A 109,531-nucleotide genomic window follows, 5' to 3' on the forward strand; every position below is an offset into this window, starting at 1 on the left:
CGCACCTGATCGGCGGGCACGGCAACTTTGTCTGGGAAACCTCGTTCAGCGACGCGCCCCTGACCGGTCTGGAAACCTGGTTCGTGCGCGGCGGCACCGCGATGGCGGCGATGTATACCTTCGAGCAGCCGGGCGTGTACGCCTACGTGAACCACAACCTGATCGAGGCCGCGCTGCTGGGGGCCACCGCGCACTTTATCGTCGAAGGCACGTGGGACAATGACCTGATGGAACAGGTGGTCGCCCCCAGACCTTTCTCCAGCTGACACCAACCAGAGGACCCGCCATGACCGCCGCCACACACAGAACACCCGGACGGACATCCCTTCGCCTGACGGGCGTCCTCGTGGCGGTGGTCACTCTCAGCGCCGCCCTCAGCGCCGCACACTGGTTGCACGGAAAGGGGGGGGCGACTTAATGCTGGGCTCCGGTTGGACTGCTGAAAAAGCGGGCAACCCGGTCCGATGCTGTGGATTATTGCTCCCAGTAATTGAGAATGCCTCGCAGTAACATTGACTTTTGCGAGTTGGTCGCAATATAGATCGGTTGAAACGGGTGCTTGGGGCGCCTCTTGCAACGCCCCGGTGTGCTTTATGTAGGAGCCGATGGCGTGACACTGACCAAAAGAAACCTTTTGACCGGCTTTGCTGCTGCGTCGCTTGTGCTGGCAAGCGGCCCGGTTGCGGCACGGGGAAAGCTGTCTGTCGTAGCCACCACTGGCATGATTGCCGACGCGGCGCGTCAGGTCGGCGGCGATCTGGTCGAGGTCAAGGCCCTGATGGGGCCGGGTGTGGACCCGCACAGCTATCGTCAGACCCGCACCGATATCGTCGCCATGGCCCGCGCCGAGGTGGTGCTGTGGCATGGGCTGTACCTTGAGGCGCAGATGCAGGATTTTCTGCAGGAGTTGAGCGAACGGGGCACCGTGACCGCCGTAGCCGAGAACATCCCGCGCGAGTTGTTGCTGGCCCATGACGACTACGCTGACAAATTCGACCCGCACGTCTGGATGGTGCCCGATCTCTGGGTCCATGTGGTCGAAAACGTGCGCGCCGCGCTGGCTGTGGCCCAACCCGAAAACGCCGGGGTTTTTGCCGCCAATGCCGCCGCCCATCTGGACGAACTGAATGCGCTGGCCTCTTACGCGGCCAAGATCATGGCCACCGTCCCGGCCGAACGCCGGGTGCTGGTCACCGCGCATGACGCCTTTAACTATTTCGGGGAGGCCTATGATTTTGAGGTCATGGGGATTCAAGGCATCTCGACCGAGTCCGAGGCCGGGTTGCGGCGCATCGCCGATCTTGTGGACGTGCTGGTCAGCCGCGAAATCAACGCTGTCTTTGTCGAAAGCTCTGTTTCAGACCGCAACGTCCGCGCCCTGATCGAAGGCGCGGCCGCGCGGGGCCACAAGGTTGAGATCGGAGGAGAGCTGTTCTCGGACGCGATGGGGGAACCGGGCACCTATGTCGGCACTTATATCGGTATGATCGATCACAACGCGACGGTGATTGCCCGCGCGCTGGGAGGAGATACCCCAGAGGCGGGCATGAAAGGATTGTTGAACGGATGACGGATACCCCTGTAACCTTGGCCGCGGCAGACGGACAGGCGGCGCGCCAGCCACAGAAATCCGACGCGCCCTTGGCGTTGCGCGGTTTGACGGTCTCCTACGGTGAAAAACCGGCTGTTTTCTCTGTCGACGCCACCTTTCCGGCGGCGCAGATGACAGCGATCATCGGACCGAACGGGGCGGGCAAGTCCACACTGCTCAAGGCCGCGCTGGGTGTGATCCCGCGCCTGTCGGGCGATGTCACCAGCTTTGGCGAACCAATCAATGCCGCCCGCGCGCGCATCGCCTATGTCCCGCAACGGGCCAGCGTGGATTGGGATTTTCCGACGACGGTGATCGATGTGGTGATGATGGGGCTTTACCGTCAGGTGGGTCTGCTGGGCCGCTTTACCGGTCGTCTGAAATCCCGCGCGCTGGCCTGTCTGGACCGGGTCGGCATGGGCGGTTTCGCGGACCGTCAGATTGGCCAGCTTTCAGGCGGTCAGCAGCAGCGGGTGTTCCTTGCCCGCGCGCTGGCGCAGGATGCGGACCTGTACCTGCTGGATGAACCCTTTGCCGGTGTCGACGCCGCGACAGAGCGGGCGATCATCGACGTTCTGAAATCCCTCAAGGCAGAGGGCAAGGCGGTGGTCTGCGTCCATCATGACCTTGCCACGGTGCGCGACTATTTTGACCATGTCTTTATGATCAACGTGCGCAAGATCGCTGAGGGGCCTGTTGAAACCACCTTTACCTCCGAGGCGCTGAACGCGACCTATGGCGGGCGGCTTGCGGCCACGCATATCGACCAGTTGCAACTGGTGGGGGGCGCGTGACAGCCTTCTTCGAGGCGCTGCTGTTACAGGCGGGGTACAACGCGGCGCTGGTCGCCGTGGGGGCCACGCTGTTGGGCTTTGCGGCGGGAGCGGCGGGGACGTTCCTGTTCCTGCGCAAACGGGCGCTGGTCTCCGATGCGGTGGCCCATGCGACGCTGCCTGGTGTCGGGCTGGCTTTTATCATCATGGTGTCGTTGGGCGGCGACGGTCGGAACCTGCTGGGGCTTTTGGCGGGATCGGCGGTTACCGCTGGCATTGGCTTGTTGGCGGTCGAATGGATGGCACGGCGCACGCGCCTGTCCGAGGATGCGGCCATCGGGGCGGTGCTGTCGGTCTTTTTCGGTCTTGGAATCGTGATCCTGACTGTGATCCAGACCATGGGATCGGGCCGTCAGGCGGGGCTTGAATCCTTCCTGCTGGGCTCGACCGCCGGAATGCTGTTTCAGGATGCGGTGGTGATTGCCGTGGGTGGCTCGCTGGCGGTGCTGGCGACATGGATCATGCGGCGACCGATGACGCTGGTGGCCTTCGATGCGGAATATGCGGCGGCCAACGGGGTCAACGTGCCAGCGGTGGACCGGCTGATGATGGGCCTTGTGATGGCTGTGACGGTGATCGGACTAAAGATCGTTGGCCTGATCCTGATCGTGGCCTTGCTGATCATTCCGCCCGTGACGGCGCGCTTTTGGACCGAACGCAGCAATTCGGTGATCTGGTTTGCAGGCGCTCTGGGCGGTTTGTCAGGCTATCTGGGCGCGGCGCTGTCGGCCTCTGCGCCTGATTTGCCGACCGGGCCGATCATTGTGCTGGTCTCTGCGGCGCTGTTCCTGCTGTCCTTGTTCTTTGCCCCCGTGCGGGGCGTGGCGGCGGCGGTGTTCCGGCATCGGCGGTTTCAGCGGCGTGTGCACCGGCGACAGGGCTTGCTGGCTCTGGCGCGCCGGGAGCCTATTCACGATGAACTGACCCTGCGCGTGTTGCGCGCCGAGGGGTTGATCCGCGCCGATGGCGTGGCAACGGAAACAGGACGCGCGCAGGCGGCCAAGATCGCCCGCGATGAGCGGCGCTGGGATGTTGCGCGTGAGATCCATCAGGACACCGGCCTGACCGGGCGCTACGACGGTCTGACACCCATCGAAGAGGTCTTTGCCCCCGATGAGATTTCCGAGTTCGACCGCAAGATCGGCGGGCCGCGACCCGTGGCAGGAGGCGCGTGATGGGCAATGAGTTTGTCATGTTCTCACTGACGCCGATGATGATCGGGGTCTTGGCCTCTGTGGCCTGCGCGCTGCCGGGAAACTTCCTGATCCTTCGGCGACAGGCGCTGATTGGCGATGCCATCAGCCATGTGGTGCTGCCCGGCATTGTCGTGGCCTTTCTGCTGACAGGCGTGGTCGCGGCCTTGCCCATGCTCTTGGGCGCGGCGGGGGCGGCGGTCGTCGCGGTGGTCCTGATCGAGGCGATCAAGCGGTTGGGCCGGATCGAACCGGGCGCGGCCATGGGCGTGACCTTCACCACGCTCTTTGCAGGTGGCGTGCTGCTGCTGGAGCAGAGCGATACCTCCAGCGTCCATCTGGACGTGGAACACGCGCTGATGGGCAACCTTGAATCGCTGGTCTGGCTGCGGGCGACCGATTGGTCGTCGCTGATCGACCCATGGGCGCTGGCCGGTCTGCCGGAAGAACTGCCACGTATCGCGGTGGTCTGTTTCGCGGTGATCCTGTTGACGCTGGTGTTCTGGCGCTGGCTGAAGATCTCAACCTTCGATGAGGGCTTTGCGCAGGCTTTGGGTCTGCCGGTCGGAATGATCGGCATGGGATTGGTGATCACGGCGGCGGTGGCCGCCGTGGCGGCCTTTGACGCGGTGGGGTCAATCATCGTGATCGCAATGTTCATCTGTCCGCCCGCAGCGGCGCGTCTGATGACCAATGGTCTGGAACGACAGGTCTTGTGGTCGGTTCTTTTCGCGGTGATCTCGGCAGTGGCGGGCTATGTGCTGGCGGGCTATGGGCCGCTCTGGCTGGGCGCGGAGGATGCGGTCAGTGCCGCAGGCATGATCGCGACCGTGTCAGGGGCTATCCTCCTTTTGGCCTGCATCTTCGGACCGCATCGGGCACGGGTGGGCGCCCGGGCCGAAGCGTGACGTCGGTTCCAACACCATAAAATAGACCAACGCCGCACCGCAAAGGCGATACGGCGCTGAGTGTTTTATTCGGGTAAACCGGCGGCGTTGCGACGTCGCGCAGTTAGAAACGCACGATCAGGCGGCGGGGCGGGCACCGACAACGCCGACAGTGACAGAATCCGTCATTTCCAGCGTTTCGTTTTCACTAAGGTGCATCAGTTCAGCCAATCGGGCGCGGGCGCGCCCCACGCGGCTCTTGATGGTGCCGACGGCCACGCCACAGACCTCTGCGGCCTCTTCGTAGGCCAGACCCTGTGCGCCGACCAGCACCAATGCTTCGCGCTGGGTGTCGGGCAACTGGTCAAAGGCAACCTTGAAATCCCGCAGGTTCAGGCGTCCGTCGTGATCCGGCTTGGTCGCAAGGCTTTCACCCATCGTGCCGTCTGCGTCTTCGACCTCGCGCTTGCGTTTGCGGCGCAGCGAATAAAAGGTGTTGCGCAGGATGGTGAACAGCCAGGCGCGCATATTGGTGCCTGCCTCGAACTTGTCGATGTTTGTCCATGCCTTGACCAGCGTCTCTTGCACCAGATCGTCGGCGGTGGCGGAATTGCGTGTCAGGCTCAGGGCGAAGGCGCGCAGCGAACCGATGTGATCGGTCAATTCCTCGCGAGGATCAGGCATCCTTTTCGCCTCCGCCCTTGCGCGGAGTTTCGGCGGCTTTGAGTTGCGCAAGAAGCTCCGTGAAGCGGTCCGGGACCGGCTGCTCTGCCATGTCATCGAAAGCCTGCCTCAAGTTCTTGTCGATTTCCTCGGCAATCCTTGAATTGATCTTTTTTCGCGTCATCTGTTTTGTCATCTTTTGCCTCGCAACGCCTCGGTACGGAACCAAAACGCTGCAACCTGCGTTAGGTTCCATATCTAACGTCAAAAATTGGAGCGACAAGCATGACTGGCCCGTCTTCCCCGGATATGACATCCGCAATCGGTGGCAACCTTCCGTACCTGCGCCGCTACGCTCGGGCATTGACCGGGCAGCAGGATAGCGGGGACCGCTATGCGGTTGCCACGCTAGAGGCGATCCTGAATGATCCAGAACTTTACGACGCTTCCTTGTCGGACAAGGTGGCTTTGTTCCGTGTGTTCCACGCGATCTGGAGCTCGTCCGGCATGCCGGTCGCGGACGGAGGCGAGGTCGGCCTTGCCGCGCGGGCGCAACAACACCTGTCGCGCCTGACGGAAAACACCCGTGAGGCGCTGTTGCTGCACACCATCGAAGAGTTCGGCATCGACGAGGTGGCGTCGATCATGCAGGTCGACAGCGAAGAGGCCGCGCAATACGTCGAAACCGCCTTCCTTGAAATGCGTGATGCGATTTCCGGCAAGATCATGATCATCGAGGATGAGGCCGTGATCGCCATGGATCTTGAAAGCATCGTGATGGACATGGGCCACCGGGTGACCGGCGTGGCGCGCACCGAAGGGGACGCGCTGGACCTTGCCAAAAAGGAACGTCCCGACCTGATCCTGTCGGACATTCAGCTGGCCGACGATTCCAGCGGCATCGACGCGGTCAACCGGATCATCGCGCGCGACGGCGATCTTCCGGTGATCTTCATCACCGCCTTCCCCGAACGGCTGTTGACCGGCGAAGGGCCGGAGCCGGCCTTCCTGATTTCCAAACCCTATACCGAAAATCAGGTGCGGTCTGCCGTCAGTCAGGCGCTGTTCTTTGCCTCAACAGAGACGCTCATCCGCTGAGCGTCGGACGAGAACAAAACAAAGGCCCGCCAAATCGGCGGGCCTTTTTCATGTCTGAGAACCCGAAGGTCAGCTTTTCGACAGCGCGCGCAACATCCACGCGGCCTTTTCGTGAAAGGCGCTGCGGGCGGTGGCGAGGTCTTCGGTCACCGGGTCCTTGCGGCTGCCCGACATTTCGACCAGTGCGTGCAGTCGGTGCGCCAGCTTTTCATGATCGGCGGCCAGTTGGTCGATCATGTCGGCAGCGCTCAGCCCGTCGGTCACATCTTCGATGCGCGACCTTTTGGTGATGTCATCCAGACGCGACGGCGCAAGGTGACCCAGGGCGCGGATGCGCTCTGCCAATTCATCGGCGGCTGCGAAGAGATCCTGATACTGCGCCTCGGTCAGATTATGCACCGAATAGAACAGCGGGCCTTCCACGTTCCAGTGAATGGCATGGGTCTTGAAGAGCAGGCGATAGGTGTCGGCCAGCACGTCAGACAGGCCACTTGCCAGCGGTCCGGTGTCGCGCACCCCGGTCGAAACGGAATCTGCGGTGGGGACGACTTTGAGCGAGTCGGTCATGAAATCCTCCTGATTGCTTGTTCATTGTATCAACGGGTTGGCGGTAGAATCGTTCCGGTGAAAACACCGGGGACCTGGGCAGGGCGAATTCCAGTTGGTCAAAGAAACCACTGCCAAAAGGAGACGCCCGCGCATTGCTGCACGGGCGTTCTTTTCTATTTGTCGCCAAGTCAGGCGAGGCGGCGGCCAGACCGGGGACCGGCGATCAGCCAGACGATAAAGCCGATTAACGGCAGCAGCAGGACAAACAAGGTCCAGATGACCTTGCCGCCGGTGCTGGCGTTCGAATTGACGATGTTGACGATGGCCCAGATGGCGAGGCCAAGAAGGATCAAGCCGCCGATGCCTGCAAATTCAATACCCATTGTGATGTCTCCTCTTTTTGGATGGTGATTGATTTTGGAAAAAGCCTGTCAGTCGCGGAGCGCCGCGATCAGTTGGTCCTTGGTCATGTCCGACCGGCCCTTGATGTCCAGTTCCTGCGCGCGCTCATAAAGGTCGTCTTTGGTCCGGTCTTCGTAAGGCGGTGCCTTGCCGCCTTTGCGGGACGGGTCCATGTTCTCATTGGCTTGCGCGTTTGCGATGGCCGCAGCCTTTGAGGTGTCATACCCCTTTTCGCGCAGACGCTCGTAGGTGTCGTCTTCCTTGATGGAGGGACCGTGGTCGTCAGACATTTTCTTCTCCTTCCCAAGGGTTGCGATCTGGGAAGTGAACGTCGGAACGTCGCAAAGAGTTCCGTGATGACCCCGGCCAAAGGGGCAAATATCCTAGGGAACCCCAGCAGGGGGGGCAGCGTTACACACGCATGGATCATATGTATGACGTTCGCGGCTTCCGCGCCTTGCCCCGCCCTGAAACTCGTTCCGGACAGCCTCGACGCTGCGGTGTCGAAATTGAATTCTCCGGCATGGATGAGGCCGCAACGGCGCAGATCATCGCGCGCACGGTGGGAGGCCATGTCACCCAGACCGGCCCGCATTTGTACACCGTGGACGATTCCGATATCGGGACTGTCGGCGTAGAGCTGGACACCCGCTATGCCAAGGCCGACACGCAGGTTGTGCCTGAAAGCGTGCTGGACGCGGCGCGGGTCATTGTCCCGGTCGAGATCATCACCGCTCCCTTGCCGCCGGATCAGTGGGATCGTGTGATCGACCTGACCGTAGCGCTGCGAGAGGCGGGGGCGAAGGGTACGTCGGACAGCCTGTTGGCGGGGTTTGGCATTCACTTCAACCCCGAGGTCACCGGCTATGACGATCCCTTCCTGATCCGCACGATTATCGCCTACGGTCTGCTAGAAGGCTGGCTGCGGGAATGGCGACCGTTGAACGTGTCCCGCCGTATCCTACCCTTTGTCGATCCTTGGCCGGCGCATTTCATTGACGCGCTGTTGCTTGCGCCGGACCTGGACCTGCGGTCGGTCGCGGGGGTGGTCCACAGCCATCTCAGCGGGCGCAACTACGGTTTGGATCTCTTGCCGATCCTGCATGATTTCGATCCAGACGGTTTTGCCGCGCGGTTTGGCAGCGAGTCCAGCGGTGCGCGCCCCGCGTTTCACTTTCGCCTGCCGGACTGCCGTCTTGATGAGCCGGGGTGGAGTATCGCCGACGAATGGGACCGCTGGTGGCTGGTCGAGGATTTGGCAGCGGATGAGCCGCGCTTTGACGCGCTCTGCGCGGCGTGGCGCAAGGGGGCGGGCCACGGGGCAGGATGGGAACAGGTCGTGTCGCAACACATCGGCCCGAACGGTGAGAGGCTGTTCAAATGAACCGCCCGCTGATTGGTGTGACCACCTCGACCCGCTCTGGCTGGCGCATCTTTCCGCTGGTGCGTTTCAACCTCTGGTTGGCCGGCGCGCGGGCGGTGCGCTGGACCACGCGATCGGACATAGATCTGGACCACGTAGACGGCGTGATCATCGGCGGTGGCGACGACATTTCACCCGAACTGTATGGCGGCGCGCTGGAAATGACCGCGCGGCTGGACCCGGACCGCGACCAAATGGAACACGACATCGCGCAAAGGGCGCTGGCGGACGATATCCCGGTGCTGGGCATTTGCCGTGGCGCGCAGATGCTGAATGTTGCGGCTGGCGGCTCTCTGCATCAAGATGCCTGGTCGCTTTATCCCGACGCAGAACCGATCAAGACTATCCTGCCCAAGCGGACAGTTTGCGTTGAGCAGGGATCGCAACTGGCCATGCGGCTGGGGGAAAAGCCGATGAAGGTCAACGCCTTGCACACACAGGCGGTGAACCGGCTGGGGCAAAGCTTTCGCATTGCCGCGCGTGATACAAATGGCATGGTGCAGGCGATCGAACGCTGCCGGGACCCCTTTGCGCTGGGTGTCCAGTGGCACCCGGAACATCTGTTCTATGCGCACCGCCAGCGGGCGATCTTTCGGGCATTGGCAGAGGCCGCATGTGCCTATGCAGAGGGGCGCCGTCAGGTCTTCGCACCCGCCTGAACGGCAGCCAGACAAACAAAAGGCCCGCCGAACCGGCGGGCCTGATGGTCTTCACGTCATACGGCCTGTCAGACCTTGGCAAGAATGCTGTCCAGCGCCTCGCGTGCCTCGTCCTTGGTCTTGCCAAGACGTTGCTGCAACTTGCCTTCCAACTGGTCGCGATTGCCGCGCGCTTCTTCCAGTTCGTCGTCCGTCAGAACGCCATACGCTTCGCGCAGGCGGCCTTTGACTTCGGTCCATTTTCCTTCGATGCGATCGTTGTCCATGGGTCGTCTCCCGGTTCTCTGGAATGGTCGACGGCACTTCCGTCGGCCTCTGGTAAAACAACGCGGCGGCATGGAGTACGTTCCACCAAAAGCCGCTTTAGTTGACCTCTTCCAGCGCTCTTTCGATCGCTGTTTCGATTTCGTCCAGCGGGTGATTGGTCAGGACTTTGGGCAAGTCGAGCACCAGTTTGGACGCGACCTCATCATGCATTTCGTCGCGCAGGGCGCTTAGCACCGGGCGGCTGGCGGCGATCACCAGCGCGTCGAATTTTCCCTTGTGCGCGGATTTGTAGAGATCCTTGGCGATGTCTTTGGCAAACCGGGTCTTTTCCAACTGGTGCCAGTCGGTGTCATCCACCGCTGATCGCTGCACGCCGGGGCCATCGTTAAATCGACCGGGTCGGTTTGCGGCCCAGTCCTGCGCCTTGGGGTTGTCCTGTTCGGCACGGTCACGGACAACCAGATGCAGATGCGCCTCATCGCCTTTGTTGACCAGATACAGCGCCTTTTCGCCATCGGCGATCAGCACCCAAGTGCCATGCGGCACGCCCTTAGCTTTCATCATTGGCGTTCTCCTTTTCTATGGATTTGGTCACGCGGGTCGCCCCTGCGGGTCGTTCATAGGCCCGCTTCAGCTCATCCTTGCTGCCGACGCGGCGCGACAGGCGCCCGCCTTCGCGCCCTCCATGGGGGATGCTGCCCTCTGCGCCGAGGATGTCCTTGGTTTCGCGGTGTCCGTCTTTGGATCGGTGTCGTTGCGCCATGATGCGCCTCTTTTCCTTTCGGGCGGGGGCCGGTCATGGCCCGCGCCGCCTGAAGGGATAACGCCGCACGGGGCAGGGCGTTCCGGGAAAGGCTCAGACGATGTCTTCGGTGACCCCGGGCAGGGGCTGCGCCAGATCGGCCCCCCTCTCCGGATCGAAAGGCACAAGAAAGCCTTTGCGGTTTTCAGGCAGGCTGACGCCGTTGCGGCGAATTTCCGTGTCCCACCAAGGCTGCAGCGTCTCGGGTGCCGTGGCCTCGGGCGGCAAGGGGGCGTGCCACCAGTGCGATAACAGCCGGTCGCGGGCCTTGGTGACACGCGCAGTTGCGGTCACTTCCAGCGCCAGTTCGGTGTCCCAATGCATCGAGCGCCCGTTGAGATTGGCTGAGCCGATCATTGCGTAATCATCGTCGCGGATCAGCACCTTGTTGTGCACATGGATCAGTGGCGATCCGGCCAGTGTCTCATCGGTGTCGCGGGCGGCCAGCACCGGACGGACGGGGGTTGCGATGGTCAGGCGTTGGCCGAACCCGTCGCGCAGCGTGGCGATGGCGCGCTGGCGCAAACCGAGGCCAAAGCGCGCATCAATGCTGTCGGAGGAATCAAAGGCCACATCCTCTGGCAAGCCCGGCAGAACCATCACCGCAGTCAGCGCAGAGTTTTTCTGCGCCGCTTCGGCCAGCCCTTCGGCGATCCGGCTGGAACGGATGAACTGGGTCTCGATATGGATCAGGTGGCGCGCCGTACGAAAGGCGTACAGATGCGCGTCCTCGATTTCGGACACCAGCGTACGGGGCGACAGGTAGGGCAGTTGCACACGCCTTGGGGCTGACAAAGTGCGTTTCAGACCGGGGCAGTCTGGCGGCGGCTGGCGGCCAGAAGTGACTTCGCGCAGGGTTTCCAGATGGCGCCGCGCCGCGCGCGCCTCTGGTCCGCGCACCATGACCTGCACGTCTGACCATGTATGACGCGCCGGGCGCGCATGTGCGGGCGTGTCATAGCGGCGTTCGTTCAGGTCCAGCCCTCCGATATACAGCCAGTCGTCGTCGATCGCCGCGACCTTCTGGTGATGCGAAACCGTGTGCAGGCGGGGCAGCAGATTTCGCTCCAGCCCGACCGCCTGAACCCGGCGTTGAACAGGCGTGGTCTGGCGCAGACTGTCCCAGCGTTTGCGCAACACGGCAGGCAGAAAGGCAATCCACGGCAAGGCCCCGGCCTGCGCAGGATGCAGATGGGCCCTGACCTGCAAACGGTCTGGACCCGCGCTGGTGACTTCGGACAGGGCGACACCCTGCCGAACGGTACGCCAGCAAATTTCGTGCAGGCCGGTGCGCATGACAGGGTCGAAATCACTGACCGTCAGGTCGACTCGAACGCCCCGGCGGACCGCATCGGCCAAGAGGTCAAACCAGTCCTTGCCCACGGCGCGCGCTTCATCGCTGCGCAGCCGCGTGGACATGTCGAAAATCCGAAAACCGGCGGTGATATGATGCTGGGCGTTCAGGACAGCGCGTTCCAGCACGGGCCAGGCTTCGTCGGCCGTGATCATCACCTCGAATTCATCGGCCATTACGAACCCCTGTCAGGCGCCGTAAGCGGCGCGCGGAAACCTTACCGTGGTTCTGTAACGCCCGTCCTCGGTCGTGGTTTCCATTGTGCCCCCCATTTGCAGCAGGAAGGCCGTGATCATCTTTCGGCCCATACCGTCAAGACGTTCCGCCGGGGCGGTGCCTGTGTCCACAACCGGCGGGCTGTCGATGCTGAGGCAAATGCCGCCGTCGTCCGCGGTGGACAGGTTCACCCCGATCCGGTCGCCTGCGTCGCGGCGGCAGGCTTGTATGATCGTGTTGTTCAATGTCTCGGCGACAAACAGCGACAGCGGGATTGCCTGATCGGGGTAGAGGGCGATTTGTTCCAGAACGGTGTCGATCTCGGGGGCCACTTTGGGCCCGACAAGGTCCTGTACGTCGCTGACCACGGCGCGCACCAATGCCGCCGCATCGACGGTCGTGCTGGTGGGGGTGTTGTACAATGCGCGATGCAGCACTGCCATGCCGCGCACCCGTCTCTGCAATTCTGAAACGACGTGCTTTGCCTCATCTGTCTCCAGTTCACGCGCCTGCATGTTCATGATCGAGGCGATCAGTTGCAGGTTGTTCTTGACCCGGTGGTGCACCTCGCGCAGCAGCACCTCCTTGTCCTTGAGGTCCTGTTCCCGACGCAATTCGCCCTCAGCGATCAACAGTGCCATGCGATTGAAGGCGCGCTGCGCCTCTTCCAGTTCTGCCGGTGGGTCGGTCAACTCTAGCGTGGTCGCCTCGCGTTCTCCAAGGGCAAAGCGGCGCATGGCCGAGCGCAGCTGGGCCACATGGCGGATCACCAACCGTTGAACGCCAAAGAGCGCCACGCCCACACCTGCAATCCACATCAGGACCGGCAGCGCGATGGCTATCCAGCTTTGCAGGGTCGTGTCTGTTCCCGGCACCGAGGACAGTGGCCAGCTGCCAACCAGCATCACCTTGCCTTCCAGCATCGGAGTGACCGCGTAATATCGGTCCTCTCCCGTCCCGCTGGGGGCCTGAAAGGTCTCTTTTCGGCCTTGAACGAGGTCAGACAAGGGGATGTCGCGGGGCAGAAAATCCTCTGCCGCGTCCAGTCCCAAAGAGGCAGCGATCAGATCGCCCTCGATATCGATGGCTGCAATGCGCAGGCCGCCCTCGGAATCCGGGTCCTCCAGTTTGCTCAAAACAGTGGCATGCGGGATCGACAACGATACAAAACCCACGATCTCATCGTCGTCGCCGCGCACCGGCTGGGTGACGATCACGATGCTGCGCCCGGTCACAGCGCCATTCTGGACCAACTGAACGCTTGCTCCGCCCCGTTCCATCGCCCTGCGGACGGTGTCGCGCCCGGAGAGGTCCATGGTGTCCCCTGTCGAACTGCACGCCAGCCAGCCGGAGGACCGCACAAACCCGGCGAAAATATAGTTGTCATTGCCCTCGACAAAGCCGCGCAGGATGTCCCCGCAATTGTCTTCGCCAAGCTTGGCGATAAGCACGGCAAGCCCGTTTGACGCCGCCAGCGCATTTTCGATCAGTTCTCGCTCACTCGTGGCACCGGATCGGATTTGCGACATCAGCGAGGCGCGACTTTGCAGGCGGGCGCTGTCGATCACCGCCTGGGTCTGGTAAACAGCGATCAGGCCCACCGGCAGCATCGCAATGGTCATCAGGACCGCAATGCGCGCCGAAAGACTGCGCGACATGCGGACAAGGTTCTTTAGGCGAGTCTTCATGAAAGGCGGTCATTTCTGCAAAAAGGCATTCGGGGAAACGTTGGAGGCTGTTTGTCCAGCGATGACACGTCGGGATGCAAATAACCAATGGCAAAGCCATCCACGCAAACGCGTGGACCTGACCGGCCGCAAAGCTCCAGTTCCATGCCTTATCCTCGCTCGAGACACACTCCCCACCACGTGAACACGCCAGCAGGGTTTTGGTTCCCGATCAATTGACCGCTTTTTCGGTCAGGACTGAAGGCGTTGCAGAGGGATGTGTAGCTTGCGTTGAAAACGTCCGGCGTCAATCTGGGTCTTGATCTCGCCGGCGAGCTGGCCCTCGACCGCGATGGACAAAAGGCGCGCACCGAAACCTGATCGCGGCGTGGCGTCGGCATCCCAGTCCACTCCGGTTTCTTCCCAGCTGACCTCGATCGTGTCATCCTTGGTGCGGAGCCAACTGATCGACAACCGCCCGCCATCGGTCGAAAGGCCACCGTATTTCGCGGCATTGGTTGCCAGTTCGTGCAAGGCCAGCGTCAAGTAGACCGCAGCCTTGGCTCCGATTGGCACAGGTTCACCACTGATCGAGATCCGGGTCTCATTTTCGGCCCCGTGGGGTGCCAGCAGCTTGCGCATGAGCGCGTCCAGCGTGGTGGTAACACCGGTGCTGCGGCTGGCGTTGACAACCGGAACGATCATCTCATGCGCGTCACTCAATGCCTTGAGACGCGCACCCATGCTTTCGGCCAGCGCTGTTGCAGTGTCATGCGCGCTGCGTTCCATCCGCAACATGCTGTTGATGATGGTGAAGAGGTTCTTAACCCGGTGGCTCATTTCCTGAAGAATGATATCGCGTTCTTCTAGGGTTTCCCGCAGCCGCAGGTCGGACTCGATCATCGCGGCCATGTCGACCATATGCGCGACATCGTCCTCGTGCCAGTCGCGCGGTTTGCGGTCGATCACGCAGAATGAGCCCAGCACATGGCCATCGGGCGACCGGATCGGCACACCAAGATAGGCCACCACGCCCATATCCCGCACCGCCCCGTTGTCACACACCCGTGGGTCCTGACGGGCGTCGGTGACAATCAGCGGTTCGTGGGTTTTCACCACATACTGACACAACGAGTGACTGAGTGCCGTGCCGCTCTCGCGGGCAACATCGCCTTCGAGGCCGACATGGGCCGAAAAATACTGCCGGGCATCATCGACGAAGGACACAAGGCTGACCGGAACATCCAGCAGGCGCGCGGCAATGCGGGCCGCGCGTTGGTGTGCACCCGGGCCGGGGCCGTCCATCAGCCCGGTCCGTGCCAGCGCCTGCAAACGCTCGATATCCTTCAGTCGACTGTCACCCATGTAGACGTCACCCTCGCGACCAATCACACAAGCATCTTTCATGGACACACTTTCACGGCAATACATCACTTAAGGTAACCAAGCAGCACATGTTTAAGACAACAGGGCAAGCGGCGAATTGCAGCCGTTTCGCCACCTGTATGGGCGGGCCGCGCAGGAAATATTCGGAACCTTTGCCGATGAGGCACGTTTCCTTGTCACAGCGCCACTGACGGCGCGTTCGAAAAACACGTTCGGAACAACATCAAGGAGATGTCCCATGCTTGGTTGGGCCCTGACTTTTTTCATCGTCGCTCTGATCGCGGCAGTTCTTGGTTTTGGCGGTATCGCCGGTGCGTCTGCCGGGATCGCGCAAATCCTCTTCTTCGTCTTCCTCGTGCTGTTTGTGGTGTCGCTGGTGGCGCGCGCCGTCCGAGGATGACGCGCCGTCACTGCGCACGGGGCCGATGACCCCGCCAGATCTGACAAGCGGCCCGATCGCCGGTGACCCGGGATCGGGCCGCATAGCCTCTGGCGTCCATGACGGGCGACAATTCGATAAAAGTGCAGCCAAAGGAATTCTGACATGAGCGAGAACAGCAAAGACCGCGTCGCCAATGGCGCTGCCGAAGCCGCCGAAGCCGGTGCCGAATACGCCCGCGCCGCCCGAGCGGCCGCCACTGAGCGGCTGGAAGAGGCGCAAGAACATATCGACCGGGCGTTTGCCGAGGGTCGGCAGGAATTTGAGGCCGCAGCAGCGCGGTCAACACAGGTGGTCCGCGACAACCCCCTTTTGGCGGTCGCTGGCGCTGTTGGGGTTGGCCTGCTGCTGGGCATGGCCCTGCGCAATAAAGGCTGAGCCGGGCAGGACCGGAATGGGTAAGGGCGTTGCAATTGCAGCGCCCTTTTTTGTTTTTTGCCAATGTGTTGCGCCCAATGTGGGAACCAATCTTCGTGCCAGAAGTTTCAATATGGACTGACCAGCGAAACAGGAGTTCCGAGATGACCCGCAAGTCCAAACCCCGCAGCACGAAATCCGCAGTCGCCAAGGCGGGTGCGCTTGTCGCCACGCAGGCAACGGCGTCACGGTTCGGCATCGCGGCCCCGGCTGGCTTGGTGTCGCACGGCCTGCGCTTTGCGCGTCGGAACCCGGTTCTTGCTTTGGCTGCAACAGCCGTGGCGGGCTACGTGGCTTTGCGACGGAGATCGGATACAAACCCGGCTGAAGCCGGTGACTCGTCGGTTATGGCGGAATTGAACGAGGACGCCGGTAATGTCCGGTCCTGACCTGCGCGACGCGCCGCGCCTGTTGTCGGAGGTCGCGCAGCGCGCAGTCTCACTGGCGCAGACCGAATTCCGGCTCGCAAAGGCCGAAGTGGCGCAAAGTCTGGCGCAAGCCAGCACAGGGATCGCGTTTTATAGCGCGGCTCTGGTGCTGTCGATTGTTGCGCTGAACATGCTGGCCTCCGGGTTGGTCGCGTGGTTGGCCACGCAGGGGCTGACAGCGGTTCAGGCGGCCGCCGCGACAGGCGGTGGCTTGTTGGTGATGGCTCTGGTTTGCGCATGGGTCGGGCGGCGGCGGATCAACGCCAAAAAGCTGACCCCGACCCGCAGTCTCAACAACGTGAAGCGCGATCTGGAAACCCTGCAGGAGATGCGCCGTGGCTGAGATCGAATACCTGGAGATGCGCGCCGCCGAAGAGCGCGCCCGTCTGAAAATCGCGCTTGAGGCCTTGGGAGGCAGTACCCGGGGCGGGGCCGTGGCGGCACCGCTCGCCGGCGTCGCCCAGCATCAGGCTGGCAGGATCGCGCGCGGGGCCTTTGGCGCCGCGCGGCATAATCCGGGTGCCGCCGCGTTGATCGGGATCGGTCTGGGGCTGTTTGCTTCCGGCAAGGGCCGGCGCGGCAACAGCGACGCCCGGTCCAGTTCGGGGTTTCCCACAGGCGCGCTTGTTCTTGGGGCCGGGGCGCTGGCCGCCGCGTTGTTCCCGGCGGCGCGCCGTCAAAAATCGCCCAAGTGATCAGGAAGGTCCCGATATGCTGACCACCGCTCTCAGCGAACGCGCTCAGCGCGTCATGTTGCTTATCCTGACCGTGATTGCGGTGACCATCGGCTTGTATCTGGGCAAGCAGGTCATCGCGCCCGTCGTCTTTGCGCTTGTGGTCGGTATCGTTGTTTCGCCCTTGGCAGATCGCCTGAACGCACTTGGCGTGCCACGAGTCGCAACGGCGATCCTGCTGCTGCTGGTCACAACCAGCCTGATCGCGCTGCTGCTGCTTATGGTAGAGCCGCTCTTGAACATGTTCATCGAACAATTGCCACGTCTCAAGGCGGCGGCTGCGCGGTGGATTGATACCCTGTCAGGTGTGCTGCGCGGGATCGAGACGATCAGCAAGGAGATCGAGGGCGCAAATGGCGGCGCTGATGGTGACGCCAAAAGCGCCCTGCCATCGGTGCGTGACGCGCTGTGGCTGGCACCCAACTTTGGCGCGCAGTTCTTTATCTTTATCGGGACGCTGTTCTTCTTCGTCCTCACCCGAAACGAAATTTACTCTACCGTTGGCGTGTTGGAGCCGAAACTGCGCAAGGCGGACCGCGCCGTGGCACGCTATTTCGCTGCCGTGACGCTGGTCAACGCCTGCCTTGGGGCGATCACTGCGCTGGTGATGCTGGCCATTGGCGTGGAATACGCGATGCTCTGGGGGCTGGCGGCGGCGGTGCTGAACTACATGCTGTACCTTGGTCCGCTGATGATCATCTGCGGGTTGCTCATCTCCGGCCTGCTGCAATTCACCGGTGCCATGTCGCTACTGCCAGCGGTCGCCTATCTGCTGCTCAATTTCACCGAAGCCAATTTTGTCACCCCTTGGGTGGTGGGCCAAAGACTGGCCATGAACCCGCTGGGCGTCTTTGTGGCGATTGTCTTTGGGCTGTGGCTCTGGGGGCCGGTGGGTGCCATCGTGGCGCTGCCGGTGATGCTGTGGTTCGAGGTGCTGATGCGCCCGCAAATCCTGAGCGGCGGCGTTCCCGTCAGCGACCTGTCTCCGGCTACAGACTGATCACAGACCCAGCGCGGCCAGCCTGTCGGACAGGCGGTCGCGCTCGCGATCGGTCATCAAACCGGCTGCGCCATGGGCGCGAAGATCGGCGACCAGATCGTCGATCACCCTGCGGCCGTCGGTTGGCATCCGTTGGCGCAGATGCGCCAGCGCCGTGGCCACCGCCTCCAGCACGTCACCAAACCCCGCCGCGTCCCGCGACAGATCGCGGAACGCCGCCTCGACCAGCGCATCGGCCCCGATTGCGCGCAGATAGACCCGATCATAGGTCGGATCTTCGGCGTCCGCATCGGCCAGAGCCCAATCCCATAGCAGACGTTCCAGACGTGCAATCACGTCGATGGCGGTTTTGGGATCGTTGATCCCGGGCGACAACGCCTTGGACGCAGACTCGCGCAGCGCCTGCAAGGCATAGGCCGGGTCCTGTTCATAGGTCCGCTCCGGGTCGATCAGGAAACAGTCAGCAAAACCCTCCGTTTCGGAGCTGCCCCGCAGCGTTCCCAGCACCTGTTCGCGCAGGACAATCGCACCGGGCAGAACCTTCAGGCAAACTGCGGCGTCACACCGCTCGGCTCGGCTTTGCAGGTCATCCATCTCGATCCGCCGGACAAAGCCAGAGCGGGGCGCGATGATCTCTGCCTCTTCCCCGATGGGGGCCTGGTCCAGCGCCCGCCCGCCCAGTCGCGGCAGGTGCCGTTGTTGGCGCAGGATCTCACGCGCGGTCTGTTCGGCGCGCAACAGGGCGTATTCCACGCTGCCGATTTTTGACAGCTGCCCGATCCAGCGCACCAGCGACACGACAATTGCCGCCACCACAAAGGCCGTCACGGCAAAGACAATCACCGAGGCGCTTTCACTGTAGTATCCGGCCCGGTAGAGGATGATCGACGACAGGGCAAAGACAAAGGCCCCGATAAAGGTCGCCAGCATCGTCTGCGTCGAGGTGTCCTCCATCAGCAAGCGGTGGATGCGCGGGGTCGATTGCTGGGCCAGCGTGCGGTGGGTCGAAACCATGATCCCCAGCGAAAAAGTCGCCACCGCCAGCATCCCGTTGGCAAGGATGCTGAGGATCGGCAGCGTGGCGGATGCGGTAAATCGGTCACGCGGGCCATCCGGGATCAGCGGCCCCAGCAGTTCCGCAGACAGCGCCGCGATCACCGACAGGGCCGACAGCAAGGCGACCCTGACCCAGAGAATACGGCTGATCCGGCGCAGGGTCAGCATGGTCTGGACAAAGCCAAAAGCGCGTTTTTTCGCCATCCCTGTCACCCGACCGCCTGCGCGCCGTGCGCCAGCGACACCCATCCGCGCAATGTCCGGGCAAAATGCTGCGGCTGCTCGACAAAAGGCAGGTGGCCGCCGGGCACCACCTGTGCCTGCGCCTGCGGCAGGTGGCGCAAGAGCTTGATCTGATGTTGGGCTGGCACCACCCGGTCATGGCGCCCGATGATGGCAAGGCAGGGCGTGTCGATCTGCGCCATCGTGGCGGTGACATCCTGTGCCAGCACCCATTTTCCAAACTGGCGGATGGCCTCTGGGTCACAGCGTTGCAGGCTCCGCCGCATCGCTTCGGGAACGTATTTAGTTGACGCGCGCGGCAGCACCGTCGCCATAGAGCGTTCGAAACTCGCCCGCGTCGCCAGTCCCAACCGCCAGAGCACGGGCATGCTCCACCGTCCGGCCAGATCATGCGCCATCAGCGCCCCGCCGATGTCGCGCGGCAGATCGCGGTTGCCGGTGACCGGCGCGCCCACCAGCACCAGAGAGCGCACAAGATGTGGCGCGCGCAGCGCCAGCAGAAGGCTCACCAGCCCGCCGCTGGAATGGCCGACCAGATGCACCGGGCCGCCGTCCGAAAATTGCGCGATCTGCGCCGTCATCCGGTCCAGCCAGCGATCTTCTTGCAGCATATCGACCACCTGTGCCGCCGTTTCTCCGGCCCGGTGTCCCGGCAGGTCCAACATCAGACGGTTGCGCAGCCCCATTGTTTGACAAATCGGTGCCCAGGCATCGCTGGTCATGAACAGGCCGGGCAGAAAAACCATCGGGTCCACCGTGCGCTGCGACGAGGTGGGGGCGGGTCCGCCACGGGACGAAAGGGTGATCGCGTTCATGTCTGGCCTGTCCTTCGGTGGCTGTAAAATCCCCGCATAAGCGTAACGCGCTGATCCGGCGATTCGTTCCCCGCGCCCCAATTGCGGGGAATTGAGAGCGCAAGGGAACCTTTTCCGCATTGGCGGAGTTTTGCTATTGAAGACAGCGGAAGGAGGCATGTTTTGCGGCACCACGCCGCGCTGCCATGACATAGCCCTCCGCTGGGGCGTCGCACGTACGGCGCCACTGTCGAAAACAGGTTGGCCGATTGGGGGGCAACGAACATGAACGCGATTTGCCTTCTGACGCCAACGGCGCCGTCCCGGTGTGAGCCACCACCCGGCAAGCGCTAGTTTCGACCGGCGGACCGGCAAGTCCGCACCTCGTTACCAGATCGTAGAACCAGAAATCACGGTCGCCGTCATGACGGCGCGGCCGGTCGGGTAAAAATTGCCCAATGACGCAACCGGACCAGGAGGATCACAATGCTCCGTATCATCGCACTCACTTTCGCTGTCGCTCTGCTGACGGCCCCCGCGAACGCGCAGGTCCGGGATGGGCTTGCCGCTGATCTGCATCAATTCGTCGAGGCATTTGAATTGGCCGAGGTGCCGCCGGAGGGCCGTGCCCGTCTTCAAATGATCGTCGATCACCCCTCGGCCTCGCATGTGGCCAAGCTGGTGGCGATCCATGACGTGCTGGAGCAGCACGACGCGCTGGTTCATGTTGATATGCACGGCGCACAGTCGACGCTGCATTCGGCTTTGCTCGACTGATCCTCTCCATACTGAACTGTCAGACGCCCGTCGCTGTTTTGCGGCGGGCGTTTTTCGTGTGTTGGATGGCTGACCAATTTTGGTGCCGCCAGCCGTGGTGCCAATTCCTGATCCACGCAAGGAAACGCCCCCGTCGGAGCACCGACGGGGGCGTTGTCATGCGGGCGGGGAGAGGGGAGGGAGGCACCCGCAGGTCTCGTGCCTTTATGTCTACTCAATGCCCGGCGGAAGGTTTCGTTCCCCCGCCAAACCACTTTTTTTGCCGCTGGCCCGGTCATGCCTTGGCATTGGCCACCGTCTTTAGATCGGCGCGATGTGCGTCGACCACAAGATGACCGCCCGCCTCTGCCCGGTGCCGCAAGCTGGTAAAGGGAAGGTCGTAGGGGCCGTCTTCGGGTGTATCCGTCAACCGCAGGCCGCGAATGGTCCGGGTGGCGGGCTCAAACAGCAGCGCCGTCAACCGTCCAAGCTCTGCATCCTGACCAAAGACCGTCGCGCCGATCCAGTCGCTGGCCTGTTCCAGCGGCGCGACCAGTTCATTTGCAGTCTGCGTGTCAGGCGATGCGCTGTCGGACTCCGGCATATTGGCCCGCAGCGCGGACAGCGCCAGCAAAGGCGCGAAACTGGTGCCCAGTGGCCCCGCCACAACCATCGGCCAGATCGACAAGTCATTGGCGTCGCGTTCCAGCACCTCGGGCCAACTCAGCGCCTCGGCGATTTCATCGTCGCCCACGGCAAGCGTCCACCCACCGCCCTCATGTACCGGGGTCGACAGACGCGCCGCGTCGATCAGCGCCTCTGTTCGGCGGGCTGCCTGTGTCATCTCGATGGCGACAAGGCGGATGCGGCCTGTTGCGCGGTCGAAAAACACCTCGCGCAGGGCCGCCGGGCCAGAATGGGTCTCAAGCGGCGTATCAGATAGCTCTGTAAGGTCGTGCAACATGGGGTGCCTCCTTGTGCGTCCTGCGGGCAGGCGGCACGCCGCGCCCGTCATGTGATCCCTTATGGAACGCGGGCGGGGGCCGCTGCGTTCCCTGACGTAGTCTGTCAACATCTTGTCAGAGCGGGCGGGCGGGGCTAGTCACGGGAGGCCCCGGCACAAGACCGGGCGCCTGCATCGGGAGGAGCGGACCATGGGCTATATTCTCGCCATTGATCAGGGCACCACATCAAGCCGGGCCATTGTTTTTGACGCCGGGTTAAAGATCGTCAGTGCCGCGCAAGAAGAGTTTCCCCAGTATTATCCGGCATCCGGCTGGGTCGAACATGATCCATCGGACCTCTGGGCCACCACGGCGGCCACCTGCCGCGCGGCTTTGGAAAAGGCCAATCTGCGGCCCTCGGAGGTGGCTGGTATCGGCATCACCAACCAGCGCGAAACGACGCTGGTCTGGGATCGCACCACGGGCAAACCCATTCACAACGCGATTGTCTGGCAGGATCGCCGCACCGCCGATATGTGCCGCGCGCTCAAAGAGGCGGGCCACGAACGCGCTGTGACAGAGGCCACGGGCCTTCTGCTCGATCCGTATTTCTCTGGCACCAAACTGGCGTGGCTGCTTGACAACGTCGAGGGCGCCCGCGCGCGGGCGGAGGCCGGAGAACTGCTGTTCGGCACCGTGGACAGTTGGTTGATCTGGAACCTGACCGGCGGTGCGCGCCATGTCACCGATGCCACCAACGCGGCCCGCACCATGCTGTTCGACATCCATCGCGGGGAATGGTCGGAGCAGATGTGCGCCATGCTGAACATCCCCAAGTCCATGCTGCCAGAGGTGCTGGATTGCGCCGCAGATTTCGGCATGACCCGCGCTGATCTTTTTGGACGCGAAATCCCGATCCTTGGTGTGGCGGGCGATCAGCAGGCCGCCACCGTGGGGCAGGCCTGTTTCAAACCGGGCATGATGAAGTCCACCTATGGCACCGGCTGTTTTGCCCTGCTCAACACCGGCGACACGCCGGTGACCAGTACCCACCGACTTTTGACCACAATCGCCTATCAACTGGATGGCAAGCGCAGCTATGCGCTTGAAGGGTCGATCTTTGTTGCCGGTGCGGTGGTGCAATGGCTGCGTGACGGGTTGAAAATCATCCGCGAGGCCGCAGAGACCCAGCCCTTGGCCGCAACCGCCGACGAGGGTCAGGACATCATCCTTGTCCCCGCCTTTACCGGCCTTGGCGCGCCCTATTGGAACGCGGACTGCCGTGGCGCAATCTTTGGCCTGACCCGCAATTCCGGCCCGGCGGAACTGGCGCGCGCCGCGCTTGAATCCGTGGGCTACCAGACCCGTGACCTGCTGGAGGCGATGCAGGCCGACTGGGGGGCCTCCAGCGGTGGCGACAAGGCGACCGCCACCTTGCGGGTTGACGGTGGCATGACCGCGTCGGACTGGGCGATGCAGTTCCTGTCGGACATCATCGGCGCATCGGTCGACCGGCCCGAAGTGCTGGAAACCACTGCCATGGGGGCCGCATGGCTGGCCGGACAGCGGGCGGGGCTGTACCCCGACATGGCGGGCTTTGCCGAGACATGGGCGCTGGACCGCCGGTTCGAGCCGGATATGGATGAGGATACCCGCAGCGCGAAATACGCTGCCTGGAAACGCGCCGTCGCGGCGGCGCAGGCGTTCTGAGCGATGATTTCCGAAGCAAACCTCCGCCAGGTTTCTGACCGGCTTGCACAAGTCACACCCAAGGGCCGCCGCCTTATGCTGGCCGTTGCGGGCCCGCCGGGGTCGGGCAAATCCACCCTGGCAGAGGCGCTGGTTGATCACCTTGGCCCGCGTGCCGTGCTGATGCCGATGGACGGCTTTCACCTAGACAACCGGCTGCTGGAACCGCGCGGCCTGCTGCCACGCAAAGGCGCGCCAGAGACCTTTGATTTCGATGGATTCAGGGCCACGCTCTTCCGGGTCGCGTCTGAACCATCGGTTTTTCTGCCGGTCTTCGACCGCTCTCGCGAAATCGCCATCGCGGGGGCGCAAGAGATCGGCCCGGACACGGAAATCGTTGTGGCCGAAGGCAATTACCTGTGTTTTGCCGAAGCGCCTTGGGACAGTCTGATGCCGCTCTGGGACGCGACCGTTTTTCTGGACGTACCCGAGGAGGAGCTGGAGCGTCGACTGGTAAGCCGCTGGCTCGGCTACGGTTTCTCGCAAGAGGCAGCCCTGCAAAAGGCGCTGTCCAATGACATCCCCAACGCGCGACGAGTGTTGGCCGGCCAAGCAGCCGTTGACGTTGTTGTGCGCCAGACCTGAACTGCCTGTTTTTTGGACGTTTCGGTTAATTGGCGCGCAGTCGCACATTTTTTGCGCAGGCGGCGGCTCTGCCCGGTCTCTGCGCTGGCCTGTCTCGCTGCGGCCAGCCATAACGTGACGGCAATGAAAAACCGGCATCCCGCGTGACAGAACTTGTCGTCTTCAGCGATCTGGACGGGACCCTTCTGGATCACGAAAATTACTCTTACGCCCCGGCGCAACCGGCGCTGGACGCGCTTGCCGCGCGGGGCATCCCGCTGATCCTCGCCACGTCCAAGACCGCCGCCGAGGTCGCCGTGCTGCACAAGGCGCTGAACCTCGGGCACTGGCCCGCCATCGTCGAGAACGGGGCAGGGATCTACCGTCCCGGGGCAAGGGGCGCAGACGCCGCACCCTACACCGCGATCCGCACCGCGCTTGACGCTTTGCCCGCCGATCTGCGTGACCCGTTCACCGGCTTTGGGGATATGACAGACGCCGAGGTCGCGCAGATCACCGGCCTGCCACTGGCGTCCGCAAAACGTGCCCGACAGCGCCAGCATTCAGAGCCGGGCCTCTGGCACGGCACGGACGCGGCGCGCACGGCCTTTCTGGACGCCCTCGCGGAACAGGGCCTTCACGGACGGTCTGGCGGACGGTTCCTGACGCTTTCGCACGGGCGGACCAAAGCCGACGGGTTGCAAGAGATTGCTACCGAACTGGACGCGCGCCGCACGCTGGCGCTGGGCGATGCGCCCAACGACACCGACATGCTACAGGCCGCCGACATCGGCGTTATCGTGCGCAATGACCACGGCCCCGGTATCCCCGACCTGCCCGGTGAGGCGCAGGGAACCATCCGGCGCACCACACGTTCCGGCCCCAGTGGCTGGGCCGAGGCGGTGCTTGCCATTCTGAATCACACAAAGGACTGACTCGCATGGCGGATTTTCATCAGAACGGCAATATCGCCCAGTTTCACAACCTCCGCTCGCGCCCGCTGGAGGAATTGATCTACGAGATCGAGACCTACGCCCAGACCCGCAAGATCAGCCTTGTCCTGCCCTGCCTGTTCTCCGAACTCGAAGGCCCGGCCATGGGCAACATCATCGATGAACTCAGCAAGGTCACATACCTGCACCGCATCATCATCGGGCTGGACCGCGCCGATGAATCCCAGTTCTGCCGCGCTCGCGACTTCTTTTCCCGCCTGCCGCAAGACCATGTGGTGCTGTGGAACGACAGCCCCCGGATGCAGGCGCTGGACGCCAAGCTGGCCGGGATGGGACTGGCACCAGAGGAGCAGGGCAAGGGCAAGAACATGTGGACTTGCATGGGCTACCTGATTTCCTGCGCCGACACTGCCGTGATGGCGTTGCATGACTGCGATATCGTCACCTATAAACGCGATCTTCTGGATCGGCTGGTCTACCCGGTGGTGAACCCGAATTTTCGCTATCAATTGTCGAAAGGTTTCTATCCCCGCATCGGCGATGGCAAGCTGAACGGGCGGGTGACGCGCCTCTTGGTCTCACCGCTGTTGATCGCGCTGAAAAAGGTGGTGGGCGACCGCGACTACATCGATTACCTGCGCGCCTTCCGCTATCCGCTGTCTGGGGAATTTGCGCTGCGCACCTCGCTGTTGCCCGATCTGCGCATTCCCTCCGACTGGGGGCTGGAGATTGGCGTTCTGTCAGAGGTCTGGCGCAATCTTGGGCGGCATTCGGTCTGTCAGGTGGAAATCGCCGACGCCTATGATCACAAGCATCAGGCGGTCAGCGAAGAGGACGCCGCCACCGGGCTCAACCGCATGTCGATGGACATCTGCAAGGCAATCTTCCGCAAGCTGGCCGCCGACGGCACGGTCTTTACTCCAAACGTCTTTCGCGCGCTGAAGGCCACGTATTACCGCGTCGCGCTGGATCTGGTGGAATTCTATGACAATGACGCCAAGATGAACGGCCTGACCATCGACCGTCACCGTGAGGAAAAGACCATCGAACTGTTCGCCAACAACATCATGGAGGCCGGGCATATCTTCCTCGACAAGCCGAATGAGACGCCCTTTGTCCCGAACTGGAGCCGCGTAAACGCCGCTGATGCCGGGATTGTCAGCGAACTACGCGCGGCGGCTGCCGCCGACAATGAAGAGTACGCGCCCAAGACATTCTGAGCGACCACGCTCCCCCCTTGCATTGTCGACGTACGCCAAGGAAGACGCTACGCTCGGGCCGGATTGTCCGCCTGCACAGGCGACTCGGGACGACACGGAGGGACATGTGATGATGTGGAAAGCCGGACTGGCGCTGCTGGGCGCCTTGGCTGGGACCCCCTCATTTGCCCTGTTCATCACTGGTGACGCGCTGGTCATCGGCAATGCCCGCTACGGTGAGGTCACCACCGGTTTCGGCCCCGCCGAGGTGCAGGCGGTGGCCCATGCATTGCGACTGCGCGGGCAAGAGGTCGAGGCGCTGGCAAACGGCGGGCACGCCCCTATGGCGCAGGCCTTTGACGCCTTCGTCGGCTCGATTGCCAAGGATGAGGCCCCGTTGGTTGTTGTCCTGTCGGGTATGTTTGCGCAGGGGCCGGGCGACATCTATCTGCGGCCTGCCGGTCCCGATCAGGCAGAGGGGGCTCCGGGCCTGTCGCTGTCAGCCGTGCTGGATGTGCTGGCTCAAAGCCCGCGCCGCGCCTTCCTCGTGTTGGGGGAAGCCGGGGCCGAGGACGCCCTTGGCGCGCTGGATATCCCCGACGGCGTGACCGTGATCCGTGGCCCATCCGATCAGGTGGCGCAGTTCGCCGCCCGCGAGATGGCGCAACCCGGCACACGACTGGAACGGGCGGCAGAAGGCTACGACCTGACCATCGACGGACACCTCTCTGACAGCCTAGTGGTGTTGGACCATACCGAGGTCAGGCCCCCCACCGAGGCCGAACAAACTGCCGCACAGGTCCGGGCGCGGCAATTGGACGACATGGCTTGGCAACGTGCACAGGGGGCGGGCAGCGTCGATGCCTTTCACGCCTATCTCGACAGCTTCCCGCAGGGGCACTTCGCGGACCGGGCGCAGGGGGTCGTGGCAGAGGCGGCGCTGGCGCTGGGTCCGGCTGCGCGGCGGTCCATCCAGCGCGATCTGGTACGCCTTGGCTTCCCTACGCGTGGCATCGACGGCATCTTTGGCCCGGTCACGCGCGGGGCAATCGCCGCGTGGCAGAATAGCGTCGGGGCGGCAGTGACCGGCTATGTCGACGCGCAACAGATCGCGCGGCTGGCAGACCTCTCCGCCGCACTGGCCCCGCAGGCCACCGCCGCAGCGCTGCCCGACAGACAACCTGTCCGTGCCGCCGTCTCTGCTCAGGAAACGGCACTCTGGAGCCGCGCCCGGGGCGAGGCGGGTCTGCACAATTATCTCAGCCAGTATCCCAGAGGCGCGCACGCCGCCCGCGCCCGCGTCCTGCTGAGCAATATCCAAAGAGGCGTCAGCCGATAGGCGTGCCCCTCACTTTCGGTTGGTGATCCACCGGCATTGATAGGGGGCAAGCGTGACGCCGTCCTCTTCCGGGTGCAGCGTCTCACCGGATAGCAAGTCCACCCAATCCTCATCCGCGATCAGGTTCAGCGCGCGGGGCGGCAGATCCACCGTTTCGCCGCTGACGTTGTGCAAGGCAAAGATCGACTGACTCCGGTCCAGCGCCTGCCGCCAGACGGCAAAGACCCGGTCATCCACCATCAGGGTGAAATTCGTGGCGTTGGGATGGAACGCCGCCTGTTTCGACCGCAGCCGCAGCCGCTCTGACAATGCCGCCAGCACGCGGGCCTGATCGCTTGTCGGATCGGCCAGCTTTTCCCGCAACTCGGGATAGTCCCAGCGATGCCGGTTGATGGCCCGGTTCATGCCGCGCCGGGCGACGCCCTCCAGATCATTCTCGGTCGCCAGCATGGCGTGGATGTAGAAAGCCGGGATGCCCTCCAGCGACATCACGATGGTCTGCGAGCAGATAAAGCGGTCCACCTGCAACCCGTCCTGGCCCTTGTAGGTGCGCTGCATGGCCGAAAAGAAGGTGGTGTTCAGTTCATAGACTGCCGTCCCGCCCCCCGGCAGCGCCCGCATAGAGGCCAGCCCGCCGGTTTCCTGCACGGTCTGGATCATCCGTGCGATTTCCTCATCCGGCAGCAGTCCTTCGGCGGGGCGCATCCCGATGCCGTCATGGCTGGATGAGAAATTCAGATAGGCGCAGCCATGCGGGGCTGGGGGCATCGCCCGCTGCCAGTTCGACAGCGCCTTGGCATCGCCCGACAGCATCGCGTGCAGGATCAGGGGCGGTAGTGGAAAGTTGTAGATCCAGTGCGCCTCATTCAACTGGCCGAAATAGCTGAGGTTCTCCGCCTTGGGGACATTGGTCTCTGTCAGCAGGACAATCGGCTCCGCCGCGAAATCCGCCAGCACGCGCAACAGCTGCACAATCGCATGGGTCTTGGGCAGATGGATCGACGGCGTGCCGGGTTCCTTCCAGACAAAGGCCACCGCATCCAGCCGGACGATCTTGACGCCCGCGTCCACGTGCAACCGGATGATGCGGATGATCTCCAGCAGTACTTCGGGATTGCGGAAATCCAGATCGACCTGATCGTGGCTGAAGGTGCACCAGACATGCCGCGTGCCCATCGAGGTCTCAACCTCCTGCAACAGCGGCGTGGTGCGGGGGCGGACCACCATCGACAGGTCGTCCTCGGGTGAGGCTTCGTAAAAGAACCCGTCAAAGGGGGCCTGGCCCTGCCGGTAGGCGTTGAACCATGTGCCCTGGCTTGAGACGTGGTTCAGCACCAGATCCGACATCAGATGCCATTCCGCGCCGATCCGGCTGATGTCCGGCCAGTCGCCCAGCGTCGGGTTCACCTTGCGATAATCGGTCACGGCAAAGCCATCGTCAGAGGTGAAAGGGAAGAACGGCAGGATATGGACCCCGTTCACCACCCCCTGCATGTGGCTGCTCAGGAAGTCGCGCAGCAGGTCCAGCGGTTTGTAGACGCCGTCGATCAGGCTGTCGCCATAGGTGATCAGCAGCGCATCCTTTTGCGACCATAGGGTATTGCCGGGCTTGCGGGCGCGTTTGCGCGCGGCGGGAAGTTCGGGCCAGAACGCCTCGATCACCTGCGCGGTCAGCGCGTCGGTGTCGCGGTCCGGGTAAATGCGCATCAGGAGCGCGCGCAAACGGCTGGTTAGCTGGGCGGGCGGCGTCATCGGGGATGGTCCGTCTGAGGTCATTGTTCCGTTATAGGCAAGAGGCGCGCGGCCATGGAAGCAGCAACTCTATCCCGTGGCGTGAATTCAAGGCAGATGCACATTTGTTGGGCGGGCAGGGGGCGCTGCCCCCTCTGCGCCTCCGGCGCATTCACCCCCGGAGGTATTTGGACCAAGAAGAAGCCGGGATCAGTACGCCGCCAATTCCCGTAACACGTTATTGAGACCGGACCGCCAGTCGGGGCGCGCAAAGCCAGAGGTCCGGGAGAAGCTGGAGTGGTCCAGGCGCGGATTCAGCGGGCGGACGGCGGGCGTGGGATTGGCGCCGGGCGGGATGTCCTTCACCTTTGGTCCAAGGTCTGCGGGGGCAAAAATTGCGGGCGAAATCGGCCCAGTGGTGTCCGGCGTGCCGGAAAGGTGATAGGGGCCGGTCCCGTTCGGCCCCCAGCCGGAGCATGGTTTTCACAAAATGCGCCCAATGCGCCGAGAACACCCATGCCTCTCTACTGAATGCCGGGAATTTTGTGCGCACCTTTTCGGAACGGCAGGGACAACCGGTTGGCTGCTCCGAAGAGATCGCCTATCAACAAGGCTGGATCGACGCCGACGCGCTGACGGAACGCACGCGGCTGTTCGGGAAATCGGGCTACGGAGCCTATCTGGCACGATTGGTTGAGATATGAGCGACGTCACCACACAGCGGCACGGGCGCGTCCTGCTGATCACCTTGGACCGGCCCAAGGCCAATGCCATCGCGGCCACCACCAGTATGGCGCTGGGCGCGGCGTTCCAGACCTTGAAGGAGGACGACGACCTGTCGGTGGGCATTATCACCGGCGGCGGCACGCGGTTCTTTTCCGCAGGCTGGGATCTCAAGGCCGCGGCAGAGGGCGAGGCCGCGGATGCGGATCAGGGGATCGGCGGCTTTGCCGGGCTGACAGAGTTCTGGGGCCTGAAAAAGCCGGTGATTGCCGCCGTCAACGGCATGGCGCTGGGCGGCGGGTTCGAACTGGCTTTGGCGGCGGACATGATCGTGGCGGCGGACCACGCCGAATTCGGTCTGCCAGAGGCCACCATCGGCGTGGTGCCCGACTCTGGCGGGACAATCCGCCTGCCGCGCCTGTTGCCTCGCGCCATAGCGATGGAAATGATGATGACGGGCCGCCGCGCGACGGCCCAAGAACTCGCCCGCTGGGGTGTGGTGAATGCGGTTGTGCCGGGCGCTGACCTGCTGGACGCCGCGATGGCGCTGGCGACGCGCGTTGCCGCCTCCGCCCCGCTGTCGTTACAGGCGATCAAGGAAATCGACCGCGCCACAACCGGGCTGAGCGAAGAAGAGGCCTATGCCAAGATGCGCTCGGGCGATCTGCCGAACTATGACCGCATCTACGCCAGCGACGACGCGGCAGAGGGCATCGCGTCGTTCTCGGAAAAGCGTGACCCGGTCTGGAAGGGCCGCTGATGCTGGTCACGGAAACCTTTCTGCACGATTGGACCGGGGACATTGCCGCTCCGCTGGTTCTGGTCCGCAACACGGTCAAGCCCGATTGGGTGGACGAGTTCCATCACCTCAACATGGCGCATTACCTGACCATCTGCGATCAGGCGAACTGGGCTTTCTGGAACTGGATCAACGCGCCGGTCCAGACCATCGAGGCGCGGCAGGGGCATGAATACGCCATCGTCGAAAACCACGTCACCTATACTGGCGAACTGGCCGAGGGCGATGCATTCCGCATCGAAACCCAACTGCTGGACGTGGACGCCAAACGTCTGATCCTGTTCCACCGGGTGCTGGACGCGGATGGCACTGTCAGCGCCACTAATGAGGTCAAAGTCCTTGGCTTCAACCTCAATGCGCGCCGCGCCGAGGGGTGGCAGCCGCAAGTGGCCGAACGACTCGCGCAGGTGTTGACCGTGCATGAAACCCTCGAACGGCCAACGCAGGCGGGGCAAGGGATCGCCCTGAACAAGCGGTCAGCTTTGTAACCACTTACTTCCGCGCCGCGATGCGCAGCAGCAACAGGAGATAACAGGTGAGCAACAACGACCTTTTCCCGAACGGCTGGACCCCGACAACCCGCTACCCCGACCCGGCGGTGCAATCGCTGGACCCCGCCTTTGACAAATACTGCCTGCCTCTGGCGGGGGTCGAACGGCTGGCCACCGGCATGCGCTGGGCCGAAGGGCCGGTCTGGTTCGGCGACGCCCGCCACCTGTTGTGGAGCGATATCCCCAACAATCGCATCATGCGTTGGGACGAAGAAACCGGACAGGTCAGCCCATTCCGCGCCCCGTCCAATTTCGCCAATGGCCACACGCGGGACCGTCAAGGCCGCCTGATCTCTTGCGAACATGGCGGTCGGCGCATCACCCGGACGGAGTATGACGGCACGATCACCGTCCTGATGGACAGCTTTGACGACAAACCCCTGAACTCGCCCAATGACATCATCGTCAAATCCGACGGCTCGATCTGGTTCTCGGACCCGGTGTTCGGAATCTCGGGCAACTATGAGGGCTACAGGTCAGAGTCGGAACTGAACCAGAACGTCTATTGCCTGAACCCGGACACCGGTGAGGCAATTGTTGTTGCCGACGATGTGCTTGGCCCCAACGGCCTGTGTTTTTCACCGGATGAAAGCATCCTGTATATCGTCGAGTCCCGAGGCGTTCCGACGCGCAAGATCCTTGCCTACGATGTCGGCAGCGATGGGCGCACTCTGTCGAACAAACGTATACAAATCGACGCCGGACCGGGCACGCCGGACGGGATGCGCTGTGATGTTGAGGGCAACCTGTGGTGCGGCTGGGGTATGGGCGATCCGGAACTGGACGGGGTCATGGTCTTTGCGTCGGATGGCAGGCCCATCGGCCGCATTGCCTTGCCGGAACGCTGTGCGAACCTGTGCTTTGGCGGGCGCGCCAACAGCCGGGTTTTCATGGCCGCCGCGCAGTCTGTCTATGCTTTGTACGTGAACGTGGCGGGCGTCAAAGGCGGTTGACCCGCGCTCCGGTCAAAAAGACGCGAGGCCTCGCAAAGGGCCTCGCGCCGGTCAGTTCAATTGGCTCAGTTCAGCGCCGCGTCAGAGATCACGTGTGTCCATGCACCCTCGGGCTGCTTGGTGATCACCGGGTCCGATCCACCGGCCAGCAGCGTATCCACCGTGCGCTGGTAATCCGCCGGGTCCAGAGCGCCATTTGATCCTGCGGTCAGCTTGGCCACTTCGCCCATCATGCGGATCTGATGCGCCTCGGTCTGTGCGCCGGTTTCATCGTAATCCAGGACGATCATCGCCGCGTCCTCGGGGTTTTCCTCGGCCCATTTCCAGCCCTTCATCGAGGCGGCGACAAAGCGGGTCATTTTGTCCACAAAGGCCGGATCGTCGAGGTTTTCCTCCAAAACGTAGAGGCCATCCTCCATCGTCGCTACGCCCTGATCCTGATACTTGAAGGTCACCAGTTCACCGGCGTCCACGCCCGCGTCGATCACCTGCCAGTATTCGTTATAGGTCATGGTCGAAATGCAATCGGCCTGACGCTGCAACAGCGGGTCGACGTTGAACCCCTGTTTCAGCACCTCGACAGAGCCCTCCATCTTGCCGTCGGTCTTGATGTCAAGGCTGCTCATCCACGACAGGAAGGGGAACTCGTTGCCAAAGAACCAGACCCCCAGCGTGCGGTTGTCCAGATCGGCCGGTTCCGCAATGCCCGCGTCTTTCCAGCAGGTCAGCATCATGCCCGAGGATTTGAACGGCTGCGCGATGTTCACCAGCGGCAGGCCGTTTTCCCGCGCGGACAGGGCGGCGGGCATCCATTCCACCACCACGTCGGCACCGCCCCCGGCGATCACCTGCGTCGGGGCAATGTCCGGGCCGCCGGGCATGACGGTCACGTCCAGATCGGCCTCTTCGTAATAGCCGTTTTCCAGCGCCACGTAGTAGCCCGCGAACTGCGCCTGCGTGACCCATTTCAGTTGCAACTTGACCTCGTCAGCGGCCAGTGCCGGGGATGCCATCCCCAATGCCGCGACGGCGGCGATCCATGTGTGTTTCATCTTTTCAGTACCTCCTTGGTGCCTAGTCTCTTTGGCCGGTTTTCCCGGTCCGGTTATCGCCCGCCTCGGAAAGAGGCGTGCCAGAATGTCATGCGGCGTTCGGCAAGGGCCACAAGGCCGTAGAACGCCGTCCCCGACAGCGCCGACACAAGGATGGCCGACCAAACCATGCCAAGGTCAAGCTGTCCGATGCTGGTCGAGATGCGAAACCCCAACCCCTGCGTCGGACTGCCAAAGAACTCGGCAACGATGGCCCCGATCAGCGCCAGCGTCGAGGAAATCTTGAGCCCGTTAAAGATGAAGGGCAGCGCGGCGGGCAGGCGCAATGTCCACAGGGACTGCCCCCATGTGGCCGCGTAGGTGCGCATCAGGTCGCGCTGCATGGCGGATGTTTCCGACAGGCCCGCGACCGTGTTCACCAGCATCGGGAAATAGACCATCAGGACGACGACCGCTGCTTTGCTCTGCCAGCCAAAGCCGAACCACATCACAAGGATCGGTGCGGTCCCGACAATCGGAAGCGCGGCCATGAAGTTGCCCAGCGGCAGCAGCCCCCGGCGCAGATAATCGGACCGGTCCACCATGAGCGCGGTAAGGAATGCCGCACCGCAGCCGATGATATAGCCCGACAGCGCGCCTTTCAGGATCGTTTGGGTGAAATCCCCCCAGAGGGTCGACAGGTTCCCGGCAAAGCTGGCCGCAATCAAAGAGGGCGGCGGCAGGATCACCGTCGGCACCTGCATCCCGCGCACCACCAGTTCCCACATGCCCAGCACCGTCGCGCCAAAGATCAGCGGCACTGCAAGGCGCACCGCGCCTGTTTCCCGCGCGGGGCCATTCGCCAGCATCACGTTCACACCAAATCCGACGGCCCAGAGAAGGACCGCAAACGCCACAAGGGTCATGGCTTGGCCCCCATCTTGCGCAGGGTCCGCCGCTCCATCCAGCCCGTCGCCCAGACCAGCACCGCCGCCAGACCCGCCGCCACCAGCAACGCCGCCCAGATCTGTGCGGTCTGACCGTAATAGCTGCCCGCCAGCATCCGCGCGCCAAGGCCGCCCTTTTGCACGGGCAGTTCGCCGACGATGGCCCCCACAAGGCTCGCCGCGATGGCGATCTTGAGCGAGGCAAACAGATAGGGGATCGACGCGGGCAGCCGCAGCTTCCACAGCACGGCGGAGGTTGGCGCGCTATAGGTGCGCATCAGGTCCATCTGCATGGCATCCGGGGACCGCAGCCCCTTGACCATGCCCACGACCACCGGAAAAAACGACAGATAGGCCGAAATCACCGCCTTGGGGATCAGCCCCTGCACCCCGATCGAATACAGCACCACGATAATCATCGGCGCCAGCGCCACAATCGGGATGGTCTGGCTGACAATCGCCCAAGGCATCACGCTCATATCCATGACGCGGCTGTGCACGATCCCGACGGCCAAGCCGACGCCCAGCACTGTGCCGATCACAAACCCCAGAAAGGTCGCGTTCAGCGTCACGATGGCGTGGTACACCAGCGACCGGTTGGACAAGGTCCCTGACCGCACGATCCCGCGCCGCCCGTTCAGTTCCTCATCAATGGTCGAGTCGTAAAGCTCCACCAGCACCTGATGCGGCGCGGGTAGTTTTGGCCGGTCCGAGCTCCAGCTATCGCCAAGCGCGTGTGTATTGCGCAAAACAAGCGCCCAGTTGCCCATATCGCGCCGCTCAACCGCCGAAGGGGGCGATATCTGAACACCCGCGCGTTCGGCGGCGGTCAGTACTTCTTTCACGTTCATCGGCACCACGGCGACATACCACAGCGCGATCAGAGCCAGCACCATACCCAGAACCGGAGGGATAAACCGTGTCATCGTGCGCCTCCGACGTTGGGGGCCACTAGGATCAGCGTCACCGCGACGACACCAAGGACAATCCCCGCCATTTGCAGGGGCAGGGGGCGTTCGCCAAAAAACATAAAGGCCACAAGCGCCGCCAAAACCAGTTGTAGAACCGCCGAGACAGAGATTGCCACCGCCATGCCGCCCTCACGCATCAGGCGCACCATCATCAGGTTGCCCAGCGTATACAGGACCAAGGCCAGCCCAAGCAGTAAAAGCCGCTGGTTGTCCACATAAGACCGCATTGCCGCGCTTGCGGCCAGAAAGATCGCCATCGCTCCGCCAAGCCAAGTCAGAAAGCCCGCGCTCATTCCTCGTACCCCGCGCGCAGCCCTTCGCGGACCCGGTGCGCGACCTCGATGAACTCTGGCGTGTCGCGAATGTCCAAGGGGCGTTCTTTGGGCAGCGGCGACTTGATCACATCCGTGATCCGCCCCGGCCGGGGCGACATCACCACGATATGCGTCGACAGATACACCGCCTCGGGGATCGAGTGGGTGACAAAGCCGATGGTCTTTTCTGTCTTGGCCCAGAGCTTTAGCAGTTCCTCGTTCAGACGGTCCCGCACGATCTCATCCAGCGCGCCGAACGGTTCATCCATCAGCAGGATATCGGCATCAAACGCCAGTGCGCGTGCGATCGACGCCCGCTGCTGCATCCCGCCAGACAGTTGCCAAGGGAACTTTTTCTCGAAACCCGACAGTTCGACAAGGTCCAAAACCCGCTTGATGCGGTCACGCTGTTCCGCCTTGGAAAACCCCATGATCTCCAGCGGCAGCGCGATATTGCGCCCGATGGTGCGCCATGGATACAGCCCCGCCGCCTGAAACACGTAGCCATAGGCCCGCGCGCGCCGCGCCTCATCAGGCGTCATCCCGTTGACGGTCAGACTGCCACCCGTCGGATGCTCCAACGCCGCGATACACCGCAGAAAGGTGGTCTTGCCGCAGCCCGACGGGCCGATAAAGCTGACAAAACTGCCCTTTTCGATGTCCAGTGAGACATCTTTCAGCGCATGGACCGGCCCATCGGCGGTCTGGAATGTCAGGTCAAGGTGGCTGGCCTGGATCACCGGGCTTGCTGTCATACGTCTAGGCTCCAAAGGGCGGGGTCCGCGAATTCAACGCTGTTTCCAGCGGGATCGCGGACGTAGAGGGATCGCGGACCGTGCGGCCAGCGAAAATCGCTTTCGATGTCGACACCGGCGGCGGTCAGGTGGGCCGCAAGCGCGTCCATCCCCTTATCCGGTGCGGCGAAACAGATATGTCCGGGGCCTTTGGCACCATGCGTTGGCACGGGCAAGGCATCCGGGGCAGGCGGATGCGCTGTCGCTTCAGCGACAAAGGCCAGCACGACAGTTGTGCCACAGCGAAAGAACACGTGCCGCCCGTCGACGCGGACGATCCGTTCCAGCCCCAAAAGGCCGCCGTAAAACGCTTCTGTCGCGTCGAGATCATCGACATAGATGGCCGCCTCAAGGACGCCAGAGAGGGCGGGCGCGCTCATGTGGGCGCCCCAAGGCGCCGCTCATCCCCTGACCCGCTGTCCCCGAGACGCGCCAACGCTACACCCCGCTCGCCGGAATGCCGCTGCGTTTCACCGGGCGCGGCGCTGTCAGTTCCTTCCAAGTGCTCAGCGCCGTGTTGGTCGGCGTGCCGCCCTTGCGCTCGACAAACTTGCCGTGTCCTTCTTCAGAGGTCAGCACACCATCGGTCACCGCAACTTGCCCGCGTGTCAGTGTATAGCGCGGCAGGCCTTTGACCTCTTTGCCCTCGAACACGTTGTAATCAATGGCCGAAACCTGCGACGCGGCGGCAATCGTCTTGGTCTTTGCCGGGTCCCAGACCACGATATCGGCGTCCGATCCAACCCGGATCGCGCCCTTGCGCGGGTAGCAATTCAGCACCTTGGCGATATTGGTCGAGGTGACGGCGACAAATTCCTCTTTCGTCAGCCGACCCGTCTCCACCCCGTGCGTCCACAGCATCGGCATCCGGTCCTCAAGGCCCCCGGTGCCATTCGGAATCTTGGTGAAATCGCCCACGCCATAGCGTTTCTGCTCGGTGGTAAAGGCGCAGTGGTCGGTGGCGACGACGCTTAGCGACCCGGCCTGCAAGCCAGCCCACAGGCTGTCCTGATGTTTGGCATTGCGAAAGGGGGGCGACATCACGCGACGCGCCGCGTGGTCCCAATCGGGATGGGCATATTCGCTGTCATCCAGTGTCAGGTGCTGGATCAACGGCTCGCCCCAGACGCGCTTGCCCTGCTGGCGCGCGCGCCGGATCGCCTCATGCGCCTCTTCGCAGGACACATGCACGATATACAGCGGCACACCCGCCATGTCGGCGATCATGATGGCGCGGTTGGCGGCCTCCCCCTCGACCTGCGGGGGGCGGGAATAGGCGTGCGCCTCCGGGCCGGTGTTGCCCTCGGCCAACAGCCGCGCCTGAAGATCGGCGACCACATCGCCATTCTCGGCGTGGACCATGGCGATCCCGCCCAGTTCCCCGATGCGCTGAAAGCTGGCGAACATCTCATCGTCCTGCACCATCAGCGCGCCCTTGTAGGCCATGAAGTGCTTGAAGGTGGTGATGCCGCGATCCTCGATCACGGTCTTCATCTCGTCAAAGACCTGCTCGCCCCACCACGTCACCGCCATGTGAAAGCTGTAGTCGCAATGCGCGCGGGTGGATTTGTTGTCCCACATCTGCAGCGCGTCCAGCAGCCCCTGACCGGGAGAGGGCAGGGCGAAATCCACCACCATCGTCGTGCCGCCCGCCAACGCCGCGCGGGTGCCGCTGTCGAAATCATCGCTGGAATAGGTGCCCATAAAGGGCATTTCCAGATGCGTATGCGGGTCGATCCCGCCCGGCATGACGTAACAGCCGGTGGCGTCCAACTCTTTGTCGCCGCTCAGATTATCGCCGATCTCGACGATCTTGCCGCCGTCGACAAGGACATCGGCCTTCCAGCTGAGATCTGCCGTGACGATTGTGCCGTTCTTGATGACTGTGGTCATTCGTTTGTCTCCCCGATTGCTTTGTCTACAACGGCTCTTAGCGTGACAAAATTCGTCTTGCCGAAGATGCTTTCAAGTGCGGATGCCGAAACAGTTTTTTGGTTCGGGAACAACTTGTCCAATTGCTCCGTGCTTGCGACGTAGAATTCCCAACCGAGCGTGTCGAACGGATGGAATGTTTCGCGCGTGGTTCCAATTGTCGCGGCGAACACATAGACATCAGAAAACCGCGTAGGTTCGCCTTTGCCTAGAAATTCCTGATTTTTATTGGACCAAGCCCAGCGTCTAGCTTTGATGTCGAACTTTGGTTTGGGCGGGAGTTTTGTCGGATAGAACGGAGGCGTTCCGTACCCGCTAGACTTCACTTCAATACGCTGTTTTCGATACTCAAGGTCAAAGGCGTTCCATTCTTCGTGATAGCGTTCCAAACAGCCCAGCGCCTTACCAACGACGAATTCTGCCAGTTGCGCACGCTTGATGTTGGAGTTGATCTCGCCGACAGCCCAAGCAGCAAACTCCAATGCATTGATTGAACTTGAGTGCTCGGTTGAGATTGCAGTCACCCCTCAATCCCCGCCGTCTCCACCACCGCGTGGAACAACACATCCGCCCCGGCCTTGGCCCAGTCCTTGCTGATCTCCTCGGCCTCGTTGTGCGACAGCCCGTCCACGCAGGGGCACATCACCATCGCCGTCGGGGCCACCCGGTTGATCCAGCAGGCATCGTGCCCCGCGCCGGAGATGATATTGCGATGCGTGTATCCCAACCGTTCAGCGGCATTGCGGATCGCCGTCACACAGCCCTCATCGAAATCCACCGGATCGAACCCGCCGACCTTTTCGAACTCGACCGACAGTTCCATGTCGCGACAAATCTCTTCCGCCGCCACCTTCAGCCGCGCCTCCATGTCCTTGATCACCGCCAGTTCGGGTGACCGGAAATCCACCGTGAACACCACCTTGCCGGGGATCACGTTGCGCGAGTTCGGGTAGACGTCGATATGCCCTGCCGCGCCCACCGCATGGGGCGCATGGCTCAGCGCGATTTCTTCGACCTTTTCCAGAATGCGCGCCATGCCCAGACCGGCATTCCGCCGCATTGGCATGGGCGTCGAGCCGGTGTGCGCGTCCTTGCCCGTCACCGTCACCTGCGTCCACGACAGACCCTGTCCGTGGGTGACAACGCCGATGTCCACGCTTTCGGCCTCCAGAATTGGCCCCTGTTCGATGTGCAGCTCAAAGAAGGCGTGCATCTTGCGTGCGCCCACCTCTTCGTCCCCCTTCCAACCGATCCGCGCCAGTTCGTCGCCGAACGTCTTGCCCTCGGCATCCTCACGCGCATAGGCCCAGTCCTGCGTGTGCATCCCGGCAAAGACCCCCGAGGACAGCATCGCCGGCGCATACCGGGTGCCTTCCTCATTGGTCCAGTTGGTGACCACGATGGGGTGCTTGGTCTTGATCCCCAGATCGTTCAGCGATCGGATGATCTCCAGCCCGCCCAGCACGCCCAGCACGCCGTCATATTTTCCGCCCGTGGGCTGCGTATCAAGGTGAGAGCCGACATAGACCGGCAGCGCCTCGGGGTCCGTCCCCTCGCGCCGCGCGAACATATTGCCCATGGTGTCCAGCCCCATGGTGCACCCGGCATCCTCACACCATCTCTGAAACAGCGCGCGCCCCTCGGCGTCCTCATCGGTCAGCGTCTGGCGGTTGTTGCCGCCGGCGACGCCGGGGCCTATCTTGGCCATCTCCATCAGGCTGTCCCACAGCCGGTCGGCGTTGATAGTCATGTTTGCAGCTGGTCCGGCCATGGCGTAACTCCCCGTCCTAACCCGTCTCGCGCGGGTGCATTCCGATTTGACCAATCGGTCAAAAGAACGCTACCAGAGGAGCGTAGTCAGTCAAGCGTCCTGCCGCCAATTCCGGCAGATGCGTTGAAAAGAGGCAAGCGGCGGCACCCATGACGGAAAAATCAGCATTCCTGCAAGAGGGCGACACCGCCCCGCAAACCCGCATCCAGCGCGCCAAGCGGCAGCAGATCCTTGAGGCTGGGCTGACGGTGTTTTCGGAAGCCGGGTTTCGCGGCGCCACGCTGGACCGAATCGCCACCGAGGCGGGCCTCTCGAAACCTAACCTGCTGTACTACTACCCCTCCAAGGAGGCGATCTACGAGGCGCTGTTGCGCGACCTGCTGGCAACATGGCTCGACCCGCTGCAAGCCATTGATCCCAAAGGCGAGCCGGTCGAGGAAATCTTGGCTTACGTCGGGCGTAAGCTACAGATGTCACGGGATTTTCCGCGCGAAAGCCGCCTGTTCGCCAATGAGATCGTGCAGGGCGCGCCGCGCATTATGCCCGCCCTTGAGGGCGAGTTGCGCGACCTCGTCAACACGCTGGCCACGGTGATCAAAGGCTGGATCGCGGCGGGCCGCATGGCCCCGGTCGACCCGCATCACCTGCTGTTCTCAGTCTGGTCGCTGACCCAGCACTACGCCGATTTCGACGTGCAGGTGCGCGCGGTTCTGAACGACGATGATCCGTTTCCGGGGGCGGAACAGCATCTGGACCTGTTGTTCCGGCGCTTGCTGACGCCTTAGCGATTGGTGTCCCTGCGGGATGTGCGCGACCTGCGCGCCCAATCCAGATATCGGTCCTCCAGAACATGTTCGCAGACCTTGAACAACAGCCAGCAGGACAGCGACAGCGCGCCCCAAATCGCCAGTTCCGCCACTTGACGAAGCGCCCCGTGCCGGATCGCCTCCCAGCCGAAGACCTTGAGAAAATCCAGACTGGCCATGGCTTGGGAAAACAAATTGACGGTCACAAAGGCAAAGGTGGCCGCCGCGATCCCGGCAAAAAGAAAGATCAGGATCGTCGGCCAACGCGTGATGTTGAGAAGGGCCAAGATGTATCCTCTGCCTCGGGCATTGTCCCGACTGTCCGGGGTGGAACAGGGCCGGTAGAGCAAGTCCATACGAGTTGGCCCGGCAGACCTGACCCTGTGGATGGCAAGATCATCGCGGTCTGACACCCCGATCGGTGTTGCAGGGTGAGCGCGGCACCGCAGCGCCGCGCCCACCGGTTTTATTCCGCCGCCTTGGCCATCGGGTTGTTGGGGTGCGTCGTCCAATTGGCATAGTCGTCCGACACGGTCTTGCCGGTGCGCGGGTCGACCGCGCCGCCTTCCATCCGCTCCATCGTGATGCAGTCCTCAACCGGGCAGACATCGACGCAGAGGTTGCAGGCCACACATTCCGCGTCGTTCACCTCGAACACCCGGCCTTCTTTCATCCAGATCGCTTGATGGCTGGTATCTTCGCAGGCCGCATAACAGCGTCCGCACTTGATGCAGGCATCCTGATCGATCCGCGCCTTAGTGACATAGTTCAGGTTCAGATACTGCCAGTCGGTGACATTCGGCACCGCACGACCGATGAAATCAGAGGTCGAGCGATAACCCTTTTCGTCCATCCACTGCGACAGCCCGCGCTTCATCTCTTCGACGATCTTGAAGCCATAGGTCATCGCGGCGGTGCAGACCTGCACGTTGCCACAGCCCAGCGCCATGAACTCTGCCGCGTCGCGCCATGTGGTCACGCCGCCAATGCCGGAAATCGGCAAGCCCGCCGTGGCTGGATCGCGCGCGATCTCGGACACCATCGACAGGGCGATGGGCTTGACCGCCGGCCCGCAATAGCCGCCATGAGAGCCTTTGCCGTCAATGGTCGGCTCCGGCGCAAAGCTGTCCAGATCGACAGAGGTGATCGAGTTGATGGTGTTGATCAAAGACACCGCATCCGCGCCGCCGTTTTTCGCCGCTGCGGCAGGTTTGCGCACATCGGTGATGTTGGGCGTCAGTTTCACGATGACGGGCCGGTCATAGTACTGCTTGCACCAGCGGGTCACCATCTCGATGTATTCTGGCACCTGACCCACCGCCGCGCCCATGCCGCGCTCTGACATGCCGTGCGGACAGCCAAAGTTCAGCTCGATCCCGTCGGCATTGGTCTCTGCCACGCGGGGCAGGATTGCCTTCCACGCCGCCTCTTCGCAGGGCACCATGATAGAGGCGATCAGCGCGCGGTCGGGGTAATCGGCCTTGACCCGCGCCATTTCCTCAAGGTTGACCTCCAGCGGTCGGTCGGTGATCAACTCGATGTTGTTCAGGCCCAGCAAACGCCGGTCGGCTCCGTAGACCGCGCCGTACCGTGGCCCGTTAACGTTGACGACGGGTGGCCCTTCTTCGCCCAGCGTCTTCCAGACCACACCGCCCCATCCGGCCTCAAAGGCGCGGCGGACGTTGTATTCCTTGTCGGTCGGCGGCGCAGAGGCCAGCCAAAAGGGGTTCGGGCTTTTGATACCCAGAAAGTCAGATGTGAGATCAGCCATTTACATGTCTCCCTGTAGGGCGGGGTTTACCCCGCCGCTCCGGTCAGTGCCGCATGAATATCCTCAGCCGCATCGCGCCCTTCGGCGACGGCGACCACGGTCAGGTCTTCGCCGGGTGTGCAATCGCCCCCGGCCCAGACCCCGTCCATCGACGTGCGCCCGGTGTCTGATACCTTGATCTTGCGGCGTTCCTGATCCAGCCCGTCTGCCGGGGCCAGCGTTTGCCCAATCGCGCGGAACACCTGATCGGCGGGCAGGCGCAGCGTCGCGCCGGTGCCGGTCACCCGACCGTCCACAACCTCGGTGTATTCCAGCTCGATCTCGGAAACCGCGTCGTCGCCGTGCATTGCCACGGGCATCACGTCGCACAGCAGATGCACGCCTTTGGAGGCCGCCAGATCCTGCTCGAACCGGCTGGCAGGCATTTCGGCCTGCGACCGCCGATAGGCCAGCGTCACGGTCTGGGCACCCAACAGTTTGGCCTGCACAGCCGCGTCCACAGCCGTCATGCCGCCGCCGATCACCACCACGTTGCGGCCCACCGGCACCGCCGCCTTATCCTCGGCCTGCCGCAGGGCAGAGATAAAACTCACCGCGTCCGCGACCCCGGCCAGTTCGCCGCCGTCGATCTCCAGCAGGTTCACCCCGCCCAAGCCAATGCCAAGGAACACCGCGTCGAAATTTTCACGCAGACCGTCCAGCGTCACCTCGGCCCCCAGCGACCGCTGGTATTCGATGGTGATACCGCCAATGCCCAGCAGCCATTCGACCTCACGCGCGGCGAAGTCATCGACCGTCTTGTAGGTGGCAATGCCGTATTCGTTCAGGCCGCCGGGCTTGGGCTTGGCCTCGTAGATCACAACCTCATGGCCTTTCATGGCCAGCCGGTGCGCGCAGGCCAGACCCGCCGGGCCAGCCCCCACAACCGCCACCCGCTTGCCCGTCGCCTCGGCGCGGGCAAAGGGATGCCCCTGCCGCGCCATCAGGCTGTCGGTGGCATAGCGCTGCAAGCGGCCAATCTCGACCGGTTTGCCCTCGGCGGTCTCACGCACACAGACCTCTTCGCACAGCGTCTCTGTCGGGCAGACCCGCGCACACATGCCGCCAAGGATGTTCTGCTCGAATATCGTCCGCGCCGCCGCCTCGGACATGCCGGTCGAGATCTGCCGGATGAACAACGGGATATCGATGTCGGTGGGGCAGGCGGTCACGCAGGGCGCGTCATGGCAAAAATAGCAACGATCTGCCGCCACCGCCGCCTCATGCCCGTCGTAGGGGGCGTGAAGGTCTTCGAAATTCTGCGCCAATTGCTCCTGGCTGAGGCGCCCGGACGTGATGCCGGGTGTCTGCGGGCTGGTCATGGCCTCTCCCTGTTCTCCTGTTTCCTGAGATCAGCGTGCCACAAGTCGAAATTTTATCAAACGGTAAAATTTCGAGAAGGAAAGAAAATTGCGATTGCGGCCCCCGCCGCCAAAGATTCGGGCATGAAAAAGGGGCCGCGCGGGCCCCTTCAACCGTGTCTCATGCCAAAAGGCCGGGGTCAGGCACCCGGCACCAGCACCAGTTGCACACGCCGGTTTTCCGCCGCGTCGGGAAAACGCGAGTTCTTGAGGTAGTCGAACCCGACACCGACCGCCTCGATCTGCGACGTGCCCATACGCAGGGTCGACTGCACGTAGCGCGCCACCGAATCTGCCCGGCGCTTGGACAGTTCGCGGTTGTAGGCGGCGCTGCCCACACCATCGGTGTGGCCAATAAAGACCAGCTTGCTGCCTTGCAGCCGCGGGTCCGCCAGCGCCGAGGCCAGCGACGACAGCTTTGCCATCGCCTGCGGCGTCAGCCGGTCCGAATCGTAGGCAAACAGCACCTCAAGGTCGATCGTCGGCAGCGGCTGAGGCGCGGGTTTGGTCCGGTCGATGACGGCAATCGTCGTGGTCGGCGTGCCTGCCGTGACGGGCGGCTTGGGCTCGCGTTTGACAACGCCAAGGTTGACCACATCGTCCAGCGTGAACTTGGCGCCGCCACCGAACTCATTGCTGGCGCAGGCCGACGCGTCCAGCAGACAATCGCGCATCTCTGACGCGGCGGCATTCGGCTTGGGATCGTCGTCCAGCGAAAAGGAATCCAGCGTCACGGTCGATTGCGCGGCGACCAGTCCGGGCAGGGCCATCAGGGCAAGGGCGGGGAGGATCGATTTGGTCATGGCGGGGTCCAGCTCTGTCAGGGTAAGGGCTCAGGTCTTCGCAAAATGGAATTGGGCCGTTTCGGCCGCGTGAATGTCCCGTCCAGTATAGACGAACGGCACGACATTTTCCAGATAGCGCATTTTTTCAAGGCGCGCAGGTATGGTTTTGCTATGCTCACGCCAAGGACTGTTGTTTGATCTGAGGATTGCCATGCCCATTGTCGCCCGCCTGACCGCCGCTGCCTGTGCAGCCATGCTTTCTGCCGTGCCGCTTGTCGCGGGCCCGGTGCCGCTGGAGGGGTTCCAAACCGAAGTCAGCGTCACAGGCTACAACAACGAGCCGATCAATACCTATTCAGAGAACGCCGATTTCCGCAAACTCGGGCGCGGGGTGGGCATGTTGCAGATCGTCCACGACGCGGGCCAGAACCCCTGCACGGCCTTTCTGGTCGATGACACACACCTGCTGACCAATCACCACTGCATCCCCGGCGTGCTCAAGGACCCGCGCATCGGGGCCACGAAACTGATCTCGCTGACATGGGTCGCGGGGTTTCTGGAACCGGGCCGCGCGGATGAGGCGCAGCGTTTTGTGGTCAAGCCGGACCCGGTCGAAACCTCCGCCGAACTGGATTACACCATCCTCGAGGTGGTCGGCGTGCCCACCGACCTCTTTCCGCCGCTGCCGCTGAGCGATCACGAAGCGACCGAAGGCATGCCTTACTGGATCATCGGTCATCCGCTGGGTAAATCCCAACACATCAGCCGCGAAGGCTGTCGCGCCGCCCGCCCGCCGATTGGCCCCGCGCCAGAGTTTCAGGGCGGCGTCAGGCTGCGGCATCTCTGCGATACGCTGGGCGGCAACTCCGGGTCGCCGATCATCGACAGTTCATCGCGGCAGGTGATCGGGCTGCATAACTCGGGCATCGAAAAGATCGGCGTGAACTTTGGCATTCCGATGGCCCTGATCATTGAGAATTCCAAGGTTCTCAAGGTGACGCCGCCGACTCCGACGCCGGATGGCAAGCCAAGGCCGTTGCCGCTGATCATGTCCCTGTTCCCCAAAGAATTGGGGGTGGGACAGGAACTCTCTGTCGTGGCCGACGTGCCAGAGACCTGCACACCCGCCTTCGTCGATATTTCGCCCAACCGCAAACTGACGCCGATCCCGCTGGAGATTTTCGAAAAGGTCGAACTCAGCAAGATCCAGACCCGCTATCAGGTCACGGCGACCAGCACCTATGGTCTGGAAATTCAGGAAGAGGATGAAAAAGGCCCGCACACCATCGGCTATTTGTGCAGTTCCACCGGCCTTGACGACGCCACCCAGCTCAAGGCGGCCTTGCGGCTGGTCGTGGCCGCGCTGGGTCAAGGTCAGATGGACGGTTCCGTGACCATCGACAGCGGCACGGTGAACTACAGCTTTGGCACCTACGTGGTGAAATGAAACGGCTCTGCCTGACTTGGCTCATGGCGGTTTGTTCCGTGACGGGCAGCGCAGGCTTGGCCGCCGACATCACCCTGCGCGATGACCTGCGCCCCCGGCTGGCACAGCTTTGGCCGATCTATGGCGAATGGACAAACGTCGGCCGGAATGAACCCGTGGTGCGGCCCGCCGGGGCAGATGGCGGCCATTACTACGGCAAGGGGCTGCAAATTTACCATGTCTCCGGGACGATAGATCAGGGCGACGCCCAACGCCTTGCCGACCTCATCGGCCCCGAAGAAACGGTCAGCTCCTTTGCCGTCACCTTCGACAGCCCCGGCGGCAACTTTCTCGAAGGCGTCAAGATCGGAGAGCTTCTCCGCCTCTTTCGCGCCGGCAACGGCGACCCGGCCCTGAACGGGGTGATCGTCCTGAACGGTGACGAATGCATGTCCGCCTGCGCGGTGGCCTTTGCCCTCGCGGCGCTGCCGCGCGATTCCGGCAATTCGGTCCGGTATGTCGAACTGGGCGGGCGGCTGGGCTTTCACATGCCGTTTGTCCCCGTCGATCAGCAGGCGCGCCAGACAGAGATCGCGGCGGCAATGGACCTGACCTATCAGATCATGTCCGAATACATCCAGTTGATCGGCAATGGCATCGCGCCTTCCGCACTGGTCCAGAACGCGCTGCACTATCGCCGCCCCGATGACTTTTTGTTGTTGCAGGGCGGTCTGGTGACGCGGTTCATGGATTTTGTGCCGGTGGCGGGACCCAAGGGCACAACGCCCTTGGCGCTGTCGGGACTGACCCAGCGTGATGCGCTGAACATGTGCCAATACCTGACCTATTCTCAGGGGCGCAGCATGATCGATTGGGCCTATGAGTTCTGGCCGGTCGAAATCGGCAGCAGCTTTCCCGACGACACCCCGCTCACCACCTTGTTCGAGCGGGTCGGAGACCTCCGCCTTGCCAACGACGGTTGCAGCATCGAATGGCAAGAGGGCGACACGCTGGGCATCGCGGGGGCCGGGGATTGCGGGCGCGACTCGACAGGCGGCGGCTGGTGCGCAGCCCCCCGGGACGAATTTGGCTATGTCGGTTCTGGAGGGGCCTTGCCCCGCGCCACCGGTGCGCTTCTGGCCGATAGCCTTGGCTGTCACGGCGGCAAACTGACCCGGCGCTACTACACATGGGACGCCAGCAACCGGTTCCTCGAAGAGGAGCAACCGGCAGAGTACCGGTGGTCCGGCGACACCAACCCGGACGCGCCGCTGCATCGGCTGGACTGGTCAGGCGCGCGGCTGGCCTCGAACCTCAACATCCGCACCGCGCCGGGTGGCGACCCGGTCGCGCGCTGGACCGAAGGCACCCCGGTTCAGGTGTTGGGTTGCACTTTGGCGGCAGACGGCCAGGGGGTCTGGTATCAGGTCGCTGCGGGCGGCGTGACCGGCTGGGCCAGCGCGCGCTACATCGATGTCCCCGCGCTGTCGGGCTGGGATTTCATGATCCGCCCACTAGGCGGCGGTTAAGGCCAACCTCAAACGCCCAGATACTGCTGCGCCAGATCCGGTGCCAGCCCGTCCAGCGCCCCGGTCCAGACCGTGCGCCCGCGGTTCAGGATCACCGCCCGGTCGGACACCGCCGCCAGTTCCTTCAGGCTCTTGTCGACAATAAGGATCGCCAGCCCGCTGTCACGCTTCAGCCGCCCGATCGCCTCCCAGATTTCGGCCCGGATCAGCGGGGCAAGCCCCTCTGTCGCCTCATCCAGAATCAACAGCCGGGGGTTGGTCATCAACGCCCGCCCAATCGCAAGCATCTGCTGTTCGCCCCCTGACAGCGACCGCGCCACCTGCGTCTGACGCTCTGCCAGCCGGGGAAACAACCCCCCGACCGCGCCCAAATCCCACGCCCCCGGACGCGCCGCCGCGATCAGGTTTTGCTGCACCGTCAGATCCGCGAAACAGCGCCGCCCCTCGGGCACCAGCCCAATGCCCAGCCGCGCCGCCCGGTGCGAGGGCAGGCGGCGCAAATCCCTGCCGTCAAACGACACCCCCCCCTCGGCGCGCATCATCCGGCAGATGCAGCGCACCGTCGTCGTCTTGCCCATGCCGTTGCGGCCCATCAGCGCCACAACCTCGCCGGCCGCGACCTCCAGATCGACGCCGAACAGCGCCTGACTGCTGCCGTACCGCGCCTCCAGCCCGCTGACTTGCAACAGCGCGCTCATGCGGCGTCCCCCAGATAGGCCTCGCGCACGGCGGGGTCGGCGCGGATCTCATCCACCGTTCCGCTGGCGATCACCCGCCCGTAGACCAACACGCTGATCCGGTCGGCGAGGGCAAAGACCGCGTCCATGTCATGCTCCACCAGCAAGATCGGTGCCTCCGCGCGCAACCCATCCAGCAACCCGGTTAACCGCGCCGACCCCTCGGTGCCCAAACCCGCCATCGGCTCGTCCATCACAAAACACCGGGGCGACAGCGTCAGCGCCACCGCCACCTCCAACTGTCGCCGCTGCCCGTGCGATAACTCCGCCACCCGCATCCGCGCCTGATCCGCCAGCCCGACCCGCGCCAACGCCGCCTCGGCCCGGTCGCGCAACGCCCCCCGGCGCGCCACCGGACGCAACATGTCAAATGGCCGCCCCGCCGCCCCCAGCGCGCCCAACAGCGCGTTCTGCAACACCGTGTCCTCCATCGCCAACTGGCTGATCTGAAAGGTCCGCGCCAGCCCCGCGCGCGCCCGCCCCGGCACCGACAAAGCCGTCACATCGCGCCCGCCCAGCAACACCGCCCCCGCGTCCGGTACAATCGCCCCGCTGATCTGGCCGATCAGGGTGGACTTGCCCGCGCCATTCGGCCCGATCACCGCGTGGATCTCTCCGGGCCGCAACTCGATCGAGACATCCTCCGTGGCCTGCAACGCGCCAAACGCCTTGAACAACCCGCGCGTCTGCAAAACAGCGTCAGTCATGCACCCGGCCTCTCCCGGCGATCAGGCCGATCAGACCGCCCTTGCCGAACAGCACAACCCCCAACAGCAGCAGCCCGAACCAGATGTGCCAATAGTCCGACAGCCCGCCCAGAAAATGCTCCAGCGTCACGAACAGGACCGCGCCCACCACCGGGCCAAACAGCCGCGCGGTGCCGCCAATGATGATGAAGACAATGAACTCTCCCGACAGTTGCCAACTGAACATCGTGGGCGACACAAAGCGGTTGAGATCGGCAAATAGCGCCCCCGCCAGCCCGGTGATCGCGCCCGAAATCACAAAAGCCACCAGCCGCAGGCGGAACGGGTCCAGCCCCACGGCGCGCACCCGCTCCGGCACTTGCCGGGCGGCGTTCAGCGCCAACCCGAACGGCGACCGCAACAGCACCGCGTTAAAGGCAAGTGCCGCGCAAAGCAGTGCAAAACACAGGCCGTAAAACTGCACCGGCACCAGCGTATTTAACCCCGGAAAACCGTTGCGCAAATAGATCGACATGCCATCCTCGCCGCCATAGGCCGACCAGGAAATCGTGAAATAGTAGAACATCTGCCCAAAGGCCAAGGTGATCATGATGAAATACACGCCGCTCGTGCGCAGCGACAAAAGCCCGATCCCAAGCGCCGCTAGGGCCGAGGCCAAAACCGCCACCAGCCAGATCACCGGCATCGACTTGGTCCCCTCGATCACAAAGGGCCACTCCATCAGCGGCGTGTAATTCTGCGCATGAAAGGCAAGGATGCCCATGGCATAGCCGCCAACGCCAAAGAACACCGCATGACCTAGGCTCACCAGCCCGCCAATCCCCAGCGCAATGTTCAACCCCACGGCGGCCAGCGACAGGATCACCGCCCGCGTCGCCAGCGTGATGGTAAACGGCGCGTCGCTCAGATGCGCATACAGCGGCAGCGCCACCAGCCCCGCCAGAACCACAAGGTTGAAAACCGCTTCCCGGCTTAACCGCACGCGCCGCCCCCCCATGTTTCTTCTGTCCAAAAATATCCCGGGGAGTCGCAGCTTTGCTGCGACGGGGCAGAGCCCCCCTTGCGCGCCATCCCCCTCATGCCCGCGCTCCGAACAACCCGGTGGGCCGCCAGATCAGCACCATGGCCATCAGGATATAAATCGCCATCGACGACAGCGACGCGCCGGTCTGCGTGGCGGCGGCAGGGGCCATGAACAGCTTGAAAAGCTCGGGCAGGAACACCGAGCCCAAAGTCTCTGTCAGCCCGACCAGCAGCGCGCCCACCAGCGCGCCTTTGATGCTGCCAATCCCGCCGATGACGATGGTGACAAAGGCAAGGATCAACACCGGCTCGCCCATCCCCACCTGCACCGACTGGATCGCGCCCACCAGCGCACCCGCCAACCCGGCCAGTGCCGCCCCCAGCGCAAAGACAAAGGTGTACAGCCGGTCGATGTCCACACCCAGCGCGGCAATCATTTCGCGGTCGTTTTCCCCGGCGCGGATCTGCACCCCGATCCTCGTGCGCGCGATTAGCCAGAACAGCCCCGCCGCCACCACCAGACCGATGACAATCAGCGCCAACCGGTACAGCGGATACTGGATGCCAAAGGGCAGGGCGACTGGCCCGGCCAGCGCCTGCGGCACGTCCAGATACAAGGGAAACGATCCAAAGACCCAGCGCGTGCCTTCGGAGAAAATCAGGATCAGCGCAAAGGTCGCCAGCACCTGGTCCAGATGGTCCCGGTCATACAGCCGTCGGATCACCACCAGTTCGATCAGCGCGCCCGCCGCCGCCGCTCCCGCCAGCGCCGCCACCAGCCCCAAGGCAAATGACCCGGTTGCCGCCGCCACCGCCGCTGCGCAAAACGCGCCGACCATATACAGCGACCCATGCGCAAGGTTGATCAGCCCCATAACGCCAAAGATCAGCGTCAATCCGGCGGCCATCAGAAACAGCATGATGCCGAACTGCAGGCCGTTCAGGACCTGCTCGGCGATGAGGATCAGGGACATGGGGAGGGAATACCTTTGGTTCAGACGCCCGCCGGCGTCTTGGGGGCAGGCGGCACGCCACCCGCCCCCTTGTCGTCACATCTTGCAGTCAACGCCGTAGGGATCGGCGTAGTTTTCCGCCGCAGGACCCACCAGACGGTTGGTGACCACGTCGCCCTCCTTGACCACTTCGCGCATGTAGATGGTCTGGATCGGGTGGTGGTTGTCGGCGAACTTGAACGCCCCGCGCACCGATTGGAAATCCGCCGCCTTCAGCGCCGCGCGGAACGCATCCGCGTCCGTCACATCCGCCGCGGCAGAGGCCGAAATCAGCAGCAATGCCGTATCAAACCCCTGCGCCGCGTAAAGCGACGGCAGCCGCCCGTATTTCTCGCTGAACGAGGCCACGAATTCGGCATTGCCGGGCGCGTCCAGATCCTTGGACCAATGCGCGGTGTTCTTCACACCCAGCGCAGCATCGCCAATCGCGCCCAGAATTCCCTGATCAAAAGAGAATGCAGGCCCGATCACCGGCACCTCTGCGCCCGAGCCAGAGTATTGCTTCATAAAGGAAATCCCCATCCCGCCGGGCAGGAAGTAATACAGGATATCCGCGTCCGAGGCCTTGATCTGCGCAATCTCGGCGGCGTAGTCGGTCTGGCCCAACTTGGTATAGACCTCCTCGGCGATCTCACCGCCAAAGCCGCGCTTGAAGCCGGTGATCGCATCCTTGCCCGCCGGATAGTTCGGCGCCATGACAAAGGCCTTCTTCGATCCGTCCGCCGCCGCATAGGCGCCCGCCGCCTCGTGAAAGGCGTCGTTCTGCCATGCCACGTTAAAGTAATTCTGGTGGCACCCCCGCCCGGCCAGCTGCGACGGACCGGCGTTCGGCGACAGGTAGAACTTGCCCTGCGCGGTCACCGATGGCACCACCGCCATCGCAAGGTTCGACCAGATGATGCCGGTCAGCACGTCCACATTTTCCGACTGCACCAGCTTGTCCGCCAGTTGCACCGCCACGTCCGGCTTGCGCTGATCGTCCTCGATCACCACCTCGATGTCGTCACGGCCCGACTGTTCGATCGCCAGCATAAAGCCGTCGCGCACGTCGATGCCAAGGCCCGCGCCGCCGCCCGACAGCGTGGTGATCATGCCCACCTTCACCTCGGCCGCAGCCGCGCCCGCCAGCGCGGCGCAGACCGCGCTGCCCAGTGCCAATGTCTTGAAATTCATAAAAGTCTCCCCGTCGTCTGTTGTCTAGAACGCCCTGAACGTCAGCGTTGTCAGGGTGCGTTCGATCCCGTCGATATCCAGCAGGTTGTCGTTGATGAACTTGCCCGTGTCGTCCTCTTCCGGGATGTACATCTTGAGCAGCAGGTCATACTCGCCGCTGGTCGAGTACAACTCGGAATGGATTTCGCGCAGGGCGATGTCTCCGGCCACGCGGTAGGCCGTGCCGGGGCGGCATCTGATCTGGACGAATACGCAGTTCATGGAACCCTCTCTTGCGGTGTGCCCAGACTAGAACCGATATCGCGCCGTGATTCCAGCCCTTTGAGGGGACTTGCGCTACGCGACGTGCCGCGTGACAGTGGCAGCGCAATCATGGGGGAGGAGCACGATGGACGAGACCCGGAACACGATCCCCGTCCACCCGGACCTGCGCGGCGCATCGGTGTTCATCACCGGCGGTGGCGCCGGGATCGGCGCCGCCCTAACAGAGGCATTCCTTCAGCAGGGGGCGCGCGTCGCCTTTGTCCAACGCTCGGATGTCTCGGTCTTTTGCGATCGGATGGAAACCCGGCACGGCAATCGCCCGCTGTTCATCCGCTGCGATGTCACCGATGAGCCCGCCTTGCGCGCCGCCATGGCCAAGGCCGCCAAGGCGCATGGCCCGATCACCGTGCTGATCAACAACGCCGCCAACGACACGCGCCACGGCACCCTCACCACCACCTCGAAAGAGTGGGACGCGCTGATTGCGGTCAACCTGAAAAGCTATTTTCTCACCACCCAGATTGCTGTGCCGATGATGCAGGCGGCGGGCGGCGGCACAATCGTCAACTTCAGTTCCATCAGCTACATGGTCGGCATGGGTGAGATGACCGCCTACACCACTGCCAACGGCGCCATCACCGCCATGACCCGTGGCCATGCCCGCGAGTTTGGCGGCGACGGCATCCGCGTCAACGCCGTCGCCCCCGGCTGGGTGCTGACAGACCGTCAGTTGCGTCTTTGGGCCAATGAAGAGGCGCTGGCCGCCTTCCTGCCGAAACAATGCCTTGGCCGCCATCTGGTCCCTCTGGACCTTGCCGGACCTGTTCTTTTTCTGGCCTCACAGGCCAGCGCCATGATCACCGGACAATGCCTTGCCGTCGATGGCGGCGTTGTCACCGTTGCCGCCTGAGGATTTTCCCATGACTGATTGCACCACCCTGTCCGACACCCGCTGCATCCTTGGCGAGGGCGCGCTATGGCACCCCCAGCGGGGCAGCTTTCTGTGGTTCGATATCCTTGGCCACCGCCTCTATGAACACGACGGCAGCGCGCAAAGACACTGGCAGTTTGACCGCGCGGTCTCTGCCGCCGGATGGGTGGACGACACCCGCCTGCTGATCGCCTCCGAACGTGACCTCTTTGTCTTTGACCTCGACGCCGGAACCGAAACCCATGTGGTTGATCTGGAGGCGGACACCCCCGTCACCCGCTCCAACGATGGCCGCGCCGACCCTTTTGGTGGTTTCTGGATCGGCACGATGGGCTACAACGCCGAAGCCGGGGCAGGGGCGATCTACCGCTATTACAAGGGCGAATTGCGCAAGCTGTATCCCGGCATCTCCATCCCCAACGCCATCTGCTTTTCCCCGGACGGAGGCTACGCCTATTTCACCGACACCCCGACCAAGATCATCCGCCGCGTCGCACTGGACGCCGAAGGCTGGCCGTTGGGCGACCCCTCGGATTGGTTGGACCTGACCCCCGAGGGGCTAAACCCCGACGGCGCCGTCACCGACGCAGCAGGTAACCTCTGGAACGCCCAATGGGGCGCCGCCCGCGTTGCCTGCTACACCCCGGACGGCACCTTCCTGCGCGCACTCCCCCTGCCCACACCCAAGATCACCTGCCCCAGCTTCGGCGGCCCCGACCTGACCACGCTCCTGCTCACCTCCGCCAGTGAGGGCCTGCCAGAGTACGAGGCGGCGGGGCAGACGTTTGTGTTCGAGACGGAGGTGAAGGGGCGCGAGGAGCCGAGGGTGTTATTGGGGTAGGGGGACTTGGGGACGCACGGCATGGGACGGATTTACAGGCCGAAGCCGAAAATGTCGTGATGCCCAAAAAACGGTGGTTTCGAACAGCTATAGGTAAACCAACGAATAAATAAATGCAGCGGTGGAGCCGATGAGTGAAAGACCCCATGTCATCGACTCTACCCAACCTTCAAGCTGACTCTTGACAGGATTTGCCTCGCGCATTTTTTTCAGTATGGTCTCCCACCCGCGCCCTTCTCCTACTATTTTTTCTTCCATACTTTGAATGTATGCGCCAATGGCCATAATTCGCATCATGATGGCAAGCCACCTCAACAATCCGAGGGCGGCGAAGAACATCGGTATTGCCAGAGAAGCTTTCATATAAAATGGATCAAGAGGCGGATTTCGCGTCAGAACCCAAGAATAAATTGCTGCCAAGCCGGCAAAAGTCTGACCTTCGACCTTCCGGCGTTCAACGACTTGAAGCTCTATTTCGCGGCGGAGTGCGTTAAATTCCGTCGCGAGAAACGCATCCCGCTTCGTGTCGTCAGAAAGATCGAGCTTAGCTTCGTCCAAGTTTCTGCCTTCGCCGCACGCCTTTTACCGCGTTCCACGCTGTTGGTCAGCCGCTTCATCAGGCTAAGCCATTCTTGCCAAAAACACTCACCTCAGTCCAGTCCCTGACGACGACCGATCATCATAGAATTGCCTCCGTCATAAATTCATGACCAGGCCCAAACGCGCCGACACCTGCGACCGCTCCACCGGCGCGTCCTCGCTCCCTCCCGCACCCCCAAACCCTAACACTCCGTAAATTCGTCTCTGCAACCTATTGAAGACGCTGCGTCACCTTGCTGTCCACACGTGGACAGCCCTCCCTGCGGCCAAAAACCCAATGGCCCAAATCCAGCCGCAAGGGCACTCTCTGCTCATGTCCAGTTCCATCCACCGAGATCAGCTCCGCCCCAGCGAAATCCATGCCGAATTGCCCCCCGCCACCGATGCGGGCCTCCGATTCATCGGCCAGATTCAGACCCCCTTCAACGTCCGCGCCGATTGCCCCAGACAGGGCGACCCCGACGGCGGCCCCGATTGCCACCTGATCCTCGACCCCATCTATGCCCCGGCCCTCGAAGGCCTCGACCAGTTCGAATTTATCGAGGTTCTCTACTGGCTGCACGAGGCCCGCCGCGACCTGCTGACCCAAAGCCCCAAGGCGGACGGCCAGACGCGCGGCACCTTTTCCGTCCGCTCACCGCTGCGCCCCAATCCCATCGGCACCTCAATCGTCCGCCTGATCGGGCGCGAGGGCGCAACCCTCACGGTGCGCGGCCTCGACTGCCTGACCGGCACGCCCTTGCTGGACATCAAACCCTACCGCTGCTCCTACGCCGTGCAGGCCCGCGCCAAGCCCGGCGTTTCAAGCTGAAAACAGCCCCGCGAACCGTTCGCGCAGCGCCGCCTTTTGCACCTTGCCCATCGTATTGCGCGGCAGCGCGTCGATCAGTTCCATGTGGCGCGGATGTTTGAACCGCGCCAGCCGCGCGGACACCTCTGCGCCGATCGCCGTCAGATCCGGCACCTCGCCGGGCTGCGGCACCAGCACCGCCACCGGAGTCTCACCGAAGTCCGGATGCGGAACGCCCACCACGGCGGATTCCAGAACGCCGGGCTGCGCGTCCAAAAGCTCTTCGATCTCCTTGGGGTAGATGTTGAACCCACCGGAGATGATAAGGTCCTTGCCCCGGCCCACAATGGTGACGTAGCCATCCTCGCTCATCACCGCCAGATCGCCGGTGATAAAGAAGCCATTGTCGCGCAACTCAGCGGCGGTCTTCTCCGGCATTTGCCAGTAGCCCTGAAAGACATTCGGCCCGCGCACCTCCAACACCCCGATCTCACCGCGCGGCAGTTCGGTGCCGCTGGCGTCGCAAACCTTGGCCTCGACCCCCGGCAGGGGCAGCCCCACCGTCCCGGCGCGGCGATCGCCGTCATAGGGGTTTGAAGTGCTCATGTTGGTTTCGGTCATGCCGTAACGTTCAAGGATACGGTGGCCGGTGCGGGCCTCGAACTGTTTGTGCGTCTCTGCCAGCAGCGGCGCGGAACCGGAGATGAACAGCCGCATACCCCGCGCCACGTCGCCGTCAAAGCGCGGGTTGTCCAGCAGGCGGGTGTAGAAAGTCGGCACGCCCATCAGGCTGGTGGCGCGCGGCATCCAGTCGATGAGTGCACTGGCGTCGAGTTTCGGAAAAAACACCATCGACCCGCCCGCTGCGAGGATCACGTTGGTCGCCACAAACAGGCCGTGGGTGTGAAAAATCGGCAGCGCATGCAGCAAGACATCGTCGCGGGTGAAACGCCACAGGTCGACCAGCGTCAGCGCGTTGGACAGCAGGTTGTTCTGGCTCAGCATTGCACCCTTGGAGCGGCCCGTGGTGCCGGAGGTATAGAGAAAGGCGGCAAGGTCTTCGCCGGTGCGCGGCGTGACCGGGGCTGTCGTGGGTGCGGCATTAGCCCTGTCGGTAAGACTGCCGCCCCGCGGACCCAGCGTTTCACGGCCCGCGCCGCAACGCTCTGCCACCGCGCCCAAGGCTTTTGCCTTTGACGGATCGCAGACCAACACCAACGCGCCGGAGTTCTCGACGAAATAGGCGACCTCATCGGGCGTGTAGCCGGTGTTAAGGGGCAAAAAGATCACGCCGGCCTGAATGCAGCCAAAGATCAGCGCCAGCGCGTCGGGGCACTTTTCGACCTGTAGCGCCACGCGGTCGCCCGGTTGCAGGTTCAGGCCGCGCAAGGCCCCGGCGAACTGCGCCACCCGCCCGACGAAGTCCGCATAGCTGAGGTGCTCCCCCTCCGGCAGGTGCAGGAAAACCTTGGCGTTCTGCGACTGGGGGCCAAGCAAAGTGTCGTAAAGCGGGTTGGACATTGGGGCTCTCCTGCGCGGTTTCTTGGGTGTTTAACGCCGCTGGGCGGACAGGGTAAAGCCACTGCGCCTAGTGCACCTGTTCCAATGCCTGCAACGCGACCGCCAGCTCCGCCCGCGTGGTGTCCCAGCACGCCGCCAGCTCAACAGTGCGCTTCGCCAAGACGGCGCTCTGTTCGGCCTGTGCTTCGTTGTGCAGAGCCCGCAGGAGGGCGGTCAGCTTGACACTCCCCAATACCGCGGAAGAGCCGGACAGGCGATGCGCTTCGGACGCCAGTGTGGCCAAGCCACTGCTCCCCGACAGCAACAGGTCCGGCAGAACATCGAGAAAATCGGACATCTCATCGACAAAACGGTCGTGGATGAAAGCCATGCGATCATCGGATAGATGCCGCCGCATTTCGGCTAGCTGGGTCTTGTCGATGGTCTCGCAGGTCGATGGGACAAGAGTGGGCGACGGGCCAGAGGGTCCCTTTTGCATGGCTTGCATCAAAGCCTTGCGGATCGCGTCAAGCGTCAGCGGCTTGATGAGGACCGCCTGCATTCCGGCGGAAAGGAAGGCCTCGATCTCTTGCGGCAGCGCATGTGCCGTGGTGGCGATGATCGGTGTTCCGGCGTTGATCCCCGCGCCACAGCGTATGGCGCGCGCTACGTCGATCCCGTCCATTCCGGGCATGGAAATGTCCATCAAGACAACATCGTAGCGGCGCGCTTCTGCCAGCTTCAGGGCCAATTCGCCACAGGCGGCGGTCTCGACATGGTGGCGGTCGTGTTCCAGCAATTCGCGTCCGACAATCCGGTTGATCTCGTTGTCCTCGACCAACAGGATATCGCAGGGCGGCGGCACCGGGGATGGTGTCACCGGCGGACTCTCCGGCTCCGGCAGGTCTGGATGGTCCTGCTCTGGCGGAGCAAGCGGCAGTCGCAGCCAGAATACGCTGCCGTCGCCCGGTTCGCTTTCTACGTCCAGTTCGCCGTCGAGTGCCGTGGCCAGTCGCCGGGAAATGCCCAGCCCCAACCCGGTGCCCGACGTGCTGCGCCCATAGGTGCTGTCGATGGTGACGAAGTCCTCAAATATGCGGTCAAGATCCGCCTCGGCGATGCCGATGCCGGTATCGGTCACCCTCAGTTCGACCGCCTCCAGCCCGTTGCTGCAATCGGCCTCGATGGCGATGCGGCCATTGCGGGTGAACTTGATCGCGTTGCTCACGAGGTTCAGCAGGATCTGGCGCAGCCTGTCCGGATCGCCGTGGACGTGGTGCAGTTCCGGGTTCGGCGGCACCAAAACAAGAGTGTTGCCATGCAGCGCCGCGTTCTGGCGCTGGTTGTCGATGGTCTCTTCCAGCAATGCGATCAGATCGAACCCCGTCTTGCGCAGGCTCATCTTGCCAGCGTCCAGCCGCGAGATGTCCAGAACCTCGTTTACATGGCGCAGCAACACCCGGCCGGACTCTTTCACGATGCGCAAAAAGCGCTGGTGACGTTTGTCGAGCGCGGAATTGTCGACCAGTTCCAGTGTCCCCAGCATCCCGTTCAAAGGGGTGCGCATCTCATGGCTCATGACGGCGAGCAACTCGGCCTTTTGCTTTTCGCCAGCGATGGCGCGGTCCCGCGCGCGTTTCAGGGCGGCTTCGCTGCGGACACGGTCTGAAATGTCGCGCAGGAACGCGATGTAGATTTCGCCATGCGGGCTTTGGGCGCGGGCCAAGGACACATCGACCGGAAAGATCGAGCCGTCGCGCCGTTTGGCGTCCAGCCGGACGATGCCCTTGCCCATGAATCTTGGGCTTCCACCGCGGCGAAAGCGGGCCATCCCCTCGCGGTGAGCGTCACGGAAATGGTCCGGAATGATCAGATCGGCCATGTCTGCGCCGATGGCCTCGGAGTGCGAGTAGCCAAAAACACGCTCTGCCGCGCCGTTGTACTCAATAATGCGCCCGGCATAGTCGGATACCACCACAGCGTCGAACGCGGTCGAGAGAATGGTTTCGGTCCGTTCGCGGGTCTCACGGTTTTCCCGCGCTTCGGCATCGCTTTGGCGCGCCAGCCGGAACAGCGCCAGCGACAGGACCGCCAGCACTCCCAACAACGCCACGGTCAATAGCCCGACGCGCGCCATGCTTTCACCCAGACTGTCGCGCTGCTCATAACCCATTTCAGAGAAGAATTCGACGCCGGCCAGCGTTGCGTCGCGGACAGCGCCCCGTGCGGCGCGGGCCTCATCAGCCATCTGGGGCAAGGCGGCGCGAAGGGCCGCATCCGGCCCGTCGATGACGGGCAGCCAAATGTCCCGAAAGACCGAGATTTCGTCGATCCGGTCTTTCACGTTGCCAAAGTCCAGCAAGGTCGCGAACCTTGAACTGTCCTTGAGGGTCTGCACGCGGCTGTAGAACACATCGTAGCGCAGGCGGACTTCTTCCAGCGGGTCGATCTCGGCGCTGGCGCGCAGGGCGGCGATTTCCAGCGCCATGAGTTCCACTTCGGTCTGGCCCAGCGTCCATTGCATATTGTCCGCCGCCGACGCGGCAAGCTTGCGGACCTGCTGGCGCAGGTCAAGCACCAGCACGGCGATGGTCACGACGATCAAAAAGACGACCAGCACGGCCAGAACGCGCCGCAGACCGATTGCCGGCGCAAAAAAAGGTGTCTTTGCTTCCGGGCGCATTACCCAATCACCAAGGCGAGAGCGGTGCTGACAAGGTCGGCCAACTGGGGTCTGGGGCAACAGATCATCTTTTGCACACCTTTGTGGGTCCGTGTTCGCCAAGGCAATCCATCTATGCGCGAACATGCAAGCGGGATCGGGTCTGAGTGCCGCATCTTGGGACACAGAGTTTGGCAATGTATTTCAATTCCTGTATCTATAACTTACGAGCAAGGCACAACGAACCGGGAAAAACAGCCGGGGACCGGGAACAGCGGCGCAATGGTTTGAGTGGGGCAGAAATGATGAGAATTCTTGTGGCGGATGACCACGACTTGGTTCGTGATACGATTGCTGCCTATCTCGACGGCGCGGATGTGGATGAGGTCCGCACCGTTGCCACGCTGCAGGATGCGGTTGCGATGGCCAAGGAAAGCGGCAGCTTTGACCTTGTTCTTCTGGACTACAACATGCCGGGAATGAACGGTCTCGAAGGGCTTGATCTCATGCGGGCAGCCAATTCCGGGCGTCCGGTGGCAATCCTGTCGGGCAGTGCGACGCGGGACGTGGCCAGCGCGGCGCTGAAGGCGGGCGCACAGGGGTTCATCCCCAAGACTCTGAGCGCGCGGTCGCTGTTGTCAGCGGCGCGTTTCATGGCGGCGGGGGAGGTTTATACGCCGATCGACTTCATGAAACCCGGACGCCTCGACAAAGAAGGCGTTCTGACGCGGCGCGAACAAGAGGTTTTGCGCGGCATCTGCGAGGGCAAGGCGAACAAGGAAATCGCCCGCGACCTTGATTTGCAGGAGGTCACGGTCAAGTTGCACGTCAAGACCCTGAGCCGCAAGCTGGAGGCCCGCAACCGCACGCACGCGGCGATGATCGCGCGGGATCGCGGGCTGGCCTGACGCCGCTATCTACTCCGGCCCATAACGGCGGCGTTCGATTGTCACCCGTCCCTGCGCGTCAGACCGGATGATGTGCAGATCGCCATAGGCCAGCGGCGACGGCTCTGACAGGCGCAGGTCCTCCCAGATTGTCGCGATGTTGCCCTTGTTGCCCACCCAGATCACCACGGTTCCCGCGCCACGCTCGACCAGAGCGGGGGTAGGATTCTCCTGCGGCAGTCGTTTGACCGGCAGGCCAAGCGCCTGCGCCAGCGGGGCCGCCGTGTCGAGATTGCGCTTGATACCGGGGCTGTAGATATGCGCGACGCCCAGCCCGTCGACGGCCTTGACGAGGGCCTGCGCGCGGGCACGGCCCTTGTTGTTCAGGTCCTCGCCATCACGGTCCGCATGGCGCGTCACAATGAGGGTGGAGTTTGGCCCAAGCGCCAGATTGCCGGGCAGAACCCCGCAAGCGGCAGTGAACGAGACAAGCGAAATCAGGAAAAAGCGGCGCAGCATCGGGTCCCTCGCATCTTGTTTACCCAAGGGTAACGCGATTCAGGGCGGTCCGGCAATGCCGTGCGCGGGCCTGCCCCGGACCAGCCGGGACAGGCGAGAGATCAGGCTGTCACCCCAGCGCGTCGTTGCAACGCTTGCATGTGGCAGGATGGGCGTGAGTGCCCACGTCCGGCAGGATCTTCCAGCAGCGCTGGCATTTCTCACCATCGGCCTTTTCAAAGACGACCGTTACGCCGTCGACCTCTGGCAGGCGGAACGCCTCGGAGGGGGCGGGATCACCCGACAACACGATGTCCGAGGTGATGCAGACGTCTTCGAACGCAACCGACTTCAGCGCCGTCAGCATATCCGCCTCGCGGACATGCACCACCGGCGCGGCCTCCAGCGAGGCACCGATCACCTTATCGGTGCGCTGCACCTCCAGCGCGGCGGTCACAGCGCGGCGGGCGCGGCGGACCATCTGCCACTTGGCGGACAGCGGCTCATCCAGCCATTCCTTGGGCGTTTCCGGGATGTCTTGCAGGTGGATCGACGAGTCGTCGCCCGGGAACCGTTCCAGCCAAACCTCTTCCATGGTGAAGACAAGGATCGGGGCCAGCCATGTTGTCAGACGGTGGAACAGCAGGTCCATGACGGTGCGTGCAGCGCGGCGGCGCGCGGTGTCGCCGTCGCAATACAGCGCGTCCTTGCGGATGTCGAAGTAGAAGGCCGACAATTCCACGGTGCAGAAATTGAACAACTGCTGATAGACACCTTGGAAATCATAGGCGGCATAACCTTCGCGCACCACGTGATCCAGCTCTGCCAAACGGTGCAGGATATAGCGTTCCAGTTCCGGCATATCGGCGGCGTCGACGCGTTGATCCTCAGAGAAATGGGTCACCGCGCCCAGCATGTAGCGCAGGCAGTTGCGCATCCGGCGATAGCCGTCGGCGGTGCCTTTCAGGATCTCCGGCCCGATGCGCAAGTCGGCAGTGTAATCCGCCTGTGCCACCCAGAGCCGAAGGATATCCGCGCCGTATTGTTTGGTCACATCCTCGGGGGCCACCGTGTTGCCCAGCGATTTGGACATCTTGTTGCCCTTGGAATCCAGCGTGAACCCGTGGGTCAACACGCCACGATAAGGCGCACGACCCTTGGTGCCGCAGGCCTGCAACATGGACGAATGGAACCAGCCGCGGTGTTGGTCGGTGCCTTCGAGGTAGAGATCGGCAATGCCGTCCTCTGCCCCATCGGGACGGTCGCGCAGCACAAAGGCATGGGTCGAGCCGCTGTCGAACCACACGTCGAGGATGTCGAACACCTGTTCCCATTCCTCGGGGTCATACTCATTGCCAAGGAAGCGTGCCTTTGCGCCCGGCTTGTACCAGGCATCCGCGCCTTCGGTCTCGAACGCCTCGTTGACGCGGGCATTCACAGCCTCGTCGCGCAGGAGAAAGTCCGGATCGGTCGGCAACGCGCCTTTCTTGGTGAAGCAGGTCAGCGGCACACCCCATGCGCGCTGGCGCGACAGAACCCAGTCGGGCCGCGCCTCGATCATGGAATACAGGCGGTTGCGCCCGGTCTGCGGCGTCCACTTGACCAGTTGGTCGATGCTGGTCAGCGCCCGTTCGCGGATCGTCTTGCCATAGGTGTCCTGCCCGTCGCCGACCTCACGGTCGATGGCGGCAAACCACTGCGGCGTGTTGCGGTAGATGACCGGTGCCTTGGACCGCCAGCTATGCGGATAGCTGTGGGTCACCCGGCCACGCGCCAGCAAACCGCCTGCCGCGACCAGAGCGTCGATGACGGCAGAGTTGGCTTTGCCCTCTTTGCCCTTACGGTCAAAGACCTGTAGCCCGGCGAACAGCGGCACATGCGGCAGGAATTCGGATTCCTCACCCACGTTGTGCGTCATCCGGTCGATCCAGTTGCGCGCGACAAAGCACTCATAGTCGTCCTGACCATGGCTGGGCGCGGTGTGGACAAAGCCGGTGCCGGCATCGTCAGTGACATGGTCGCCGTCGATCATCGGCACGTCGTAGTCCCAGAACCCATCCGCGCCGTCGATCCCGCGCAGCGGGTGGGCAAGGGTCAGTCCGGCCAGTTCATCGGCGGAAACGTCGCGCACGCGCGTCCATTGTCCGTCCTCAAGCCGTGCCTTGGTCAGCACCTCTGCGGCCAGAGTGTCGGCCAATAGGTATGTGTCGCCCACCGTGGCCCAGCATTCGTCGGGCGTTCCGGTGACCTCATACAACCCGTAGGAGATAGCTGGATTATAGGCGACGGCCTTGTTCGACGGGATGGTCCAGGGGGTCGTGGTCCAGATGACAACCTTGGCCGACAACAGGTCCGTGTTCATGCAGGCGCCGGTGTTGGGAAAATCCGCCGCAGATGCGACGTTGAACTTCACCCAGATCGTGTGGCTCTTGTGGTCGTGATATTCGACCTCGGCCTCGGCCAGCGCGGTCTTTTCCACCGGCGACCACATCACGGGTTTGGACCCCTGATACAGCGTGCCGTTCATCAGGAACTTCTGGAATTCCTCGGCGATCACGCGTTCAGCGTGGAAATTCATCGTCAGGTAAGGATCGGCCCAGTTGCCGGTCACGCCAAGGCGCTGGAATTCGCCGCGCTGGATGTCGATCCAGCCTTCGGCGAACTTGCGGCATTCCTGACGGAAATCGACCACGTCGATATCGTCTTTGTTCTTGCCCTTTTCGCGGTACTGCTGCTCGATCTTCCATTCGATCGGCAGGCCGTGGCAGTCCCAGCCGGGCACATAGCGCGCGTCGCGGCCCATCATCTGCTGGGACCGCACGATGAAGTCCTTGAGCACCTTGTTCAGCGCGTGGCCGATGTGCAGGTGGCCGTTGGCGTAGGGCGGGCCGTCGTGCAGGATAAAGGGCGTGCGGCCTTCTTTTTTCTCACGCAGGCGGTCATAGACCCCCAGTCGGTCCCAGCGGTCCAGCCAGCCGGGCTCGCGCTTGGGCAGGCCCGCGCGCATCGGGAAATCGGTTTTCGGCAGGGACAGCGTGTCCTTGTAGTCGGGCAGGGTCGTGTCGGGTGTGTCGGCGCACATCTCGGGCGTCCTTTGGATCGGTCGTGTCGGTCAGGATGAAGGGGCGGCGTGAGGGCTCATACGCCTTGTCCCGGCGGCTCGTACTGTCAGAGCGCCGGGCATGTAATTCGGATGATGATCGCGAAAAAACACATCTTGCGCGCCTTATAGGACCGGACGGGGCGGGCGTCCAGAGGATGCGGGCGGGGGCGGGAACCTGCCGCAGGCACAGGCGCGCCCGGCGGATCAAAGCCGGTCGCGCGCCGCGCTGCTGTTCCGTCCGCTGGAACCCGCCGAGTCGAAACGGGCATTTCGGCAATCCTGTACCGAGAATTCCGGGGTGAGGCTGCGATCCCTTTCCTGAGCGTGCGCAATCGCCACGTTAACCGCATGCGCCGGACCTCTCCGACGCTACAGGAGGAAAGGAACGCCAAATGACTACTCAGGACCCGTACCTGCGCCAGCACGAGGCGCGTTATGCCCCCGACGAGCGGATTGACCAACGACTTGCCACCACCCGAGGATCGAAAGGGTCGGTGTTTGGCCTAGTTGTGGCGGTGGCTATAGGCTTGGCCATCGTTGCTGTCTTGTCGCTGGGCCCCGCCGCCACGACAGACCCTGTCGAGGCTCCCGTAGCTGTTGATCCTACGGGCGCGCCGATGCCAATGACGGACGCGCCTGATGCGCCGGTGGCCCCGGACGGAGCGCCCGTCGAATAAGCCCGCATGACACGCTCCCGGCTCCGGTTTTGGCTGGTCCCGGGGGCGTTCTGTGACAGCCAATGGGGCGGATCGGTCGCACCGCCTGCGTCGCTGCGTCGCTTGCGCCTTCCCGGCCAAGACGGTTTCCCTTCTTTCGGAGGAAGGGGAGGTCCGCCATGGATATTGCGATTGCCGGGGCCGGAATGGGCGGCCTTGCGGCGGCAACGGCGTTGCGCCAGTCGGGCCACAACGTCACGGTCTTTGACCAATTCGACGCGCCCGCCCCGGTCGGCTCTGGCTTGGTGGTGCAGCCCGTTGGAATGGACGTTCTGGACAGGCTGGGCGCATTGCCTGCCGCGATGGGGTGGGGCAACCGCATCCACCGCATGTTCGGCCATGAGGTTCTGAGCGGGCGTCCCGTTCTGGACGTGGCCTATGACGCCCCCGGCGATCCGCGCTTTGGTCTTGCCATTCATCGTGCAGCGCTGTTTCAGGCGCTACACGAGGCCGCGCTGGCTGCCGGGGTGCAGATAGAGCCGGGCCGCCGCGTCACCGGGCGCGCGGGGATGGAACTGCTGTTTGACGACAGACGCGAAGGGCCGTTCGAGCTGATTGTCGACGCCACCGGTACCGGCTCTCCGCTGTCTCCGATGCGCGCGCGGCCTTTGGGCTATGGTGCGCTCTGGGGCACGGTGGACTGGCCAGAGGGGACGGAACTGCCGCGCAATGAATTGCGGCAGGCTTATCGCCGCGCCGACAGGATGCTGGGCGTTCTGCCGGTGGGCCGCATTCCCGGTCAGTCGGGGTTTCGATCGTCGATTTTCTGGTCGCTCCCGGCGGGGGCTTTTGACGAATGGCGCGATGGCGGGCTAGAGGCATGGCGGGCAGAGGCGATTTCTCATTGGCCCGCCTTTGCGCCCTTTGTCGAACAGATCACCGACCCCGACCAGATGACCATGGCCCGCTATGCGCACGGCACGCTGCGGCGCCCGTTCGAGGACGGGGTGATCTACATCGGTGACGCGGCGCACCGGGCCAGCCCGCAACTGGGGCAGGGCGCGAACATGGCCTTGCTGGACGCCTGTGCCCTTGCAAGGGCACTGGAGGCCGCGCGCGGCGACGTGGCGCTGGCAGCGCAATGGTACGCGCAGGCGCGGCGTTGGCATGTGCGCGGCTACCAGTTGATGAGCCGCCTTTTCACGCCACAATATCAGGGCGACAGCCGTTGGCTGCCGGTTCTGCGGGACCGAGCGTTGTATCCACTGTCGACGGTCCGCCCGGTCCAGCGCATCCTGACCCGGCTTGTCTGCGGCGACCTGCTGCCGCCGCTGGGCTCTTTGGAGCGCTGACGCCCTTCAGCCAAACAGCGATCCTACGTAGTAGGCGATCCCTGCCGCGACCCCGCCGATGGCCAGCGTTTCCAGCCCCGACCGCCACCACGGGGCCAGTGACCAGACGCTTTTTACCGACCCGATGGCGAAAAAGGTGATCAGGGTCAGCACAGTCGCGACGGCAAAGCCCTGAGTCATGCCAATCAGGAACGGCAGCAGCGGCACAAATCCGGCCAGCAGGAAGGCGGCAAATGTCACCAGCGCCGCCCGCATCGGGTGCGGATCGACCGATCCGATGCCGTATTCGCCCTCCAGCATGGTGTCGATCCAGACCTCATGGTTCTTCGACACCTGCGCGACCGCCTCGTCCAGCGTTGGCCCTGACAGGCCCTTTTGTTCGAGGATCGCGCGCAACTCGCGCTTTTCGCCTTCCGGATGCAGGCGGATGTGACGTTCTTCGATGTCACGCAGGCGCATCTTGTTGTCGCGTTCAGCCTTGGTGGCCGAGTAATTGCCCGCAGCCATGGAAAATCCGTCCGCAAGCACGTTTGCCAGCCCCAGCGCCACGATGATGAAGGGCGACAGGCCCGCGCCCGCGACCCCGGCGACGATGGCAAAGGTCGTCACCGCGCCGTCGATAGCGCCATAAACTGCATCGCCCAGATCGCCTTTGCCCGGCGGATTGGCCAGACGTTCGGCGATCTCGTTGTCGGTGTGGCCGTGTTCGGGCAGTTGCATCCGCATGGTCCTCCGGGAATATCGCGCGCCGTGTCGCGCGAGTCCGGACGCGGGTCAAGCGCGACCGACTCGCAACCCTATGGCTCCGGGTCCGGTGTGGCGCGGGTCTGCACCCAGCGGTTGAACCACGCCAACCCGGCCAGCGACAGGCCCAGCAGCAGGAAGGAAAACACCCGCACCAGCCCGGCCAGCCCCGAGATGTCGATCAGGAACACCTTGGCCACGGCCAGTGCGATGACCGCGACACCGGCGCGGCGCAGGGCGTCGGACCGCCGCGCAAGCGCCTGATAGAACAGCCCCGCTCCGGCCAGCAGCAGAGCGACCGTATAGCTGTAGAGCTCGCCATCGCTGATGCCGTTGATCGTGTGCATGTCCAGCCCGCCTTGCCATGCATGGCGGATTGTCAGACCAAGCCAGAGCAGCGCCAGCGCCCCACCCGGCAGGCCGATCCCGATGCGCAGCCAGCGCGGCAGATGGCCCAAACGCCAAGCCCCTAGGATCAGCGCGAGGGCGGGCAACAGGTAAGCCGGGATCAGGGTGTTCAGCCCGATCACGCCATGCACCACCTGTTCCTCGAACAGCGGGTTGCCAAGGCTCACCGCCGTCAGAATGTTGCCCAGTGCCACCAGTCCAAAGACCACCGCCAGCGCCGCCCGCAGCCAGCGCATCGGGCCACCCAGCATCAGCCGTTCCAGTTGTGCCAGAGCGATGCCGATCCAGATCGTGCCGTAGAGGCCAAGGAACCAATGCACGTCTTTCTGGCCATGGCCAATATGGGCCTCGATCACGTGGTACAGCACAAGGCTGACGGTCATGCCCGCCACCGACCATGCTGCGCTTTCCAGAAAGACGCGGGCGCGCGGGCGCGGGCGCAGGGTACACAGCCAGAGCGCCGCCAGCAGGGCCGCGAGTGTGCCGCCGTAGGCCGCCAGCATCTCCAGCACCGGGGCGTCAGTGGCCCAGTCTAGGCCGGGGTCGAAGACCAGCCTGTACCCCAGCGCCAGAATGCCCGCCGCGATGAATCCGGTCATTTGCGGTAGGTCAAACCGGCGGTCCAACGCTGCGGCACTGACCACGACGGCCGCCAGCGCCAGCGTCAATGCGGCCTCTGTCAGCAGGACGGTCAGCGCAAAGGCAAGACAGGCCAGCGCCGAGACGGTGAACAGCGCGGCGCGCAGCCTGACCGCGCCATCCACGCGGGCAAATCGCGCCGCCTGCGCCACCATCAGCGCGGCCAGTGCCAGCGCGTGCAGCGCCCAGGGCCATGCCCCCAAAAGGGCGCGTGCGTCCCAGACGAAATCCAGCGCCAGACCGGCCAGCGGTGCGATCAACGCCGCGGCGGCGGCCCAGACCGCGGGGTAGCGGCCCGGTTTAAGACTGCGCCAAGCGCTTGCCAGCCCGACCAGCGTAGCGGCGAGCAGCAGCAGGCTTAGGTCAAACGGCAGGTGTTGTTCGGTCAAACCTTCTTGGGCCGCCAATCGGGCGTCCAGCGCGGCCCGTCCAGCGGCATTCAGCTCTGGCAGGGCAATCAGCGCCAGCAAGGTCAGCGCAGGCAATGCCGCCTGATCCTGCAAGGCGGGCGCGCCTCGTGACCACAGGATCAGAAGGATCGCCAGACCCGTTGCCAACCCGACCGACAATTGCCAGGTCGTGGCGCTGTACAGCGCCGCGTAACCCAGCGCGGCACAGCAGGCCACAAGCAGCGCGCCAGAGAGGATCACCGGAAAGATCGGTTTGCGCAATGTTTCGGCGGTGGCGGCCACGGTTTCCACGATGCCAAGGCCGGAATGATCCGGGGCCAGTGCGCGCGACGGGATCAGCAGCGCCAACAGGACAAGGACAACGACATAGCCCGCAAAAGAGGCCATCAGCGCCTCGTCCCCCGGAGCGGACAGCTGCAACAACAGGCCAGTGGCAAAGCCCAGCGTGACCGACAGGGCGCTAACCCAAGCCCAGCGGCGCAGCGTGTCGATGCCAAGGCCCAAGGCGGTCAGCAGGCCGAAATAGAGCAACAGCCATTCAGGGTTTTCGCTTTGTCCGCCCACCAGAAACGGCGCCGCCATGCCTCCGATCAATCCGACGGCCGCAAGCAGCGGGCCATGACGCCAGCCCAGCAAAAGGCCGAACAAAGCAATGGCGAACAACGCCCCAAGCGCCGGGCCGGGGGCCACAAGGTCATACAGCAGACGCGCCGCCAGCACGCCGCCCATCAACGACACAAGGCCCGCCCCGGACAGGACAGAGGGCAGGTAGGCCGTGGCGCTGGCCGCGTCGTCGCCAAAACGGCGGCGGATGGCCTCTCCTGCCGCGATCAGCGCCGCGCCAAAGGCCAGAGCGGCGATCACCCGCATTGTTGGCGTCAACAGGCCGGTCTCGATCCCGTATTGCACGAGGAAAATCCCCGCCAGCGCCAGAGAAACGGCTGCAATGACGTAAAACCAGTTGTCCCGCATCCAGACCCCAAGGGTCTTAAGCGCCGATGGCCCGGTGCGACGCGATGCTGTCGGCGGGGACACGGGCGATGCCTTGGGCGTTACATGCGCGGTTTGTGCTGCGGGTTTCGGCGGGGGCGCGAAAGGTTTCTCTGACACCGGCGCGGACGCTGTATTGGCAGGGCGCGCGGGCGACTTGGGCTGCGATTGCGTGGTCGAGGGGGGCGCCGCTTCGTACAGGTCCGCGACACTTCGGCTCAGCGCCGCTACCTGACGGCGAAGGCGAACATGCGCGATGATCAAAACGATCACGGCCACGGGCAAGGCAAGGACCACAAGGCCCAAGAGGACAAAAATGGCTTCCATAAAACCCGCAAGCTCCCGGTTGTTCGAAAGCGCAGTTTAAGGTCTGCCCGTTCGGCTGCACAGGTCCGGAATGCCGGACCCGTCGCGTGCCCTGCGGTATCCTGTTGTCGTCACCAAAGATGCAGCCGCGTCCCGGGCCTGTCCCGGGACCTCTTGCCCCTGCCGTCATCACCCTTGTTTCGATGGGACGCTATTCTTAGCCCTTGTCCTGCATCACCAGTCCCGACAGGCTGGACCGGATGATGGAGCGGACCGAGGGGCGTTTGCCTTTGCCAAAGGGCAGTGGCCTGCAAACCTCCATCGCGGCCACACCAACCCGGGCGGTCAGCGCGCCGTTGACCATACCCTCGCCAAAGCGGCGCGACAGCTTGCCCAGCAGGCCGCCGCCAAGGATCGGCTCCAGCATGTCATCCCCGATGGCGACCGCCCCGGTGGCCACCAGATGCGACATCACCGCCCGCGTCAGCCGCCAACTGCCCAGCGTGCCGGACCGTCCACCATAAACCTCGGCGATGCGCCGGATCATCCGCAGGTTGGCGGTCAGCGCCGCCGCTACGTCGGCCAGCGCCAGCGGCACCAGCGCTGTCACCGTCGCGACCTGCCGCGCGGCGGCCTCGACCTCGCGTCGCGCGGCGGTATCCAACGGGGCCAGCAGCGCCGTTTCGGCATGGTCCAGCAGGCCCTTGGCGTCAAAGATCTCATCGCGCTGTGCGGCCAGCTTGTCCCGGCCCCAACGCGTGTCCTCACGTCCCTTGTACAGGGACACCAGATCGTCGGTCAGCTTGCGCGCCGCCTCCAGATCCTCTGCGGCCAGAACGGTTTCGGCGGCATGGTGCAGGCTGTCGATCCGTGACAGGCGGGAAAAGGCGGCGATCTCCTTGATGACGATCATCAGGCAAACCAGTGCAAAGGCCCCAAACAGGCCGGTCACGGCCCAACCTAGAATTGGCGACGAAGCGATGAGGTCGGTCGCGAATTTCCACGCGGCGATCGAGACCAGCGTACCGACAAGAGCCATCAGCAGCCGCCAGAACCAGCGCGCCAAAACCGAAGGTTGCCGCGTCGCCAGCGCGGCAACGGTGGTCATCGCGGCCCCTTCTGGTGGGGGCAGATGCGGCTCGGGAACCGGGGGGGCCGCAGAGGGACTGGGGGCTTCTGCACCCTCATCGTCGAGGTTGATCAGGATCGGGCCCTTGGGCGGTCGGCTCATGTCTTTTGCTCCTGAAGGGGGCGGTGCCAGCGATAACGGATGTCGGGTAGGCCTTCTTCGTTCTTGTCGCCGTCGGTGCGGGCAATTTCCTTGAACCCGTGCCGCAGGTAGAACCGCTGCGCGCCAGTGTTCTGCTGAAAGGTCCACAGTTCCAGTGCGTCGGCTTGTGTCTTGGCGTCTTTCAACAGGGCTGCGCCAAGGCCCTGTCCCTGCGCCCACGATGCCACAAACAGCGCATCGACCTCAAAACCGTCGCGCGCGATAAAGGCCGCCACGTTCTCTGCCAGTTCGGCCACCGTGACCCAGCCGCGATCAATCAGCGTGCCGGCGTGTGAAATATCCTGTGCCGCCGAATGCAGGCGTGGTTTCCACGCGCGGGCGTCGACAGCCTCGGTGATCATTGCGCCAAGCTTGCCGGCATCGCCGGGTTGCGCGGGGCGCAGGGCAATCTCAGCCCCGCTCACAACCGGTCGCCGATCAGGAACTGCGCCGCGCGGTCCAGCCGGATGTGCGGCGGGCCTTCTCCGGGTTTCAGAACCAGCGGGGCGGGGGCAAAATTCATCACCGAATAATCCTGATCCAGCCATTTTTCCGCCCCGTCACGGGCGGTGCCCAGCAGATGCGACGGGTCTTCGGGCAGGGCCCCGGGGTAAAAGGCGGCTTGTTTGCCGGTCTCAAGCAACGTGCCGCGCACGCAGGGCAATTCGCTGCCGTGATGCTGGATCACCTGTTCGGTTGTGGCCCGCAGCGCGGCCAGCGACATGGCCTGCGTATTGGCCCCGGCGAACCGCGCGCGGTCCCGCGCCTCGCGGGTCAGTGCCTCCATGATGGCGGTCAGTTTGCCGTGCTGAAGGTGGTGCAGGTGGTCCGCCTTGGTTGCAGCGAACAGGATCTTTTCGACGCGCTTACCCATGAAAAGGCTGGTCAGAAAGGCGTTGGTGCCGGGGCGAAAGGCGGTGAGGATATCCGCCAGCGTGCGGCGCAGATCCTCCATCGCGCGAGGACCGGCGTGGATCGCTCCCAGCGCATCGACCAGCACGATTTGCCGGTCGATGCGGCTGAAATGGTCGCGGAAAAACGGTTTGACGACGCGCGACTTGTAGCTGTCAAAGCGACGCTCAAACTCGCGGTACAGCGACCGGCGCGGGGCGCTGTCAACGGGTGGCAGCGGCGCGAAGGTCAGAACCGGAGAGCCTTCAAGCTCACCCGGCAGAAGGAACCGCCCGGGCGAGCAGTCGGAAAACCCAGCGTTACGGGCGGTGTGCAGTGAGGCCGTGTAGGCGTCAGACAGCAGGCGGGCGCGGGTCTCATCGAGGTCCTGTTTGGTGTCCTCACCCTCTAGCAAGGTGCGGGTTTCCGGCCCGTCAGGACGCAGGGCAAGCCGGTCCAGCATGTCGCGCGACCAATCGGCGTAGGATTTGTCCAGCAGCGACAGGTCCAGCAGCCATTCTCCGGGATAATCGACAATATCGAGGTGCAGGGTGCGCGGCCCTTGCAGACCTGCCAACAGCCCGGCGGGTCGGATCCGCAACGACAGGCGCAGTTCCGACACTGCGCGGGTGCTGTCGGGCCAATGTGGTTGGCGGGCCGTGAGCGCGGCAAGATGGGTCTCGTAGTCGAAGCGCGGCAGGGTGTCGTCGGGCTGCGGCTGCAAAAAAGCGGACAGGATGCGGTTTTCGCTTTCGGCCACCAGTTGCGGCATCCGGGCGCGGTCCATCAGGTTGGCGACGAGCGAGGTGATAAAGACGGTCTTGCCGGCCCGCGATAACCCGGTCACGCCCAACCGCAGGGTCGGCTCAAAGAACGTCTCCGACAGGGTGCCGGTGATGTTTTCAACGCTGCGGGTGAGTGTGTCGGCGATGGTGCCAATGACCATGAGGGATGGGCCTTGTCCTGCGGTTCGCTGGCAACTTAGTCATTGGTCGGTCGGGGGGCCAGAGGGGCGGGCGGGGAATGTGGCCGATGTTGCGCCCGCGCGCGTGGCGGGCGTCCCACCCGCCCATCCCCGCCCGCCACGCGCGCGGACCCGTCACGGGATTGCCCTTGGTCCGGCGGGGCGCTAGGAGGCGGTCCATGCCCAGATATGCATTACTCGTGGAATATGATGGCCGCCCCTTCGCGGGCTGGCAGCGGCAGGCGGACCAGCCGTCGGTGCAGGGTGCCATAGAGGCGGCGCTGGCGCGGCTGGAACCGCGCAACCACACCATCGCGGCGGCGGGGCGCACCGATGCGGGGGTTCATGCCCGCGGGCAGGTGGCGCAATGCGATATGGTCAAGGACTGGGACGCGTTCCGTCTGTCCGAGGCGCTGAACCATCATCTAAAGCCGTTGCCGGTGGCGATCCGCCAAGCGGCGCGGGTCGACGACGACTGGCATGCGCGGTTTTCGGCGGTCGAGCGGCGCTATCTGTTCCGGCTTATGACGCGGCGTGCGCCCGCGACGCTGGAGGCGGGGCAGGTCTGGCGCGTGAACCATCAGCTGGATGTCGATGCGATGCGCGAAGGCGCGGCGCATCTGATCGGCCATCATGACTTTACCACCTTTCGATCAGTGATGTGCCAGTCCAAATCGCCGGTGAAAACGCTGGACGAGATCGCGATAGAGCGTGTTGACGGGCTGGGTGGTCCGGAAATTCATTTCCGGCTCCGCGCGCGGTCCTTCCTGCACAATCAGGTCCGCTCCATCGTCGGCACGCTGGAGCGGGTTGGCGTTGGGGCCTGGCCGCCGGATCGGGTGAAGTCCGCGTTGGAGGCACGTTCAAGGCCCGCCTGCGGGCCGGTCTGCCCGCCCGACGGGTTGAGCCTGATGGGTGTCGGCTATCCTGCGGACCCGTTCGCCTGAACGCTCAGCGCCGGAAGAGCACCGGGAACCAGTCTTCGCGCAGGCGCTGGCCTTGGGTCATGTCGTGACCGGGGAAGGGCGGCGAGGTTGGCCCCGGACGGGTTGTATAGCGCGCATCATCACCCACCATCCGCAGCGAAAAGGCGCGGCGGCGAGTGTCGCTGTTGTTGCCGCGCGCGCCGTGCAGGATGCCATAGTTAAAGGCCACTGCATCGCCCGGTTCCAATGTCCATTCGCGGATTTCCATGCCTTCGGCGTCCGGATCGGGCACCGGCATGTAGGCGCTGTCATCCGGGTAAAAGTTGTCCTCGGACAGCCAGCGGGTCGGCAGTACGGGTTTCTCCCAAAGGTGTGAGCCTGCGACGCAGCGCAGCGTCGCCTCCGTCACCGGGTCCAATGGACTCCAGAAACTGACGGTCTGGCGACCTTCGACAAAGTAATAAGGGCCGTCCTGATGCCAGGGCGTGGGTTTCGACGTGCCGGGTTCCTTGACCAGCACATGATCGTGGAACAGCTGTGCGCTGTCCGATTGCATGAGGTCGGCGGCGACCTCGGCGGCGGGGCTGGTGCGGATGACCTGCTCAAATTCCGGGATGCGCTGCCAGTTGCAGTAATCGTCGAAAAAGCGCCCGCCTTCGCCCGCTTTCAGGTTTTCGGCCGCGTAGGGCCCGGGATCGGCCATGTTGCGGGCGACGCCCTCGCGCAGTGTCTCTACGTGATCGGCAAACAGGCCGCGCACCACCACCACGCCGTCGCGCTGGAAGGTGGCGATGTCATCGGGGGTCAGAAGGGGGTGTGGCATGGTCTCTCCGATTTTCACCGGAGAGAAACACGGCACCTGTGCAGGGGCAAGAGGGCGCGCTGTATCGGTCAGTTGCCTGCGTTGACGAATTTCCAAAGCTGGCCGGAGACGTTCTGGCAGTTGTCCATGAAGGCCGCGCCGCCCAGCGTCGACTCGGGGGAGTACCGGTTGCCTTCGAGGCATTTCCCTTCACCCTGAAACTGGGTTTTCAAACGGTACCAGCCGTCGCCTTGCGATTCTATCTTCCAAAGCTGGCCAGAGACGTTCTGGCAGTTGTCCATGAAGGCCGCGCCACCCAGCGTCGATTCAGGAGCGTAGCGGTTGCCTTCAAGGCATTTTCCCTCACCTTGGAAAATTGTCTTTAGCCGGTACCAGCCGTTGCCCTGCGACTGAATCTTCCACATCTGCCCAGTGACATTCTGGCAGGTGTCCATGAAGGCCGCGCCGCCCAGCGTCGAGTCCGGGGAATAGCGGTTGCCTTCGAAACACTTGTTTTCCGGGGCTTGGAACATGGTTTGCAGTCGGTAGGTGCCAGAGAAATCCTGTGCAACTGCGGGACCAGCGACGACAACAGCCAAAAAGGCCGCGAATAGTTTTTTCATTTGGTAATCCATTTTCTAAATTGCGGCGCAAAAGCGCGCCACACCGAGATGATTGCAGTGCGATGAATATTTAATCAAGTGCGCGCTTGCTGCCTGCCATCGTCAGTCATTGTCGATATTGCCTGCCCCGGCCCCGGCATCGCGGGACGTTCCTGAAGAGGGAACATAGGTTTCGGACGCCAACCGTCCAAAGTGGTCGATCAGTTCCGCCGGGGCGTCGATGCGGGCAGGCAGTCGGGGGCGGGACGGGGTGTCAATGTGGGCGCATACGGTGAGGCGCGGCAGGCCGTCTTCGGACTGATCGACCTTCGCCCGCTCAATGTGGCAATTCAACAATGCAGCGTAGGCCAAAACCAATGCCTCGTCTCCGGGCTGCAAGGTCAATGTGACCTCCGGACCGGTGAGGGTGAGGGCGCGCTGAACGTCCTCGATCAACAGCGGCAGGCGCAGCACCGGGCTGTCGGTTGCATCGGTCAGCGCGCGTTCCAGCACCTCGGGCGAACCGCCCTCCGACAGGTGATGTACGGTGGCCGCGCCAAAAAGTTCGGCTTGCCGTGGTGGGAACCCCGCCCCGCGCGCGGCCTTTTGCGCGAGGCCCGCAATTTCGTTGGCGGAAAAGCTCATGCGGTCAGACCTGCCAGCCACCAGTCGTCCGCGCGGTCCGTCCTAAGGTCTTCTGGCAGTGGGGCGCCCTGCGCCAGCGCGATCCGCGTCCAACGGTCAGATTTTGGATCAAACTTTGTCGCCCCAAAGAACGCCAGCTTGCAGCGCAGCATATCGATGGGCAGGCAGGTGTCGGCAATCAGGTTGTCACGGATTTCCGAATAGGGGTGGCGCACCACACAGGCCACACGCGTCAGCGCCAATTCATGCTGGGGCAGCGCGGCCCGAAAGGCGCGCAGGTCGTCGATGCCGTCCAGCGCGCGATACAGCGCCTGTACCCGGCGGGCGATGTCCAAAGGGCTTTCCCGCTCGGCCCCCGGTTCGGAAAAACGATCCCCGATCCGGGGTTCCAGTTTTTCCTCCGAGACATACCAGAACCGTTGCTGCTGGGTCGGGTGGCCGAAGTCAAACCGCAAGGCCCAGCCAAAATGCGTCTCAATCGCCTCACGCAGGGCCGCAACAGACCCAAAAACGGAAACAGGCGGGCCAAGCGGATCTGCCATCTGGTCGGACAGGTCGTCAACGATGTCGCCAAACGGCTCCAGCACCAGCGCCACGCAAAGTTCCTGAGTGTCGGGCGAATAGGCCTGCGAGGCGCGGAACAATGCATCTATCGGCCGGTCGCCGGGCAGATCGGCCAGCACGTCACGCACCGCTGGCCATTCCGCGCGCAGCAGGTCGATCCGGGATTGATGCAGCGGGTCGGGCACCTGCCATTCGGCCAGATGGGCGGCGGCCCGATCAGCGAGACGGATCAGCCTGTCGTGTTGCGCGGCGGTCAACGCCGGCAAGGCACGGACACGGGCCAGCGCGGTTTCGCGGGCTGCGATCCAGTTGTTGAGCAGGACAGGGTGCGACACGAGGAAAGGTGCCATCCCCAACCCGGTCGAATTCCCAATCCCGAGGTGACGCTTCAGGTGCGGGTCCAGCGCGGCACCGCCAAGGTGTTCGACAAGGTCGTGGGTAAAGCTGCGGATCATCCAGACGGTCAGCATTTCGGCGGCGAAGGGGCCTTCGATGCCGGGGCGGCCCTCGATCAGGGCACGGTCGGCGATGCCGAACTTTCCGTTGCCGTAGACTGCGGTGGTGCGCATCAGGTAGCCGACGCTGTTGATCAGATCGGCGTCGGGTTGCAGGCCCGCGCGCAGGCGGTCGACCACATGGGCGAAGAGGCGCACCGACTTGTTGGCCCGGCTCAGCACGAGATCGCGTTCGGTGAACCGCGCGGCCTCTTGTTTCGGGGCGTTGGCGCAGATGCGGTCGATTTCCGCAGCATCCGGGACCCCGTCATACAGCACATAGGTCGTGTCCCATGCGGTGGCGATCACGCGGTCGGTGCGCATCTCGTCGGGCAAATGGGTCGAGACAGCGACGAGGCTATAATCATGCCCCCCCAGCGCGATGGTATAGACCGCATGGCCATAGCCCTGCGCATCGATCCGCCAGACCGGACGGATCAGCCGCGCACCTTCGCGGGCAAGGCGGCGGGTCAGCACACGCAGAAAACTTAGCCGGGTCGGAAACGCGCATCCCATGCGCCCCAGTCGCATCACAAGGGAAGGTGGCCGCAGTTCGGTTTGCGGAGGCATGGGCGCAAGGTCTTTCATGCAGTGACTGTGCCACCGGATCTGCCATGAGGGAAGAGGCACGGTATTGCGCCTTGGTCTTGTGGCGTGAAAAGGTGCCTTTGCAGGAATTTTGCACGGGGACCGGAGGGGCGCATGGGCATGGTGGATATGTTGGACAGCGGGATGCTGGGCAGGTCGCGGGCCTTGCGGCATGACATTCATCGGTTGCCCGAACTGTCGGGGCAGGAAACCATGACTTCTGCGCGGATCGCCGACGAAATGACGGCGCTGGGGGCCGCTCAGGTGGTGACCGGGCTGGGCGGGACCGGTGTGGCCGCTGTCTTTGGCGCAGGCGAGGGCGGCCTGCTGATCCGTGCGGAACTGGACGCACTGCCGATCCATGAGACGGCGCAACCGGATCACCGCTCACAACGTGACGGCGTGGCACATCTGTGCGGGCATGACGGACATATGGCGATCCTGCATGCGGTGGCGCAGGCGCTGGCGGTCGCACCGCCCGCCGCGCGCGTCATTCTGCTGTTCCAGCCAGCGGAAGAAACCGGGGCAGGCGCGCGGGCAGTGCTGGACGATCCCCGCTTTGCAGAGCTTGGCGCGCAGATGGCGGTGTCCTTGCACAACCTGCCGGGTATGCCGCGCGGGGCTGTGGCGCTGCGTAAAGGGCCGGTGAACTGCGCCTCACGCGGGTTGAAGGTGCGGCTGACAGGGCGGACGGCCCATGCCTCGGAGCCAGAAAAAGGGCGGTCGCCCGGAATTGCGCTGGCCGGATTGATCCCCGCTCTGGGCGGGTTGGCCCGCGACTTGCCGACAGAGGACCCGGGCTTTCGCCTTGCCACTGTCACCCATGCGCGACTGGGTATTCCAACCTTTGGCGTCGCGCCGGGCGAGGCGGAAATCTACGTGACCCTGCGGACTTTGCTGGACGACAGGATGGCCGCGCTGGAAACCGAAGCGCGGGCGCTGGTGGCGGAATTGGCGGCAGGGTTTGACGCCGAAATCACGGTGCATGAGGCCTTTGGCCATTGTGTAAACCATCCCGATGCCACCGCCCTGCTGGACCGCGCGGCGCAAGGCCTGCCCCGCTATGAGGCCGCGCTGCCGATGCGCGCCTCAGAGGACTTTGGCTTGTTCGGAAGCGTGATGCCCTCTGCGATGCTTTTCCTTGGGTCGGGTGAGGACTGCCCTGCCTTGCATGCGCCGGACTATGACTTTCCCGACGCATTGATCGGCATCGGCGCAGGCATCTTTCTGCGCGCGATTGAGGCGTTTGGAGAGGTGTAATCAGTCACTCTGCCCGGTCCGGCGACCGGTGTCAGAACGACGTGATCACCGTCGCGCCGCGCGCCTGAAAGCTGTCCATCGCCATCAGGGCGGGCACCGCTTCATCCAGACTGATGCGGTCACCAACCAGCCGGTCAGGACTCAGCGCGCCGCTTTCTATCATGTCCAGCATCGCGCGGTAGCGGTGCGCCTGCATTCCATGGCTGCCAAGAATTTCCAACTCCCACCCGATGACGCGGTCCATCGGCAGCGGCGGGCGGCTCTGGTCGCCAAGCAACAGGCCGACCTGCACGTGGCGCCCGCGCTTGCGCAGGGACAGGATTGAATTCGCGCAGGTTTCGGGATGCCCAAGCGCGTCGATCGACAAATGCGCGCCATCGCCTGTCAGGTCCTGAACCGCCTGCGCCACATCACTGTCACGGGCGTTCACCGTCGCGGTCGCGCCCATCTGGAGGGCCAGCGCCAGTTTGTCCCCGGCGATGTCCACCGCGACGACCTGCGCGCCCATTGCCCGCGCGATCATGATGGCCGACAGTCCGACGCCACCACAGCCATGCACGGCGACCCACTCACCACCCCGGACACGTCCCTGATCCACCACAGCCCGAAAGGACGTGGCAAAGCGGCAGCCAAGGCTGGCGGCGGTGTCGAAGCCCATCGTCTCTGGCAGGGCCACAAGGTTCAGGTCGGCCTGTGGAAGGGCGACAAATTCGGCAAAACTGCCCCAATGGGTAAAGCCGGGCTGGAACTGCGCATCGCAAACCTGCTGATGGCCCGCGTGGCATTCGGGGCAGAGGCCGCAGGCGCAGATAAAGGGCACGGTCACCCGGTCACCCTGCCGCCAGCGGGTGACGCCCGCGCCCACCGCCGCGACGGTGCCGGCCAGTTCATGACCGGGAACATGCGGCAAGGCGATGTCCGGGTCATGTCCCATCCAGCCGTGCCAGTCGCTGCGGCACAGCCCGGTGGCCGCGACCTTGATCACGACGCCACCCGGCGTGGGCGCGGGATCGGGCAGGGTGGTGACCTTGGGTTCGGCCCCAAAGGCCTCAAAGAGCATCGCTTTCATGGGGAACCTCTTTAGGCGGGGCCAAAGCTGGATTCGTAGAACCGCAGCCAGTTGCCGCCCAGAATGCCGTCGGCCTCGGCCCGTGAAAAACCGACCTCGCGCAGGCCGTCGCGGATGTTGTCCCAGTCACGATTGTCCTGAAACCAGTCGGGCATGGGCGGAAAACCGGGCGCTGCGGCAGAGCCTTCGCCGTAGTCGATATCCTTGGTCCAGCGCCCGACGCGCATCCATTCGACCACGCTGTCAGGTTGGTCCTGACACAGATCGCTGCCCATCCCAAGGTTTTCCGCGCCGTAGCGGTCGGCTGCCTCGGCCACCATCTCGCAATAGCTGGTGAGGGTGCAGTTGGTGCCGCCCGCTAGGTGGTGCGGATAAAGGGAAAAGCCCAGCATCCCGCCGGAATTGGTCAGCGCGCGCAGCACTTCGTCGGATTTGTTGCGCAGCGCGGGGTGCCACCAGTCGGGGTTGGCATGGGTGATCGCGATGGGGCGGGTCGAATGGTCGATCGCCTCCAGCGTCGAACGCTCTGCCGAATGGCTCATGTCGATGACGAGGCCGACGCGGTTCATCTCGGACACGACGGCGCGTCCCATGCGGGTCAGTCCAGTGTCGTCTTCCTCATAACAGCCGGTCGCCAGCAGGGATTGGTTGTTATAGGTCAATTGCATGAACCGCACGCCCAACTGGTGCACGATTTCGACCAGTCCGATGTCATCCTCGATGGGGGAGGGGTTCTGAAAACCGAAAAAGACCGCCGTGCGTTTGGTCTCCTGCGCCTCCCGAACGTGCTGTGCCTCTGTTCCGCGCAGGATCAGGTCAGGAAACCGTTCGAACCACCGGTTCCAGCGTTCAAGGTTTGCCACCGTCTCACGAAAGCTTTCGTGATAGGCGATGGTCACATGGATCGCGTCCACGCCACCGGCGCGCAACTGGCGAAAGACCTTTTCCGAGAAGTTGCAGTACTGGAGATTGTCGATAAGGGGCGCTGTCATGGGCTGACGCTAGCGGCGCTTTGGCAACCGCGCAATGCAAAGCCTTGCGCGGTCGGGGAATTGCTGTATGAGCAAAACCATGATGACAATGGTCCAGATCCGACGAGACTAAGCTCTCCTGATCCTCTCGCGCCCCGTGCGACGCGGGCACGCCTGTTGCATCATAAAATCCCATACATCTTGACTCGGCCCTAGGCGCTTGCCACCAATCGGGCCTTCACCTTCTGAGGACAGCGATATGATCCCCTCCGTTCTGCCGACCTACAACCGCGCGCCCCTGCATTTCGTCAAGGGCGAAGGCTGCTGGCTGTACGAGGAGGACGGGCGACGTTTTCTGGACCTTGGGTCTGGCATTGCCGTGAACGTGCTGGGCCATGCGCACCCGCCGCTGGTTGCCGCGCTGACCGAACAGGCGAACAAGCTGTGGCACGTGTCGAACCTGTATGAGATCCCGCAACAGCAGGCGCTGGCCGACAAACTGGTCGAGACGACCTTTGCAGATACGGTGTTCTTCACCAACTCGGGGACAGAGGCCTGCGAACTGGCGGTCAAGATGGCGCGCAAGTACTGGTACGAAAAGGGCCACCCGGAAAAGACCGGCATCCTGACCTTTGAGGGCTGTTTTCACGGTCGGTCCTCTGCCGCCATCGCGGCCTCCGGGTCCGAGAAAATGGTCAAAGGCTTTGGCCCGGTGCTGGCCGGGTTCAAGACGCTGCCCTGGGGCGACCACGACGCGTTGCACGCGGCGATTGACGACACCACCGGCGCGATCTTGATCGAGCCGGTGCAGGGGGAGGGCGGTATCCGCGCGCTGCCCGACCAGTGCCTGAAAGGGCTGCGCGATCTGTGTGACGAAAAAGGCCTGCTGCTGATCCTTGATGAGGTGCAATGCGGCGTGGGCCGGACCGGACGTCTGTTTGCCCATGAATGGGCGGGCGTCACACCGGATATCATGATGGTCGCCAAGGGCATCGGCGGGGGGTTCCCTTTGGGTGCGGTGCTGGCCACCGAAGAGGCGGCCTGTGGCATGGTTCCGGGCACGCATGGGTCCACCTATGGCGGCAACCCGCTGGGCTGTGCTGTGGGCAAGGCGGTGCTGGACATCGTCGCGGCCCCCGACTTCCTGGATGATGTGCGCGCCCGCGCCGGATTGCTGCGGCAAAAGCTGGAGGGGCTGGTGGCCGCGCATCCGCAGGTCTTCGAAGGCGTGCGGGGCAGCGGCATGATGCTGGGCCTCAAATGCAAGATGGCGCCTGCGGATGTGGTCAAGGCGGGTTATGCCGCCGAGGTCATCACTGTCCCGGCAGCCGACAACATCGTGCGCCTGCTGCCGCCGCTGAACATCACTGAAGGCGAAATTCAGGCGGCGTTCGACCGTCTGGACACGGCCGCGACCGCATTGGAAACGCTCCCCGCCTGAAACGGCATTTGCGTTTGAAAGACCTCGGGAGAGGTGCCGCGAGGCCAGGAGGGCATTACCCTGTCTCCCCCCAAGCCAAAAGAAAAATACGCTATGAATCATTTTCTCGATATCCACAAAACCGACAAGGCTGCGCTGCGGTCCATCATCGACACGGCCAAGGCGATGAAAGCCGCTCGTCAGGGACAGCCCAAGGCGCTGCCGGATGAGGATCAGGCGCTGGCCGGGCGCATGGTGGCGCTGATCTTTGAAAAGCCGTCGACCCGGACTCGTGTTTCGTTTGACGTGGGTGTCCGACAGTTGGGCGGGCAGAGCATGGTGTTGTCGGGCAACGAGATGCAGTTAGGCCATGGCGAGACCATCGCCGACACGGCCCGCGTGCTGTCGCGTTATGTCGATCTGATCATGATCCGGACCTTTGACGAGTCGGTGCTGGAGGAGATGTCGGAATACGCCAGCGTCCCGGTGATCAACGGGCTGACCGACCGGACCCACCCTTGCCAGATCATGGCCGATATCCAGACCTTCGAAGAGCATCGCGGCCCCATCGCGGGCAAAAAGGTGGTCTGGTGCGGCGATGGCAACAATGTCTGCGCGTCGTTCCTGCATGCCGCTGGCCAGTTCGGCTTTGACCTGACGTTTTCGGGGCCGGTTCAGCTGGACCCGGAGATGGAATCCGTCGGCTGGGCACGGAACGCGGGCCGGTCCATCGTCATTGAGCGGGACGCGATCAAGGCGGTCGAAGGGGCGGATCTGATTGTCACCGACACATGGGTGTCGATGCATGACGCCCAAAGCTCGCGCGAGAGGCGGCACAATATGCTGCGCCCTTATCAGGTGAACGCCAGATTGATGGAAGCGGCCAAGCCGGACGCCTTGTTCATGCATTGCCTGCCTGCGCACCGCGAGGAAGAGGTGACATCAGAGGTGATGGATGGCCCGAACTCGGTCATCTGGGACGAGGCAGAGAACCGCCTGCACGCGCAAAAGGCTATCATGCGCTGGTGCCTTGGCGTCTGACGGCGGGGCCTTCCGCGCGCCCCGACTGCCGCGCCTGCGCGCGTCAGCGGCCCGCCCTCCAGCCACGCCGCGGATCAGCTTCGCGGCTTGGCTCTGAGCGTCGGATCGGCCTGTGTCGGGTCGTCGGGCCACGGGTGCCGCGGGTAACGCGCGCGCATGTCCTTGCGCACATCGGCGTAGGACCCGGACCAGAAACCGGGCAGGTCCATCGTGGTCTGCACCGGGCGCTGGGCTGGCGACAGCAGCGTGACCTTCAACGGCGTGCGGCCCACCGTCGGGTGAGTCCTTTGGCCAAAGAGTTCTTGCAGGCGCAGGCTGATTTCCGGGTGGTCACCGGAATAGTCGATAGGGATCTGACGGCCGAGCGGCGTGGTGAAATGCGCGGGGACGCTATTGTCGAGCGCCTGCATCTGGTTCCAGTCGAGACGTGCGCGCAGTGCGGGCAGCAGGTCGAGCCGTTTCCAGTCTGCTGCCGTGCGGACGCCTGACAGATAGGGCAAAAGCCAATCTTCGATGGTGTCCAGCAGGGCCTCCGGGGACATGTCCGGCAGGGCATGTCCCGCGTCCCGGGCCAAGGCGACGCGTGCCGTAAACCGGCGTGCGGCGTCGGAGAGTGTCAGGCCAAGATCGCGGACTCCGTTCAGCATGGCGCGGGCGAGGGCCATGTCCGGGGCGTCCTTCCAGATGCGGTCATCCAATGCGACCGCGCCAAAGCGTTCCTGCTGTCGGGCGATGACCCGGCGATCCCGTTTTGACCACTCACAAAGGTCGGTCCATGTGATCTGGTCCGCGAAGAGCGTGCGGATTTCGGCAAGGGAAATTGCGATGGCTTGCCTGATCTTCGCCTCACGGGGATTGCCATCGGTGTCGGTAACGACAATCAGCCGCTCGCTTGCCAGCGGATCGTGATCGTCCATGACCGCGCCCTTGCCCCCGGACAGTTGATAACGGGCCGCCTCGCCCTTTCGACGCAGTCCGACGCGGTCAGGGTAGGCCAGAGCAGCCATTTCAGCGGCGCTGTAATGTCTATTAATATCAGCAGGTTTCTGGCTGTTTTTCGTGCTTTTGGAGAGGCGTCTGGCCTCTGTCTTGATGCGTTCCAGGGCCGCGCGGTTGATTTGTTCGCGTCGGCGCTCTGAAAAAGCGCGCGGATCGCGGAGCGCTTCGAGCCGGAGGGTGAGGTCTGAGGTCGCTCCTGTGAGTGGATCGCGATCAGACAAAAGAGCGGCCAGATTTGCGCCCTTTGGCCCCGAAAGAGTCACCATATGGGCAAGACGCGGGTGAAGCGGAAGCCTGCTCAGATCCCGTCCATGCGCGGTAATCCGCATTTCTGCGTCCAGCGCGCCCAACATTTGCAGCAACGCTTGTGCTTCGGCATAGGCACCTTCGGGTGGCGGTGTCAGGAACGGCAATTGCGCCGGATCCGCGCCCCAGAGGGCGATTTCCAACGCTAGAGAGGACAGGTCCGCAGCCTCGATTTCCGGCGGAGGAAAGGGCCTTAGCGCCCCTTCCTCACCTTTTGTCCAAAGTCGATAAGCCGTGCCGGGGGCAACGCGGCCTGCGCGTCCGGCGCGCTGCGTGGCCTCGGCGCGGGTGACACGCTCGGTGATCAGGCGCGACATGCCCGATCCGGGGTCAAAACGCGCCCGGCGCGCCTTGCCGCCGTCCACAACCACGCGGATGTCCTCGATCGTGAGCGAGGTTTCGGCGATGGACGTGGCCAGCACCAGTTTTCGGCCCGCCTGTTCGGGGCGGATCGCGGCGCGTTGGGCAGAGAGGTCCATCGCGCCAAAGAGCGGGCGCAGGTGTGTGTCGGCGGGCAGGTGCGGTTTCAGCAACGCCTCGGTGCGGCGAATCTCACCCTCACCGGGAAGGAACGCAAGGATGCCGCCCTGTGTTTCCTGATGCGCTTGCAGGATGAGGTCGGCCATGGCCGAGTCGAACCGGGTGCGTTTCGGCAGCGGCTGCGCCAGCCACCGGGTTTCGACCGGATAGGCGCGGCCTTGGGACGTCACAACGGGCGCGTGCATAAGGTCCGCCACCGGTTGGGCCTCCAACGTGGCGGACATGGCGACAAGGATCAGATCGTCACGCAATGCCCCGGCGATTTCCAGACACAGCGCGAGACCGAAGTCGGCATTCAGAGAGCGTTCGTGGAATTCGTCGAAAAGCACCGCTCCGATGCCGGTAAGTTCCGGATCGGATTGGATCATCCGGGTCAGGATGCCCTCGGTCACCACTTCGACTCGCGTTTGTTTCGAGGTCTTGGACTCTCCTCTGATGCGGTAGCCCACGGTCGCACCGGGGGATTCGCCCAGTTGTTCGGCCAGGCGTTGTGCGGCGGCGCGCGCGGCAAGGCGGCGGGGTTCCAGCATCACGATCTTGCCGTCTGTCAGACCCGCATTCAGCAACGCCAACGGTACGCGGGTTGTCTTGCCTGCGCCGGGAGGGGCCTGAAGCACGGCGCGGCCGCTTTTGCGCAGGGCCGCGATCAGGTCCGGCAGGGCGTCTTCGATGGGAAGGCCTGTCATGGTCTGGCTTTAACCGATGGCATGGGCGCTTGGCCAGTGTCGGCGGGGGCGCTGCCCACATCTCCCTGCGGTCGATTCCCCCGGGATATTTCCGGACAGAAGAAGCACGGGCGCGGTCTGGACTTTTTGGCGGGGGCGCGGGATGAAACAGGGATGGATATAGACGACCTGAAAACCCGCATCCTTGCGGGAGAGCGGCGGGCGCTGGCCCGGGCGATCACGCTGGTGGAGAGCGGGCGGGCGGATCATCGCGCGCAGGCGCTGGAGTTGCTGGACGGGCTGAAGGATCACGGGCGCGAAGCCTTGCGTGTGGGGTTGTCCGGCACGCCGGGTGTTGGCAAGTCGACCTTCATCGAGACCTTTGGCATGATGCTGACGGCGCAGGGTTTGAAGGTCGCGGTGCTGGCTGTCGATCCATCCTCGGCCCGGTCGGGCGGATCGATTCTGGGGGACAAGACGCGGATGGAGCGGCTGAGCCGGGATCGCAACGCCTTTATCCGGCCATCGCCTTCGCAGACCCAGTTGGGCGGCGTGGCGCGGCGCACGCGTGAGGCGATCGACCTGTGTGAGGCGGCGGGGTTCGACGTGGTGCTGATCGAGACGGTCGGCGTTGGCCAGTCCGAAACCATGGTCGCGGAGATGTCCGACCTGTTCTTGCTGTTGCTGGCGCCTGCGGGCGGGGATGAATTGCAGGGGGTGAAGCGGGGCATCATGGAGATGGCGGATATCCTGCTGGTCAACAAGGCGGACGGCGATCTGAAGACGACAGCGATGCGGACCTGTGCGGATTATGCCGGGGCGTTGCGGCTGTTGCGCAAGCGCCCGCAAGATCCCGAAGGCTTTCCCAAGGCGATGACCGTGTCCGCGCTGGAAGATACCGGGCTGGCGAAGGCATGGGACGAAATGCAGGCGCTGGCCGACTGGCGACGTGAGAACGGGCATTTCGCGGCGCGCCGTGCGGCGCAGGCGCGATTCTGGTTCGAGGCCGAGGTGCGTGAGCGGCTGCTGGCGCGGTTGTCGCGCGAACCTGTCAAAGGGGCGATGGCGGGGCTTGCCCGTCAGGTCGAGGACGGCGCGTTGACGCCCTCAGTCGCGGCGGAAGAGTTGCTGCGCGATTACCTGCAGATGGACTGACGAGCCGGTCGCAAAGAGCGCTTTTTCAGTGGTGGTGCAAAGGTCGGCGTCCCAAGACATAAACCGCCGGTCGATGAATCGTAACAGGCCCTTGACGAACCCGGCGCATCTGCATATGCACCGTCGAACCAGATTCCGGGCGCCCCCCGATACACGTAACGGGCGGCGCCTTTTGATATTGGCAGGGTGAAAACGCTCCTGCATAGATGAAACCGGCGGGGCAATGGCCTTGCCACCAGTGGATGAGGACGAACCGATGTCGCGTGTCTGCGAACTGACCGGCAAAGGCCCCATGGTGGGCAACAATGTGAGCCACGCCAACAACAGGACCCGGCGCCGTTTCCTGCCCAACCTGAACGATGTGACCCTGCAGTCCGAAACGCTGGGTCGCGGCGTCAAGCTGCGCATCTCGGCGCATGCGCTGCGCTCGGTCGATCACCGTGGTGGTCTGGATAAATTCCTTGCCAAGGCGAAAGATACCGAGCTTTCGGATCGCGCGCTGAAGGTCAAGAAAGAGATCAAATCGGCACAGGCAGACGCCTGAAGCCTTTGACGATGGACAGTGATAGCAGCCTCGTGCCACCCGGCGCGGGGCTGTTTCCTTTTGTCGCTTTGGTCATATCGGACAAAGGCAATATATCGGCCAGATGAAGCAGTGTTTGCGATCCCTTCTTGGTGTGGTGATGACGGTCGTGATGGCCGTGACCAGCCTGTCGGCGGCGCATGCGCGTGGTCAGTCCTCCCCGGTCGGCACGATGGTGATTTGCCGCGGTCTGACCGTGGCGACGGTGTTGATCGGCGCGGATGGTCAGCCGGTAGAGGTGCAACATATCTGCCCCGACGCGGCGCTGGCGCTGTTTGTCGAATCCGGCGCGGTGCCGCCGCCGACAGTGCAGGCTGTTATCTGGCAGGCGGTGCAGTGGGACGCGCCGGCCCTTGTGGCCGGGTCTCTTGTAGCGATGGCCGCACAAGCGCGGGGACCTCCGGCCTTTCTCTGACAGTTCGATATGAAACCTGACAGAGACTCTTGAGGATACCCAAATGACCCTGAAAACCCTTTTCGCCGGCGCAGTTGCGCTGTCCCTTGCCACGCCTGTTTTTGCAGAGATCGTGGTCAAAGACCCCTATGCGCGCAGCTCGGGCCCTACGGCCAAGGCCGGTGCCGCCTTTATGGTGATCGAGAACACCGGACCCGAGGATGACCGACTGATTGCCGCAAGCTCTGAGATTGCGGTGCGTGTAGAGTTGCATACGCACAAGGACATGGGCGAAGGCGTCATGCGCATGATGGAGGTCAAGGAAGGCTTTGCCGTGCCCGCAGGCGGCACACATATGCTGCAACGTGGGGGCGATCATGTGATGTTCATGGGGCTGACCGGGCCGATGGAGCAGGGCAAGACCGTCGCCGTCACGCTGACCTTCGAGAAGGCGGGTGAGATGGTTGTAGAAATTCCCGTCGACCTGGAGCGCAAGCCGATGCACGGCATGGGTCATGGTATGGGCGCGGGCATGGGCGCCACCAACTAGGCGTTTCGGCAATCACAAGCAGGCGGCGGGGAAATCCCCGCCCTACGCAAACGGCAGGCGGCGCGCGCCGCCTGTCAGCAAGGCATCCACCCAGCGCGGGACGACATCGGTCGCCGGGCCAATATGGTGTCGGTCAAAGGCGCGCGAAATCTCGGTGCGTTCGAGGTTCAACTCGACCGTTTCGGCACCGGCCTGTGCGGCCTCGACCACGAATGCCGCCGCCGGGTAGACTTGGCCGGAGGTGCCGATTGCCGCAAAGATCGCGCAATCGCGCAGGTGGCTGTCGATTTCTTCCATGTGATAGGGCATCTCGCCGAACCAGACGATGTCCGGGCGTGCTGCGGGCGCATGGCAGTCGGGGCAGGCGGCTTTCGGGAACATTTCGGACGGGGCAGGCCAGCGATGACCGCAAGAGGCACACAGCGCCCCGGCAAGACTCCCGTGCATGTGGATTGCCGTCGCACCCGCGCTTTCGTGCAGCCCGTCCACGTTCTGCGTGACAAGGATGACCTCCTCCGGCCAGTTTTTCTGCAGACGGGCAAGGGCGATGTGGGCGGCGTTGGGCGTGGCCGTTGCGGCCTGCTGGCGGCGCGTATTGTAAAACGCATGGACCAGCGCCGGATCGCGGGCAAAGCCCTCTGGTGTGGCCACATCCTCTATCCGGTGCCGGGCCCAAAGCCCGCCCTCGTCCCGAAAGGTGCCCAACCCGCTTTCCGCCGACAGGCCCGCGCCTGTAAGGATGACGATCTTCCCGGCCATCTCCGCTCCCTTGCCCAAGCGTATCCCGGTCGTTAGGACCGGATCATGACCCATCGTATCCTCTTTGTCTGTCTCGGCAATATCTGCCGGTCTCCGACCGCCGAGGCCGTGGTGCGCGCCAAGGCAGAGGCGCTTGGCCAAATTCTTGTTCTGGACAGCGCCGGTACCGGCAACTGGCATGTGGGTGCGCCGCCCTATGGTCCGATGCAAGACGCAGCCCGTGCGCGCGGCTATGACATGTCGGACCTGCGCGCCCGACAGGTGTCCCCTGAGGACTTTGGGCTGTTCGATCTTATCGTGGCGATGGACGCGCAGAACCTTGCCGATCTAACCAACCTTGCGCCCGCCAAGGGTGCGGCGCAGTTAAGGCTGATGACCGACTTTGTCCTCAGTCCCGACGAGACCCATGTGCCGGACCCTTATTTCACGCGCGACTTTGACGGTGCGCTTGACCTGATCGAACGCTGCGCGGACGGCCTGTTACGTCAGTTGTAGATTTGTCGTGCGACATACCATGACACCGGCGCGGCCAGAACAAAGCCAAGCGCGGCGGCCACGAGGATCGGCATAATCGTGCCGTAGCCCGCCACAAGCACGGCAATGATGAGCGAACCGGCGAAGCTGGTGGAAATCAGCGAATAGAGCAAACTGGCCAAACGAAACATGGCGGACTCCTGAGATGCTTGTTTGTGCGACATATATCGTTTGGCGCATGCGTAATCTTTGATCTGGGTCAGGCGCGGCTTGATCGGCGCACGGGAGTCCCGTATTTACCCGCTATCGAATTTGACCAAATGGATAGTCCCATGCGCACCCTAGCCTTATTTTCCGCCTGCGCCTTTGCGCTCGCGGCTTGCGATACGTCGGGTTACATCGCCCAGAGCAGCCGGGCCGATGCGCCGGAACTGTCTTGTCTGACCCAGCCGCAGGGCGGCTGTACCTTCAGCCAATCGCCTTTGCGTGTCCTGCCAGAGCCGGTCGAACTGCCCAAACGCCCATACAAGTTCTTTCCCACGGCGGATCCTCTGAATTTCGTCGATGCGCAGGGCAGCCGCTGGGTGGCACCGCCGCGGACGCTGACCGACGGGGCCTCGATCCCGAAGATATTTGTCGCCATTGTCGGCGATCCGACTGCGCCTGAGTTTATCAACGCCGCCGCCGTACACGATGCCTATTGCGGGGTCGGAAATGAGAGCGGGTCGATGTACCACCGGGCCAAGTGGGAAGACGTGCACGTCATGTTCTACGACGGGTTGATCGTCGGCGGCACGCCCGAGATCCGCGCCAAGATCATGTTCGCGGCGGTCTGGCTGGGCGGTCCGCGCTGGCGGGCTCCGACGGGCGGTGTGGTCTCGACCCAAGGTCAGACGGACGCGCGCGCGGTGGCCTATACCAACCCAATGGATGGTGTGTCCGTGGCCCGCAAACAAGAAGCGATGCGCCGGGCCAAAAGCTATATCGAGGCCACGCGCCCGCCGCTGCCGCGTTTGATTGCCTACCTTCAGCGGCAAGAGCGGGAGATGTTGATCGATGCCTTCGGGCTCCGCGATGAGGAGTATGATCACGAAGGAAACGCCGACTACTTCTTGGATGACTCGGAAGACGACTACATCCCCGAAGAAGAATATTACTACGAGGACCTCGGCACCGCGGCATCTGTCGACAAGTAAGGCGCGTTTTGCCGCCATGATCCGTATCAAGGCGGGCCGGGCGCGGCGGGCTATTCTCTCCTGTCAGGGCATTCACCCCGGGAGGAGAGCTATGATCACGCTGGACGACATCGAAGACATGACCTGCCTGAGCCGCGAAGAGATCGAGGCGGTGGCCGAACATGACCATCTGCCAGAGGTGAACGCCTCGTGTCTGGCGGAGTATCTGATGCATGAGCATCACGGGGCGGCCAAGCTGCAGCAGATGATTTGCGAGGATATTCGCGAGGCCCTGCACAAGGGGAACAAGGCCCACGCCAAGGATTTATACGGCGTGCTGCATCACTTTCTGAAAGAGCATCCCGATGCGGCGCGGGGGGCGCAGGGCTGAAGGCGGCGCGCGGCGCTGTCCACGCGTGGACAGCGTGGCGGTGACGTGAAATCAAGGGGTTACAGAGACGGTTTTACCTGCGCTTAACCTTTGACGCTGGTCAGAGGCCCGTCTTGGACCGCTCAGGGGCCGGGGCAGATGTAGACAATCGTCAGACCCGGACCAGCGAGGGCGATGGCGTAGCTGGTGCCCACCTCGCCCCGAAAAGGGGCGGGTTTTGGGTCGCTGCTGGGGGCCGGGCCGGGGATATTGTCGCCGGTGCTGGTGCGGATGACGACCTCTCCGGGGCCGAGGTTATACAGCGTCCATGTATGCGTGGGGGCGTTCATCGGGATGGACAAGGCGGGGTCGTTCAGATCATGGCCAAGGCATTCGTCGGGCTGCGCGGCCAGCGGGGCGGGCAGGGCCAGGATAAGACCCAAGACCAGACTCAAGATCCGCGCCAAGGTGGCCACCAAAGCTGTGCATTTGCGGTACATGCGTGTTTTCCCCCCGTCGGGGAGCGTAATGTGTTGCGGCTTGGGGGGCAATGTGGGGGAGAGCGCGTGGTTTCATGCGTCATTAACCCTCTTTGGGCGAGGATGTGGCATGACCCGCTACATCCGCCCCAAGGTGTCCGGCGCTTGCGTCTTTTTCACGGTCACTCTTGCGGACCGTGGAAGCGAGATGTTGGTGCAGGAGGTTGACCTCTTGCGGGATGCGGTGCGCAGGACGCGGGCCGAGCGGCCCTTCGGGATTGAGGCTTGGGTTGTGCTGCCGGATCACTTGCATTGCATCTGGCAGATGCCAGCGGGGGACAGGGATTATGGCCGACGGTGGGGCGCGATCAAGGCGCGGTTCACGATGGCGGTGCGGGAGAAATATGCCTCTGATGATGGGTGTAGGCCGGGCTTAAGCCCGGCTTACCCAAAGATGCCAAGTGAATTGCCGGTTGTTCGGAGCGGGCGGTTTGCCGGGCTGAAGCCCGGCCTACGGGCGGACAAGCGCGAAGCGGCTGTTTGGCAGCGGCGGTTTTGGGAGCACCACATAAGGGACGAGGCGGATTTCGCGGCGCATCTGCGGTATTGTTGGATCAATCCGGTGAAGCATGGGTTGGTGGAGCGGGTTCAGGATTGGCCGTATTCGTCGGTGCATCGGGATGCGCGCTTTAGGGCGGGGGTGGGTTTGGTTGGGTAGGGTGCGCGGTTCGGGCAGAGTTTGATGAAATGTCAAGCGGAGGTTTCTGAGTGCCCGCGGTCGGTGCTCCGGCGGAGGCTTTACGCACTATTGGAGAATCGGAATATTGAGCGTTTAAATGCCTGCCTTGTGGTTTTCTACGATCTAAGCAGCGAATAGACTGCAAAAACGAATGTGTTGACAGATGGAGTGAATGCAATTGCTAGGCCGGACAGTAGTAGGAAGAAGCAAATTTTTCTCGCTAGAGGTTTTCCGTAGTTTTGGGATAAGTATTCCAGACGATACACATCTATTTTATCGACAAGACCATTTGAGACAGCTTTAATGCATGCGTCTGAAATTTCTTCTTCCTCCTCGGGAGCTTCGAGGTTAGGGATGTCGTCAGATTTTATCGTACAAATTCTTATAATTCTGTCTCGAGCGTCGCGCAGCCTTGGTGGACACTTCTGACACTTCTCAAGACGTGCAATGATTCTTAACGAGTTTTCCAGACTGGCGGAGGCAGATCGAAGAGAACTGTATCTCAATTTGAAGTCTATGAAGCTTGAGTAGCTATCGTGTAGTTTAAAGTGCTTTGGTGAGAGTTGAGAAAAGATGCCCGTTCCAAGGCCTAGCAAGAAAAGACCAATGTAAAAGATTTCTATTTGGTTTCTAAAAATGAAAGTGCTTTCCTCTCCAGTTGAGGAAATTAAATTTCTAATGTTGTCGTTTAATATAAAGATAAAACCTAGAAAAGGAACTAGAATAGTTAGTCGCACCACTTTGCTATTTGTAAAGCGAGCGAGAGTGGACCATCGGATTTTATCAATGAATGTCTCGTCGTTCAATCCTGGACCTCTAATTTTTGGTGGCTGGCCTTTTGTGCTGGTTTCTACCTATCCGACAGATGGGTCGTTTGAAAGATCTTTAGAAAATCAGGAATTTTTCACGTCAAGCGTGTCTATTTGTCTTTTCTATCTACCTGAAATTGCGGGCACGCGGAACCTGCTGCGCAGAACCCGCTGCCGCCCACGCGCCCGGTAAAATGGACTACTCGTCCATTTTCAGGGCGGAAATAAACGCCTCTTGCGGGATCTCCACCTTGCCGAACTGGCGCATCTTCTTCTTGCCCGCCTTCTGCTTTTCCAGCAGCTTTTTCTTACGGGTCGCGTCGCCGCCGTAGCATTTGGCCGTGACGTCTTTGCGCAGGGCCGACAGGGTCTCGCGGGCGATGACCTTGCCGCCGATGGCCGCTTGGATCGGGATCTTGAACATCTGGCGCGGGATCAGGTCCTTGAGCTTGGCGCACATGGCGCGGCCACGCATGTCGGCGCGGTCGCGGTGGACCATGGTGGACAGCGCGTCGACGGGCTCATCATTCACGAGGATCTGCATCTTGACGAGGTTGTCCTCGCGGTAGCAGTCCATCTGGTAATCGAAGGAGGCATAGCCCTTGGTCACCGATTTCAGCCGGTCGTGGAAGTCAAAGACCACCTCGTTCAACGGCAGGTCATAGACCACCATCGCGCGGTTGCCGACATAGGTCAGGTCCAGCTGGATGCCGCGGCGGTCCTGACAGAGTTTCAGCACGTCGCCCAGATAGTCGTCGGGCACGAGGATGGTCGCCTTGATGCGCGGCTCTTCGAGATGGTCGACCTTGGACATGTCGGGCATGTCGGCGGGGTTGTGCAGCTCCTGCACAGAGCCGTCCTTCATGAAGACGTGATAGATCACCGAGGGCGCGGTGGTGATCAGGTCGATGTTGTATTCGCGCTCAATGCGGTCGCGGATCACCTCAAGGTGCAGCAGGCCAAGAAAGCCGCAGCGGAAGCCAAAGCCGAGGGCGGCAGAGGTTTCCATCTCAAAGCTGAAGGAGGCGTCGTTGAGGGCGAGCTTTTCGATGGAGTCCCGCAGGTCCTCGAAATCGGCGGCGTCGACCGGGAACAGGCCGCAGAAGACCACCGGGATCGAGGGTTTGAAGCCGGGCAGGGGCGTCTCACAGGGGCGCTTTTCGTGGGTGATGGTGTCGCCGACCTTGGTGTCGCGGACCTGCTTGATGGAGCCGGTGAAAAAGCCGATCTCACCGGGGCCGAGTTCCTTGACGTCCTGCATGGCGGGGCGGAAGACGCCCAGTTTGTCGACGCCGTATTTGCCGCCGGTGCGCATCATGCGGATGTTGTCGCCCTTTTTCAGAGTGCCGTCCATGATGCGGACAAGGACCACGACGCCAAGGTAGGGGTCATACCAGCTGTCGACCAGCATCGCCTTGAGCGGCGCATCGGGATCGCCGGAATGGGGCGGCGGCAGGCGCTTGACGATGGCCTCCAGCACGTCGGGGATGCCGACCCCGGTCTTGGCCGAGATCAGGCAGGCGTTGGAGGCGTCGATGCCGATGACATCCTCGATCTGCTCGGCGATGCGTTCGGGTTCGGCGGCGGGCAGGTCGATCTTGTTGAGGACGGTGACGATCTCATGGTCGGCGTCGATGGCGGTGTAGACGTTCGCGAGCGTCTGCGCCTCGACCCCCTGGGTGGCGTCGACGACCAGCAAGGACCCCTCGACCGCGCGCATGGAGCGGGAGACCTCATAGGCGAAATCGACGTGTCCGGGGGTGTCGATCAGGTTGAGGATATAGGTGTGGCCGTCCTGTGCGGGATAGTCGATGCGGACGGTGTTGGCCTTGATGGTGATGCCGCGTTCGCGCTCGATATCCATGGCGTCCAGCATCTGGGCCTTCATGTCGCGTTCGGCGACGGTGCCGGTGAGCTGGATCAGCCGGTCGGCCAGGGTGGATTTCCCGTGGTCGATGTGGGCGACGATGGAGAAGTTGCGGATGCGGGACAGGGGTGTGCTCATGTCCTGCGATATGCTGTGGATGAAGGGTTTGGTCAAGTGGGGATGGGGGTGCAGGGTTGAGAGGCTGGGGACTCTGTGTACGGTGATCGCGGGCAGGATGGTGCAGGTGGCATGGAGTTTAAGGATCACGAGGCGTTTAAGCGCTGGCTAGAGGTGCAGAGCCGGGAGGTCTGCGTGGCGATTGCCGCGCGGGCGGCCCTGCGGGTCTGGCCGATTGTTTTGTCGTCGCGGTTTTGGAGGGGCACTGACGAGGCGCGCAGCCAGCGGGAAGGGCTAGCCCTCTTGACAGCTAGGTGTAGCGTGATTTCGGGGGTTGCGAGCACATATCCAACCCCCGAAATCAGAACCGCCGCCGCGAATGCAGCCGCCTTGGCCGCCTTTGCTGCCACCAACGAAACCAATGCAGTCACAAACGCGTCTGCCGCCGCTGCCGCCTTCGCTGCCCTCAATGCAACCAGGGCCGTCACAAACGCCGCCAGTGCAGCCAACAAAACTTTCGACGCCGCCAGAGGCACCACCGAACCCTTCAACGTCGACGGCATGGAAGCGATCTATACAGATGCAGGTCTTGCCCCGGCGTCCATGCTGTCCACGTCTCTGTGGCACGAAGCTGGATGGCCGGAGGGGCTGTCGCCCGACGATATTGGCCCGACCCTGCTCGACACCGACCCACGCTTTGACTTTTTCAAGCGCTGGTATGAAGGCATGGTGCGCGGCGCGCCGCTGGACTGGGAGTTGCAGCGCCGCGTGGCGCTGATCCCGCAGGAGGTTTGGGAGGCCGGGGCGGACGCGGTGGCCGGGGCGATTGCGGAGATCGAGGCGCGGTTGGAGGTTCAAAAGGCCGCCGCCGCGCTACTCGCTGACCGCGAAGCGGCTTTGGTTCAAAACCGCTTGGGGATTGGTGGGAACAGCCCGCCCGAGCCAATCGAGGTTCCCGCTGAGGTGGTGGCCAGTCAGACGATTATTTGGGCCGCTGTCGAGGAGATTGCCGAGGAGGCGGAGGCGGAGACGCCAGACAAGGCGAGGGTCGCCAGAGCATTGGAGGCGTTGGCACAGGGGCTTGGCGTCTGCATTAAGTGGCTTGGGAGGAAGGCGGATCTTGTCGTTGATACTGCTATCAAATGGAGTATCCCGGCGGCTGGGACCGCATTGATTGTCGCCAATCCCGCAAAGGTGCAGACATTGATTCAGACAGTCCAGACGTGGTTGTCTCTATTGCCGTGATGGCGGGGTGAACCCTGCCCTACGGATTGGATGGGGTGGTTCTTTTGGGCAGCCGGGGTGGTGGGTTGGAAACCCACCCTACGGGGTGTGGTGCCGGGCAGACCCCCGGCCTACGGCGGGTTGGTAGGTGGCGTGAAAGCGTCCTGCGTTGCTCAGAAATCTCGCCGGAGCGGCGCGTTTGCGGCCCAGGCTTTGCGGTCCATGATGTAGGGTGTCTTGCCGTGGTCCACGGCCCATGTCTCGACGATGAACTCTTGGCCGGTGTCCTTCTGGACAATCGAGGCCACCGTATGGGTCCAGAACCGCCGCGTCATAAAGCCGATGGTGACGCGCTGGCCGGGGCGATGCAGGCGCAGCAGACCGGCGTCGTCCAGCATCGGAAGGTAGACGGCGGTGTTGACCATCTCATCGACGCAGTCCTGCGCCTTGCCCGCCACTTGCAGCGTCGAATAGGCGAGGTCCGAATTGTAGCCGGTCTTTTCGCCGACCATGACCTCTAGCCGTCGCAGGGCCTCGGCCAGGGCGCGGCGCTCTGCCCCGGCGGAGCGGGGGCGGCGCATGAGAGGGGCGCGGGCGGTGGCCCATTCCTTGGCGCTGAGGGACACGGCGATGCGTTTGCTGCAATTGTGGCTGCCGCAGGTGTAAAAGGCATCGGGGCGCGGGTCGTCGGTGCCAAAGTTCTGGCGCGCGCGGTCGAGGCTGCCGTTGTCCACGTCGCAGCCCGCCAGCGCCAGAGCGCAGAGTGCCAGTGTGATGAAAGCCTGTCGTCGCACGGCCGGTCCCCTTTTTCGCTGACGTGGGGGTAGCAAGTTTTGCGTATGGGCCGCAACGGCTGGTCTGGGTCTGGGTCTGGGTCTGTGGGAGCGCGGCAAGGTCCGGTATTCCATGAGGAGGAATCCCTGACTGTGGGGCGTTGCGCGGCGGCGGTAGGGTCTGAGAAACACTGCCAAAAGGAAGACCGTCATGATCCGCACCGCTCTTATCACCGCCCTTGTCCTGAACCTTGCCGTGGCCGAGGCCATTGCCGGACCGACGGATCGCACGGCCGCCGACAAGAGCCTGACCGCGCAGATTGATGGCTTTCACGGGGCGTCGGGCACGGGCAAGACCGTGCGGGGCGGGTTCTCCGGGGATGGCGGTCTGGGCACAACCCGCTGAGCGGGTCTGCACACACCTCTTCTTTACCAAGTGCCCCATAGGGTGCCCCCGGACAACGAGGGGCACAGCATGGCGACGGTCGAGACAAGCTTGGCACGGGCAAAGGCGTATATGCACAAGGGCGATGTGGCACAGGCCAAGGTGCTGTGCCGCGATGTGCTGGCGCGGTATCCGCGCAATGCGCGGGCGCGGGCGCTGATGGCGCGTTTGCCAGAGGCGGCACCGTCACAGGATTTATTGGAAAAGCTGGTTGAGGCGCATCAGGCCGGGCACACCCTGCTGGTGGCCGAACAGGCGGCGCGGCTGTTGCCGGTCTATCCCGACAGCTATGTGCTCTGGCAGATCCACGGTGGTGTGCTGCTGGAGCTGGGCGCGTTCCCGCAGGCCGAGGAGTCGCTGGCACGGGCAGCCGGGTTGCGGCCCGATCTGGCCGAGGCGCGGGTGAACCATTCGGTGGCGCTGCGCGCAACCGGACGGATGGCCGAGGCAGAGGCACAGGTGCGCGCGGCGCTGGAACTGGCCCCGGACAATGCGGGCGCGCGGATGGAACTGGCCTCTGTTCTGGCGGATCGCGGTGCTTTGCCGGAGGCGGCAGAGCTGTGCCAGACGGTGATCGACAAGACGCCAGAGGTGGCGACCGCGCACAACATCCTTGGGGTTGCCGCGTATGAAGAGGGGCGGTTTGACGCGGCGCACGCCAGCTATGAGACAGCGGTGGACATCGCGCCCGGTTTTGCCGAGGCGCACCGCAACCTTGCCGCGATCAAGCGCTGGACGTCTGAGGATGGGCAACTGGCGCAGATGCGGGCGCTGTATGACGACCCCTCGCTGCCGCCGATGGACCGGGCGCGGGTCTGCTTTGGCCTGTTCGATGCCTGTGACGCGCTGGGGCAGACGGAGGCGGCGTGGCGGTTCCTGAAAGAGGGCAATGCCCTGCGCAAGGCGTTGATGGGATACGATATTTCGCAGGATAGGGCGCTGTTTCAGCGGCTTGGGGAGATGGCGGTTACGCCGTTGACACGGGTCGATCCCGCGCCGGTGGTGCCGGTTTTCATCCTCGGGATGCCGCGCTCTGGCACCACGCTGGCCGAGCAGATCGTCTCTGCCCACGCTGAGGTTGCGGGGGCGGGGGAACTGCCGCTCATGGCCGATCTGGCGCGCGGTTTGCTGGAGGGCGAGCGGGTGACAAAAGACCGCCTGCGGGCGCTGCGCCGGGGCTATCTGGAGGCGGTGGCGGAACATGCCGGCGGCGCGCGCTATGTCACCGACAAGATGCCCCACAATTTTTGCTTTCTGCCGCTGATCTGCGCTGCCTTGCCAGAGGCACGGATCGTGCATGTGGTGCGCGACGCGCCCTCGGTCTGCTGGTCGAACCTGAAACAGTATTTCACCGCGTCCTCGCTGGGCTATTGTTACGATCTGGACGATGTGGTCGCCTACCACGGACTGTACCGCGACTGGACCGCGCGTTGCGAGGCCGCGTGGCCGGGGCGGGTGCGGCGGCTGGAGTATGCGGCGCTGACCGCCGATCCAGAGCAAGAGACCCGGACGCTGATCGCGGATCTGGGGCTGGACTGGGACGCGGCCTGTCTGTCGCCGCAGGACAACGGTCGCGTGGTGCACACCGCCTCTGCCGGACAGGTGCGGCAGCCGATTTACCGGGCGCAGACGGAGGCATGGGTGCCCTATGCGCACTATGTCGGGGAGACCTTTGCCGGATTGCGCTTGGATTCTTGAAGCTTCGCGCCGTTTGTCGCATGATGCCACCTGAGGGCAGAGCCGGGGGAGACGGAAAATCCGCACCCGGGCAACGAGAGACAGGTGAGATGAAACAAGCAGTTATTCTGGCTGCCTGCCTCGGGCTTGCAGCCTGCGGCGGCGGGACAACTTCGAAACGCAGTTATGGAGCGGCGCCGCAGGTGCGTGTGTCCTCGGGGCCGATTGCCGATGCCTGCATGCGCGCGGGCCGATCGGGTGCGACGCGGCAGCGATGCGGTTGCGTGCAGACGGTGGCGAACAGCGATCTGACGTCCTCGGATCAGCGGCTGGCGGTGACCTTCTTTTCCGACCCGCACAAGGCGCAGGAAATCCGCCAATCGGACAATCCCCGTAACGAAGCCTTTTGGAAACGGTACAAGGCGTTTGCGGCGCGTGCCGAGAGCACCTGCCGGGGCACCTGACAGCGTCGTCCGATCCGGTGGTCAGCCGTCTTGCGACGCGTGGGCCACGATCCGGTCCACCAGACAATCCAGACTGTCGGTCCATGCAAGGTCCGGGGGCAGCAGCGGCGCGGCAAGCGACAGTTCCGTGCAAGCGATCAGGATGTGATCGGTGCGTTCCTGCAGGCGGCGCGCCTGTTCGGTGAGGGCGGGCAGGATCATCTCTGGCCGCGCGCCAGCCTTGATGGCGCGGATCATCTCCAGCAGCGGCGCATCGTCGGGCGGCGCTGTATAGGGGGCGTCGAAGTAATGATCGAAGATCCCGGTCAGGCGCGTGGCGGGAGAGGCGAGAATGCCGATCCGGCCCTTGTCTGACAGCGCGCGGGCGGTGGCGGACAGCATGTCCAGAAACGGCAGGTCGCTCGCCGCGCGGATACCGGCCGCGTAGTGGTGCGCGGTGTTGCAGGGCATGGCCAGCGCGGTGGCCCCTGCGGCGGACAGATCGCGGGCCATGTCCTGCAGGACTGGCAGGGGCGAGGGGCCGGTGCCCTCGACCAGCGCGGCAATCCGGGACGGCACCCCGGGGTTCTGGTGTACGATCAGCGGGACGTGGCCCCCATCGTCCTGCGCGGGCACCGCATCCAGCACCTTTTGCATGAGCAGGATGGTGGCCTGTGGCCCCATCCCGCCCAGTATGCCGACCGGGTTCACACCACCCTCCGAGGGGAGGCGAATTTTCGGCGAAAATTCCTCATGCGCGGGATTTCACGTCAAAGGCATGGGTATAGCCGGTCAGGCCGATGGCACCGCCGGTGTGCAGAAAGACCACGCGCTCATTGCTCTTGAAATGGCCCTTGCGGACGAGATCAAGCAGGCCAGCGGCCCCCTTGGCTGAGTAAACAGGGTCGAGCAGGATCGCCTCTGTCCGAGCAAAAATGTCAATTGCCTCCAGCGTCGACTCGGCGGGGATGCCATAGCCGTCGCCCACGTAATCGGTGTTGGCGACCACGTCCTCACGCGACACCACGCGCGGGCAGCCAAGCTTTTCGGCGGTCTTGACGGCAAGGTTGTAGACGTTTTCCTCTTGCTTGGGTTTGGGGGCGCGCACGCCGATGCCCAGCAGCGGGATACCCGCGTTCATCGCCTTGAGCCCGGTGATCAGCCCGGCCTGTGTGCCCGCAGAGCCGGTGGCGTGGACAATGTGATCCACCTTGAGACCCATTTCGACAAACTGGTTGAGCATCTCCAGCGCGCAGTTGACATAGCCAAGCGCGCCGGTGGCGTTCGAGCCGCCGCCGGGGATGGTGTAGGGCTTGCGGCCCTTGGTGCGCATCTGGTCGGCCACGGCCTCCATCTCGGCGTTCATGTCCAGACCGGGGCCGCGATGTTCGATTGTCGCGCCGTGCAGCACGTCCAGCAGGACGTTGCCGTTATAGCGATAGTTCTCGTGGTTATAGCCGGTGCGATCCTCCAGCAGGATATGACACTCCATCCCCAGTTTCGCCGCCGCCGCCGCGGTTTGGCGGGCGTGGTTGGATTGTGTCGCGCCTTGGGTCAGGACGATGTCAGCGCCTTGGTCCATCGCCTCGGCCATGAGGAATTCCAGCTTGCGGGTCTTGTTGCCGCCGGTTGAAAGGCCGGTGCAGTCGTCCCGCTTGATCCAGATTTCAGGCCCGCCCAGCAGTTCGGACAGGCGCGGCATCGGTTCAAGCGGCGTGGGCAGGTGGGCCAGCCGGACGCGGGGGAATTTGGTGAGGTTCATAAATTTCAGCTTTCGTTGGCGACAAAGGCGCGCGGGGCGAGGGTGGCGAGGCGGGCCTCTGCCGTCAAGGCATGACCGGTCATGCCTTCGGCGCGGGAGATGACAGCGGTGGCGCGAGCGAGGGCGGGCAATGCCTCGGGTGTGGCGCGTTGCCAAGTGACGGTTTTCAAGAACTTGTGGACCGACAGCCCGCCAGTGTAACGCGCCGCGCCGCCGGTGGGCAGCACGTGGTTGGGGCCGGAGGCCTTGTCGCCAAAGGCGACGGTGGTGTCGGCCCCCAGAAAGAGCGAGCCATAGGCGGTCAGGCGGTTTTGCCACCACGGCAGGTCTGCGCATTGAACGTGCAGGTGTTCGGGGGCGTAACGGTCGGATTCGGCGGCCATTTCCTCTCGGCTGTCGCAGAGGATGATTTCGCCCATCGCGTCCCAGGCGGATTTTGCGGTCGCCCCGTTTTCCGTGCCGAGGCGGGCGCAGGTGTCCGGCATCAGGTCGGCCACACGGCGGGCCAGCGGTTCGTGATCGGTGACCAGCCAGCAGGGCGATGTCGGCCCGTGTTCGGCCTGACCGGCAAGATCCAGCGCCACCAGCGCCGGGTCGGCGGTGGCATCGGCGAGGATCAGCACGTCGGTCGGGCCCGCGAACATGTCGATGCCAACGGGGCCAAACAACTGGCGCTTGGCCTCGGCCACATAGGCGTTGCCGGGACCGGCCAGTACGTCGGCGGGCGGGGTGCCGAACAGGCCATAGGCCATCGCGGCAACCCCCTGCACGCCGCCAAGGCAGAGGATGGTGTCGGCCCCGGCCAGATGCATGGTGTACAGCGTGGCCGGGTCGATGCCCTGCGCGGTTCCGTCCGGCGCGCGGCGCGGCGGGGCGCAGGCGGTGACATGTGGCACACCGGCGGCGCGGGCCGTCGCAATGGTCATCAACGCCGAGGCGATATGCGCGTAACGCCCGCCCGGCACGTAACAGCCCGCCGCGCCGACCGGCAGGCTTTTCTGCCCGGCCATCAGGCCCGGTTGCAACTCGATCTCGACATCGCGCAGCGAGGCGCGCTGCGCCTGTGCAAAGCGGCGAATGTTGTCATGCGCATAGTCGAGCGCCTGCTTCAGAGAGTCGGGCAGGTGATCGCCCGCAGCGCGCGCTGTTTCTGGTGGCACGATGATCTCGCCGGTCCAGTGGTCAAGCCGTTCGGCATAGTCGCGTGCCGCCTGTTCTCCGCCAGCTTTCAATCGGGCGAGCATGACTTGCACGGTGTCGGAAACATCGGCCTGCGCGGCGGGGGGCAGGCCGGGGGCGGATTTGATCAGGCGGGGCATGCGTTTTCCTTGACGTGGGGGGGTATCTTCACAAAAACGGAAACTGTGACTGCGGGGAGTCGGCGATGTTGATGAAGGGTGTGACGCTTCGGGGGCTTGAGGTCTTTGAGGCCTTGGCCGACAGCGGGTCGGTGGCCAAGGCGGCCGATGTGACCGGTCTCAGTCAGCCTGCGGTCAGCCAGCAGATGCGCAATCTGGAAAGCGCGCTGGGCGTCGATCTTGTGGACCACGGACGCCGCCCGATGCGGATGACCCCGGCGGGGCGCTCGTTCCTGCTGCGCACGCAGGCGGTGCTGCGGCAGTTGCGGCTGGCGCAGAATGAGCTGACGGTGATGGACCTGACGCATCTGTCGACGCTCAGCCTGGGCGTCATCGACGATTTCGACAACGACCTGACGCCGCGCCTTGTGACCATCCTTGCCGAAAGCATGACCCGCTGCCGGTTCAAGCTGATCACCGCCCCCAGCCATGAGATTTCGGCCGAGATCAAGGCGCGGCGCCTGCACCTTGCGATCGCTGCGAGCAGTGGTGAGGTGATCGATGGAATCGTGGAGTATCCTTTGGTACGAGATCCTTACATTCTGGTGTGCGCCAAGGGGGCGGTCGAGGCGGCGGGCGGCATCGACCCGATGGTGCAAAGCCTGCCGATCCTGCGCTATGACCGGGCGCAGATGATCGGCCGCCAGATCGAGGCGCATCTGGCGCGGCAAAAGCTGGAATTCGCCGAGCGGTTCGAAATTGGCGCGCATCTGTCGTTGATGACATTGGTGGCGCGCGGCATGGGCTGGGCGATCACCACGCCGCTGGGCTACATGCGGGCCGGGCGCTACCACGACCAGCTGGAGGCGCATCCGGTGCCGTTCAAACCCTTTTCGCGGACCATTTCGCTGTTTGCCGGGACCGACTGGGCCGACCGGGTGCCGCGCGACGTGGCGCGCACCATGCGGATGCTGGTGGCCGACATGGTCATCGCCCCCGCGCTGGCGCAGCTGCCTTGGCTGGAAGGCGATCTGAGGGTCATGGAAGGCTGATAGCGCACGCCCCGGGCGCGCCATCGCGTTTGTGGCGTGTCGCATGGGGCCAGAATGCCGTTGCGGCATCTTCTGTAAATGGGCAAGCGGCGGTTTTCGGAAGGAAAACCTGTAGTTTTGAAAATCCTGAATGAAGGGTGCCGCGAGAGCCACGCGCTGCCCATTTCGCCATGTGCCTGCCTGTGGCAGAGGCGCGGCGGGGTAAACCCCGCCCTACGCGGGGTCGACGTGATCGAGAAAGGCCCGCACCGATGCCTCGAATCCCCGAGGGTCATCGGCGTGCAGCCAGTGACCGGCCTTGGGCATCTTGGCATAGCGTGCCTTGGGGAACAGCGCGCGGATACGGTCGCGGTGTTCGGGCAGGACATAGTCCGACTGCCCGCCGGACAAAAAGAGCGTCGGCCCATCGTAGCTGCCGGTCACGTCGGGAAAGCCAAGGATCTTGGGCATCTCATCCGCCAGCGTGTCGAGGTTCAGCTTCCACCGTTTGTTTTGCAGGTCGAGCGACTGGGTAAAGAAGCTTTGCAGCGTCTTGTCGGGCACATGTTCGGCCAGTTGCGCCACTGCATCCGACCGCTTTTCGACGCGGGACAGGTCAACGGCGCGCATCGCCTCGATGAACTGGATCTGGCTGTGGGTATAGGCAACGGGCGCGATGTCGGCGACCAGCAGCGAGGCGATTTTCTCAGGGTGTTGGAGCGCGAGGGTCATCGACGCCTTGCCGCCCATCGAATGCCCCACCACATGCGCCCGCCCGCCGTGGGCGTCGATCAGATCGGCCAGATCGGCGGCAAGGTCGGGATAGCTGTGGGTATCGGTGCGCGGGCTGTCGCCGTGGTTGCGCATGTCCGGGGTCAGCACATGGCGGTGATCGGCCAGCCGCTTGGCGATCACGCCCCAGTTGCGACCAGAGCCATAGAGGCCGTGAACGATGATCAGGGGCGTGGGACCGGGGGTGCCATAGGAAATCGTGTTCAGCATGGCGGCGTCATACGACGCCCTGCCCGCAAGGGCCAGAGGTGAGCGCGCCTAGTCGTCGCGCATCTCGACCCCGCGCAGGCGCAGGAACAGGCTGGCCTCATCGTCGTTGCGGAAGAAAGGAACCGAGTCCGGCGGCGTCTGATCGGTGGCGCGGGCGGCGACCTCTGCCAGCACCACCTCGGTGATGAAGGGCAGGTCGTAGTGGCGGATTTCATCCACCGCGATCCATTGCAGATGAGACAGTTCATCCGCGGCACCGTGGAAATCATCGGGGTCGGAGGCCAGTTCATCCGCGTCGAGCAGAAAGAACCGCGCATCAAAGCGGCGCGGTCGGCCCGGCGGGGTGATCGCGCGAAAGATAAATTGCAGCGGTTCGGCAGAGGGGCGGTGGCCGGTGCCTGCAAATTCCAGCCAGTCGTTGGGGATTGTGCCGGGCCACGGGGCCGGAACCCCGAGGATCTGGCCGGTTTCCTCCCACAGTTCGCGCACTGCCGCGACGGCCAGCGCCTCTGCGATTTCGGTGCTGGCGTCCTCTGTCAGGCGGGCGGCGCAGAGCGGCGGCAGCGGGCGGGCCAGCGGAACGGCCGCGTCCTCTGCATCGACGGCACCGCCGGGAAAGACGAACTTGTTGGGCATAAAGGCCGCTTTGGCCCCACGCTGCCCCATCAGGACGCGCGGACGCGTCGCCCGGTCGCGCAGCACCACCACGGTGGCGGCGTCGCGAATGGCGGTCTTGTCGATGGGTTTCACTGTGCTCTGGTCTGTCATCGGCCCGGTCATGTCGCCCCCTCAGTTATGGGGGGCGAATCCGTGCATCCCGCGGACCCACTGGAAAGCCACGATCGCCCCTTTCAATCGGGGCAGAAGATAGAGCGAGAGCGCGACGCAGCCAACGGCAAAGATCGTGAACAGCACAAGCGGGTCCGGGCGGAATGTGGTGAAGACCACCAGCAGCAAGGGCGCCATCAGGTGCCCGACGATCAGGATCGTCAGATAGGCCGGCCCGTCGTCGGCGCGGTGATGGTGCAGGTCCTCACGGCAGACCGGGCAGCTATCGCGCACGGTCAGATAGCCGCTGAGCATCTGACCGGTCCCGCAATTCGGGCATTTCCGACGCCAGCCGCGCCAAAGGGTTGGCCAGAACGTATCGGTGCCATTTTTGTCCTGAGTTTTGTCCATGCTCGACCTCGCGTTTGGCCTCGTAAGATGGCCCTCCAAGCGGGGTGCCGGTAGGGTGCAAAACGTCCTTGCGTCCGGATGTCACAGATCACGGGCGCGTGAGTGTTCGTGAGGATTTATTTTCGACGGAAGCGCCGCGATGGCCCGTGATAGCCTGCAGAGACGCCCGAGGAATGGCGGCTCGGAACACCGAGACAACCTCTGGAAGGACAAGACATGAAGAAATCTGCACTTATGGTCACCGGCGCTCTGGTCGTCGTGATGGGCACCGCAGGTATCGCATCGGCGCATGGCAAAGGCTACGGCGACCGTGGTCCGCGCGGCGCGGGCATGGAAGAGATGTTCGAGCAGATCGACGCCGACAAGGATGGCAAGATCACCAAGGACGAGATGGAGGCCTTCAGGACTGCGCGTTTTGAGGCGGTCGATACCGATGGCGACGGCAAGCTGTCTCAGGATGAGATGAGTGCCGCCCGCGATGCACGGCGCGTGGAGCGCATGAAGACCATGGTCGAGCGTCTGGACACCGACGGCGACGGTCTGCTGAGCGCCGATGAGCTGGCTGCCGGTGGCCCCAAGCGCGGCCCCGAAGCGATGTTCGACCGGCTTGACGCCGACAAGGACGGCGCGCTGACGATGGAAGAAATGCAGCAGGCGCGCGGCAAGATGCGCGACGGCGGCAAGCACCGTTTCGGCGGAAAACGCGGTGAGCATGGCCACCGTGGCGATCGGGGCGATCATGGTGGCCGGGGTCATGGCTTCCCGTTCTTCGGTGGCCCCGACATGTCGGACGACGGCTGAAACTGACAGCCGGGCGGCGGGGTCCGCCGCCCGGACCGTTGCATGCAGGACCAGACCGGGATAGCGCGTAACGATGGATGGGACATGCCCTTTGAAGCCATGAGCGCGGATGCGGACGAGGATCTGCTGGCGGCCTACGCGGCCGGAGACGCCGGAGCGGCGCGGACGCTGACGCAGCGGTTGACGCCGCGTGTCTTTGGCCATGCCATGCGGATGCTGGGCGGTGACCGGGCCGAGGCTGAGGACGTGGCGCAAGAGGCGCTGCTGCGGCTGTGGCGCGCGGCACCGGGCTGGCGCATGGGCGAGGCCAAGGTCACGACCTGGCTGTACCGGGTGACGGCGAACCTGTGTATCGACCGCATCCGGCGGCGGCGCGGCGGGCCGGATCTCGACTCGGTGCCGGAGCCTGTGGACGGGGCGCCTTCGGCGGCGATGGGGATGCAACAGCAGGCCCGCGCCGAGGCGCTGCAACTGGCGCTGGACGCGTTGCCCGACCGACAGCGTCAGGCGGTGATCCTGCGGCACATCGAGGGACTGGCAAATCCCGAGATCGCCGAGATCATGGACATCGGGCCACGCGCGGTCGAAAGTCTGGTGGCGCGGGGCAAGCGGGCATTGGAAGCGGCGCTGATCGGGCGGCGCGATGAACTGGGATACGAAGACGATGACTGAGCGCAAGGATACCAAGGGCGATCTGTTTCAGACCGGGACCGACGGGGCCGGGCTGGACTCGTTTTTTGCCGCAGCGCGGGCAGAGCCTCCGCAGCCCGGAGGCGATTTCCTTGCCCGGATCGAGGCGCAGGCGCTGGCCGAGCAACCGGCGGCGCGCGCCGATGCACCGGCTGTGGCGGGGCTGCGGCCGGCCGGTGTTTTGCGTCAACTGCGCGAGGCGCTGGGCGGTTGGGCCGGAATGGCCGGGCTGGCCACGGCCTGTGCGGCAGGGATCTGGATCGGGGTGAGCCCGCCGGACGGGCTGACGGTGTTCTGGGGCGGCGATGCGGCCGCGCTGGGGACCATCGGGGTCGATCCGCTGAGCAGCTTTGACCTTGCGCTGATGGAAGGGTGATGGATGTCCGCTGAGGTGGAAAAGAAGGGCAAACCGGGGCGCTGGCTGCGCGTTGTGCTGTTTGTGTCCCTCGCGCTTAACCTCGCTGTGGTCGGGGCGGTTGGCGGGATGGTCCTCAACGGGCCACCGGTGCCGCGCACCGACCGGAGCGATCCGGCGCTGCCCTATACGCGGGCCTTCGATGAGGACCAGCGGCGCGAGCTGCGGCAGGCGTTGTGGCGGTCGGTCCGGCGCGACGGCAAGGCGATGCGGGCGGCCTATCTGGCGGATTATCAGCGGGCGTTGGCCTTGCTGCGCGATGAACCTTTCGATCCGGTGGCGCTGGATGCCTTGCTGCAGGATCAGGGCAAGCGCGCGGTCGATGTGCGGGTGCGCGGGCAAGAAGTCCTGATGACGTTCCTGTCAGAGATGTCGGTGGATGAGCGGCGCGCCTATGCCAACCGGCTGGAGCAGGAACTGGAAAAGATGCGCCATCGTGGAGGGCGCGACAGGTCGCGCGACGACGGCAAGGACGGGCACCGCGACTGACGGGCACCTGGATTGACGGGCACGGCGGCTGACAGCCACGGCGGCTGACAGCCACGGCGGCTGACGGCAAGGACCGGCCCAGCAGTGCGGACCGCAGCGATGGTTAGGTGAGCCGGGCGCGGCGCGCAGAGGTGTCCGAAACCGCGCTTTTGGGCGCAGTCAACAGGCGCACCGTATCGGCCATGACCACGGTGTTGCGCCCCTTGTGCTTGGCCGCATAAAGCGCCTCATCCGCACGGGCGACAAGGTCAAGCGGTCCGGTATCGCCACCGGCCCGGCCAATGGCCACACCAATCGACAGCGTCACGGTGATCCGCTTGCCATTGGGCAGGGAAACCGGTTGCCGCGCCATGATCCGGCACAGGCGTTCCGCAGTGCGCTTGGCGGCATTGCGGTCGGCATCGGGCATGGCGACAAGGAACTCCTCACCGCCCCAGCGCGAGATCAGGTCGGCGGCGCGCAGGTTGTCCTTGAGCCGCTGGGCGAGGGTGACCAGCACGGCGTCGCCCGCCGCATGGCCGTGATCGTCGTTGACCTGCTTGAAGAAATCGAGATCGGCCAGCAGCAACGCATAGGGGCGTTTCTGCAAAGCGGCGCGTTCGGCCAGACGCGAAACATGTGGCACGGCGTAGCGGCGGTTATAAAGCCCGGTGAGCGGATCGCAGACAGCCGCGCGCAGGCCGTCGCGCATATTTGCGCGCAGCCGGTCGTTGGTCCGCTTGCGGTCGATCTGCTTGCGCA

At 63.6% G+C, this 109,531-nt stretch carries 117 protein-coding genes and 1 pseudogene (1 of these 118 cut by a window edge); 54 read left to right on the forward strand and 64 right to left on the reverse strand.

Going from position 1 to position 109,531, the window contains the following annotated elements; genetic code table 11:
- The 5 genes and pseudogenes from VOI21_RS18535 to VOI21_RS18555 all read left to right on the forward strand — a co-directional run.
- Positions 1–266 (forward strand): annotated as a pseudogene (locus VOI21_RS18535) (nitrite reductase, copper-containing); the annotation flags it as partial.
- Between the two features lie 350 nt (positions 267–616).
- Entirely contained in the window at positions 617–1,570 is a 954-nt protein-coding gene (locus VOI21_RS18540; RefSeq protein WP_416358993.1) for a metal ABC transporter solute-binding protein, Zn/Mn family, read from the forward strand.
- Positions 1,567–2,385, forward strand: coding sequence for a metal ABC transporter ATP-binding protein (locus VOI21_RS18545; protein WP_323771448.1), 819 nt, complete (start codon positions 1,567–1,569; stop codon positions 2,383–2,385). Before VOI21_RS18540 ends, VOI21_RS18545 begins: the two co-directional genes overlap by 4 nt.
- Positions 2,382–3,599, forward strand: coding sequence for a metal ABC transporter permease (locus VOI21_RS18550; protein ID WP_323771449.1), 1,218 nt, complete (start codon positions 2,382–2,384; stop codon positions 3,597–3,599). The genes VOI21_RS18545 and VOI21_RS18550 overlap by 4 nt, the downstream gene beginning before the upstream one ends.
- Positions 3,596–4,525: a metal ABC transporter permease gene (locus VOI21_RS18555; RefSeq protein WP_323771450.1), complete on the forward strand. Its 930-nt coding sequence runs from the start codon at positions 3,596–3,598 to the stop codon at positions 4,523–4,525. The genes VOI21_RS18550 and VOI21_RS18555 overlap by 4 nt, the downstream gene beginning before the upstream one ends.
- A gap of 117 nt (positions 4,526–4,642) precedes the next feature.
- Here the strand turns inward: VOI21_RS18555 and VOI21_RS18560 are convergent, their stop codons facing one another.
- Together VOI21_RS18560 and VOI21_RS18565 are read right to left on the reverse strand one after the other, a co-directional pair.
- Entirely contained in the window at positions 4,643–5,188 is a 546-nt protein-coding gene (locus tag VOI21_RS18560; protein ID WP_323771451.1) for an RNA polymerase sigma factor, read from the reverse strand.
- A complete protein-coding gene (locus VOI21_RS18565; protein WP_323771452.1) occupies positions 5,181–5,351 on the reverse strand; it encodes a NepR family anti-sigma factor in 171 nt (56 codons plus the stop codon). The genes VOI21_RS18560 and VOI21_RS18565 overlap by 8 nt, the downstream gene beginning before the upstream one ends.
- Positions 5,352–5,452: 101 nt before the next feature.
- Here VOI21_RS18565 and VOI21_RS18570 point away from each other — a divergent pair, with 101 nt between their 5' ends.
- Positions 5,453–6,265 carry a response regulator gene (locus VOI21_RS18570; protein WP_323771453.1) on the forward strand — a complete coding sequence of 271 codons (813 nt, stop codon included), beginning with the start codon at positions 5,453–5,455 and terminating at the stop codon, positions 6,263–6,265.
- A 69-nt stretch (positions 6,266–6,334) separates the two neighbouring features.
- Here VOI21_RS18570 and VOI21_RS18575 read toward each other — a convergent pair whose 3' ends face one another.
- The 3 genes from VOI21_RS18575 to VOI21_RS18585 all read right to left on the reverse strand — a co-directional run bounded on the left by VOI21_RS18575 (position 6,335) and on the right by VOI21_RS18585 (position 7,506).
- On the reverse strand, positions 6,335–6,832 hold the full coding sequence (locus VOI21_RS18575; protein WP_323771454.1) for a DNA starvation/stationary phase protection protein: 498 nt from the start codon (positions 6,830–6,832) through the stop codon (positions 6,335–6,337).
- Positions 6,833–7,002: 170 nt separating this feature from the next.
- Positions 7,003–7,191 (reverse strand): PLD nuclease N-terminal domain-containing protein, encoded by a 189-nt coding sequence (locus VOI21_RS18580; RefSeq protein ID WP_416358994.1) that lies wholly within the window; start codon positions 7,189–7,191, stop codon positions 7,003–7,005.
- Between the two features lie 54 nt (positions 7,192–7,245).
- Positions 7,246–7,506, reverse strand: coding sequence for a Rho termination factor N-terminal domain-containing protein (locus VOI21_RS18585; RefSeq protein ID WP_323771456.1), 261 nt, complete (start codon positions 7,504–7,506; stop codon positions 7,246–7,248).
- Between the two features lie 140 nt (positions 7,507–7,646).
- Here VOI21_RS18585 and VOI21_RS18590 point away from each other — a divergent pair, with 140 nt between their 5' ends.
- Positions 7,647–8,600 (forward strand): amidoligase family protein, encoded by a 954-nt coding sequence (locus VOI21_RS18590; RefSeq protein ID WP_323771457.1) that lies wholly within the window; start codon positions 7,647–7,649, stop codon positions 8,598–8,600.
- A complete protein-coding gene (locus VOI21_RS18595; RefSeq protein ID WP_323771458.1) occupies positions 8,597–9,298 on the forward strand; it encodes a gamma-glutamyl-gamma-aminobutyrate hydrolase family protein in 702 nt (233 codons plus the stop codon). The genes VOI21_RS18590 and VOI21_RS18595 overlap by 4 nt, the downstream gene beginning before the upstream one ends.
- 68 nt (positions 9,299–9,366) lie before the next feature.
- Here VOI21_RS18595 and VOI21_RS18600 read toward each other — a convergent pair whose 3' ends face one another.
- The 6 genes from VOI21_RS18600 to VOI21_RS18625 form a co-directional block, all read right to left on the reverse strand.
- Positions 9,367–9,564: a CsbD family protein gene (locus VOI21_RS18600; protein ID WP_323771459.1), complete on the reverse strand. Its 198-nt coding sequence runs from the start codon at positions 9,562–9,564 to the stop codon at positions 9,367–9,369.
- Positions 9,565–9,661: 97 nt separating this feature from the next.
- Positions 9,662–10,129 (reverse strand): host attachment family protein, encoded by a 468-nt coding sequence (locus tag VOI21_RS18605; protein WP_323771460.1) that lies wholly within the window; start codon positions 10,127–10,129, stop codon positions 9,662–9,664.
- Positions 10,116–10,328 (reverse strand): hypothetical protein, encoded by a 213-nt coding sequence (locus VOI21_RS18610; RefSeq protein WP_323771461.1) that lies wholly within the window; start codon positions 10,326–10,328, stop codon positions 10,116–10,118. The genes VOI21_RS18605 and VOI21_RS18610 overlap by 14 nt, the downstream gene beginning before the upstream one ends.
- 93 nt (positions 10,329–10,421) lie before the next feature.
- Positions 10,422–11,897 carry a phospholipase D family protein gene (locus tag VOI21_RS18615; protein ID WP_323771462.1) on the reverse strand — a complete coding sequence of 492 codons (1,476 nt, stop codon included), beginning with the start codon at positions 11,895–11,897 and terminating at the stop codon, positions 10,422–10,424.
- 12 nt (positions 11,898–11,909) lie between these two features.
- Positions 11,910–13,625: a sensor histidine kinase gene (locus tag VOI21_RS18620; RefSeq protein ID WP_323771463.1), complete on the reverse strand. Its 1,716-nt coding sequence runs from the start codon at positions 13,623–13,625 to the stop codon at positions 11,910–11,912.
- Between the two features lie 231 nt (positions 13,626–13,856).
- Positions 13,857–15,011, reverse strand: coding sequence for a sensor histidine kinase (locus VOI21_RS18625; RefSeq protein ID WP_323771464.1), 1,155 nt, complete (start codon positions 15,009–15,011; stop codon positions 13,857–13,859).
- 217 nt (positions 15,012–15,228) lie between these two features.
- Between VOI21_RS18625 and VOI21_RS18630 the strand changes: the two genes are divergently transcribed.
- From VOI21_RS18630 to VOI21_RS18655, 6 genes are all read left to right on the forward strand, one after another.
- Positions 15,229–15,390, forward strand: coding sequence for a DUF1328 domain-containing protein (locus tag VOI21_RS18630; RefSeq protein ID WP_094033122.1), 162 nt, complete (start codon positions 15,229–15,231; stop codon positions 15,388–15,390).
- A 144-nt stretch (positions 15,391–15,534) separates the two neighbouring features.
- Positions 15,535–15,807, forward strand: a complete 273-nt coding sequence (locus VOI21_RS18635; RefSeq protein ID WP_323771465.1) for a hypothetical protein — start codon at positions 15,535–15,537, stop codon at positions 15,805–15,807.
- A 143-nt stretch (positions 15,808–15,950) separates the two neighbouring features.
- Positions 15,951–16,235 (forward strand): hypothetical protein, encoded by a 285-nt coding sequence (locus VOI21_RS18640; RefSeq protein WP_323771466.1) that lies wholly within the window; start codon positions 15,951–15,953, stop codon positions 16,233–16,235.
- Positions 16,222–16,617: a phage holin family protein gene (locus VOI21_RS18645; protein ID WP_323771467.1), complete on the forward strand. Its 396-nt coding sequence runs from the start codon at positions 16,222–16,224 to the stop codon at positions 16,615–16,617. The genes VOI21_RS18640 and VOI21_RS18645 overlap by 14 nt, the downstream gene beginning before the upstream one ends.
- Complete coding sequence (locus VOI21_RS18650; RefSeq protein WP_323771468.1) at positions 16,610–16,969, forward strand: hypothetical protein; 360 nt, start codon at positions 16,610–16,612, stop codon at positions 16,967–16,969. Before VOI21_RS18645 ends, VOI21_RS18650 begins: the two co-directional genes overlap by 8 nt.
- Before the next feature lie 16 nt (positions 16,970–16,985).
- Positions 16,986–18,008 (forward strand): AI-2E family transporter, encoded by a 1,023-nt coding sequence (locus VOI21_RS18655; RefSeq protein ID WP_323771469.1) that lies wholly within the window; start codon positions 16,986–16,988, stop codon positions 18,006–18,008.
- On the opposite strand, the gene VOI21_RS18660 is transcribed toward VOI21_RS18655, so the two are convergent.
- Both VOI21_RS18660 and VOI21_RS18665 read right to left on the reverse strand, forming a co-directional pair.
- Entirely contained in the window at positions 18,009–19,268 is a 1,260-nt protein-coding gene (locus VOI21_RS18660) for a DUF2254 domain-containing protein (protein ID WP_323771470.1), read from the reverse strand.
- Positions 19,269–19,273: 5 nt separating this feature from the next.
- Entirely contained in the window at positions 19,274–20,122 is an 849-nt protein-coding gene (locus tag VOI21_RS18665; protein WP_323771471.1) for an alpha/beta hydrolase, read from the reverse strand.
- A 465-nt stretch (positions 20,123–20,587) separates the two neighbouring features.
- Here VOI21_RS18665 and VOI21_RS18670 point away from each other — a divergent pair, with 465 nt between their 5' ends.
- Positions 20,588–20,878, forward strand: coding sequence for a hypothetical protein (locus tag VOI21_RS18670; RefSeq protein WP_323771472.1), 291 nt, complete (start codon positions 20,588–20,590; stop codon positions 20,876–20,878).
- Between the two features lie 274 nt (positions 20,879–21,152).
- Here the strand turns inward: VOI21_RS18670 and VOI21_RS18675 are convergent, their stop codons facing one another.
- Complete coding sequence (locus tag VOI21_RS18675; RefSeq protein WP_323771473.1) at positions 21,153–21,821, reverse strand: hypothetical protein; 669 nt, start codon at positions 21,819–21,821, stop codon at positions 21,153–21,155.
- Positions 21,822–22,011: 190 nt separating this feature from the next.
- On the opposite strand from VOI21_RS18675, the gene glpK reads away from it, so the two are divergent.
- The 5 genes from glpK to VOI21_RS18700 all read left to right on the forward strand — a co-directional run bounded on the left by glpK (position 22,012) and on the right by VOI21_RS18700 (position 27,605).
- Positions 22,012–23,511, forward strand: coding sequence for a glycerol kinase GlpK (gene glpK / locus VOI21_RS18680; protein WP_323771474.1), 1,500 nt, complete (start codon positions 22,012–22,014; stop codon positions 23,509–23,511).
- 3 nt (positions 23,512–23,514) lie between these two features.
- Positions 23,515–24,135: a nucleoside triphosphate hydrolase gene (locus tag VOI21_RS18685; RefSeq protein WP_323771475.1), complete on the forward strand. Its 621-nt coding sequence runs from the start codon at positions 23,515–23,517 to the stop codon at positions 24,133–24,135.
- Positions 24,136–24,278: 143 nt separating this feature from the next.
- The gene (locus VOI21_RS18690; RefSeq protein WP_323771476.1) at positions 24,279–25,049 is read left to right on the forward strand and encodes an HAD-IIB family hydrolase; all 771 of its coding nucleotides are present in this window, start codon (positions 24,279–24,281) and stop codon (positions 25,047–25,049) included.
- Positions 25,050–25,054: 5 nt separating this feature from the next.
- Positions 25,055–26,287, forward strand: coding sequence for a glycosyl transferase (locus VOI21_RS18695; RefSeq protein ID WP_323771477.1), 1,233 nt, complete (start codon positions 25,055–25,057; stop codon positions 26,285–26,287).
- Positions 26,288–26,396: 109 nt separating this feature from the next.
- Positions 26,397–27,605 (forward strand): peptidoglycan-binding domain-containing protein, encoded by a 1,209-nt coding sequence (locus VOI21_RS18700; RefSeq protein WP_323771478.1) that lies wholly within the window; start codon positions 26,397–26,399, stop codon positions 27,603–27,605.
- 9 nt (positions 27,606–27,614) lie between these two features.
- On the opposite strand, the gene VOI21_RS18705 is transcribed toward VOI21_RS18700, so the two are convergent.
- On the reverse strand, positions 27,615–29,357 hold the full coding sequence (locus tag VOI21_RS18705) for an alpha-amylase family glycosyl hydrolase (RefSeq protein WP_323771479.1): 1,743 nt from the start codon (positions 29,355–29,357) through the stop codon (positions 27,615–27,617).
- Positions 29,358–29,546: 189 nt separating this feature from the next.
- Positions 29,547–29,744: a sugar nucleotide-binding protein gene (locus tag VOI21_RS24240; protein WP_416358995.1), complete on the reverse strand. Its 198-nt coding sequence runs from the start codon at positions 29,742–29,744 to the stop codon at positions 29,547–29,549.
- Positions 29,745–29,812: 68 nt separating this feature from the next.
- Here VOI21_RS24240 and VOI21_RS18710 point away from each other — a divergent pair, with 68 nt between their 5' ends.
- Genes VOI21_RS18710 through VOI21_RS18725 form a run of 4 tightly spaced genes read left to right on the forward strand, consistent with a single transcriptional unit; the run spans position 29,813 to position 32,362 of the window.
- Entirely contained in the window at positions 29,813–30,040 is a 228-nt protein-coding gene (locus VOI21_RS18710; protein WP_323771480.1) for a hypothetical protein, read from the forward strand.
- A complete protein-coding gene (locus VOI21_RS18715; protein WP_323771481.1) occupies positions 30,037–30,819 on the forward strand; it encodes an enoyl-CoA hydratase-related protein in 783 nt (260 codons plus the stop codon). Before VOI21_RS18710 ends, VOI21_RS18715 begins: the two co-directional genes overlap by 4 nt.
- A complete protein-coding gene (locus tag VOI21_RS18720) occupies positions 30,819–31,346 on the forward strand; it encodes a thioesterase family protein (RefSeq protein ID WP_323771482.1) in 528 nt (175 codons plus the stop codon). Before VOI21_RS18715 ends, VOI21_RS18720 begins: the two co-directional genes overlap by 1 nt.
- A 47-nt stretch (positions 31,347–31,393) precedes the next feature.
- The gene (locus VOI21_RS18725; protein WP_323771483.1) at positions 31,394–32,362 is read left to right on the forward strand and encodes an SMP-30/gluconolactonase/LRE family protein; all 969 of its coding nucleotides are present in this window, start codon (positions 31,394–31,396) and stop codon (positions 32,360–32,362) included.
- Between the two features lie 65 nt (positions 32,363–32,427).
- Here the strand turns inward: VOI21_RS18725 and VOI21_RS18730 are convergent, their stop codons facing one another.
- The 9 genes from VOI21_RS18730 to VOI21_RS18770 are packed head-to-tail and all read right to left on the reverse strand — an operon-like array spanning position 32,428 to position 40,122.
- The gene (locus tag VOI21_RS18730; RefSeq protein ID WP_323771484.1) at positions 32,428–33,414 is read right to left on the reverse strand and encodes an ABC transporter substrate-binding protein; all 987 of its coding nucleotides are present in this window, start codon (positions 33,412–33,414) and stop codon (positions 32,428–32,430) included.
- Positions 33,415–33,467: 53 nt separating this feature from the next.
- Entirely contained in the window at positions 33,468–34,319 is an 852-nt protein-coding gene (locus VOI21_RS18735) for an ABC transporter permease (RefSeq protein ID WP_323771485.1), read from the reverse strand.
- On the reverse strand, positions 34,316–35,266 hold the full coding sequence (locus tag VOI21_RS18740; protein ID WP_323771486.1) for an ABC transporter permease: 951 nt from the start codon (positions 35,264–35,266) through the stop codon (positions 34,316–34,318). The genes VOI21_RS18735 and VOI21_RS18740 overlap by 4 nt, the downstream gene beginning before the upstream one ends.
- Entirely contained in the window at positions 35,263–35,604 is a 342-nt protein-coding gene (locus tag VOI21_RS18745) for an EamA family transporter (RefSeq protein ID WP_323771487.1), read from the reverse strand. The genes VOI21_RS18740 and VOI21_RS18745 overlap by 4 nt, the downstream gene beginning before the upstream one ends.
- A complete protein-coding gene (locus VOI21_RS18750) occupies positions 35,601–36,380 on the reverse strand; it encodes an ABC transporter ATP-binding protein (protein ID WP_323771488.1) in 780 nt (259 codons plus the stop codon). Before VOI21_RS18750 ends, VOI21_RS18745 begins: the two co-directional genes overlap by 4 nt.
- Positions 36,377–36,799 carry a VOC family protein gene (locus VOI21_RS18755; RefSeq protein WP_323771489.1) on the reverse strand — a complete coding sequence of 141 codons (423 nt, stop codon included), beginning with the start codon at positions 36,797–36,799 and terminating at the stop codon, positions 36,377–36,379. The genes VOI21_RS18750 and VOI21_RS18755 overlap by 4 nt, the downstream gene beginning before the upstream one ends.
- 58 nt (positions 36,800–36,857) lie before the next feature.
- Complete coding sequence (gene hydA, locus VOI21_RS18760; protein WP_323771490.1) at positions 36,858–38,312, reverse strand: dihydropyrimidinase; 1,455 nt, start codon at positions 38,310–38,312, stop codon at positions 36,858–36,860.
- Positions 38,309–38,875, reverse strand: coding sequence for a hypothetical protein (locus VOI21_RS18765; RefSeq protein WP_323771491.1), 567 nt, complete (start codon positions 38,873–38,875; stop codon positions 38,309–38,311). Before VOI21_RS18765 ends, hydA begins: the two co-directional genes overlap by 4 nt.
- Positions 38,872–40,122 carry a Zn-dependent hydrolase gene (locus VOI21_RS18770; protein WP_323771492.1) on the reverse strand — a complete coding sequence of 417 codons (1,251 nt, stop codon included), beginning with the start codon at positions 40,120–40,122 and terminating at the stop codon, positions 38,872–38,874. Before VOI21_RS18770 ends, VOI21_RS18765 begins: the two co-directional genes overlap by 4 nt.
- Before the next feature lie 149 nt (positions 40,123–40,271).
- Between VOI21_RS18770 and VOI21_RS18775 the strand changes: the two genes are divergently transcribed.
- A complete protein-coding gene (locus tag VOI21_RS18775) occupies positions 40,272–40,907 on the forward strand; it encodes a TetR family transcriptional regulator C-terminal domain-containing protein (RefSeq protein WP_323771493.1) in 636 nt (211 codons plus the stop codon).
- Here VOI21_RS18775 and VOI21_RS18780 read toward each other — a convergent pair.
- The 4 genes from VOI21_RS18780 to VOI21_RS18795 all read right to left on the reverse strand — a co-directional run bounded on the left by VOI21_RS18780 (position 40,904) and on the right by VOI21_RS18795 (position 44,902).
- Positions 40,904–41,215 carry a hypothetical protein gene (locus VOI21_RS18780; RefSeq protein ID WP_323771494.1) on the reverse strand — a complete coding sequence of 104 codons (312 nt, stop codon included), beginning with the start codon at positions 41,213–41,215 and terminating at the stop codon, positions 40,904–40,906. The two genes, VOI21_RS18775 and VOI21_RS18780, sit on opposite strands and share 4 nt — an antisense overlap.
- A gap of 179 nt (positions 41,216–41,394) precedes the next feature.
- A complete protein-coding gene (gene preA / locus VOI21_RS18785; protein ID WP_323771495.1) occupies positions 41,395–42,699 on the reverse strand; it encodes an NAD-dependent dihydropyrimidine dehydrogenase subunit PreA in 1,305 nt (434 codons plus the stop codon).
- 26 nt (positions 42,700–42,725) lie between these two features.
- Entirely contained in the window at positions 42,726–44,060 is a 1,335-nt protein-coding gene (locus tag VOI21_RS18790; RefSeq protein WP_323771496.1) for an NAD(P)-dependent oxidoreductase, read from the reverse strand.
- Between the two features lie 179 nt (positions 44,061–44,239).
- On the reverse strand, positions 44,240–44,902 hold the full coding sequence (locus tag VOI21_RS18795) for an OmpA family protein (protein ID WP_323771497.1): 663 nt from the start codon (positions 44,900–44,902) through the stop codon (positions 44,240–44,242).
- 193 nt (positions 44,903–45,095) lie between these two features.
- On the opposite strand from VOI21_RS18795, the gene VOI21_RS18800 reads away from it, so the two are divergent.
- Together VOI21_RS18800 and VOI21_RS18805 are read left to right on the forward strand one after the other, a co-directional pair.
- Positions 45,096–46,331 (forward strand): serine protease, encoded by a 1,236-nt coding sequence (locus VOI21_RS18800; protein ID WP_323771498.1) that lies wholly within the window; start codon positions 45,096–45,098, stop codon positions 46,329–46,331.
- Positions 46,328–47,839: an SH3 domain-containing protein gene (locus tag VOI21_RS18805; protein ID WP_323771499.1), complete on the forward strand. Its 1,512-nt coding sequence runs from the start codon at positions 46,328–46,330 to the stop codon at positions 47,837–47,839. Before VOI21_RS18800 ends, VOI21_RS18805 begins: the two co-directional genes overlap by 4 nt.
- A gap of 8 nt (positions 47,840–47,847) precedes the next feature.
- Here VOI21_RS18805 and VOI21_RS18810 read toward each other — a convergent pair whose 3' ends face one another.
- The 6 genes from VOI21_RS18810 to VOI21_RS18835 form a co-directional block, all read right to left on the reverse strand.
- Positions 47,848–48,537 (reverse strand): ABC transporter ATP-binding protein, encoded by a 690-nt coding sequence (locus VOI21_RS18810; RefSeq protein ID WP_323771500.1) that lies wholly within the window; start codon positions 48,535–48,537, stop codon positions 47,848–47,850.
- Positions 48,534–49,283, reverse strand: a complete 750-nt coding sequence (locus VOI21_RS18815; RefSeq protein ID WP_323771501.1) for an ABC transporter ATP-binding protein — start codon at positions 49,281–49,283, stop codon at positions 48,534–48,536. The genes VOI21_RS18810 and VOI21_RS18815 overlap by 4 nt, the downstream gene beginning before the upstream one ends.
- Positions 49,276–50,280: a branched-chain amino acid ABC transporter permease gene (locus VOI21_RS18820; protein WP_323771502.1), complete on the reverse strand. Its 1,005-nt coding sequence runs from the start codon at positions 50,278–50,280 to the stop codon at positions 49,276–49,278. The genes VOI21_RS18815 and VOI21_RS18820 overlap by 8 nt, the downstream gene beginning before the upstream one ends.
- Before the next feature lie 79 nt (positions 50,281–50,359).
- Positions 50,360–51,280 (reverse strand): branched-chain amino acid ABC transporter permease, encoded by a 921-nt coding sequence (locus VOI21_RS18825; protein WP_323771503.1) that lies wholly within the window; start codon positions 51,278–51,280, stop codon positions 50,360–50,362.
- 75 nt (positions 51,281–51,355) lie between these two features.
- Positions 51,356–52,492 carry an ABC transporter substrate-binding protein gene (locus tag VOI21_RS18830; RefSeq protein WP_323771504.1) on the reverse strand — a complete coding sequence of 379 codons (1,137 nt, stop codon included), beginning with the start codon at positions 52,490–52,492 and terminating at the stop codon, positions 51,356–51,358.
- Between the two features lie 24 nt (positions 52,493–52,516).
- A complete protein-coding gene (locus VOI21_RS18835) occupies positions 52,517–52,753 on the reverse strand; it encodes an Lrp/AsnC ligand binding domain-containing protein (protein WP_094033077.1) in 237 nt (78 codons plus the stop codon).
- 127 nt (positions 52,754–52,880) lie between these two features.
- Here VOI21_RS18835 and VOI21_RS18840 point away from each other — a divergent pair, with 127 nt between their 5' ends.
- Both VOI21_RS18840 and VOI21_RS18845 read left to right on the forward strand, forming a co-directional pair.
- Positions 52,881–53,666, forward strand: coding sequence for an SDR family oxidoreductase (locus tag VOI21_RS18840; RefSeq protein ID WP_323771505.1), 786 nt, complete (start codon positions 52,881–52,883; stop codon positions 53,664–53,666).
- Positions 53,667–53,676: 10 nt separating this feature from the next.
- Positions 53,677–54,528, forward strand: coding sequence for an SMP-30/gluconolactonase/LRE family protein (locus VOI21_RS18845; RefSeq protein ID WP_323771506.1), 852 nt, complete (start codon positions 53,677–53,679; stop codon positions 54,526–54,528).
- 87 nt (positions 54,529–54,615) lie between these two features.
- Here the strand turns inward: VOI21_RS18845 and VOI21_RS18850 are convergent, their stop codons facing one another.
- Positions 54,616–55,086: a hypothetical protein gene (locus VOI21_RS18850; RefSeq protein WP_323771507.1), complete on the reverse strand. Its 471-nt coding sequence runs from the start codon at positions 55,084–55,086 to the stop codon at positions 54,616–54,618.
- 355 nt (positions 55,087–55,441) lie between these two features.
- On the opposite strand from VOI21_RS18850, the gene tsaA reads away from it, so the two are divergent.
- On the forward strand, positions 55,442–55,939 hold the full coding sequence (gene tsaA / locus VOI21_RS18855) for a tRNA (N6-threonylcarbamoyladenosine(37)-N6)-methyltransferase TrmO (RefSeq protein ID WP_323771508.1): 498 nt from the start codon (positions 55,442–55,444) through the stop codon (positions 55,937–55,939).
- Here the strand turns inward: tsaA and VOI21_RS18860 are convergent.
- Positions 55,931–57,439, reverse strand: coding sequence for a malonyl-CoA synthase (locus tag VOI21_RS18860; RefSeq protein ID WP_323771509.1), 1,509 nt, complete (start codon positions 57,437–57,439; stop codon positions 55,931–55,933). The genes tsaA and VOI21_RS18860 overlap by 9 nt on opposite strands.
- A 67-nt stretch (positions 57,440–57,506) precedes the next feature.
- Entirely contained in the window at positions 57,507–60,101 is a 2,595-nt protein-coding gene (locus VOI21_RS18865) for an ATP-binding protein (RefSeq protein WP_323771510.1), read from the reverse strand.
- A 284-nt stretch (positions 60,102–60,385) separates the two neighbouring features.
- Here VOI21_RS18865 and VOI21_RS18870 point away from each other — a divergent pair, with 284 nt between their 5' ends.
- Positions 60,386–60,988 carry a response regulator transcription factor gene (locus tag VOI21_RS18870; RefSeq protein ID WP_323771714.1) on the forward strand — a complete coding sequence of 201 codons (603 nt, stop codon included), beginning with the start codon at positions 60,386–60,388 and terminating at the stop codon, positions 60,986–60,988.
- 9 nt (positions 60,989–60,997) lie between these two features.
- Here the strand turns inward: VOI21_RS18870 and VOI21_RS18875 are convergent, their stop codons facing one another.
- Positions 60,998–61,486, reverse strand: coding sequence for a histidine phosphatase family protein (locus tag VOI21_RS18875; protein ID WP_323771511.1), 489 nt, complete (start codon positions 61,484–61,486; stop codon positions 60,998–61,000).
- A gap of 109 nt (positions 61,487–61,595) precedes the next feature.
- Positions 61,596–64,547, reverse strand: a complete 2,952-nt coding sequence (ileS, locus tag VOI21_RS18880) for an isoleucine--tRNA ligase (protein ID WP_323771512.1) — start codon at positions 64,545–64,547, stop codon at positions 61,596–61,598.
- Positions 64,548–64,960: 413 nt separating this feature from the next.
- Here ileS and VOI21_RS18885 point away from each other — a divergent pair, with 413 nt between their 5' ends.
- Together VOI21_RS18885 and VOI21_RS18890 are read left to right on the forward strand one after the other, a co-directional pair.
- Positions 64,961–65,245 (forward strand): hypothetical protein, encoded by a 285-nt coding sequence (locus VOI21_RS18885; protein WP_323771513.1) that lies wholly within the window; start codon positions 64,961–64,963, stop codon positions 65,243–65,245.
- A 158-nt stretch (positions 65,246–65,403) separates the two neighbouring features.
- On the forward strand, positions 65,404–66,576 hold the full coding sequence (locus VOI21_RS18890; RefSeq protein ID WP_323771514.1) for an NAD(P)/FAD-dependent oxidoreductase: 1,173 nt from the start codon (positions 65,404–65,406) through the stop codon (positions 66,574–66,576).
- A gap of 6 nt (positions 66,577–66,582) precedes the next feature.
- Here VOI21_RS18890 and VOI21_RS18895 read toward each other — a convergent pair whose 3' ends face one another.
- The 5 genes from VOI21_RS18895 to VOI21_RS18915 form a co-directional block, all read right to left on the reverse strand.
- On the reverse strand, positions 66,583–67,290 hold the full coding sequence (locus tag VOI21_RS18895; protein WP_323771715.1) for a VIT1/CCC1 transporter family protein: 708 nt from the start codon (positions 67,288–67,290) through the stop codon (positions 66,583–66,585).
- A gap of 83 nt (positions 67,291–67,373) precedes the next feature.
- Complete coding sequence (locus tag VOI21_RS18900; protein ID WP_323771515.1) at positions 67,374–70,094, reverse strand: DUF2339 domain-containing protein; 2,721 nt, start codon at positions 70,092–70,094, stop codon at positions 67,374–67,376.
- Between the two features lie 196 nt (positions 70,095–70,290).
- Positions 70,291–71,304 (reverse strand): TIGR01620 family protein, encoded by a 1,014-nt coding sequence (locus tag VOI21_RS18905; protein ID WP_323771516.1) that lies wholly within the window; start codon positions 71,302–71,304, stop codon positions 70,291–70,293.
- The gene (locus VOI21_RS18910; protein ID WP_323771517.1) at positions 71,301–71,768 is read right to left on the reverse strand and encodes a GNAT family N-acetyltransferase; all 468 of its coding nucleotides are present in this window, start codon (positions 71,766–71,768) and stop codon (positions 71,301–71,303) included. Before VOI21_RS18910 ends, VOI21_RS18905 begins: the two co-directional genes overlap by 4 nt.
- A complete protein-coding gene (locus tag VOI21_RS18915; protein ID WP_323771518.1) occupies positions 71,765–73,180 on the reverse strand; it encodes a YcjX family protein in 1,416 nt (471 codons plus the stop codon). Before VOI21_RS18915 ends, VOI21_RS18910 begins: the two co-directional genes overlap by 4 nt.
- 197 nt (positions 73,181–73,377) lie before the next feature.
- Between VOI21_RS18915 and truA the strand changes: the two genes are divergently transcribed.
- Complete coding sequence (truA, locus tag VOI21_RS18920; RefSeq protein ID WP_323771519.1) at positions 73,378–74,145, forward strand: tRNA pseudouridine(38-40) synthase TruA; 768 nt, start codon at positions 73,378–73,380, stop codon at positions 74,143–74,145.
- Between the two features lie 4 nt (positions 74,146–74,149).
- On the opposite strand, the gene VOI21_RS18925 is transcribed toward truA, so the two are convergent.
- From VOI21_RS18925 to VOI21_RS18940, 4 genes are all read right to left on the reverse strand, one after another.
- The gene (locus tag VOI21_RS18925; protein WP_323771520.1) at positions 74,150–74,947 is read right to left on the reverse strand and encodes a phytanoyl-CoA dioxygenase family protein; all 798 of its coding nucleotides are present in this window, start codon (positions 74,945–74,947) and stop codon (positions 74,150–74,152) included.
- 68 nt (positions 74,948–75,015) lie between these two features.
- Positions 75,016–75,549 carry an RICIN domain-containing protein gene (locus VOI21_RS18930; RefSeq protein ID WP_323771521.1) on the reverse strand — a complete coding sequence of 178 codons (534 nt, stop codon included), beginning with the start codon at positions 75,547–75,549 and terminating at the stop codon, positions 75,016–75,018.
- A 102-nt stretch (positions 75,550–75,651) separates the two neighbouring features.
- Positions 75,652–76,173: a hypothetical protein gene (locus VOI21_RS18935; RefSeq protein WP_323771522.1), complete on the reverse strand. Its 522-nt coding sequence runs from the start codon at positions 76,171–76,173 to the stop codon at positions 75,652–75,654.
- Positions 76,170–77,801 (reverse strand): hypothetical protein, encoded by a 1,632-nt coding sequence (locus tag VOI21_RS18940; RefSeq protein WP_323771523.1) that lies wholly within the window; start codon positions 77,799–77,801, stop codon positions 76,170–76,172. The genes VOI21_RS18935 and VOI21_RS18940 overlap by 4 nt, the downstream gene beginning before the upstream one ends.
- Before the next feature lie 132 nt (positions 77,802–77,933).
- Here VOI21_RS18940 and VOI21_RS18945 point away from each other — a divergent pair, with 132 nt between their 5' ends.
- A complete protein-coding gene (locus VOI21_RS18945) occupies positions 77,934–79,079 on the forward strand; it encodes an amidohydrolase (RefSeq protein WP_323771524.1) in 1,146 nt (381 codons plus the stop codon).
- Between the two features lie 31 nt (positions 79,080–79,110).
- On the opposite strand, the gene VOI21_RS18950 is transcribed toward VOI21_RS18945, so the two are convergent.
- Complete coding sequence (locus VOI21_RS18950; protein WP_323771525.1) at positions 79,111–80,148, reverse strand: zinc-dependent alcohol dehydrogenase family protein; 1,038 nt, start codon at positions 80,146–80,148, stop codon at positions 79,111–79,113.
- Positions 80,149–80,159: 11 nt separating this feature from the next.
- Positions 80,160–81,140: a membrane dipeptidase gene (locus VOI21_RS18955; protein WP_323771526.1), complete on the reverse strand. Its 981-nt coding sequence runs from the start codon at positions 81,138–81,140 to the stop codon at positions 80,160–80,162.
- A gap of 238 nt (positions 81,141–81,378) precedes the next feature.
- Between VOI21_RS18955 and VOI21_RS18960 the strand changes: the two genes are divergently transcribed.
- Both VOI21_RS18960 and argF read left to right on the forward strand, forming a co-directional pair.
- Positions 81,379–82,560: an aspartate aminotransferase family protein gene (locus VOI21_RS18960; RefSeq protein WP_323771527.1), complete on the forward strand. Its 1,182-nt coding sequence runs from the start codon at positions 81,379–81,381 to the stop codon at positions 82,558–82,560.
- A gap of 93 nt (positions 82,561–82,653) precedes the next feature.
- On the forward strand, positions 82,654–83,580 hold the full coding sequence (argF, locus tag VOI21_RS18965) for an ornithine carbamoyltransferase (protein WP_323771528.1): 927 nt from the start codon (positions 82,654–82,656) through the stop codon (positions 83,578–83,580).
- 74 nt (positions 83,581–83,654) lie between these two features.
- On the opposite strand, the gene hrpB is transcribed toward argF, so the two are convergent.
- Complete coding sequence (gene hrpB / locus VOI21_RS18970) at positions 83,655–86,111, reverse strand: ATP-dependent helicase HrpB (RefSeq protein ID WP_323771529.1); 2,457 nt, start codon at positions 86,109–86,111, stop codon at positions 83,655–83,657.
- Between the two features lie 153 nt (positions 86,112–86,264).
- Here hrpB and meaB point away from each other — a divergent pair, with 153 nt between their 5' ends.
- The 4 genes from meaB to VOI21_RS18990 all read left to right on the forward strand — a co-directional run bounded on the left by meaB (position 86,265) and on the right by VOI21_RS18990 (position 88,772).
- Positions 86,265–87,245, forward strand: coding sequence for a methylmalonyl Co-A mutase-associated GTPase MeaB (gene meaB / locus VOI21_RS18975; RefSeq protein ID WP_323771530.1), 981 nt, complete (start codon positions 86,265–86,267; stop codon positions 87,243–87,245).
- A 256-nt stretch (positions 87,246–87,501) separates the two neighbouring features.
- Positions 87,502–87,789, forward strand: a complete 288-nt coding sequence (rpmB, locus tag VOI21_RS18980; protein ID WP_323771531.1) for a 50S ribosomal protein L28 — start codon at positions 87,502–87,504, stop codon at positions 87,787–87,789.
- Positions 87,790–87,904: 115 nt separating this feature from the next.
- Positions 87,905–88,243 carry a hypothetical protein gene (locus VOI21_RS18985; RefSeq protein ID WP_323771532.1) on the forward strand — a complete coding sequence of 113 codons (339 nt, stop codon included), beginning with the start codon at positions 87,905–87,907 and terminating at the stop codon, positions 88,241–88,243.
- A 43-nt stretch (positions 88,244–88,286) separates the two neighbouring features.
- Complete coding sequence (locus VOI21_RS18990; protein WP_323771533.1) at positions 88,287–88,772, forward strand: copper chaperone PCu(A)C; 486 nt, start codon at positions 88,287–88,289, stop codon at positions 88,770–88,772.
- Between the two features lie 42 nt (positions 88,773–88,814).
- Here VOI21_RS18990 and VOI21_RS18995 read toward each other — a convergent pair whose 3' ends face one another.
- Positions 88,815–89,531, reverse strand: coding sequence for an NAD-dependent deacylase (locus VOI21_RS18995; protein ID WP_323771534.1), 717 nt, complete (start codon positions 89,529–89,531; stop codon positions 88,815–88,817).
- A gap of 45 nt (positions 89,532–89,576) precedes the next feature.
- Between VOI21_RS18995 and VOI21_RS19000 the strand changes: the two genes are divergently transcribed.
- A complete protein-coding gene (locus VOI21_RS19000) occupies positions 89,577–90,026 on the forward strand; it encodes a low molecular weight protein-tyrosine-phosphatase (protein ID WP_323771535.1) in 450 nt (149 codons plus the stop codon).
- Here VOI21_RS19000 and VOI21_RS19005 read toward each other — a convergent pair.
- Positions 90,017–90,196, reverse strand: coding sequence for a CTP synthetase (locus VOI21_RS19005; protein WP_323771536.1), 180 nt, complete (start codon positions 90,194–90,196; stop codon positions 90,017–90,019). The genes VOI21_RS19000 and VOI21_RS19005 overlap by 10 nt on opposite strands.
- Before the next feature lie 141 nt (positions 90,197–90,337).
- Between VOI21_RS19005 and VOI21_RS19010 the strand changes: the two genes are divergently transcribed.
- Positions 90,338–91,201: a DUF1353 domain-containing protein gene (locus VOI21_RS19010; protein WP_323771537.1), complete on the forward strand. Its 864-nt coding sequence runs from the start codon at positions 90,338–90,340 to the stop codon at positions 91,199–91,201.
- Positions 91,202–91,292: 91 nt separating this feature from the next.
- On the forward strand, positions 91,293–91,571 hold the full coding sequence (locus tag VOI21_RS19015; protein ID WP_323771538.1) for a hypothetical protein: 279 nt from the start codon (positions 91,293–91,295) through the stop codon (positions 91,569–91,571).
- 122 nt (positions 91,572–91,693) lie between these two features.
- On the opposite strand, the gene VOI21_RS19020 is transcribed toward VOI21_RS19015, so the two are convergent.
- Positions 91,694–92,050: a hypothetical protein gene (locus VOI21_RS19020; protein ID WP_323771539.1), complete on the reverse strand. Its 357-nt coding sequence runs from the start codon at positions 92,048–92,050 to the stop codon at positions 91,694–91,696.
- Positions 92,051–92,159: 109 nt separating this feature from the next.
- On the opposite strand from VOI21_RS19020, the gene VOI21_RS19025 reads away from it, so the two are divergent.
- Positions 92,160–92,747 (forward strand): REP-associated tyrosine transposase, encoded by a 588-nt coding sequence (locus tag VOI21_RS19025; RefSeq protein ID WP_323771540.1) that lies wholly within the window; start codon positions 92,160–92,162, stop codon positions 92,745–92,747.
- Positions 92,748–93,776: 1,029 nt separating this feature from the next.
- On the opposite strand, the gene lepA is transcribed toward VOI21_RS19025, so the two are convergent.
- Entirely contained in the window at positions 93,777–95,582 is a 1,806-nt protein-coding gene (lepA, locus tag VOI21_RS19030; protein ID WP_323771541.1) for a translation elongation factor 4, read from the reverse strand.
- 111 nt (positions 95,583–95,693) lie between these two features.
- On the opposite strand from lepA, the gene VOI21_RS19035 reads away from it, so the two are divergent.
- The gene (locus tag VOI21_RS19035; RefSeq protein WP_323771542.1) at positions 95,694–96,806 is read left to right on the forward strand and encodes a hypothetical protein; all 1,113 of its coding nucleotides are present in this window, start codon (positions 95,694–95,696) and stop codon (positions 96,804–96,806) included.
- A gap of 152 nt (positions 96,807–96,958) precedes the next feature.
- Here the strand turns inward: VOI21_RS19035 and VOI21_RS19040 are convergent, their stop codons facing one another.
- Positions 96,959–97,579, reverse strand: coding sequence for a hypothetical protein (locus VOI21_RS19040; protein ID WP_323771543.1), 621 nt, complete (start codon positions 97,577–97,579; stop codon positions 96,959–96,961).
- A 190-nt stretch (positions 97,580–97,769) separates the two neighbouring features.
- On the opposite strand from VOI21_RS19040, the gene VOI21_RS19045 reads away from it, so the two are divergent.
- From VOI21_RS19045 to VOI21_RS19055, 3 genes are all read left to right on the forward strand, one after another.
- Positions 97,770–97,964: a hypothetical protein gene (locus VOI21_RS19045; RefSeq protein WP_323771544.1), complete on the forward strand. Its 195-nt coding sequence runs from the start codon at positions 97,770–97,772 to the stop codon at positions 97,962–97,964.
- 69 nt (positions 97,965–98,033) lie between these two features.
- Positions 98,034–99,701: a tetratricopeptide repeat-containing sulfotransferase family protein gene (locus VOI21_RS19050; RefSeq protein WP_323771545.1), complete on the forward strand. Its 1,668-nt coding sequence runs from the start codon at positions 98,034–98,036 to the stop codon at positions 99,699–99,701.
- 89 nt (positions 99,702–99,790) lie between these two features.
- Positions 99,791–100,144, forward strand: coding sequence for an arginine transporter (locus tag VOI21_RS19055; RefSeq protein ID WP_323771546.1), 354 nt, complete (start codon positions 99,791–99,793; stop codon positions 100,142–100,144).
- Between the two features lie 21 nt (positions 100,145–100,165).
- On the opposite strand, the gene VOI21_RS19060 is transcribed toward VOI21_RS19055, so the two are convergent.
- Genes VOI21_RS19060 through hisD form a run of 3 tightly spaced genes read right to left on the reverse strand, consistent with a single transcriptional unit; the run spans position 100,166 to position 103,204 of the window.
- A complete protein-coding gene (locus VOI21_RS19060) occupies positions 100,166–100,834 on the reverse strand; it encodes an aspartate/glutamate racemase family protein (protein ID WP_323771547.1) in 669 nt (222 codons plus the stop codon).
- Positions 100,835–100,874: 40 nt separating this feature from the next.
- The gene (locus tag VOI21_RS19065) at positions 100,875–101,885 is read right to left on the reverse strand and encodes a D-cysteine desulfhydrase (RefSeq protein ID WP_323771548.1); all 1,011 of its coding nucleotides are present in this window, start codon (positions 101,883–101,885) and stop codon (positions 100,875–100,877) included.
- Positions 101,886–101,890: 5 nt separating this feature from the next.
- Entirely contained in the window at positions 101,891–103,204 is a 1,314-nt protein-coding gene (gene hisD, locus VOI21_RS19070; RefSeq protein WP_323771549.1) for a histidinol dehydrogenase, read from the reverse strand.
- A 65-nt stretch (positions 103,205–103,269) separates the two neighbouring features.
- Here hisD and VOI21_RS19075 point away from each other — a divergent pair, with 65 nt between their 5' ends.
- On the forward strand, positions 103,270–104,235 hold the full coding sequence (locus VOI21_RS19075; RefSeq protein ID WP_323771550.1) for a LysR family transcriptional regulator: 966 nt from the start codon (positions 103,270–103,272) through the stop codon (positions 104,233–104,235).
- A 213-nt stretch (positions 104,236–104,448) separates the two neighbouring features.
- Here VOI21_RS19075 and VOI21_RS19080 read toward each other — a convergent pair whose 3' ends face one another.
- Genes VOI21_RS19080 through VOI21_RS19090 form a run of 3 tightly spaced genes read right to left on the reverse strand, consistent with a single transcriptional unit; the run spans position 104,449 to position 106,395 of the window.
- Positions 104,449–105,216 carry an alpha/beta fold hydrolase gene (locus VOI21_RS19080; RefSeq protein WP_323771551.1) on the reverse strand — a complete coding sequence of 256 codons (768 nt, stop codon included), beginning with the start codon at positions 105,214–105,216 and terminating at the stop codon, positions 104,449–104,451.
- 48 nt (positions 105,217–105,264) lie between these two features.
- The gene (locus tag VOI21_RS19085; RefSeq protein WP_323771552.1) at positions 105,265–105,984 is read right to left on the reverse strand and encodes an NUDIX hydrolase; all 720 of its coding nucleotides are present in this window, start codon (positions 105,982–105,984) and stop codon (positions 105,265–105,267) included.
- Positions 105,985–106,005: 21 nt separating this feature from the next.
- On the reverse strand, positions 106,006–106,395 hold the full coding sequence (locus VOI21_RS19090; RefSeq protein ID WP_323771553.1) for a DUF983 domain-containing protein: 390 nt from the start codon (positions 106,393–106,395) through the stop codon (positions 106,006–106,008).
- Positions 106,396–106,611: 216 nt separating this feature from the next.
- On the opposite strand from VOI21_RS19090, the gene VOI21_RS19095 reads away from it, so the two are divergent.
- The 4 genes from VOI21_RS19095 to VOI21_RS19110 all read left to right on the forward strand — a co-directional run bounded on the left by VOI21_RS19095 (position 106,612) and on the right by VOI21_RS19110 (position 108,790).
- Entirely contained in the window at positions 106,612–107,196 is a 585-nt protein-coding gene (locus VOI21_RS19095; protein WP_323771554.1) for an EF-hand domain-containing protein, read from the forward strand.
- A gap of 84 nt (positions 107,197–107,280) precedes the next feature.
- On the forward strand, positions 107,281–107,868 hold the full coding sequence (locus VOI21_RS19100; protein WP_323771716.1) for an RNA polymerase sigma factor: 588 nt from the start codon (positions 107,281–107,283) through the stop codon (positions 107,866–107,868).
- Positions 107,861–108,262, forward strand: coding sequence for a hypothetical protein (locus VOI21_RS19105; RefSeq protein WP_323771555.1), 402 nt, complete (start codon positions 107,861–107,863; stop codon positions 108,260–108,262). Before VOI21_RS19100 ends, VOI21_RS19105 begins: the two co-directional genes overlap by 8 nt.
- Before the next feature lie 3 nt (positions 108,263–108,265).
- Positions 108,266–108,790, forward strand: a complete 525-nt coding sequence (locus VOI21_RS19110; protein WP_323771556.1) for a periplasmic heavy metal sensor — start codon at positions 108,266–108,268, stop codon at positions 108,788–108,790.
- A 103-nt stretch (positions 108,791–108,893) separates the two neighbouring features.
- Here the strand turns inward: VOI21_RS19110 and VOI21_RS19115 are convergent, their stop codons facing one another.
- Positions 108,894–109,531: the final stretch of a diguanylate cyclase gene (locus VOI21_RS19115; protein WP_323771557.1), read on the reverse strand. 796 nt of this gene lie beyond the right edge of the window; the window shows 638 of its 1,434 coding nt (coding positions 797–1,434); its start codon lies beyond the right edge, outside the window; the stop codon is at positions 108,894–108,896.

The sequence above is a fragment of the Antarctobacter sp. genome, assembly GCF_034670325.1.
Lineage (GTDB): Bacteria > Pseudomonadota > Alphaproteobacteria > Rhodobacterales > Rhodobacteraceae > Antarctobacter.

Excerpts from the sequence above, each read along its gene's own strand:
- meaB (WP_323771530.1), top strand. The coding sequence starts at position 86,265 with ATGGATATAGACGACCTGAAAACCCGCATCCTTGCGGGAGAGCGGCGG.
- VOI21_RS18885 (WP_323771513.1), top strand. The coding sequence starts at position 64,961 with ATGACTACTCAGGACCCGTACCTGCGCCAGCACGAGGCGCGTTATGCC.
- VOI21_RS18735 (WP_323771485.1), bottom strand. The coding sequence starts at position 34,319 with ATGACCCTTGTGGCGTTTGCGGTCCTTCTCTGGGCCGTCGGATTTGGT.
- VOI21_RS18745 (WP_323771487.1), bottom strand. The coding sequence starts at position 35,604 with ATGAGCGCGGGCTTTCTGACTTGGCTTGGCGGAGCGATGGCGATCTTT.
- VOI21_RS19000 (WP_323771535.1), top strand. The coding sequence starts at position 89,577 with ATGACCCATCGTATCCTCTTTGTCTGTCTCGGCAATATCTGCCGGTCT.
- VOI21_RS18740 (WP_323771486.1), bottom strand. The coding sequence starts at position 35,266 with ATGACACGGTTTATCCCTCCGGTTCTGGGTATGGTGCTGGCTCTGATC.
- preA (WP_323771495.1), bottom strand. The coding sequence starts at position 42,699 with ATGGCTGATCTCACATCTGACTTTCTGGGTATCAAAAGCCCGAACCCC.
- VOI21_RS18915 (WP_323771518.1), bottom strand. The coding sequence starts at position 73,180 with ATGGTCATTGGCACCATCGCCGACACACTCACCCGCAGCGTTGAAAAC.
- VOI21_RS18615 (WP_323771462.1), bottom strand. The coding sequence starts at position 11,897 with ATGGCCGATGAATTCGAGGTGATGATCACGGCCGACGAAGCCTGGCCC.
- VOI21_RS18815 (WP_323771501.1), bottom strand. The coding sequence starts at position 49,283 with ATGACTGACGCTGTTTTGCAGACGCGCGGGTTGTTCAAGGCGTTTGGC.
- VOI21_RS18955 (WP_323771526.1), bottom strand. The coding sequence starts at position 81,140 with ATGACAGCGCCCCTTATCGACAATCTCCAGTACTGCAACTTCTCGGAA.
- VOI21_RS19015 (WP_323771538.1), top strand. The coding sequence starts at position 91,293 with ATGATCACGCTGGACGACATCGAAGACATGACCTGCCTGAGCCGCGAA.
- VOI21_RS18805 (WP_323771499.1), top strand. The coding sequence starts at position 46,328 with ATGAAACGGCTCTGCCTGACTTGGCTCATGGCGGTTTGTTCCGTGACG.
- VOI21_RS18595 (WP_323771458.1), top strand. The coding sequence starts at position 8,597 with ATGAACCGCCCGCTGATTGGTGTGACCACCTCGACCCGCTCTGGCTGG.
- VOI21_RS18835 (WP_094033077.1), bottom strand. The coding sequence starts at position 52,753 with ATGAACTGCGTATTCGTCCAGATCAGATGCCGCCCCGGCACGGCCTAC.
- VOI21_RS18795 (WP_323771497.1), bottom strand. The coding sequence starts at position 44,902 with ATGACCAAATCGATCCTCCCCGCCCTTGCCCTGATGGCCCTGCCCGGA.
- VOI21_RS18770 (WP_323771492.1), bottom strand. The coding sequence starts at position 40,122 with ATGGCCGGACCAGCTGCAAACATGACTATCAACGCCGACCGGCTGTGG.
- VOI21_RS18995 (WP_323771534.1), bottom strand. The coding sequence starts at position 89,531 with ATGGCCGGGAAGATCGTCATCCTTACAGGCGCGGGCCTGTCGGCGGAA.
- VOI21_RS19045 (WP_323771544.1), top strand. The coding sequence starts at position 97,770 with ATGATCCGCACCGCTCTTATCACCGCCCTTGTCCTGAACCTTGCCGTG.
- rpmB (WP_323771531.1), top strand. The coding sequence starts at position 87,502 with ATGTCGCGTGTCTGCGAACTGACCGGCAAAGGCCCCATGGTGGGCAAC.
- VOI21_RS19050 (WP_323771545.1), top strand. The coding sequence starts at position 98,034 with ATGGCGACGGTCGAGACAAGCTTGGCACGGGCAAAGGCGTATATGCAC.
- VOI21_RS18775 (WP_323771493.1), top strand. The coding sequence starts at position 40,272 with ATGACGGAAAAATCAGCATTCCTGCAAGAGGGCGACACCGCCCCGCAA.
- VOI21_RS18940 (WP_323771523.1), bottom strand. The coding sequence starts at position 77,801 with ATGCCTCCGCAAACCGAACTGCGGCCACCTTCCCTTGTGATGCGACTG.
- tsaA (WP_323771508.1), top strand. The coding sequence starts at position 55,442 with ATGTCCAGTTCCATCCACCGAGATCAGCTCCGCCCCAGCGAAATCCAT.
- VOI21_RS19095 (WP_323771554.1), top strand. The coding sequence starts at position 106,612 with ATGAAGAAATCTGCACTTATGGTCACCGGCGCTCTGGTCGTCGTGATG.
- VOI21_RS18635 (WP_323771465.1), top strand. The coding sequence starts at position 15,535 with ATGAGCGAGAACAGCAAAGACCGCGTCGCCAATGGCGCTGCCGAAGCC.
- VOI21_RS18600 (WP_323771459.1), bottom strand. The coding sequence starts at position 9,564 with ATGGACAACGATCGCATCGAAGGAAAATGGACCGAAGTCAAAGGCCGC.
- VOI21_RS19085 (WP_323771552.1), bottom strand. The coding sequence starts at position 105,984 with ATGACAGACCAGAGCACAGTGAAACCCATCGACAAGACCGCCATTCGC.
- VOI21_RS19105 (WP_323771555.1), top strand. The coding sequence starts at position 107,861 with ATGACTGAGCGCAAGGATACCAAGGGCGATCTGTTTCAGACCGGGACC.
- VOI21_RS18755 (WP_323771489.1), bottom strand. The coding sequence starts at position 36,799 with ATGAGCGCGCCCGCCCTCTCTGGCGTCCTTGAGGCGGCCATCTATGTC.
- VOI21_RS18990 (WP_323771533.1), top strand. The coding sequence starts at position 88,287 with ATGACCCTGAAAACCCTTTTCGCCGGCGCAGTTGCGCTGTCCCTTGCC.
- VOI21_RS18710 (WP_323771480.1), top strand. The coding sequence starts at position 29,813 with ATGGTTTTCACAAAATGCGCCCAATGCGCCGAGAACACCCATGCCTCT.
- VOI21_RS18590 (WP_323771457.1), top strand. The coding sequence starts at position 7,647 with ATGTATGACGTTCGCGGCTTCCGCGCCTTGCCCCGCCCTGAAACTCGT.
- VOI21_RS18660 (WP_323771470.1), bottom strand. The coding sequence starts at position 19,268 with ATGGCGAAAAAACGCGCTTTTGGCTTTGTCCAGACCATGCTGACCCTG.
- VOI21_RS18720 (WP_323771482.1), top strand. The coding sequence starts at position 30,819 with ATGCTGGTCACGGAAACCTTTCTGCACGATTGGACCGGGGACATTGCC.
- ileS (WP_323771512.1), bottom strand. The coding sequence starts at position 64,547 with ATGTGCGCCGACACACCCGACACGACCCTGCCCGACTACAAGGACACG.
- VOI21_RS19025 (WP_323771540.1), top strand. The coding sequence starts at position 92,160 with ATGACCCGCTACATCCGCCCCAAGGTGTCCGGCGCTTGCGTCTTTTTC.
- VOI21_RS18630 (WP_094033122.1), top strand. The coding sequence starts at position 15,229 with ATGCTTGGTTGGGCCCTGACTTTTTTCATCGTCGCTCTGATCGCGGCA.
- VOI21_RS18960 (WP_323771527.1), top strand. The coding sequence starts at position 81,379 with ATGATCCCCTCCGTTCTGCCGACCTACAACCGCGCGCCCCTGCATTTC.
- VOI21_RS18700 (WP_323771478.1), top strand. The coding sequence starts at position 26,397 with ATGATGTGGAAAGCCGGACTGGCGCTGCTGGGCGCCTTGGCTGGGACC.
- VOI21_RS18890 (WP_323771514.1), top strand. The coding sequence starts at position 65,404 with ATGGATATTGCGATTGCCGGGGCCGGAATGGGCGGCCTTGCGGCGGCA.
- VOI21_RS19065 (WP_323771548.1), bottom strand. The coding sequence starts at position 101,885 with ATGAACCTCACCAAATTCCCCCGCGTCCGGCTGGCCCACCTGCCCACG.
- VOI21_RS19005 (WP_323771536.1), bottom strand. The coding sequence starts at position 90,196 with ATGTTTCGTTTGGCCAGTTTGCTCTATTCGCTGATTTCCACCAGCTTC.
- VOI21_RS18545 (WP_323771448.1), top strand. The coding sequence starts at position 1,567 with ATGACGGATACCCCTGTAACCTTGGCCGCGGCAGACGGACAGGCGGCG.
- VOI21_RS18750 (WP_323771488.1), bottom strand. The coding sequence starts at position 36,380 with ATGACAGCAAGCCCGGTGATCCAGGCCAGCCACCTTGACCTGACATTC.
- VOI21_RS18560 (WP_323771451.1), bottom strand. The coding sequence starts at position 5,188 with ATGCCTGATCCTCGCGAGGAATTGACCGATCACATCGGTTCGCTGCGC.
- truA (WP_323771519.1), top strand. The coding sequence starts at position 73,378 with ATGCCCAGATATGCATTACTCGTGGAATATGATGGCCGCCCCTTCGCG.
- VOI21_RS19055 (WP_323771546.1), top strand. The coding sequence starts at position 99,791 with ATGAAACAAGCAGTTATTCTGGCTGCCTGCCTCGGGCTTGCAGCCTGC.
- hydA (WP_323771490.1), bottom strand. The coding sequence starts at position 38,312 with ATGACCACAGTCATCAAGAACGGCACAATCGTCACGGCAGATCTCAGC.
- VOI21_RS18905 (WP_323771516.1), bottom strand. The coding sequence starts at position 71,304 with ATGAGCCGACCGCCCAAGGGCCCGATCCTGATCAACCTCGACGATGAG.
- VOI21_RS18800 (WP_323771498.1), top strand. The coding sequence starts at position 45,096 with ATGCCCATTGTCGCCCGCCTGACCGCCGCTGCCTGTGCAGCCATGCTT.
- VOI21_RS18685 (WP_323771475.1), top strand. The coding sequence starts at position 23,515 with ATGATTTCCGAAGCAAACCTCCGCCAGGTTTCTGACCGGCTTGCACAA.
- argF (WP_323771528.1), top strand. The coding sequence starts at position 82,654 with ATGAATCATTTTCTCGATATCCACAAAACCGACAAGGCTGCGCTGCGG.
- lepA (WP_323771541.1), bottom strand. The coding sequence starts at position 95,582 with ATGAGCACACCCCTGTCCCGCATCCGCAACTTCTCCATCGTCGCCCAC.
- VOI21_RS18705 (WP_323771479.1), bottom strand. The coding sequence starts at position 29,357 with ATGACGCCGCCCGCCCAGCTAACCAGCCGTTTGCGCGCGCTCCTGATG.
- VOI21_RS19035 (WP_323771542.1), top strand. The coding sequence starts at position 95,694 with ATGGAGTTTAAGGATCACGAGGCGTTTAAGCGCTGGCTAGAGGTGCAG.
- hrpB (WP_323771529.1), bottom strand. The coding sequence starts at position 86,111 with ATGACAGGCCTTCCCATCGAAGACGCCCTGCCGGACCTGATCGCGGCC.
- VOI21_RS18715 (WP_323771481.1), top strand. The coding sequence starts at position 30,037 with ATGAGCGACGTCACCACACAGCGGCACGGGCGCGTCCTGCTGATCACC.
- VOI21_RS18620 (WP_323771463.1), bottom strand. The coding sequence starts at position 13,625 with ATGAAGACTCGCCTAAAGAACCTTGTCCGCATGTCGCGCAGTCTTTCG.
- VOI21_RS19100 (WP_323771716.1), top strand. The coding sequence starts at position 107,281 with ATGCCCTTTGAAGCCATGAGCGCGGATGCGGACGAGGATCTGCTGGCG.
- VOI21_RS18570 (WP_323771453.1), top strand. The coding sequence starts at position 5,453 with ATGACTGGCCCGTCTTCCCCGGATATGACATCCGCAATCGGTGGCAAC.
- VOI21_RS18950 (WP_323771525.1), bottom strand. The coding sequence starts at position 80,148 with ATGAAAGCGATGCTCTTTGAGGCCTTTGGGGCCGAACCCAAGGTCACC.
- VOI21_RS18665 (WP_323771471.1), bottom strand. The coding sequence starts at position 20,122 with ATGAACGCGATCACCCTTTCGTCCCGTGGCGGACCCGCCCCCACCTCG.
- VOI21_RS18930 (WP_323771521.1), bottom strand. The coding sequence starts at position 75,549 with ATGAAAAAACTATTCGCGGCCTTTTTGGCTGTTGTCGTCGCTGGTCCC.
- VOI21_RS18845 (WP_323771506.1), top strand. The coding sequence starts at position 53,677 with ATGACTGATTGCACCACCCTGTCCGACACCCGCTGCATCCTTGGCGAG.
- VOI21_RS19080 (WP_323771551.1), bottom strand. The coding sequence starts at position 105,216 with ATGCTGAACACGATTTCCTATGGCACCCCCGGTCCCACGCCCCTGATC.
- VOI21_RS18825 (WP_323771503.1), bottom strand. The coding sequence starts at position 51,280 with ATGTCCCTGATCCTCATCGCCGAGCAGGTCCTGAACGGCCTGCAGTTC.
- VOI21_RS18610 (WP_323771461.1), bottom strand. The coding sequence starts at position 10,328 with ATGGCGCAACGACACCGATCCAAAGACGGACACCGCGAAACCAAGGAC.
- VOI21_RS18840 (WP_323771505.1), top strand. The coding sequence starts at position 52,881 with ATGGACGAGACCCGGAACACGATCCCCGTCCACCCGGACCTGCGCGGC.
- hisD (WP_323771549.1), bottom strand. The coding sequence starts at position 103,204 with ATGCCCCGCCTGATCAAATCCGCCCCCGGCCTGCCCCCCGCCGCGCAG.
- VOI21_RS19010 (WP_323771537.1), top strand. The coding sequence starts at position 90,338 with ATGCGCACCCTAGCCTTATTTTCCGCCTGCGCCTTTGCGCTCGCGGCT.
- VOI21_RS19075 (WP_323771550.1), top strand. The coding sequence starts at position 103,270 with ATGTTGATGAAGGGTGTGACGCTTCGGGGGCTTGAGGTCTTTGAGGCC.
- VOI21_RS18695 (WP_323771477.1), top strand. The coding sequence starts at position 25,055 with ATGGCGGATTTTCATCAGAACGGCAATATCGCCCAGTTTCACAACCTC.
- VOI21_RS18675 (WP_323771473.1), bottom strand. The coding sequence starts at position 21,821 with ATGTTGCACGACCTTACAGAGCTATCTGATACGCCGCTTGAGACCCAT.
- VOI21_RS18820 (WP_323771502.1), bottom strand. The coding sequence starts at position 50,280 with ATGGGGGGGCGGCGCGTGCGGTTAAGCCGGGAAGCGGTTTTCAACCTT.
- VOI21_RS18605 (WP_323771460.1), bottom strand. The coding sequence starts at position 10,129 with ATGATGAAAGCTAAGGGCGTGCCGCATGGCACTTGGGTGCTGATCGCC.
- VOI21_RS18935 (WP_323771522.1), bottom strand. The coding sequence starts at position 76,173 with ATGAGCTTTTCCGCCAACGAAATTGCGGGCCTCGCGCAAAAGGCCGCG.
- VOI21_RS18640 (WP_323771466.1), top strand. The coding sequence starts at position 15,951 with ATGACCCGCAAGTCCAAACCCCGCAGCACGAAATCCGCAGTCGCCAAG.
- VOI21_RS18810 (WP_323771500.1), bottom strand. The coding sequence starts at position 48,537 with ATGAGCGCGCTGTTGCAAGTCAGCGGGCTGGAGGCGCGGTACGGCAGC.
- VOI21_RS18925 (WP_323771520.1), bottom strand. The coding sequence starts at position 74,947 with ATGCCACACCCCCTTCTGACCCCCGATGACATCGCCACCTTCCAGCGC.
- VOI21_RS18790 (WP_323771496.1), bottom strand. The coding sequence starts at position 44,060 with ATGACCAGCCCGCAGACACCCGGCATCACGTCCGGGCGCCTCAGCCAG.
- VOI21_RS18865 (WP_323771510.1), bottom strand. The coding sequence starts at position 60,101 with ATGCGCCCGGAAGCAAAGACACCTTTTTTTGCGCCGGCAATCGGTCTG.
- VOI21_RS18585 (WP_323771456.1), bottom strand. The coding sequence starts at position 7,506 with ATGTCTGACGACCACGGTCCCTCCATCAAGGAAGACGACACCTACGAG.
- glpK (WP_323771474.1), top strand. The coding sequence starts at position 22,012 with ATGGGCTATATTCTCGCCATTGATCAGGGCACCACATCAAGCCGGGCC.
- VOI21_RS18625 (WP_323771464.1), bottom strand. The coding sequence starts at position 15,011 with ATGAAAGATGCTTGTGTGATTGGTCGCGAGGGTGACGTCTACATGGGT.
- VOI21_RS18945 (WP_323771524.1), top strand. The coding sequence starts at position 77,934 with ATGGGCATGGTGGATATGTTGGACAGCGGGATGCTGGGCAGGTCGCGG.
- VOI21_RS18730 (WP_323771484.1), bottom strand. The coding sequence starts at position 33,414 with ATGAAACACACATGGATCGCCGCCGTCGCGGCATTGGGGATGGCATCC.
- VOI21_RS18575 (WP_323771454.1), bottom strand. The coding sequence starts at position 6,832 with ATGACCGACTCGCTCAAAGTCGTCCCCACCGCAGATTCCGTTTCGACC.
- VOI21_RS18565 (WP_323771452.1), bottom strand. The coding sequence starts at position 5,351 with ATGACGCGAAAAAAGATCAATTCAAGGATTGCCGAGGAAATCGACAAG.
- VOI21_RS18900 (WP_323771515.1), bottom strand. The coding sequence starts at position 70,094 with ATGGAAGCCATTTTTGTCCTCTTGGGCCTTGTGGTCCTTGCCTTGCCC.
- VOI21_RS18670 (WP_323771472.1), top strand. The coding sequence starts at position 20,588 with ATGCTCCGTATCATCGCACTCACTTTCGCTGTCGCTCTGCTGACGGCC.
- VOI21_RS18830 (WP_323771504.1), bottom strand. The coding sequence starts at position 52,492 with ATGAATTTCAAGACATTGGCACTGGGCAGCGCGGTCTGCGCCGCGCTG.
- VOI21_RS18645 (WP_323771467.1), top strand. The coding sequence starts at position 16,222 with ATGTCCGGTCCTGACCTGCGCGACGCGCCGCGCCTGTTGTCGGAGGTC.
- VOI21_RS19110 (WP_323771556.1), top strand. The coding sequence starts at position 108,266 with ATGTCCGCTGAGGTGGAAAAGAAGGGCAAACCGGGGCGCTGGCTGCGC.
- VOI21_RS19090 (WP_323771553.1), bottom strand. The coding sequence starts at position 106,395 with ATGGACAAAACTCAGGACAAAAATGGCACCGATACGTTCTGGCCAACC.
- VOI21_RS18860 (WP_323771509.1), bottom strand. The coding sequence starts at position 57,439 with ATGTCCAACCCGCTTTACGACACTTTGCTTGGCCCCCAGTCGCAGAAC.
- VOI21_RS18875 (WP_323771511.1), bottom strand. The coding sequence starts at position 61,486 with ATGCTGCGCCGCTTTTTCCTGATTTCGCTTGTCTCGTTCACTGCCGCT.
- VOI21_RS18870 (WP_323771714.1), top strand. The coding sequence starts at position 60,386 with ATGAGAATTCTTGTGGCGGATGACCACGACTTGGTTCGTGATACGATT.
- VOI21_RS18655 (WP_323771469.1), top strand. The coding sequence starts at position 16,986 with ATGCTGACCACCGCTCTCAGCGAACGCGCTCAGCGCGTCATGTTGCTT.
- VOI21_RS19020 (WP_323771539.1), bottom strand. The coding sequence starts at position 92,050 with ATGTACCGCAAATGCACAGCTTTGGTGGCCACCTTGGCGCGGATCTTG.